Origin of the sequence: Ralstonia sp. NFACC01 (assembly GCF_900115545.1) — a bacterium.
Taxonomy (GTDB): domain Bacteria; phylum Pseudomonadota; class Gammaproteobacteria; order Burkholderiales; family Burkholderiaceae; genus Ralstonia; species Ralstonia mojiangensis.
This window is the reverse complement of record NZ_FOWV01000005.1, coordinates 288,358-399,713: the sequence shown is the minus strand read 5'-3', so window position 1 is coordinate 399,713 and position 111,356 is coordinate 288,358. Positions and strand designations below refer to the sequence as shown.

At 64.0% G+C, this 111,356-nt stretch carries 118 protein-coding genes and 1 pseudogene (2 of these 119 only partly in view); 62 read left to right on the top strand and 57 right to left on the bottom strand.

All coding sequences use genetic code 11. From position 1 onward, the window contains the following. The 3 genes in view from coaBC to dut are tightly spaced (each overlapping or abutting the next) and all read left to right on the top strand, a layout consistent with a single transcriptional unit that may run on beyond the window. On the top strand, positions 1-956 hold the 3' portion of the coding sequence (gene coaBC / locus BM136_RS15410) for a bifunctional phosphopantothenoylcysteine decarboxylase/phosphopantothenate--cysteine ligase CoaBC (protein WP_092972768.1). 250 nt of this gene lie to the left of the window's left edge; the window shows 956 of its 1,206 coding nt (coding positions 251-1,206); its start codon lies off the left edge, out of view; its stop codon occupies positions 954-956. After that, a complete protein-coding gene (locus BM136_RS15405) occupies positions 953-1,999 on the top strand; it encodes an LLM class flavin-dependent oxidoreductase (RefSeq protein ID WP_092972766.1) in 1,047 nt (348 codons plus the stop codon). The genes coaBC and BM136_RS15405 overlap by 4 nt, the downstream gene beginning before the upstream one ends. Continuing rightward, on the top strand, positions 1,996-2,442 hold the full coding sequence (gene dut / locus BM136_RS15400; protein WP_024974963.1) for a dUTP diphosphatase: 447 nt from the start codon (positions 1,996-1,998) through the stop codon (positions 2,440-2,442). The genes BM136_RS15405 and dut overlap by 4 nt, the downstream gene beginning before the upstream one ends. Before the next feature lie 68 nt (positions 2,443-2,510). Here dut and clpA read toward each other — a convergent pair whose 3' ends face one another. Together clpA and clpS are read right to left on the bottom strand one after the other, a co-directional pair. After that, positions 2,511-4,799, bottom strand: a complete 2,289-nt coding sequence (clpA, locus tag BM136_RS15395) for an ATP-dependent Clp protease ATP-binding subunit ClpA (protein ID WP_012762704.1) — start codon at positions 4,797-4,799, stop codon at positions 2,511-2,513. Continuing rightward, entirely contained in the window at positions 4,796-5,122 is a 327-nt protein-coding gene (gene clpS / locus BM136_RS15390) for an ATP-dependent Clp protease adapter ClpS (protein ID WP_011002382.1), read from the bottom strand. Before clpS ends, clpA begins: the two co-directional genes overlap by 4 nt. A gap of 575 nt (positions 5,123-5,697) precedes the next feature. On the opposite strand from clpS, the gene BM136_RS15385 reads away from it, so the two are divergent. The 3 genes from BM136_RS15385 (at position 5,698) to BM136_RS15375 (ending at position 7,247) form a co-directional block, all read left to right on the top strand. Further along, positions 5,698-5,901 (top strand): cold-shock protein, encoded by a 204-nt coding sequence (locus BM136_RS15385; protein WP_004631953.1) that lies wholly within the window; start codon positions 5,698-5,700, stop codon positions 5,899-5,901. Between the two features lie 190 nt (positions 5,902-6,091). Continuing rightward, on the top strand, positions 6,092-6,547 hold the full coding sequence (locus BM136_RS15380) for a YjjA family protein (protein WP_092972764.1): 456 nt from the start codon (positions 6,092-6,094) through the stop codon (positions 6,545-6,547). A gap of 79 nt (positions 6,548-6,626) precedes the next feature. Beyond that, positions 6,627-7,247, top strand: coding sequence for a DUF4126 domain-containing protein (locus BM136_RS15375; protein ID WP_092972762.1), 621 nt, complete (start codon positions 6,627-6,629; stop codon positions 7,245-7,247). Between the two features lie 4 nt (positions 7,248-7,251). Here the strand turns inward: BM136_RS15375 and BM136_RS15370 are convergent, their stop codons facing one another. Genes BM136_RS15370 through cydP form a run of 5 tightly spaced genes read right to left on the bottom strand, consistent with a single transcriptional unit; the run spans position 7,252 to position 10,573 of the window. After that, the gene (locus BM136_RS15370; protein WP_092973016.1) at positions 7,252-7,524 is read right to left on the bottom strand and encodes a cyd operon YbgE family protein; all 273 of its coding nucleotides are present in this window, start codon (positions 7,522-7,524) and stop codon (positions 7,252-7,254) included. An 11-nt stretch (positions 7,525-7,535) separates the two neighbouring features. Next, positions 7,536-7,664: a cytochrome bd-I oxidase subunit CydX gene (gene cydX / locus BM136_RS15365; protein ID WP_092972760.1), complete on the bottom strand. Its 129-nt coding sequence runs from the start codon at positions 7,662-7,664 to the stop codon at positions 7,536-7,538. Positions 7,665-7,687: 23 nt separating this feature from the next. Further along, positions 7,688-8,830 carry a cytochrome d ubiquinol oxidase subunit II gene (cydB, locus tag BM136_RS15360; protein ID WP_092972758.1) on the bottom strand — a complete coding sequence of 381 codons (1,143 nt, stop codon included), beginning with the start codon at positions 8,828-8,830 and terminating at the stop codon, positions 7,688-7,690. A 10-nt stretch (positions 8,831-8,840) separates the two neighbouring features. After that, positions 8,841-10,397 (bottom strand): cytochrome ubiquinol oxidase subunit I, encoded by a 1,557-nt coding sequence (locus BM136_RS15355; RefSeq protein ID WP_092972756.1) that lies wholly within the window; start codon positions 10,395-10,397, stop codon positions 8,841-8,843. Continuing rightward, complete coding sequence (cydP, locus tag BM136_RS15350) at positions 10,394-10,573, bottom strand: cytochrome oxidase putative small subunit CydP (protein ID WP_092972754.1); 180 nt, start codon at positions 10,571-10,573, stop codon at positions 10,394-10,396. The genes BM136_RS15355 and cydP overlap by 4 nt, the downstream gene beginning before the upstream one ends. A gap of 234 nt (positions 10,574-10,807) precedes the next feature. On the opposite strand from cydP, the gene BM136_RS15345 reads away from it, so the two are divergent. Further along, positions 10,808-11,074 (top strand): type II toxin-antitoxin system HicB family antitoxin, encoded by a 267-nt coding sequence (locus BM136_RS15345; RefSeq protein WP_175537143.1) that lies wholly within the window; start codon positions 10,808-10,810, stop codon positions 11,072-11,074. Positions 11,075-11,094: 20 nt separating this feature from the next. On the opposite strand, the gene BM136_RS15340 is transcribed toward BM136_RS15345, so the two are convergent. The 18 genes from BM136_RS15340 to BM136_RS15255 form a co-directional block, all read right to left on the bottom strand. Then, positions 11,095-11,412 carry a hypothetical protein gene (locus BM136_RS15340; protein ID WP_092972749.1) on the bottom strand — a complete coding sequence of 106 codons (318 nt, stop codon included), beginning with the start codon at positions 11,410-11,412 and terminating at the stop codon, positions 11,095-11,097. 360 nt (positions 11,413-11,772) lie between these two features. Further along, entirely contained in the window at positions 11,773-12,258 is a 486-nt protein-coding gene (locus BM136_RS25395; RefSeq protein WP_175537142.1) for a hypothetical protein, read from the bottom strand. A 76-nt stretch (positions 12,259-12,334) separates the two neighbouring features. Further along, the gene (locus BM136_RS15330) at positions 12,335-12,544 is read right to left on the bottom strand and encodes a 2-hydroxymuconate tautomerase (protein WP_302848166.1); all 210 of its coding nucleotides are present in this window, start codon (positions 12,542-12,544) and stop codon (positions 12,335-12,337) included. A 19-nt stretch (positions 12,545-12,563) separates the two neighbouring features. Beyond that, entirely contained in the window at positions 12,564-13,610 is a 1,047-nt protein-coding gene (dmpG, locus tag BM136_RS15325) for a 4-hydroxy-2-oxovalerate aldolase (protein ID WP_092972742.1), read from the bottom strand. A gap of 13 nt (positions 13,611-13,623) precedes the next feature. After that, positions 13,624-14,559, bottom strand: a complete 936-nt coding sequence (locus BM136_RS15320) for an acetaldehyde dehydrogenase (acetylating) (protein WP_092972740.1) — start codon at positions 14,557-14,559, stop codon at positions 13,624-13,626. A gap of 37 nt (positions 14,560-14,596) precedes the next feature. Beyond that, the gene (gene dmpH / locus BM136_RS15315) at positions 14,597-15,388 is read right to left on the bottom strand and encodes a 2-oxo-3-hexenedioate decarboxylase (protein ID WP_092972738.1); all 792 of its coding nucleotides are present in this window, start codon (positions 15,386-15,388) and stop codon (positions 14,597-14,599) included. A 31-nt stretch (positions 15,389-15,419) separates the two neighbouring features. Then, positions 15,420-16,202 carry a 2-oxopent-4-enoate hydratase gene (gene dmpE, locus BM136_RS15310; RefSeq protein WP_045202774.1) on the bottom strand — a complete coding sequence of 261 codons (783 nt, stop codon included), beginning with the start codon at positions 16,200-16,202 and terminating at the stop codon, positions 15,420-15,422. Positions 16,203-16,227: 25 nt separating this feature from the next. Then, entirely contained in the window at positions 16,228-17,079 is an 852-nt protein-coding gene (locus BM136_RS15305) for an alpha/beta fold hydrolase (RefSeq protein WP_092972736.1), read from the bottom strand. Further along, positions 17,076-18,530, bottom strand: a complete 1,455-nt coding sequence (locus BM136_RS15300; RefSeq protein ID WP_092972734.1) for a 2-hydroxymuconic semialdehyde dehydrogenase — start codon at positions 18,528-18,530, stop codon at positions 17,076-17,078. Before BM136_RS15300 ends, BM136_RS15305 begins: the two co-directional genes overlap by 4 nt. A gap of 52 nt (positions 18,531-18,582) precedes the next feature. After that, on the bottom strand, positions 18,583-19,032 hold the full coding sequence (locus BM136_RS15295; protein WP_092972732.1) for a GlcG/HbpS family heme-binding protein: 450 nt from the start codon (positions 19,030-19,032) through the stop codon (positions 18,583-18,585). 58 nt (positions 19,033-19,090) lie between these two features. Beyond that, complete coding sequence (locus tag BM136_RS15290) at positions 19,091-20,035, bottom strand: catechol 2,3-dioxygenase (protein ID WP_092972730.1); 945 nt, start codon at positions 20,033-20,035, stop codon at positions 19,091-19,093. A gap of 23 nt (positions 20,036-20,058) precedes the next feature. Beyond that, positions 20,059-20,424: a 2Fe-2S iron-sulfur cluster-binding protein gene (locus BM136_RS15285; RefSeq protein WP_045202769.1), complete on the bottom strand. Its 366-nt coding sequence runs from the start codon at positions 20,422-20,424 to the stop codon at positions 20,059-20,061. 15 nt (positions 20,425-20,439) lie between these two features. Then, the gene (locus BM136_RS15280) at positions 20,440-21,504 is read right to left on the bottom strand and encodes an NADH:ubiquinone reductase (Na(+)-transporting) subunit F (RefSeq protein ID WP_092972728.1); all 1,065 of its coding nucleotides are present in this window, start codon (positions 21,502-21,504) and stop codon (positions 20,440-20,442) included. A gap of 3 nt (positions 21,505-21,507) precedes the next feature. Continuing rightward, positions 21,508-21,873 carry a phenol hydroxylase subunit P4 gene (locus BM136_RS15275; RefSeq protein WP_092972726.1) on the bottom strand — a complete coding sequence of 122 codons (366 nt, stop codon included), beginning with the start codon at positions 21,871-21,873 and terminating at the stop codon, positions 21,508-21,510. Further along, complete coding sequence (locus BM136_RS15270; RefSeq protein WP_092972724.1) at positions 21,870-23,414, bottom strand: aromatic/alkene/methane monooxygenase hydroxylase/oxygenase subunit alpha; 1,545 nt, start codon at positions 23,412-23,414, stop codon at positions 21,870-21,872. Before BM136_RS15270 ends, BM136_RS15275 begins: the two co-directional genes overlap by 4 nt. Positions 23,415-23,459: 45 nt before the next feature. Then, positions 23,460-23,729, bottom strand: a complete 270-nt coding sequence (locus tag BM136_RS15265; protein WP_012430589.1) for an MmoB/DmpM family protein — start codon at positions 23,727-23,729, stop codon at positions 23,460-23,462. Positions 23,730-23,765: 36 nt separating this feature from the next. Beyond that, the gene (locus BM136_RS15260) at positions 23,766-24,773 is read right to left on the bottom strand and encodes an aromatic/alkene monooxygenase hydroxylase subunit beta (protein ID WP_092972722.1); all 1,008 of its coding nucleotides are present in this window, start codon (positions 24,771-24,773) and stop codon (positions 23,766-23,768) included. Between the two features lie 55 nt (positions 24,774-24,828). Next, entirely contained in the window at positions 24,829-25,038 is a 210-nt protein-coding gene (locus BM136_RS15255; RefSeq protein ID WP_045202764.1) for a phenol hydroxylase subunit, read from the bottom strand. 708 nt (positions 25,039-25,746) lie between these two features. On the opposite strand from BM136_RS15255, the gene BM136_RS15250 reads away from it, so the two are divergent. From BM136_RS15250 to BM136_RS15220, 7 genes are all read left to right on the top strand, one after another. Further along, entirely contained in the window at positions 25,747-27,252 is a 1,506-nt protein-coding gene (locus tag BM136_RS15250) for a ferritin family protein (RefSeq protein ID WP_092972720.1), read from the top strand. Between the two features lie 24 nt (positions 27,253-27,276). Continuing rightward, the gene (locus BM136_RS15245) at positions 27,277-27,537 is read left to right on the top strand and encodes a toluene-4-monooxygenase system B family protein (RefSeq protein WP_045202762.1); all 261 of its coding nucleotides are present in this window, start codon (positions 27,277-27,279) and stop codon (positions 27,535-27,537) included. A 7-nt stretch (positions 27,538-27,544) separates the two neighbouring features. Then, a complete protein-coding gene (locus BM136_RS15240) occupies positions 27,545-27,880 on the top strand; it encodes a monooxygenase system ferredoxin subunit (RefSeq protein ID WP_045202761.1) in 336 nt (111 codons plus the stop codon). A gap of 20 nt (positions 27,881-27,900) precedes the next feature. After that, positions 27,901-28,215 carry an MmoB/DmpM family protein gene (locus BM136_RS15235; RefSeq protein ID WP_045202760.1) on the top strand — a complete coding sequence of 105 codons (315 nt, stop codon included), beginning with the start codon at positions 27,901-27,903 and terminating at the stop codon, positions 28,213-28,215. 12 nt (positions 28,216-28,227) lie between these two features. Continuing rightward, on the top strand, positions 28,228-29,217 hold the full coding sequence (locus BM136_RS15230; RefSeq protein WP_045202759.1) for an aromatic/alkene monooxygenase hydroxylase subunit beta: 990 nt from the start codon (positions 28,228-28,230) through the stop codon (positions 29,215-29,217). A 37-nt stretch (positions 29,218-29,254) separates the two neighbouring features. Next, positions 29,255-30,286: a 2Fe-2S iron-sulfur cluster-binding protein gene (locus BM136_RS15225; RefSeq protein ID WP_092972718.1), complete on the top strand. Its 1,032-nt coding sequence runs from the start codon at positions 29,255-29,257 to the stop codon at positions 30,284-30,286. A 348-nt stretch (positions 30,287-30,634) separates the two neighbouring features. Beyond that, entirely contained in the window at positions 30,635-32,317 is a 1,683-nt protein-coding gene (locus BM136_RS15220; RefSeq protein WP_045202867.1) for a sigma-54-dependent Fis family transcriptional regulator, read from the top strand. Positions 32,318-32,365: 48 nt separating this feature from the next. On the opposite strand, the gene BM136_RS15215 is transcribed toward BM136_RS15220, so the two are convergent. Further along, a complete protein-coding gene (locus BM136_RS15215) occupies positions 32,366-33,742 on the bottom strand; it encodes an OmpP1/FadL family transporter (RefSeq protein ID WP_092972716.1) in 1,377 nt (458 codons plus the stop codon). A gap of 446 nt (positions 33,743-34,188) precedes the next feature. On the opposite strand from BM136_RS15215, the gene BM136_RS15210 reads away from it, so the two are divergent. Both BM136_RS15210 and BM136_RS15205 read left to right on the top strand, forming a co-directional pair. Beyond that, positions 34,189-35,883: a sigma-54-dependent Fis family transcriptional regulator gene (locus tag BM136_RS15210; RefSeq protein ID WP_092972714.1), complete on the top strand. Its 1,695-nt coding sequence runs from the start codon at positions 34,189-34,191 to the stop codon at positions 35,881-35,883. Next, a complete protein-coding gene (locus tag BM136_RS15205; protein WP_092972712.1) occupies positions 35,880-36,629 on the top strand; it encodes a GntR family transcriptional regulator in 750 nt (249 codons plus the stop codon). Before BM136_RS15210 ends, BM136_RS15205 begins: the two co-directional genes overlap by 4 nt. 339 nt (positions 36,630-36,968) lie before the next feature. Here BM136_RS15205 and icd read toward each other — a convergent pair whose 3' ends face one another. Both icd and BM136_RS15195 read right to left on the bottom strand, forming a co-directional pair. Continuing rightward, positions 36,969-38,219, bottom strand: coding sequence for an NADP-dependent isocitrate dehydrogenase (gene icd / locus BM136_RS15200; protein WP_092972710.1), 1,251 nt, complete (start codon positions 38,217-38,219; stop codon positions 36,969-36,971). A gap of 260 nt (positions 38,220-38,479) precedes the next feature. Continuing rightward, entirely contained in the window at positions 38,480-38,962 is a 483-nt protein-coding gene (locus BM136_RS15195; protein WP_254775683.1) for a sorbitol dehydrogenase family protein, read from the bottom strand. A 277-nt stretch (positions 38,963-39,239) separates the two neighbouring features. On the opposite strand from BM136_RS15195, the gene BM136_RS15190 reads away from it, so the two are divergent. From BM136_RS15190 to BM136_RS15170, 5 genes are all read left to right on the top strand, one after another. Further along, a complete protein-coding gene (locus BM136_RS15190) occupies positions 39,240-39,452 on the top strand; it encodes a hypothetical protein (RefSeq protein ID WP_004631913.1) in 213 nt (70 codons plus the stop codon). A gap of 186 nt (positions 39,453-39,638) precedes the next feature. Further along, positions 39,639-41,153, top strand: coding sequence for a metallophosphoesterase (locus BM136_RS15185; protein ID WP_092972708.1), 1,515 nt, complete (start codon positions 39,639-39,641; stop codon positions 41,151-41,153). Further along, positions 41,150-42,481 (top strand): cytochrome-c peroxidase, encoded by a 1,332-nt coding sequence (locus BM136_RS15180; RefSeq protein WP_092972706.1) that lies wholly within the window; start codon positions 41,150-41,152, stop codon positions 42,479-42,481. Before BM136_RS15185 ends, BM136_RS15180 begins: the two co-directional genes overlap by 4 nt. 90 nt (positions 42,482-42,571) lie before the next feature. Beyond that, a complete protein-coding gene (locus BM136_RS15175; RefSeq protein WP_092972704.1) occupies positions 42,572-43,024 on the top strand; it encodes a DUF192 domain-containing protein in 453 nt (150 codons plus the stop codon). 38 nt (positions 43,025-43,062) lie between these two features. Further along, positions 43,063-44,028, top strand: a complete 966-nt coding sequence (locus tag BM136_RS15170; RefSeq protein WP_092972702.1) for an MBL fold metallo-hydrolase — start codon at positions 43,063-43,065, stop codon at positions 44,026-44,028. Here BM136_RS15170 and BM136_RS15165 read toward each other — a convergent pair. The 3 genes from BM136_RS15165 to BM136_RS15155 all read right to left on the bottom strand — a co-directional run bounded on the left by BM136_RS15165 (position 44,025) and on the right by BM136_RS15155 (position 46,466). Next, positions 44,025-44,492: an MliC family protein gene (locus BM136_RS15165; RefSeq protein WP_092972700.1), complete on the bottom strand. Its 468-nt coding sequence runs from the start codon at positions 44,490-44,492 to the stop codon at positions 44,025-44,027. The genes BM136_RS15170 and BM136_RS15165 overlap by 4 nt on opposite strands. A gap of 35 nt (positions 44,493-44,527) precedes the next feature. Next, positions 44,528-45,493 carry a LysR family transcriptional regulator gene (locus BM136_RS15160; protein WP_092972698.1) on the bottom strand — a complete coding sequence of 322 codons (966 nt, stop codon included), beginning with the start codon at positions 45,491-45,493 and terminating at the stop codon, positions 44,528-44,530. A gap of 64 nt (positions 45,494-45,557) precedes the next feature. Then, positions 45,558-46,466, bottom strand: a complete 909-nt coding sequence (locus BM136_RS15155) for a LysR family transcriptional regulator (protein WP_092972696.1) — start codon at positions 46,464-46,466, stop codon at positions 45,558-45,560. Positions 46,467-46,539: 73 nt separating this feature from the next. Here BM136_RS15155 and BM136_RS15150 point away from each other — a divergent pair, with 73 nt between their 5' ends. Continuing rightward, positions 46,540-48,096 (top strand): MFS transporter, encoded by a 1,557-nt coding sequence (locus tag BM136_RS15150; protein ID WP_092973014.1) that lies wholly within the window; start codon positions 46,540-46,542, stop codon positions 48,094-48,096. Between the two features lie 9 nt (positions 48,097-48,105). On the opposite strand, the gene BM136_RS15145 is transcribed toward BM136_RS15150, so the two are convergent. Together BM136_RS15145 and BM136_RS15140 are read right to left on the bottom strand one after the other, a co-directional pair. After that, on the bottom strand, positions 48,106-48,516 hold the full coding sequence (locus BM136_RS15145; protein WP_092972694.1) for a DoxX family protein: 411 nt from the start codon (positions 48,514-48,516) through the stop codon (positions 48,106-48,108). Positions 48,517-48,550: 34 nt separating this feature from the next. Further along, entirely contained in the window at positions 48,551-49,435 is an 885-nt protein-coding gene (locus BM136_RS15140; RefSeq protein ID WP_092972692.1) for a LysR family transcriptional regulator, read from the bottom strand. A 124-nt stretch (positions 49,436-49,559) separates the two neighbouring features. Here BM136_RS15140 and BM136_RS15135 point away from each other — a divergent pair, with 124 nt between their 5' ends. The 4 genes from BM136_RS15135 (at position 49,560) to dapA (ending at position 54,041) form a co-directional block, all read left to right on the top strand. Next, complete coding sequence (locus tag BM136_RS15135) at positions 49,560-51,188, top strand: gamma-glutamyltransferase family protein (RefSeq protein ID WP_092972690.1); 1,629 nt, start codon at positions 49,560-49,562, stop codon at positions 51,186-51,188. A gap of 102 nt (positions 51,189-51,290) precedes the next feature. Next, positions 51,291-52,607 (top strand): MFS transporter, encoded by a 1,317-nt coding sequence (locus BM136_RS15130; RefSeq protein ID WP_092972688.1) that lies wholly within the window; start codon positions 51,291-51,293, stop codon positions 52,605-52,607. 127 nt (positions 52,608-52,734) lie between these two features. Continuing rightward, on the top strand, positions 52,735-53,082 hold the full coding sequence (locus tag BM136_RS15125) for a hypothetical protein (RefSeq protein ID WP_092973012.1): 348 nt from the start codon (positions 52,735-52,737) through the stop codon (positions 53,080-53,082). Positions 53,083-53,090: 8 nt separating this feature from the next. Beyond that, the gene (gene dapA / locus BM136_RS15120; protein ID WP_254775682.1) at positions 53,091-54,041 is read left to right on the top strand and encodes a 4-hydroxy-tetrahydrodipicolinate synthase; all 951 of its coding nucleotides are present in this window, start codon (positions 53,091-53,093) and stop codon (positions 54,039-54,041) included. On the opposite strand, the gene BM136_RS15115 is transcribed toward dapA, so the two are convergent. Continuing rightward, positions 53,990-54,580, bottom strand: a complete 591-nt coding sequence (locus BM136_RS15115; RefSeq protein WP_092972686.1) for a hypothetical protein — start codon at positions 54,578-54,580, stop codon at positions 53,990-53,992. The genes dapA and BM136_RS15115 overlap by 52 nt on opposite strands. Positions 54,581-54,898: 318 nt before the next feature. Between BM136_RS15115 and BM136_RS15110 the strand changes: the two genes are divergently transcribed. Continuing rightward, positions 54,899-55,783, top strand: a complete 885-nt coding sequence (locus BM136_RS15110) for a KPN_02809 family neutral zinc metallopeptidase (protein WP_092972684.1) — start codon at positions 54,899-54,901, stop codon at positions 55,781-55,783. Positions 55,784-55,790: 7 nt separating this feature from the next. Here BM136_RS15110 and BM136_RS15105 read toward each other — a convergent pair whose 3' ends face one another. Further along, the gene (locus tag BM136_RS15105) at positions 55,791-56,537 is read right to left on the bottom strand and encodes an SDR family oxidoreductase (protein ID WP_092972682.1); all 747 of its coding nucleotides are present in this window, start codon (positions 56,535-56,537) and stop codon (positions 55,791-55,793) included. A 138-nt stretch (positions 56,538-56,675) separates the two neighbouring features. On the opposite strand from BM136_RS15105, the gene BM136_RS15100 reads away from it, so the two are divergent. The 4 genes from BM136_RS15100 to BM136_RS15085 all read left to right on the top strand — a co-directional run bounded on the left by BM136_RS15100 (position 56,676) and on the right by BM136_RS15085 (position 61,559). Beyond that, entirely contained in the window at positions 56,676-58,151 is a 1,476-nt protein-coding gene (locus BM136_RS15100; RefSeq protein ID WP_092972680.1) for a DNA-3-methyladenine glycosylase 2 family protein, read from the top strand. Between the two features lie 9 nt (positions 58,152-58,160). After that, entirely contained in the window at positions 58,161-58,709 is a 549-nt protein-coding gene (locus BM136_RS15095) for a methylated-DNA--[protein]-cysteine S-methyltransferase (RefSeq protein ID WP_092972678.1), read from the top strand. Positions 58,710-58,769: 60 nt separating this feature from the next. Then, a complete protein-coding gene (locus BM136_RS15090; RefSeq protein WP_092972676.1) occupies positions 58,770-59,702 on the top strand; it encodes a DMT family transporter in 933 nt (310 codons plus the stop codon). 546 nt (positions 59,703-60,248) lie between these two features. Next, entirely contained in the window at positions 60,249-61,559 is a 1,311-nt protein-coding gene (locus BM136_RS15085) for a HipA N-terminal domain-containing protein (RefSeq protein WP_092972674.1), read from the top strand. Between the two features lie 31 nt (positions 61,560-61,590). Here BM136_RS15085 and BM136_RS15080 read toward each other — a convergent pair whose 3' ends face one another. Continuing rightward, positions 61,591-61,866, bottom strand: a complete 276-nt coding sequence (locus tag BM136_RS15080; protein WP_092972672.1) for a hypothetical protein — start codon at positions 61,864-61,866, stop codon at positions 61,591-61,593. Between the two features lie 224 nt (positions 61,867-62,090). On the opposite strand from BM136_RS15080, the gene BM136_RS15075 reads away from it, so the two are divergent. Then, positions 62,091-63,506: a M20 family metallopeptidase gene (locus BM136_RS15075; protein WP_092972670.1), complete on the top strand. Its 1,416-nt coding sequence runs from the start codon at positions 62,091-62,093 to the stop codon at positions 63,504-63,506. 75 nt (positions 63,507-63,581) lie between these two features. Then, positions 63,582-64,403, top strand: a complete 822-nt coding sequence (locus BM136_RS15070) for a transporter substrate-binding domain-containing protein (protein ID WP_092972668.1) — start codon at positions 63,582-63,584, stop codon at positions 64,401-64,403. 15 nt (positions 64,404-64,418) lie between these two features. Here BM136_RS15070 and tet read toward each other — a convergent pair. Together tet and BM136_RS15060 are read right to left on the bottom strand one after the other, a co-directional pair. Then, a pseudogene (gene tet, locus BM136_RS15065) lies at positions 64,419-65,599 on the bottom strand (Tet(A)/Tet(B)/Tet(C) family tetracycline efflux MFS transporter). Positions 65,600-65,718: 119 nt separating this feature from the next. After that, the gene (locus BM136_RS15060) at positions 65,719-66,525 is read right to left on the bottom strand and encodes a hypothetical protein (RefSeq protein ID WP_092972666.1); all 807 of its coding nucleotides are present in this window, start codon (positions 66,523-66,525) and stop codon (positions 65,719-65,721) included. A 407-nt stretch (positions 66,526-66,932) separates the two neighbouring features. Between BM136_RS15060 and BM136_RS15055 the strand changes: the two genes are divergently transcribed. The 5 genes from BM136_RS15055 (at position 66,933) to BM136_RS15035 (ending at position 71,669) form a co-directional block, all read left to right on the top strand. Further along, complete coding sequence (locus tag BM136_RS15055; RefSeq protein ID WP_092972664.1) at positions 66,933-67,205, top strand: hypothetical protein; 273 nt, start codon at positions 66,933-66,935, stop codon at positions 67,203-67,205. A gap of 274 nt (positions 67,206-67,479) precedes the next feature. After that, entirely contained in the window at positions 67,480-68,688 is a 1,209-nt protein-coding gene (locus BM136_RS15050; RefSeq protein WP_092972662.1) for a cyclic di-GMP phosphodiesterase, read from the top strand. After that, positions 68,670-70,226, top strand: a complete 1,557-nt coding sequence (locus BM136_RS15045) for an ABC transporter permease/substrate-binding protein (RefSeq protein WP_092972660.1) — start codon at positions 68,670-68,672, stop codon at positions 70,224-70,226. Before BM136_RS15050 ends, BM136_RS15045 begins: the two co-directional genes overlap by 19 nt. A gap of 64 nt (positions 70,227-70,290) precedes the next feature. Continuing rightward, positions 70,291-71,058 (top strand): sulfite exporter TauE/SafE family protein, encoded by a 768-nt coding sequence (locus BM136_RS15040; protein WP_092972658.1) that lies wholly within the window; start codon positions 70,291-70,293, stop codon positions 71,056-71,058. Between the two features lie 167 nt (positions 71,059-71,225). Further along, complete coding sequence (locus tag BM136_RS15035; protein ID WP_092972656.1) at positions 71,226-71,669, top strand: hypothetical protein; 444 nt, start codon at positions 71,226-71,228, stop codon at positions 71,667-71,669. A gap of 66 nt (positions 71,670-71,735) precedes the next feature. Here the strand turns inward: BM136_RS15035 and BM136_RS15030 are convergent, their stop codons facing one another. Together BM136_RS15030 and BM136_RS15025 are read right to left on the bottom strand one after the other, a co-directional pair. After that, positions 71,736-73,136 (bottom strand): GntP family permease, encoded by a 1,401-nt coding sequence (locus BM136_RS15030; protein ID WP_092972654.1) that lies wholly within the window; start codon positions 73,134-73,136, stop codon positions 71,736-71,738. A gap of 152 nt (positions 73,137-73,288) precedes the next feature. Next, the gene (locus BM136_RS15025) at positions 73,289-73,648 is read right to left on the bottom strand and encodes a hypothetical protein (protein ID WP_092973010.1); all 360 of its coding nucleotides are present in this window, start codon (positions 73,646-73,648) and stop codon (positions 73,289-73,291) included. A gap of 179 nt (positions 73,649-73,827) precedes the next feature. Here BM136_RS15025 and BM136_RS15020 point away from each other — a divergent pair, with 179 nt between their 5' ends. Next, positions 73,828-75,159, top strand: a complete 1,332-nt coding sequence (locus BM136_RS15020; RefSeq protein WP_092972652.1) for an MFS transporter — start codon at positions 73,828-73,830, stop codon at positions 75,157-75,159. A 50-nt stretch (positions 75,160-75,209) separates the two neighbouring features. On the opposite strand, the gene BM136_RS15015 is transcribed toward BM136_RS15020, so the two are convergent. Beyond that, positions 75,210-75,962, bottom strand: a complete 753-nt coding sequence (locus tag BM136_RS15015) for an oxidoreductase (protein WP_092973008.1) — start codon at positions 75,960-75,962, stop codon at positions 75,210-75,212. Between the two features lie 311 nt (positions 75,963-76,273). Here BM136_RS15015 and BM136_RS15010 point away from each other — a divergent pair, with 311 nt between their 5' ends. Continuing rightward, positions 76,274-76,558 carry an HU family DNA-binding protein gene (locus BM136_RS15010; protein WP_003272088.1) on the top strand — a complete coding sequence of 95 codons (285 nt, stop codon included), beginning with the start codon at positions 76,274-76,276 and terminating at the stop codon, positions 76,556-76,558. Between the two features lie 98 nt (positions 76,559-76,656). On the opposite strand, the gene BM136_RS15005 is transcribed toward BM136_RS15010, so the two are convergent. The 7 genes from BM136_RS15005 to BM136_RS14975 form a co-directional block, all read right to left on the bottom strand. Next, positions 76,657-77,235 carry a HutD/Ves family protein gene (locus BM136_RS15005; protein ID WP_092972650.1) on the bottom strand — a complete coding sequence of 193 codons (579 nt, stop codon included), beginning with the start codon at positions 77,233-77,235 and terminating at the stop codon, positions 76,657-76,659. Beyond that, positions 77,232-78,179, bottom strand: coding sequence for a formimidoylglutamase (gene hutG, locus BM136_RS15000; protein ID WP_092972648.1), 948 nt, complete (start codon positions 78,177-78,179; stop codon positions 77,232-77,234). The genes BM136_RS15005 and hutG overlap by 4 nt, the downstream gene beginning before the upstream one ends. Then, entirely contained in the window at positions 78,176-78,976 is an 801-nt protein-coding gene (locus BM136_RS14995; RefSeq protein ID WP_092972646.1) for an amino acid ABC transporter ATP-binding protein, read from the bottom strand. Before BM136_RS14995 ends, hutG begins: the two co-directional genes overlap by 4 nt. Further along, entirely contained in the window at positions 78,973-79,641 is a 669-nt protein-coding gene (locus BM136_RS14990; RefSeq protein ID WP_012762742.1) for an amino acid ABC transporter permease, read from the bottom strand. Before BM136_RS14990 ends, BM136_RS14995 begins: the two co-directional genes overlap by 4 nt. Positions 79,642-79,659: 18 nt before the next feature. Continuing rightward, a complete protein-coding gene (locus tag BM136_RS14985) occupies positions 79,660-80,424 on the bottom strand; it encodes a glutamine ABC transporter substrate-binding protein (protein WP_092972644.1) in 765 nt (254 codons plus the stop codon). 61 nt (positions 80,425-80,485) lie between these two features. Next, positions 80,486-81,256 carry an IclR family transcriptional regulator gene (locus BM136_RS14980; protein WP_092972642.1) on the bottom strand — a complete coding sequence of 257 codons (771 nt, stop codon included), beginning with the start codon at positions 81,254-81,256 and terminating at the stop codon, positions 80,486-80,488. Between the two features lie 109 nt (positions 81,257-81,365). Next, on the bottom strand, positions 81,366-81,896 hold the full coding sequence (locus tag BM136_RS14975; protein ID WP_092972640.1) for a hypothetical protein: 531 nt from the start codon (positions 81,894-81,896) through the stop codon (positions 81,366-81,368). Positions 81,897-82,148: 252 nt separating this feature from the next. Here BM136_RS14975 and BM136_RS14970 point away from each other — a divergent pair, with 252 nt between their 5' ends. The 3 genes from BM136_RS14970 (at position 82,149) to BM136_RS14960 (ending at position 84,489) form a co-directional block, all read left to right on the top strand. Then, on the top strand, positions 82,149-82,691 hold the full coding sequence (locus BM136_RS14970; protein WP_092972638.1) for an ester cyclase: 543 nt from the start codon (positions 82,149-82,151) through the stop codon (positions 82,689-82,691). Positions 82,692-82,836: 145 nt separating this feature from the next. Then, on the top strand, positions 82,837-83,766 hold the full coding sequence (locus BM136_RS14965; RefSeq protein WP_092972636.1) for a DUF2167 domain-containing protein: 930 nt from the start codon (positions 82,837-82,839) through the stop codon (positions 83,764-83,766). A 3-nt stretch (positions 83,767-83,769) separates the two neighbouring features. Next, positions 83,770-84,489: a site-2 protease family protein gene (locus BM136_RS14960; RefSeq protein ID WP_092972634.1), complete on the top strand. Its 720-nt coding sequence runs from the start codon at positions 83,770-83,772 to the stop codon at positions 84,487-84,489. 52 nt (positions 84,490-84,541) lie between these two features. On the opposite strand, the gene sodB is transcribed toward BM136_RS14960, so the two are convergent. Beyond that, positions 84,542-85,120, bottom strand: coding sequence for a superoxide dismutase [Fe] (gene sodB, locus BM136_RS14955; RefSeq protein ID WP_092972632.1), 579 nt, complete (start codon positions 85,118-85,120; stop codon positions 84,542-84,544). Positions 85,121-85,267: 147 nt separating this feature from the next. Beyond that, complete coding sequence (gene xseA / locus BM136_RS14950) at positions 85,268-86,638, bottom strand: exodeoxyribonuclease VII large subunit (protein ID WP_368073442.1); 1,371 nt, start codon at positions 86,636-86,638, stop codon at positions 85,268-85,270. Positions 86,639-87,752: 1,114 nt separating this feature from the next. Between xseA and BM136_RS14945 the strand changes: the two genes are divergently transcribed. The 7 genes from BM136_RS14945 (at position 87,753) to BM136_RS14915 (ending at position 92,908) form a co-directional block, all read left to right on the top strand. Further along, positions 87,753-88,373 (top strand): MotA/TolQ/ExbB proton channel family protein, encoded by a 621-nt coding sequence (locus BM136_RS14945; RefSeq protein WP_045202714.1) that lies wholly within the window; start codon positions 87,753-87,755, stop codon positions 88,371-88,373. 28 nt (positions 88,374-88,401) lie between these two features. Further along, the gene (locus tag BM136_RS14940; RefSeq protein WP_004631807.1) at positions 88,402-88,830 is read left to right on the top strand and encodes an ExbD/TolR family protein; all 429 of its coding nucleotides are present in this window, start codon (positions 88,402-88,404) and stop codon (positions 88,828-88,830) included. 30 nt (positions 88,831-88,860) lie between these two features. Beyond that, positions 88,861-89,910: a tetraacyldisaccharide 4'-kinase gene (gene lpxK, locus BM136_RS14935; protein WP_092972630.1), complete on the top strand. Its 1,050-nt coding sequence runs from the start codon at positions 88,861-88,863 to the stop codon at positions 89,908-89,910. 68 nt (positions 89,911-89,978) lie between these two features. Next, on the top strand, positions 89,979-90,167 hold the full coding sequence (locus BM136_RS14930) for a Trm112 family protein (protein WP_004631803.1): 189 nt from the start codon (positions 89,979-89,981) through the stop codon (positions 90,165-90,167). A gap of 16 nt (positions 90,168-90,183) precedes the next feature. Further along, positions 90,184-90,990 carry a 3-deoxy-manno-octulosonate cytidylyltransferase gene (gene kdsB, locus BM136_RS14925; protein ID WP_092972628.1) on the top strand — a complete coding sequence of 269 codons (807 nt, stop codon included), beginning with the start codon at positions 90,184-90,186 and terminating at the stop codon, positions 90,988-90,990. Positions 90,991-91,336: 346 nt separating this feature from the next. Continuing rightward, positions 91,337-92,005: an adenylate kinase gene (adk, locus tag BM136_RS14920; protein ID WP_092972626.1), complete on the top strand. Its 669-nt coding sequence runs from the start codon at positions 91,337-91,339 to the stop codon at positions 92,003-92,005. 144 nt (positions 92,006-92,149) lie between these two features. Next, positions 92,150-92,908, top strand: a complete 759-nt coding sequence (locus BM136_RS14915; protein WP_092972624.1) for a 3-hydroxyacyl-CoA dehydrogenase — start codon at positions 92,150-92,152, stop codon at positions 92,906-92,908. A 14-nt stretch (positions 92,909-92,922) separates the two neighbouring features. Here the strand turns inward: BM136_RS14915 and BM136_RS14910 are convergent, their stop codons facing one another. Then, positions 92,923-93,816 carry a LysR family transcriptional regulator gene (locus BM136_RS14910; protein ID WP_004631794.1) on the bottom strand — a complete coding sequence of 298 codons (894 nt, stop codon included), beginning with the start codon at positions 93,814-93,816 and terminating at the stop codon, positions 92,923-92,925. Positions 93,817-93,935: 119 nt separating this feature from the next. On the opposite strand from BM136_RS14910, the gene BM136_RS14905 reads away from it, so the two are divergent. Further along, the gene (locus BM136_RS14905) at positions 93,936-94,967 is read left to right on the top strand and encodes a bile acid:sodium symporter family protein (RefSeq protein ID WP_092972622.1); all 1,032 of its coding nucleotides are present in this window, start codon (positions 93,936-93,938) and stop codon (positions 94,965-94,967) included. On the opposite strand, the gene BM136_RS14900 is transcribed toward BM136_RS14905, so the two are convergent. Genes BM136_RS14900 through tsaE form a run of 3 tightly spaced genes read right to left on the bottom strand, consistent with a single transcriptional unit; the run spans position 94,968 to position 97,612 of the window. Continuing rightward, positions 94,968-95,513, bottom strand: a complete 546-nt coding sequence (locus BM136_RS14900) for a GNAT family N-acetyltransferase (RefSeq protein ID WP_092972620.1) — start codon at positions 95,511-95,513, stop codon at positions 94,968-94,970. It lies immediately after the preceding gene. 3 nt (positions 95,514-95,516) lie between these two features. Further along, positions 95,517-97,040 (bottom strand): N-acetylmuramoyl-L-alanine amidase, encoded by a 1,524-nt coding sequence (locus BM136_RS14895; RefSeq protein WP_092972618.1) that lies wholly within the window; start codon positions 97,038-97,040, stop codon positions 95,517-95,519. Beyond that, a complete protein-coding gene (gene tsaE, locus BM136_RS14890) occupies positions 97,034-97,612 on the bottom strand; it encodes a tRNA (adenosine(37)-N6)-threonylcarbamoyltransferase complex ATPase subunit type 1 TsaE (RefSeq protein WP_092973004.1) in 579 nt (192 codons plus the stop codon). The genes BM136_RS14895 and tsaE overlap by 7 nt, the downstream gene beginning before the upstream one ends. Positions 97,613-97,628: 16 nt before the next feature. Between tsaE and queG the strand changes: the two genes are divergently transcribed. From queG to plsY, 7 genes are all read left to right on the top strand, one after another. Continuing rightward, positions 97,629-98,780 carry a tRNA epoxyqueuosine(34) reductase QueG gene (gene queG / locus BM136_RS14885; protein WP_092972616.1) on the top strand — a complete coding sequence of 384 codons (1,152 nt, stop codon included), beginning with the start codon at positions 97,629-97,631 and terminating at the stop codon, positions 98,778-98,780. A 261-nt stretch (positions 98,781-99,041) separates the two neighbouring features. Further along, the gene (locus tag BM136_RS14880) at positions 99,042-99,692 is read left to right on the top strand and encodes a chalcone isomerase family protein (RefSeq protein WP_092972614.1); all 651 of its coding nucleotides are present in this window, start codon (positions 99,042-99,044) and stop codon (positions 99,690-99,692) included. A gap of 122 nt (positions 99,693-99,814) precedes the next feature. Then, on the top strand, positions 99,815-100,792 hold the full coding sequence (locus tag BM136_RS14875) for a tripartite tricarboxylate transporter substrate binding protein BugE (protein WP_092972612.1): 978 nt from the start codon (positions 99,815-99,817) through the stop codon (positions 100,790-100,792). Between the two features lie 60 nt (positions 100,793-100,852). Next, complete coding sequence (locus BM136_RS14870; protein ID WP_092972610.1) at positions 100,853-101,329, top strand: methylated-DNA--[protein]-cysteine S-methyltransferase; 477 nt, start codon at positions 100,853-100,855, stop codon at positions 101,327-101,329. Then, a complete protein-coding gene (xerD, locus tag BM136_RS14865) occupies positions 101,326-102,261 on the top strand; it encodes a site-specific tyrosine recombinase XerD (protein ID WP_092972608.1) in 936 nt (311 codons plus the stop codon). The genes BM136_RS14870 and xerD overlap by 4 nt, the downstream gene beginning before the upstream one ends. 22 nt (positions 102,262-102,283) lie before the next feature. Beyond that, positions 102,284-102,775: a Cys-tRNA(Pro) deacylase gene (gene ybaK / locus BM136_RS14860; RefSeq protein WP_092972606.1), complete on the top strand. Its 492-nt coding sequence runs from the start codon at positions 102,284-102,286 to the stop codon at positions 102,773-102,775. A 70-nt stretch (positions 102,776-102,845) separates the two neighbouring features. Then, positions 102,846-103,469, top strand: coding sequence for a glycerol-3-phosphate 1-O-acyltransferase PlsY (gene plsY / locus BM136_RS14855; protein ID WP_092972604.1), 624 nt, complete (start codon positions 102,846-102,848; stop codon positions 103,467-103,469). Here the strand turns inward: plsY and BM136_RS14850 are convergent. Beyond that, on the bottom strand, positions 103,466-104,482 hold the full coding sequence (locus tag BM136_RS14850; RefSeq protein WP_092972602.1) for a GlxA family transcriptional regulator: 1,017 nt from the start codon (positions 104,480-104,482) through the stop codon (positions 103,466-103,468). The genes plsY and BM136_RS14850 overlap by 4 nt on opposite strands. 160 nt (positions 104,483-104,642) lie before the next feature. On the opposite strand from BM136_RS14850, the gene BM136_RS14845 reads away from it, so the two are divergent. After that, the gene (locus BM136_RS14845; protein ID WP_092972600.1) at positions 104,643-107,030 is read left to right on the top strand and encodes an acylase; all 2,388 of its coding nucleotides are present in this window, start codon (positions 104,643-104,645) and stop codon (positions 107,028-107,030) included. Positions 107,031-107,096: 66 nt separating this feature from the next. On the opposite strand, the gene BM136_RS14840 is transcribed toward BM136_RS14845, so the two are convergent. Then, on the bottom strand, positions 107,097-107,582 hold the full coding sequence (locus BM136_RS14840; RefSeq protein WP_009241389.1) for a YajQ family cyclic di-GMP-binding protein: 486 nt from the start codon (positions 107,580-107,582) through the stop codon (positions 107,097-107,099). Positions 107,583-107,688: 106 nt separating this feature from the next. Between BM136_RS14840 and murB the strand changes: the two genes are divergently transcribed. From murB to argG, 3 genes are all read left to right on the top strand, one after another. Continuing rightward, entirely contained in the window at positions 107,689-108,717 is a 1,029-nt protein-coding gene (gene murB / locus BM136_RS14835) for a UDP-N-acetylmuramate dehydrogenase (protein ID WP_092972598.1), read from the top strand. A gap of 148 nt (positions 108,718-108,865) precedes the next feature. Further along, the gene (locus tag BM136_RS14830) at positions 108,866-109,183 is read left to right on the top strand and encodes a pyrimidine/purine nucleoside phosphorylase (protein ID WP_092972596.1); all 318 of its coding nucleotides are present in this window, start codon (positions 108,866-108,868) and stop codon (positions 109,181-109,183) included. A gap of 152 nt (positions 109,184-109,335) precedes the next feature. Further along, positions 109,336-110,673 (top strand): argininosuccinate synthase, encoded by a 1,338-nt coding sequence (argG, locus tag BM136_RS14825; RefSeq protein WP_092972594.1) that lies wholly within the window; start codon positions 109,336-109,338, stop codon positions 110,671-110,673. A 77-nt stretch (positions 110,674-110,750) separates the two neighbouring features. On the opposite strand, the gene argF is transcribed toward argG, so the two are convergent. Beyond that, positions 110,751-111,356: the 3' portion of an ornithine carbamoyltransferase gene (gene argF / locus BM136_RS14820; RefSeq protein WP_024974875.1), read on the bottom strand. 321 nt of this gene lie beyond the right edge of the window; the window shows 606 of its 927 coding nt (coding positions 322-927); its start codon lies off the right edge, out of view — the gene reads right to left on this strand; it ends in the stop codon at positions 110,751-110,753.

Genomic DNA, 111,356 nt, shown 5'->3' with positions numbered 1-111,356 from the left:
CCATCGTCATCGCGCCGGCGTCCACCGACTTTCTGGCCAAGCTCGCGCACGGCATGGCCGACGATCTGCTCTCCACGCTGTGCATCGCGCGCGATTGCCCGCTGCTCGTCGCGCCCGCGATGAACCGGCAGATGTGGGCCGCGCCCGCCACCCAACGTAACGCCGCCCAGTTGCGCGCGGATGACGTCACCCTGCTCGGCCCCGATGCCGGCGACCAGGCCTGCGGCGAAGTCGGCGACGGCCGCATGCTAGAGCCCGAAGACATCGTCGAGCAGCTCATCGGCTTCTTCCAGCCCAAGCTGCTGCGCGGTCACCGCGTGCTGCTGACGGCCGGCCCGACCTTCGAGCCGATCGACCCGGTGCGCGGCATCACGAATCTGTCCAGCGGCAAGATGGGTTTTGCGCTGGCGCGGGCCGCATCGCAGGCCGGTGCAGAAGTCACGCTGGTTGCCGGGCCGTGCCATCAGGACACGCCCGCAGGCGTGCTGCGCATCGATGTGCAAACCGCCCAGCAAATGCACGACGCCGTCATGCACGAGCTGGATGCGGCGAAGAACGACATCTTCATTGCCGTGGCCGCTGTGGCCGACTGGCGCGTGGCGCAAGCCGCGGAACAGAAGCTCAAGAAGCAGAACGATTCCGACGTACCGTCACTTACGTTCACACAGAACCCGGACATCCTGGCCGGTGTGGCGCGCAGGGCGAATGCGCCTTTCTGCGTCGGCTTTGCGGCCGAAACCGAACGGTTGGAAGAGTTCGGCGAGGCCAAGCGCAAGAAGAAAGGCATTCCTCTGCTGGTCGGCAATCTTGGGCAGCAGACCTTCGGCCGCGACGACAACGAAGTCGCACTCTTCGATGCAAAGGGCATCACGCGCTTGCCGCGCGCCGACAAGCTGACGCTGGCGCGCCAGATCGTCGCCGCCATCGCCGACCGCGTCCATGGAGCACGGTCATGAGCGCCGCGCCGATCCGTCTATCGGTCCTGGACCAAAGCCCGGTCATCTACGGCCACAGCGCACGCGACGCCATTGCCGCGACGGTCGATCTGGCGCAACTGACGGATTCGCTCGGCTACACGCGCTACTGGTGCGCCGAGCACCACGGCCTGCGCGGCGTGAGCAACCCCGCGCCGGAAGTGATGATTGCCCGCGTGGCGAGCGCCACGAGGCACTTACGCGTGGGCTCTGGCGGCGTGATGCTGCCGTATTACAGCCCGTTCAAGCTGGCCGAGCAGTTCCGCCTGCTGGAAGCACTGTTCCCGAACCGCATCGACCTGGGTGTCGGCCGCGCACCCGGCGGCGACATGCGCACCGCGCAAGCCGTGGCCATGGGCGATTACAACCGCGGCGACATCTTCCCGCAGCAGGTGCAGGAACTGATCTGGCACCTGACAGGCACGCTGCCGCCAGACCACCCCGCAGCCGGCGTTCTACTACAACCCGAGATCGATACCAAGCCCGAGTTGTGGATGCTCGGCTCCAGCGATTTTGGTGGGGCGCTGGCCGCGCGCCTGGGCATCCGTTTCGCGTTCGCGCATTTCATCAACCCGCACGTCGGGCACATCGTCGCCCAGCAGTACCGCACGGATTTCGAGCCCGGCTACGATGCGCGCCCGTATAGCGCCGCCGCCGTCTTCGTGATCGCGGCTGATACCGAGGCGGAAGCGCGCCGCTATGAAGCCGCCATCGACCTGCGCCGCGTGCAGATGGCGCTCGGCGTGAACGGTCCGATCCCGACTGTCGAGCAAGGCGAAGCCCACGTCTACACCGAGCGCGACCAGGCCATCGTCATGCGCGAGCGGCCACGCAGCATCATCGGCACACCGGAATCCGTGGCCGAACAGATGCATGCGCTCAAGGAACGCTTCGTCGCCGATGAACTGATCGTGCTGACCGTCGCACCCAGCTACAAGGCGCGCCTGCGTTCATATGAGCTGCTGGCGGAGGCGTTTGCGCTACCATCTCCGGCTTCTGCAACCTCTTCGGCCTGCCCCGCATGAAACTCGACGTCAAGATCCTCGACGCCCGCCTGCACGAACAGCTCCCGCAGTACGCCACCACCGGCAGCGCCGGGCTGGACCTGCGCGCATGCATCGACGCCCCGCTCACCATTGAGCCCGGCACCACGCATCTGGTCCCGACCGGCATGGCCATCCACCTGGCTGATCCGGGTTATGCCGCGCTGATCCTGCCGCGCTCTGGCATGGGCCACAAGCACGGCATCGTGCTCGGCAACCTGGTCGGCCTGATCGATTCCGACTACCAGGGCCAGCTCATGGTCAGCACGTGGAACCGTGGCAGCACGGCGTTCGTGCTCAATCCGATGGAGCGCCTTGCACAACTCGTGATCGTGCCGGTGGTGCAGGCAGAGCTGAACATCGTCGATGACTTTGCCGAGAGCGAGCGTGGCGCAGGTGGTTTCGGCAGCACCGGGCGCCACTGACAACATCGCCCACACATAAGAAAAAGGCCCGGAGATTCCGGGCCTTTTGTTTGGTGCGACAAACTTCGTCAAGCTTCCGCTTCTTCCTGGGCAGGTGCCGGCGGCGCTTCGTTCTCGGAGAACTCCAGCTTCACCGCATCCGCATCGTCCAGATCCACGACCACCTTTCCGCCGTTCACCAGCTTGCCGAACAGCAGCTCGTCGGCCAGCGCCTTGCGGATCAGGTCTTGAATCAACCGTTGCATCGGGCGTGCACCCATCAGCGGGTCGAAGCCCTTCTTCGCCAGGAAGCGACGCAGCTTCTCGGTAAAGATGGCATCCACCTTCTTCTCGTGCAACTGCTCTTCCAGCTGCATGAGGAACTTGTCGACCACGCGCATGATGATTTCCTCATCGAGCGAGCGGAAGCTGATGGTTGCGTCCAGACGGTTGCGGAACTCCGGCGTGAACATGCGCTTGATGTCGGCCATCTCGTCGCCCTGTTCGCGCGCCGTGGTGAAACCGATCGTTGCCTTGTTCATCGTCTCGGCGCCCGCATTGGTCGTCATGATGATGATCACGTTGCGGAAATCCGCCTTGCGGCCGTTGTTGTCCGTCAGCGCGCCGTGGTCCATCACCTGCAGCAGGATGTTGAAGATGTCCGGGTGGGCCTTCTCGATCTCATCCAGCAGCAGCACGCAATGCGGCTTCTTGGTCACAGCTTCCGTCAGCAGACCGCCCTGATCGAAGCCCACGTAGCCCGGAGGCGCGCCGATCAATCGGCTCACCGCATGGCGCTCCATGTACTCCGACATGTCAAAGCGGATCAGCTCGATGCCCAAGATGAATGCGAGCTGCTTGGCGACTTCGGTCTTGCCCACGCCCGTGGGGCCGCTGAACAGGAACGAGCCAATCGGCTTGTCCGTCTTGCCCAGGCCTGCACGCGACATCTTGATCGCCGAAGCGAGCGCATCAATGGCCGGATCCTGCCCGAACACGACCGACTTCAGGTCGCGCTCCAGCGTCTGCAGCTTGCTGCGATCGTCCTGCGACACGCTTTGCGGCGGGACACGGGCGATACGCGAAACGATGTCTTCGATCTCACCCTTGCCGATCGTCTTCTTCTGCTTCGACTTCGGCAGGATGCGCTGCGCTGCACCGGCTTCGTCGATCACGTCGATCGCCTTGTCCGGCAAATGGCGGTCGGTGATGAAGCGGGCCGACAATTCAGCCGCAGCCGTGAGTGCCGACGACGCGTACTTCACGCCGTGGTGCTCTTCAAAGCGGGACTTCAGGCCGCGCAAAATCTGCACGGTCTGATCAACCGTCGGCTCCACCACGTCGATCTTCTGGAAGCGGCGGGACAGCGCTGCGTCTTTCTCGAAGATGCCGCGATATTCCGTGAACGTCGTCGCACCGATGCATTTGAGTGCGCCCGACGATAGCGCCGGCTTGAGCAGGTTGCTTGCGTCCAGCGTGCCGCCCGAAGCCGCACCAGCGCCGATCAGCGTATGGATCTCGTCGATGAACAGGATCGCGTTCGGATTGTCCTTGAGCGACTTCAGCACTCCCTTCAGGCGTTGCTCAAAGTCGCCGCGGTACTTCGTGCCGGCCAGCAGCGCGCCCATGTCGAGCGAATAGACGACGGACTTCGCGAGGATGTCCGGCACTTCGCCCTTCGTGATGCGCCATGCCAAACCTTCCGCGATGGCCGTCTTGCCGACACCGGCCTCGCCCACCAGCAGCGGGTTGTTCTTGCGGCGGCGGCACAGCACCTGCACCACGCGCTCGACTTCCTGCTCACGGCCGATCAGCGGGTCGATCTTGCCGGCCTTGGCCAGCGCGTTCAGGTTCTGGGTGAACTGCTCCAGCGGGCTTTCCTTCCCGTCGCCGCCTTCGCCTTCGGGGTTGCCTTCGCCCTGCTTGGCGGGCTCAGCCTGGTCCTTGCGGATGCCGTGGCTGATGAAGTTCACGACGTCCAGCCGGGTCACGCCCTGCTGCTGCAGGTAGTACACCGCGTGCGAATCCTTCTCGCCGAAGATGGCGACAAGCACGTTCGCGCCCGTCACTTCCTTCTTGCCGTTGGACGTGGATTGCACGTGCATGATGGCGCGCTGGATCACGCGCTGAAAACCCAGCGTGGGTTGCGTGTCCACCTCGTCCGTGCCGGGCACCACAGGCGTGTTGTCGGCGATGAAGTTCTTCAGATGCGTGCGAAGGTCTTCGATGTTGGCGGCGCAGGCGCGCAGCACCTCCGCGGCCGTCGGATTGTCCAGCAGCGCAAGCAGCAGATGCTCCACCGTAATGAATTCGTGGCGAGCCTGCCGGGCTTCGACAAACGCCATGTGCAGGCTGACTTCCAGTTCTTGCGCGATCATGCTTCCTCCATCACGCACTGCAGCGGATGCCCCGCTTGCCGTGCATGGGTTGACACTAATTCCACTTTCGTCGCGGCGATATCCCGTGTGTAGATACCGCACACGCCCCTACCTTCCCGATGCACAGTCAGCATGATCTGTGTGGCGGTCTCCCGGTCTTTGCTGAAATACTGCTGAAGAATCATCACGACGAATTCCATCGGGGTGTAGTCGTCGTTGAGCAGCAGCACCTTGTACATCGCGGGCGGTTTGAGCGCTTGCTCTTTCCGCTCGAGGACGGTGCCTGCATCGTGTTGTGGAGTGGTCGCTTGCCGGATTGCCATGGTCTTATTCTAACCACTCCTTTCGAGTTCGCAATTTGGGGAAATAACACCGACTTCAAGGTCTACAAACGGTTTGGCCCGTGGAGCGTGCGTCCGTCAGCCCTCGGGCGCGAGGCGTTTTACCGCCCCTGCGTTGGCTGGAACCGGCGCAAGCTCCGCGCCTGAGATGCCAATCGTTTTCCGTACTTGGAGGCGATCGGCTGGATTTCGAGCAAAACCTCTTCAGAAACTGACCGTTTTTCGCCACAAACCCACCCTTTGTGGCCTTGACAGTCTCTTACAATCCTCGAACAATCGAATTCAGCATGTGCGCCCTACTGCCCCGCAAACCGTTGGCAGCGAGCCGCATGAATGGTGAGCCCGGGAGGCCTCACACCAGTCGACAACAGATCGACAACCGCTTCAGGCTGTGGCGTTTGCCACAAGAAGACCGATCGCTTGCGGCGCGGTTCCACCCGCGCCATTCGTCGTGCCGTGCTGGCCGGCGGCCGGGCGATGACTGCGCGGTACCGCTCTGCACTGCCCCGACAGGCATACCTCCCGGCTCGGACTTGTGTTTTAACGGAGGGGTTTTCATGGCACTCGGTACGGTCAAATGGTTTAACGACGCCAAGGGTTTCGGTTTCATCTCGCCTGACGAAGGCGGTGAAGAGCTGTTTGCGCATTTCTCGGCCATCCAAATGGCTGGCTTCAAGACGCTCAAGGAAAATCAGCGCGTCTCGTTTGAAGTGACGCAAGGCCCGAAGGGCAAGCAGGCCACCAACATCCAGGCTGCCTGATAGGCGTTGCGCGGCACCCCGCCGGATGGCGACGGTGTCCAAATGCAAAAAACCCGGCGATATGCCGGGTTTTTTGTTGCCGCGGCGCGAGACAATGCCGGAGATATCTCGCCGCGCGCAACACGTCATTTCAGCGGGTTGTGCGCTACGGCATGGATGATCCCCGTGTCATTTCAAGGAGCCCCCGCCCATGAAACATTCTCTGCCCCGCACCGCCGCCACGGCCACGCTGCTGATTGCCGTGCTATTTCCCGCAGCCGCCCGCGCCCAGCTTGGCGACCTCATCAAGGGGGCCACGCAGGGCAACAGCCAGGGCGCCACAGGCGGCCTTGGCAGCATTGGCAGCCCGGGCGGTGTGCCGTCGCTCGGGTCATTGACGTCGGGGAGCACCGGCAATGTAGCTGGCGTGCTGGAGTTCTGCATGAAGAACAATTACCTGGGCGGCGCGACCGATGCGGCGTCGGTCAAGGACAAGCTGCTCGGCAAGCTGGGCGGTGCGCCGACGTCCAACCCGGGTTACACCGACGGCACAAAAGGCATCCTGACCGGCTCGGATGGCAACTCATTCGACCTGAGCAGCATCAAGTCGCAAATCACCCGGCAGGCGTGCGACAAGATCCTGTCGCAGGGCAAATCCCTGCTTTGAGCCGCGGCGCAGGCAAGCGCGCACTACACTGCAATATCGACTGACCGTTCGCCTGTCTTCCACGCCCCGAGGGAGCCTCATGCTGGAAACCGCCGCGCTGGCCGCCGGGCTGTCTTGGACCAGCGGATTCCGCCTCTATCTGGCCGTATTTGCTGCTGGCGTACTCGGCCGCACGGGTTGGCTGCATTTGCCGCCCGGCCTGCAGATGCTGGAATCGTGGTGGGTGATTGGCCTGGCCGGCGTACTGGCCGTGGCGGAATTTCTCGCCGACAAGATTCCCGGTTTCGATTCCGTTTGGGATGGCATTCAGACCTTCATCCGCGTGCCTGCGGGCGCGATTCTGGCTGCGGCCGCGTTCGGGCAGCTCGATCCGCAATGGATGGTGGCTGCCGGACTGATTGGCGGGACGCTGGCCGGCACGGCACATGCCACCAAGGCCGGTACGCGCGCGCTGATCAACACGTCGCCGGAACCGTTCTCGAACTGGGTGGCGTCGTTCAGTGAAGACGTAGCCGCCAGCGGTGGTTTGCTGATGGCATTTTTCCTGCCAGTTGCGTTCTTGGTGGTCCTGGGGCTGCTGCTGTTGGTATCGGTGTGGTTACTGCCCAAGCTGTGGCGCGGCGTGCGGCGCCTGCGGGATGCGCTGCGCGGGCGATCACCTGAGCCGCCGCCGGCCGGCACCACCCGGCTGCCGCGCTAAGGCGCTATCCAAAGGCGCGCAGCAGCCAGAACAACGTCAGGGCCAGCGCGCACGCCCACCCGGAAAACAGCACGCGCCAGACCTTGTTGCGCGGAACAAACCCCACACCGCGCACCAGCCCCGCGCTCATCGCCCAGAACAGCAGCACGGCAAGACCATGGTCGGCATGCCCGTCGCGATTGGCGAGGATGTACGGATACACCGTGCCCACCGCCATCACGAGCAACCCGGCTGCCAGGCTGGCGGCGTGGATGCGCGGCTTGTCGGTGGTGCTCACGTTGGCTGTGCTCACTCGCGGTCCGAGTTCGGATTGTTCGCGTTGGCGGCGCGGTCGTCGCTCACCTCACCCCACATTGCGTTGAGCACCGCCAGCAGCACAGCAAAGCCGACACCCAGGACCCAACTGAAGTACCACATGGATTTGCTCTCCTGTGCGGCGGTTAGTAAGCCGAGTGCTCGTTGGCGCGGATGTGTTCGACCGTCACCTTGCCGCGCATCACGCGGTAGCACCAGCTTGTGTAGGCGATGACGATGGGCGTGAAGATGATCGCCGCCCAGAACATCAGGCCCAGCGTGAAGTGGCTGGAAACGCTGTCCCACACCGTGAGGCTGGCGCCGGGCATGCTGGACGAAGGCAGCACGAACGGGAACATCGATGCCCCGGCCGTGGTGATGATGCCCGCCAGCCCCAGCGACGACAGCACAAACGCAGTAAGCGTGCGCCCCGCCCGCGACAGCACGACGGCCAGCAGCGGGCCAATCACGCCAATTGCCGGCAACGCCCACAGCAACGGCTGCTTCTGATAGTTGCGCCACCATGCGTCAGCCGTGCGCGCGACGGTCTTGGCCATCGGGTTGGCAAGCCCCGCGGGGTCGATAGCCGACGTGATGACGTAGCCTTCGATGCTGCCGGCGTGCAACCATGCGCCGGCCGCAATAAACGCCACCACCGCGACGATGGCTGCGCCAGTGGCAGCACTGGTGGCGCGTTGTTGGACAACGCCCTCCGTCCGGTGGGCGAGATAGATGCCGCCATGCATGGTGATCATCGCGCTCGACACCACGCCCGTCAGGATGGCAAACGGATTCAGCAGTTGCCAGAACGTGCCGGTGTACGTCACCACCATGAAGTTGTCGAAGTGAAACGGCACGCCCTGCAGCAGGTTGCCGAACGCCACGCCAAAGATGAGCGGCGGCACCGCGCCCCCGATGAAGAGGCCCACGTCCCACACTTTGCGCCACGTGGCGTTATGGATCTTGCTCCGGTAGTCAAACCCGACCGGCCGGAAGAACAACGCCCACAGCACCGCCAGCATCGCCCAGTAGAACCCGCTGAACGCGGTGGCGTATACCAGCGGCCACGCGGCAAAGATGGCGCCACCGCCCGTGATAAACCAGACCTGGTTGCCGTCCCAGTGCGGGCCGATGGTGTTGATCATCACGCGGCGCTCGTCGTCCGTCTTGCCGACAAAGGGCAGCAGCGTGCCGACGCCCATGTCGTGTCCGTCCATGATGGCAAAGCCGATCAGCAACACGCCGATGAGCAGCCACCAGATGACCTTGAGGGTTGGGTAATCGAACATGGCGTTCTCCTCAGGCGTGGGCGGCTTCGAAATCGTAGCGGCCAGTGCCGAGGCTGCCCGGCCCCTGGCGCGCGAACCGGATCATCAGGTACATCTCAACGATCAGCAGCAGCGTGTAGAAACCGATGAAGCCCGCGAGCGACCCATACAGGCTGGCCTCGCTCAACGTCGACACACTCAGATGCGTGGGCAGCACGCCGTAGATGGTCCACGGCTGACGGCCGTACTCCGCCACCACCCAACCCAGCTCGATGGCGATCCATGGCGCGGGCAGCATCCACAGCGCACAGCGCAGCAGCCATGCCGGTGCCTTGCGCTGCGGCCGCAACGTGCTCCAGAACGACAGGCCAAACAGCGCCAGCATCAGGAAGCCCAACCCGACCATCACACGAAAACCCCAGAACATCGGCCAAACGCGCGGCACGGTATCGTCGACGGCCTTGTCGATCATCTCGGGCGTGGCTTGCCGCACGTCGGCCACGTACTTCTTGAGCAGCAGGCCAAAGCCCAAGTCTTGCTGATGGATCTGCAGGGTCTGGAGCGCCGCCGCATCGCCGGGGTGCTGGCGCACCGTTTCCAGCGCGGCCACAGCTTCGATACCGCTCATGATTCGGCCGCGATTTCGCGCCTTGATCTCATGGATTCCCGGAATCTGCTTGGACACCGAGCGCGTGCCGATCAGCCCCATCACCCACGGAATCTCGACCGCCCAGTCGTTCTTCTGCTCGCGCTGGTTGATCGACGCAATCACGTTGAAGCTGGCCGGCGCGGGCTCGGTCTCCCACATGGCCTCGATGGCGGCCATCTTGGTTTGCTGCGCTTCGCCCACGGTGTAGCCGGACTCGTCGCCCAGCACGATCACGGAGCACACGCTGGCCAGCCCGAACGCCGCCGCCACGCGAAAGCTGCGCCGCGCGAATTCCACATCGCGGCCGCGCAGCAAGTACCAGCTCGAAATCGACAGCACGAACATCGCGCCCGTCACGTAACCCGCCGACACGGTATGCACGAACTTGGCCTGCGCGATGGGGTTGAAGACCACGGCCCAGAAGTCGTGCATCTCCATGCGCATGGTCTGCCAGTTGAATTCGGCACCGACCGGGTTCTGCATCCAGCCGTTGGCGATCAGAATCCACAGCGCGGAAAGGTTGGTGCCGATCGCCATCAGCGTCGTCACCAGCAAGTGCTGCGTCTTGGAAAGGCGATCCCACCCGAAGAAGAACAGGCCGATAAAGGTGGATTCCAGAAAAAACGCCATCAGCCCTTCAATGGCCAGCGGCGCACCAAAGACATCGCCCACGTAGTGCGAGTAATACGCCCAGTTGGTGCCGAACTGGAATTCGAGCGTGATGCCCGTCGTCACGCCCAGCGCAAAGTTGATGCCGAACAGCTTGCCCCAGAAGCGCGTCATGTCTTTCCAGATGACCTTGTTGGTCATCACGTAGACGCTTTCCATGATGACCAGCAGCCAGACCATGCCCAGCGTGAGCGGCACGAACAGGAAGTGGTACATCGCCGTGGCCGCAAACTGAAGCCGGGACAGATCGACGAGATGTTCGGAAATCACGGTTGCCCTCCCTGCGCTGCTGACGGTGTCACGATCAGGCGATCAGCGGCCCGCTCGGCATCGACCGGCACCCGGTGATCTCGCACGAATACCCACCACAGCGCGCTCAGCACCACCAGCTTGATGGCGACGACGATGAGCAGATGGCGGACGAGTCGGCGGTCGTTGGGGCTCACGGGCGGACGAGACTTGGCGCGCGTCGGTGCCACTTGCAGGGGGTCCCGGCCAGTGGCACAGAAAGTCACATGTGATCCAGCACAGAAAGTCACATGTGATCCAGTCTAGTCATGGATGGAAGGGGTGACAAACCATTTCTGAGGGGAGTTGTGAGGTATCGGGCGCTTGAGCGGGCCGCCGTCGACGGCGTTTTTCGTGACGTTTTGCCACGGAGGCCGCTAGCCCTCTCGTGCGTGAACACCTCCGGCGCAACGCTGGAAGAACTGAAACGCAACGCGCAGGAAGCCGTCGAGCCGATGCATGAAGACGGCGATCAAGATGTTCGTGCACTCGCCCACGACGTCAATTCGCTATGCAGGATGTTCAGCGAGGACGACAGCGGATGCTGGCTGTTCGTCAACATTGACCTCACCAGGATCGGATCGAAGGCCGTGCGCCTGAACATCAGCCTGCCTGACCGGCTTGTGCTGCAGATCAATGCGGCCGTCAGCGACAGGTGACGTCCACCCGTCGGCAACCTCTAGTGCTGCGGCTTCTTCATGGCCTCGGATTCTCTCGCGGCGTTCAGTTCTTCGCTGGCCTCAATCGGATCCATTGCCTCATCAATCGAGGAGGCCGCGCGTTCTATTTCGCCTCGCTCTTCGGCCAGGAATTCATCCGACTCCTCCAGCTCGCCGGGAGGAGGCTCCAGCATATCGTCCAGCATGGCACCCAACTCGGGCGTGTCCCATGGCTCGCCTCGGTGCATCTTTTGCTTTATGTAATGACGAATCTCAGCATCTTGTTCGGGAGTCAATGGAAGCCCGCGAAAAGTGCTCTTGGGGTCGGTCTCGGGCATGATGTTTCTCCCCTACTGAGTAGATTTTTTAGTGTACGCCGGGCTTTGCGGGAGTGCTCGGCGACGTTGCCGGACCAACAGGAAACCGAGAGACCAGTCATCCAACAGGGCACACCGGGCGGCATTGGCGCCGGTCGTCAGCAAATTCTGATTTATAGTTTCGCCCCTGCTCAGACGAAGCGGCCATCGGTACACTCTGCGCCATCGCTTTCAGTGCCATAGGGAAAGCGATCGAGGTGTGGAAACCTCGTGCGTAACGGGTGAGAACCGAGCATAGGTTCTTGCCCTCGATTGCTATGGCTTGGCTTCGTCTCCCTCCTGGGGCGAGCCAGGCATGAGCGGCTTCGGCCGCGCCGACTGTTACGCATCGGTTTTCCACCTTGCCTGTGCTCGCCCACCCCTCTCCCATGGGTTGGGCGCGGTTCCGTTCATCACATGAAGAGGAATGCCGTGACCCGCTCGATCTCCCAATCCGTCGATTCCCCGGCTGGCAATTCGCTCGCCAAATATCAGAAAGGTGTTGGCGCTGCGCGTGAATTTTTGCGTGCCCTGTCCGCGCGCGCCGCAGCCCCCAAGCATTCCGCAACCAGCACGACGGACTCGCCAGAACACCCCGAGCAACCCCGCTGATTCATGGGCGAGGCCCAGCGCATAGGCCGCGGCGCCCTTGTTGCAGCATCGGCGTTGGGGCTTGTTGGGGCTCGCCCGCCCTTTTTGCGAGTACGAACCGGTCAAGACTGCGAGCATCTGCAGATGGTCGGCTGCGCTTAAAACAAAAAACCCCGGCGAGCCGAAGCTGCCGGGGTTTTTCCACATCCACGGCGGGGTGCCGCGAGCGACATGCATCGATCATTCTCGCTGAATCGCCCGTAAAACTCCGCCCTGCTACGGCTGCCAAATCCGGGGACCCAGGGCAGTTGAGCTACCGCCCCAGATCCTTTGCCGACACGCCCGCAATGCCCCAGTTCTCCTTTGGCACGTCATGGATCCATACCCGGACGTTCTCCTTCGGAGCGCCGGTCGCCTCGACAAGGGCGGTCGTAACCTTGTCGATTACGGCGCGCTTCTGCTCGGTGGTGCGACCTTCGATCATGTAGATCTGTGCAAACGGCATGGCTTTCCTCCTTGGTATTTGCAATGGCCGGCGATAGTCAGGCCGCCTGCGCTGCCAGGATGCCGCGCTGACGAGCCATGGTGAGTGCCGTGTCCTCGATCATGTCTTCCTGACCGCCCACCATGCCGCGCCGGCCCAGTTCGACCAGCAGATCACGCGCCGGTACACCGTATTTCTTTTCTGCACGTTTGGCGAACAGCAGGAAGCTTCCGTACACACCGGCATAGCCGAGCGTGAGCGCATCGCGGTCGATGCGGATGGGGAAATCCATGATGGGCACCACAAGGTCTTCAGCCACGTCCTGAATCTTCCAAACATCCACGCCGGTCTTGATGCCCATGCGGTCGCACACCGCCACCAGCACCTCCATTGGCGTATTGCCTGCACCGGCTCCCAGCCCCGCTGCAGCCGCATCGATGCGCGTAGCACCGCATTCGATCGCGGTAATGGAGTTGGCAATGCCCATGGCCAGGTTGTGGTGGCCATGGAAACCCAGTTCGGTCTCAGGCTCGAGCGCGTCGCGCACGGCAGCAAGGCGCGCCTTCACGTCATCGGGCAGCATGTAGCCGGCTGAGTCGGTGATGTAGATGCAGTTGGCGCCGTAGCTCTCCATCAGCTTGGCTTGCTTGACCAAGCCTTCGGGGCTGTTCATATGCGCCATCATTAGAAAGCCGACGGTGTCCATATCGAGCTTGCGCGCGTAGCTGATGTGCTGCTCCGAGACGTCGGCCTCAGTGCAGTGCGTGGCCACGCGAATCGTATGCACGCCGAGTTCACGCGCCATTTTGAGATGGTCAACCGTGCCAATACCGGGCAGCAGCAGCGCCGACACCTTGGCTTGCTTCATGAGCGGGATGACTGCACCCAGGTACTCCTCGTCGCTGTGCGCGGGAAAGCCGTAGTTGAGCGATGAGCCGCCCAGACCGTCGCCGTGGGTGACTTCAATCAGGGGAACTCCGGCGGCGTCCAGCCCCTGCGCAATGGAGCGCATCTGCTCAAGCGTCATCAGGTGGCGCTTGGGATGCATGCCGTCGCGCAACGTCATGTCGTGAACGGTAATGCTCTTGCCTTGCAGCGTAGTCATGTGAGGCTCCTCGTCAGGCGGTTTCAGCGGCGGGGGCGGCCGAGGTGGCGCGCAGGGTCAGTTCACCCTTGAGGATCTCCTCGGCGAACATCTCGGCAGTGCGCGCGGCAGCGGCGGTCATGATGTCGAGGTTGCCGGCGTACTTGGGCAGGTAATCGCCTAGGCCCTCGACCTCCAGGAACACGCTCACGCGGTTGCCGTCGAACACCGGGCCGTTGACGAGCTTGTAGCCCGGCACGTACTTCTGTACCTCTTTGATCATCGCGTGGATCGACGCGGTGATGGCCGCCTGATCCGGCTCAGTTTCCGTCAGGCAATGCACGGTATCGCGCATGATCAGCGGTGGCTCGGCGGGGTTGATGACGATGATGGCCTTGCCCTTCTTCGCTCCACCCACGCGCTCGACCGCACCGGCCGTGGTGCGCGTGAATTCGTCGATGTTCTTGCGGGTGCCCGGCCCCACCGACCGGCTCGACACCGTAGCAACGATCTCGCCATACGCCACGGGTTGCACGCGGCTGACGGCCGCCACCATCGGGATGGTGGCCTGCCCGCCGCAGGTCACCATGTTGACGTTCATCTCGGCGCGACCGAGGTGCTCTTTCAGGTTAACCGGCGGCACGCAATACGGGCCAATGGCCGCAGGTGTGAGGTCAATCATCAACACGCCCAGCGCATTGAGCTTGCGGGAGTTCTCCGCATGCACATAGGCGCTGGTGGCGTCAAAGGCAATCTGCACGCCGTCGGCCAGCACGTGCGGAAGCAGGCCGTCGACACCGTCTGCCGTGGTCTTGATGCCCATCTCGCGGGCACGCTTGAGCCCGTCGGATTCCGGGTCGATGCCCACCATCCACACAGGTTCCAGCACGGGGCTGCGCTGCAGTTTGGCCAGCAGATCGGTGCCAATGTTGCCGGGGCCGATCAGGGCGCATTTGATCTTTTGAGTCATGGTCGCGGTCTCCAATACGCAATGTTCAACTTGGCATTCAATTCACGAAGCGCATCGACACGTTGCCCAGATCCTGGAAACGCACGCATACGCTGTCGCCTGCTGCCACCGCAATCGCCTCGGTGACGCCGCCGGTCATGATGAAGGTGCCAGCCGGGATCTCCTGGCCTCGTGCGCCGAGGTGGTTGGCCATCATGGCCACGGCGGCCGCCGGGTGGCCAAGCACGGCAGCGCCCGCCGCCATGGCGACAGCGCGGCCATTCTTCTCCAGCACCACGCCCAGGGTGCGCAGGTCCAGCTCCTCCAGACCGCGGGAACGGCCACCGACCACGAAACGCGCGGCCGACGTGTTATCGGCAATCACGCTCTTGAGGTCAAACTTGAAATCGCGGTACCGGCTGTCAATGATCTCGACAGCCGGGATCACGAAGTCGATTGCCGCCAGCACATTGCCGACATGGCAGCCCGGACCACGCAGCGCAGCCTTTGTGACGATGCAGATCTCGGCTTCCACCTTGGGATGGATCAGCTCCGACATGCGAATTTCACTGCCCTCCGCACGGGCCATGTCCTCGCTCACGAAGCCGAAGACCGGCGTTTCAACGCCCATTTGCTTCATCTTCGCGAAGGAGGTCAGCCCCGCCTTCAAGCCGACGATCTTCAGCCCGCGCGCTTCCTTGCGCCGACGGATCTCGTCCTGGATGTCGTAGGCATCGGCCCAGTCTATGTCGGGGTATTCGTCGGTGATCTTGGTGATGTCGCGTACGTGCAACTGCGCGGATTCCACATGCGCAGCCAGCGCTTCAATGGTTTGGCGATTCAGTGCCATGGTGTGTGTCTCCTCGATGCTCGATTGGGTGTCAGATGAAGCGCACCGAGGTGCTACCGAGGCCGCCCACGCTGCAGTGAAGGCTGTCACCCGGCTTGACCGGCACGAGCGGCGATTGCGAACCCGACAAAATCACATCGCCGGCCTTGAGCGCGATGCCAAGCCGCCCCAGCGTATTCGCCAGCCACGCCACGGCGTTCACAGGCGAGCCCTGGACGGAGGCACCGCACGAGGTGCTCACGATCTCGCCGTTCTTCTCCAGCACCATGCCGGCCAGCGCCAGATCAAGATCGCGCGGGCTGCGGCGCGTGCCGCCCAGCGTGAAGACGCCGCACGAGGCGTTGTCGGCCACGGTGTCCTGGATCTTGATCTTCCAGTCACGGATGCGCGAATCGACGATCTCGAAACATGGCATCACGCAGTCGGTCGCGCGCAGCACGTCGGCCGCCGTCACGCCGGGGCCGCAAAGGTCCCGTGAGAGCACGAAGGCCACCTCGGCCTCGGCCTTCGGCGCGATCATCTTGCCGGTGTCGACCGGCTCGCCCTCGTTGAAAACCATGCCCGAGAGCAGATGGCCGAAGTCGGGCTGGTTCACGCCAAGCATGTCCATCACGATCTGGCTGGTCACGCCGATCTTCTTGCCGATCACGGTTTCGCCGGCTTCGATGCGGCGGCTGATCATGCGCAGCTGGATCTGGTAGGCGTCGTCGATGGTGATGCCGGGTTCGCGGTCGGTCAGCGGCTCCACCGGTGTGCGCGAGCGCAGCGATTCGTAGAGCGCATCGCCGTAGTGTTGGATCTTGAGAGCGTCCATGGGAAGGTCTGCGTAAGAGAGTGGTTCAGGTGGCTGCGCCAGCATCGGCTTCGGCCAGGAAGTTGTTCACGAGTTGGGCAAAGCGGGCGCTGTGCTCGATCTGCGTCCAGTGCCCGCAGTGACCGAAGACGTGCAGCTGGCTGTTGGGAATCCAGTCGGCCAGGGTGAGCGAGTTCGATACCGGGATCACCTGATCCTCCCGCCCGTGCAGCACCAGTGTTTCGTGCGGCAGCGCGCGGATGTCGGCTTCGGCGCTCGCCATGGCATCCACCCAGCGCTGCCTGGGCGCCGGGAACATGGCGGCATAGGACTCCTGCACACCCGGCACGATGGTGGCCTCGTAGCGCAGTTGCGCAAGTTCGTCTGTCACACGGCCGCGGTCGTAGGCAAACACGTCGAGCAGACCGCGCATGGCCGCCAGCGATGGTGTGTAGCCCCACACCGCATCGAGCGCCGGCGTGATGGCAAACGGCACACCCACCGCGCCCATCAGCACCAGCCGCCGCACACGCTCGGGCGCCCGGATCGCCAGCGCCAGTGACAATCCGCCGCCAAAGGAATTGCCAACCAGATCGACCTGCGGCAATCCAAGGGCATCCAGCAGGTCGATGGCTTGCTGAACCCAAACGTCCATGTTGTAGACCTGCCCCGCGGGCCGGTCGCTCAGGCCGAAGCCCAGCATGTCGGGCGCAATGACGCGGCGCTGCCGGGCCAGCGCAGGCATGACCGGCCGCCAGTTGACCCATGCGCTCACACCCGGGCCTGACCCGTGTATGAGCAGCACCGGTGCGCCCTGCCCGACATCGTGCACGTAGGTCTGTACGGCACCGGTGCGGACGTAGCGGGCATCCGCGCCTTCAAGGTTGATCGTGCTCATAGCTTCACCATCACGTTGCGCAGCTCGGTATAGAACTCCAGCGAATGCACGCCGCCTTCGCGGCCGATGCCGGATGCCTTGGCGCCGCCGAATGCGGTGCGCAGGTCGCGCAGGAACCAGCTGTTGATCCAGCACAGTCCCACCTCAACGGCGCGCGCCATGCGGTGGGCCGTGCCCAGGTTTTGCGTCCACACCGTGGTGGCCAGGCCGTAGTCCGTGGCGTTCGCAAGCGCGATGGCTTCTTCCTCGGTGTCGAACGGGGCAATGTGGCAGCAGGGACCGAAGATCTCTTCGCGAATCACGCGGGCGCTTTCCGGCAGCCCGGTCCAGATGGTCGGCTGTACCCAATGGCCCTCGGCCAGCGCGGCGGGCATGTCCGGCGCACCGCCTCCGGTGATCACAGTTGCGCCCTCCTCCTGGGCCAGTGCGTAGTAGGACATGACCTTGGCCTTGTGCTCGGCGGAGATCAACGGGCCCAGACCCACCCCCGGCTCACCCGATGGCCCGATCTTCAATGCCTCAGCCTTCTCCTTCAGTGCTTGCACAAACTTGTCGAAGATCGGCCGTTGAACGTAGACGCGCTCGGTGCCCAGGCAGACCTGCCCGCAGTTCTCGAACGCACTGCGCGTGATGCCGGCCACGGCCTTGTCGAAATCGGCATCCGCGAAAACGATGCCCGCGTTCTTGCCGCCCAGTTCGAAGCTCACCGGTCGCACGCCTTTGGCAGCCGCGGTCATGATGGCCTCTCCGGTGCGCGTCTCACCGGTGAAGGTGATGCCGTTGACCCCCGGATGTCGCGTGAGGAACTCTCCGGCAGAGCCCGGCCCGAAGCCGTGCACGACGTTGTAGACGCCCTTGGGGATACCCACGTGCGCCATGACCTCACCCAGCAGCGTGGCCGTGGCTGGCGTCTCTTCCGAGGGCTTGACGATGACGGTGTTGCCGCAAGCCAGCGCGGGCCCCACCTTCCACGTCATCAGTAGCAGCGGCAAGTTCCAAGGGCACACCACAGCCACCACACCCAGCGGCGAACGCAGCGCATAGCTGACGGCAGTACCGCCGTCGGGCGTAGCCATCTCGAAACTCTCGGTCGGCACGTTCTTCACGATGTCGGCAAACACCTTGAAGTTGGCCGCGCCGCGCGGAATGTCGATGTGCGCGGCCAAGCTGCGCGGCTTACCTGTGTCAGCCAGTTCGGCTTCAAGGAAATCGTCAAAACGCCGATTGATCTCGTCTGCCACCGCATGCAGCAACTCGACGCGCTTGACCACGGTCATCCGGCCCCAGTCGCCTTGCAACGCGGCTCGCGCAGCAGCGACGGCGGCATCCACCTCTGCCTGACCAGCCTCGTGAACCAGGCCGATCACGCTGTTATCCACCGGCGCGCGGTTCTCGAACGTCTTGTGGGTGGCGACGAACTCGCCATTGATGAAATTGAGGAATTGCTTCACGGTTGGATTCCCGAAACAGACGATTCTTCTTTTGGTTGAGGAGAGACCTTCTTCACAGGCCGATCGCGCGTAGCCCTGCGCGGGCACACGCTTCGTCCTGCTCCGCCGAGCCGCCAGACACGCCAATGCCACCGATGCGCTGGCCCGCGTTGATGATCGGCAGGCCACCGCCAAACATCACCAGTCGCGGGCGCTCGGCCAGCCCCAGGCGCAGCATTTCATCGCCGGCCAGCAAGTCGCCCCACTGCGCGGTGGGAAAGCCGAAGCTGGCCGCCGTATAAGCCTTGTCGATGGCAATGTCGATCGAGTGCAGAAACGCGCCCGACATGCGCGCAAAAGCCACGAGCGTGCCGCCGCCATCGACCACGGCCACGTTGATGCACAGCCCCTGTGCCTGCGCCGACTCCACCGCCGCCGCAACGGCAGCCTGGGCCGCGGGGAGCGTGATCTGGCTGCGTACCTCGCTGAGGAAGGTGGCGTCGTGTGCAGTACATGTGGACATGGCAAGACGGGACGTGGAAATGGCGGTTCAGGCGGCTCGGCAAACAGGCTCGGACAGATCAGGTGTAGACATCGGTGAACGACGGCACCGCTTCACCCGTGTGGTAGAAGATGCCGGTCCACAGCTTGTCTTCGCTCCACGTGGTGACGGGACGGTCTGGCTGCGCGAGGTAGCCCAGTCCAGCGAACGTCTCGTTGCGGTTGCCGCTGGGGTCGAAGAAGTAAATCGTCTCCCCGCGCGTGATGCCGTGGCGCGTAGGTGCCACGTCGATCTTGGTCTGGTTCTTGGCCATGACGTCTGCAGCCTTGAGCACGTCGTGCCATGAATCCAGGAAGAAGGCGATGTGGTGCAGGCCACTGCGTGGACCACCGACGAACGCGATGTCGTGCGGCGTGGTGCTGCGGGCCAGCCATGCGGCAGCCTGTACGGCGCCGCCCGGGCCGACGACGACCTGCTCCGTCAGGAAGAAGCCCAGCACCTCCTGCATGAACCGCGTGTTTTCGGCAACCGTGTTGATGCCAGCTTCCGGATTCAGCTCGCACATCAGCAGGGCATGATCCAGCCAATGCACGCCAGCGCCCTTGAGGTTGTCCGGCCACGGGTCGGGGTTGAGACTGCCCACCTCGGTGCCGACCACCTCTTTCATCGCATAGAGCCGCATCTCGTGGCCGCTTGGCAGATTGAACTGCAGCATGCGGCCAGTAGCAGGCAGCGTCCCCTCTGGCAGCATCACCGTCTTGAGACCCCACGCTTCAATCTTCCCCTGCAGCTCGTCGAGGTCGGCGTCTTTCTCGACCTTGTAGGCGAGATGGTTCAGGCCTGCCTGGTCCGACGGCGTGAGGATGAGCGAGTATTTGTCCCACTCGTCCCAGCACTTGAAGTAGACGTTGCCGGCGTTGTCCTGCATCGTCACCTTCAGGCCGAGCACGTTTTCGTAGTGCCGAACGGCGGCGGCCATGTCCATCACCTTTAGGCTGGCATGCCCGATTCGTAGAACACCCATGCTTGTCTCCTGGTTGATCAAACTCACTGCGGTTTCTTGTCGGACTGCGCCCCCGCAGATGCGGCGAAGCCTCTCGAAAACGGTTTTTCAAATCTGCCCAGCACAGCCAGCCGGACGGCGGTCAGCGGTGCTTCACGGCAGGCCAGCGTCACGCCCTGCGCTTCTTCGTCTGCGCTGACGTGGGCACGGCTGAGCGGCCCCAGGCGCACGGTGCTGCCTTCAAGCACGCGCACCTTGCACACCCCGCAGCCGCCATTGACACAGCCCACGGGAATGCCCTTGCGCCCGAGGCGCAACATGCCCGTCAGCAAGCTCTCGGTGGTGGCGCATGGGTAGTGCTCCTGGGTCTGTTCCACGCACACGTCCACCTTGGGTCGGGTATCCAGCATTGCGTGGCCCTCCTTTCAAACCCGCTTGAACAGCGGGCTGCGCTGCGCGTTGGCATCGGCTGCGGAGAGGAACTTCTCGGTGTAGATGTCATCCTCGAACAGCCGGCCCTGCATGAGCGCACCGATGGCAGCCTCGACCATCGGCGGCGGCCCGCACAGATACGCCTTGTGCCCTGAGAACTGTCCGTTGAAATGCACCTTGGCAGCGTCGTGGGCAAAGCCGCGCGCACCGTCCCAGGCGCTCCCCTCGGCTTCGTTCGACAGCACCGGCACGTAGTGAAAGTTCGGGTGGCGATTGGCCAGCGCAACAAACTCCTCGTGGCCGTACAGCTCTTCACGACTGCGTTGTCCGTTGACCAGCGTGATGGGCAACGTGCAGCCCTGTTCCAGCAGATCAAGGATCATCGACCGCGGGCTGGACAGACCCGAACCACCTGCGACGAACAGCATCGGCTTGGCCGCTGACTGCCGCACGAAGAACCGGCCGTAAGGACCTGTCACGTGCAGCGTGTCGCCCGCGCCAACTTGCTCGTGCAGCACACCGGTTCCGGCGCCGCCGGGGACGCGGCGCACCTGCAACTCGATCTCGTCCGTGCTTGCCACATTGCTGGGCGAATTGGCGATCGAGAAGGCACGCCGTTGACCGAGCCCTGGAATCTCCACCATCACGTACTGGCCAGCCTGGAAGTCGATCGGCTGATCGAGCTTCAGGCGCAGCCCCTTGATGGTGGGCGTGAGGGCTTCAACGCGCGTGACCGTCGCCACAAAATCCCGCACGGGAATGACACGCGCGTCCGGCTCGTCGTCCACATCGGCTTCGATGCAAACGTCGCTCAGCGCGGTGGCGCAACACGCCAGCGTCTTCCCTTCTTCACGCTCGATGTCCATGAGCGCGAAGGGATTGGCTGGGCCGTGGTCCACCTCGCCGTGCGTGACCTGCACCTTGCACGTACCGCACAGTCCGTGGCCGCACGCATGCGGGATGTACACCCCCGAGCGCAACGCGGCGTCGAGCAGGGTCTGGCCCTCGGCCACGTCCAGCGTGGCGCCAATGGGCTCGATGGTGAGTTGATTACACATGGCTTAACTGCAGGAACCGTTGATGCCGGTGAGGCCCGGCGTACGAAAACGGATCACGTCCTTGTGGCCCAGCCCGTTACCGGCCAACGACTTGGCCGAATCGGGCGTCCAGGGCTGGCCGGACTTGAACCACTGCACAGCGCTCCAGTCGATGCGTTCAAAGTCGGGGTGCTCGGCATACAGCGCGGGCAGCACCTGTGTCACCACCGCGCCGAATGGCATCTCCGCCGGCAGTGGCAGGCAGAACGGTGCGCTGAACATCAGGTGGTCTTCCCACCCGATGTAGAGCAGCGGCGCAGGAAAGTTCTCGCGCACGTCCTTCATCGGAAACTTGTAGGGCGCGGCTTTCGGATTGGTCACGACGCTCATGCTGTTTCTCCCGTCCAGGCGGCGAAGTTCTTCTGGTCTTCCGAGCCTTCGAAGTCGAAGTTGTCACGTCCGATGTTCATCTCGTAGTACTTGAGCACCGCCATCAACGGGTCGAACCCTTCGGCGGTCGGGTCTGTGCCCTCAGGGAAGCAATGACCCTGGTAGACCTGGTGCACAGGCAGCCAGCTCTGCACATACTTCTCGGGTTCGTCGTCGAAGATGTGTTTGCAGTGGTCCGAGCAGAAGTGATACTTGTTGCCGAAGTAGTCGCTCTCGCGATAGGCGATCTTGGTGGCGTCGCCCGGCTCGGTGAAGAACATCGGCACCTGGCAGGTCGTGCACAGCATCGGCAACGTCTTGTTGTAGAAGCGCCGTCCTTCCTCGGCCCGCTCGCGCCAGAATTCAAAGCGCGGGCGATAGAGCTTGTCGAAGGAGTCCGGATACTTCTGCGCGAGCCACTGCATCTCGTCCTCGTTCGGAATCCACGTGTGGAACGGTGCGGCCGCGCCGTAGTTGTAGAACGTGGCCCACGCCTGGTGGCTGATGTGGTCCTTGCCTTCGCACGCGTCCTTCCAGCCCGCCGGCTCGCGAATGCCATAGCGCGCCAGGTCCTTGAAGAGCGCGCCGCCGTTGCCCTCGGCGTACATCTCCCAGGCCTCCTTCCAGCTCATCACGCGCTTGGGCAGCATGTAGTCCTGCATCATCGCGACGATGGTCAGCAGCCGGTAGCCGCGCCAGAACCACTTGTCGATCCAGCGCTGAACGATGGGCACGTTGTCGGGATCCTGCTCCAGCATGAACTTGATGCATTCGATGCCCAGCGTCATGTGCCGCGACTCATCGGACTGCGCAGAGAAGCCGAAGGTGACGGTGCTCATGTCGCCGTTGTGCGCGGCGCCGGACATGAACGGCACGAACAACAGGTTGGTCAGCACGTATTCGAACGAGAAGCTGACCGCCGTCAGGAACTCGAACGGACCGGCCGTGCACGCATCTTCGAAGAACGACTTCGGCACCGACAGGTACCAGACACGGTCGAACCAGTGGTTCGGGCTGTGCATGCCGTTGAAGTATTTGTTGTAGTGCGAGATCGCATGCGTCTCGGTCTGGTAGTGGCGCAGTTCGTCGATGGACTGCATCTGCGCAGCCACGCGCGCACCTTCGCCCGTGAACTGACGGCCCACGTGGGCAAACCCACGGTGCGCGTTGTATTCCAGTGGCGTGACGCCCTGGATGAACAGCTTGAGCGCGTTGACGTAGCGCGCATCGCTGATGCCGAGCTGACCGTTGTTCTGCGCAAAAGCCTCAATCACGGCGTAGAGCTTCTTCTCCTTCTCGCCCTGATACTTCCAGTACGCATCCATGGTCAGGCGGAACGGGTCTTGCCACTTGTCCCAGTCGTGGATCTTGATCCCCTCGTAGGTGTCGTACGGAAAGACCTTGTCCATCGGCTGATAGGTCGTTTCCCAGCCCAGGCCGCGCGTCATGGCGGCGTAGCGCTCTTTCAGGCCAAGCTTCTTCTTGGCAACACGGGTGTCCATAGGGTGTCTCCTCTCGTATGTGTAGGTGTGCGAGGTCTTTCGTGTTCAGTGCTGCCAGCTCAGCGTCAACTGATCGTCGTCTTCGTCGATGTGGCCCGAGAGCGTCACGAGGTTGACGTGCAGTTGCTGAAGGTCGAAGGGCCGGCCGGTCTGCTCTTCGATGGTTTCGCGGCGGATGGTCAGCCGCCCCGGAGCGTCGATCTTGACGAGCCCGGTCGGGTAGGTGACGACGGCTTCCGGGTTGTCGGTGACGATGGCCTCGATGACGGGGCGCGACTCCTCATTGGCCTGGAAGGCAATAAAGACTTGTGACATGGGGTTTCCTCTGCAAGCAATCGGAAGACGTGGCGTTCAGAGCGACAGGCCGGCTTTGGCGGCGCGCGCATCGAGCGCCGCACGCACTTCGCCCAGTGCCGCAGCGCCGTGCTCTCCCAAGGCCATCTCGGCGACGGGCGCGAGCGCGGCCTGGGCGCGGTCGGCCCAGTGTGCGAACCATTCCGAGAGCAATGCGCGATTGCCTGCGGCTTCGGGCTCCACGGCGCTCGCCATGGTCTTGATGACGGCGTCGATCCAGCGCGCGGTTTCGTCATGCCACTCGGGCATGAAGCTCGTCAGGATGGCCACGGCCGTACCGCCTTGCAGAGCGAGGTGGTCATCGACAAAGTGCCCACAGATGAGCGGATACAGCAGCCCGTCCAGTGCAAGGTTCTGGGCCACGAACAGCTCGACCGGGTCCTGCACCACGAAGCTGTCTTCCACGTAGCGGCGCAAGCCTTGCCAACGGGGGTCTTCCAGCCAGGCCCGCTTGCCGGCATCGAGCACGGCAGGCTCGTCCAGTGCCAGGGCCAGACGGGTAATCAGCTGCGCAATCCCGAGATCGTCCATGGCGTGGAACATCGCGGGCGCGGTGAAGGCCGTGCCGTAGCCATACGCGCAGATCGACGCGTTGTTCATGTTGGCGCCCCACGCCACGTGGCGCAGCGGCAGCAGCACCTGCAGCGCGCGGTCGCGCAGCGCATCACCCATCGCAGATGCCAGCCCGCGCGATTCGACAAACTGGAAGTTCGCTTCCACCGCTTCCTGTTGACGCGCGCGGGTCATGGTCCAGGTGGCGTAATAGAACTGGCGCGGATCTTTGAGCGCCTGCCAGTCAGCCAAGTGAATGCGGCTGCGGCTCGGGTCGTACAACTCGTGCGCTGGGTCCCACGTCGGACGGTAGTGAAAGTTCGCCATGGACTGCGCGCCGTAAGTCGCTTCCTGGTAGCGCGTGGCTGCCTTGCCTTCGCCGATGAGGCGGGCAACGTGGGCGAAGGTCTGCCGCAGCGGTGTGATTTCGCGGGCCTGCAAGTCGATGTTCATGCGGGTTGTCTCCTGGGTGTTTTATGGGGTGTGGCGGTGGACGGTCTGCGCCGTCTCAGGAATCCAGCCTCGTCACCTGGTGGCGCTGACAGAACGCGGTGAAGGCCGGCTCGGGCAGCAGCAAGTCGACACTCAGCTCGGGCCAGCCGATGGCGAACTCGAAGCTCACCAGCCCATCGTCGCGTCGCTCAATACGACTCACGTATTTGCGCGTGAGATCGACGATGGGCATCTCGTCGGATGACAGGTTGATTTGCGTGGTCATGGGCATATCCGCTGTTGAGGTCGGGATTGCCACCGACGCTGAGCTGTCGCCGGTGACGGCTCCTCTTTTGCAGAAGCTGTGCCAGCTGGGCGGAGCTTCTTCAAAAATCTCGATATTTCAAGGGAAAACCCCAACAACGAGACAGCCTTTATGCGGTGTCATGCACGCAAAACACGGGGCAATGGCAGCGAATTTCGCTTGATCAGGCAGGCGAATTGATCATTTGATCGAGCCACTCGGGGCGGTTTTCATCAAATCGTCGAGCCCGTCCGTGGCCTTACAGGCTTGGAATAACCGGAAAACAGGCGGACGACACGCTCATTGCGAGCCGCGCGCTCCGACTTCGAGAAAACACTCTGGCGACGGATAGGCGTATATCGGCTGTCCGGGGTGCGCTACGCCGAAGCAGAATCCATATTCTCGAGATTCTTATCAATTGATCAAATCAGACGGCAAGCCAACGGCGACCGAATCTGATCAAAAACTGAAATCGCGATGGGGATGAGCGCTTCTGCACTGCACACAGGCAGCGCACAGGCGTGTCGACGGCGCGCGTCGATACAGGCGTCAGGGACTTTTGCGTTGCACCAACCCACGGCAGGCGCTGCGGTTGGCACCGCCCTTGCAATGGAGGACCGCCCAGCGCAAATGCGACCGCGCTGAGACCACCAAGCAAAAGCACTACAGACCCACCAAGGAGACATCACCATGGCGTTACTGGAACGCGCCGCGTGGTACGACATCGCACGCACGACCAACTGGACCCCGAGCTACGTCACCGAGTCCGAGCTGTTTCCCGACATCATGACCGGCGCGCAGGGCGTACCGATGCAGACATGGGAAACCTACGACGAGCCATACAAGACGTCGTATCCCGAATACGTCCGCATCCAGCGCGAGAAAGATGCCGGTGCGTACTCGGTCAAGGCTGCGCTAGAACGCAGCCGCATGTTCGAAGACGCCGACCCGGGCTGGCTGTCGATTCTGAAGGCGCACTACGGCGCCATTGCGCTCGGCGAATACGCCGCGATGAGCGCGGAGGCACGCATGGCCCGCTTCGGCCGCGCACCGGGCATGCGCAACATGGCCACCTTCGGCATGCTCGACGAGAATCGGCACGGCCAGCTGCAGTTGTATTTCCCGCACGACTATTGCGCCAAGGACCGTCAGTTCGATTGGGCCCATAAGGCTTATCACACCAACGAATGGGGCGCGATCGCGGCACGCAGCACGTTCGATGATCTGTTCATGTCGCGCAGCGCGATCGATATTGCGATCATGCTGACGTTCGCTTTTGAGACGGGCTTTACCAACATGCAGTTCCTCGGCCTCGCCGCCGACGCTGCAGAGGCGGGTGATTTCACCTTCGCCAGCCTCATCTCAAGCATCCAGACCGATGAGTCGCGGCATGCGCAGATCGGTGGTCCGGCACTGCAGATCCTAATCGCGAACGGTCACAAGGAGCAGGCGCAGAAACTCGTCGACATTGCCATTGCGCGCGCCTGGCGGCTGTTCTCGCTGCTCACCGGCACCTCGATGGATTACGCAACGCCGCTGCACCATCGCAAGGAGTCGTTCAAGGAATTCATGACGGAGTGGATCGTCGGGCAGTTTGAACGCACCTTGATCGACCTGGGCCTGGACCTGCCCTGGTACTGGGATCAGATGATCAACGAGTTCGACTACCAGCACCACGCCTACCAGATGGGTATCTGGTTCTGGCGTCCGACGATCTGGTGGAACCCAGCTGCCGGCATGACGCCTGATTGCCGCGACTGGCTCGAAGAAAAATACCCCGGCTGGAACGACACATTCGGCAAAGCCTGGGACGTCATCATCGACAACCTCTTGGCCGGCAAGCCCGAACTGACCGTGCCCGAGACACTGCCGATCGTATGCAACATGAGCCAGCTGCCGATCTGCGCAATTCCGGGCAACGGCTGGAACGTGAAGGACTACCCGCTCGACTACAAGGGCCGCACGTACCACTTCAATTCCGAGATCGACCGCTGGGTCTTCCAGCAAGACCCGCTGCGCTATCGCGACCACCTGACGCTGGTCGACCGATTCCTCGCGGGGCAGATTCAGCCACCCAACCTGATGGGCGCACTTCAGTACATGAACCTGGCGCCTGGCGAGTGCGGAGACGACGCCCATCACTACGCGTGGGTCGAGGCGTATCGCAATCAGCGCTACGAAAAGAAAGCCGCGTGAGGCGGCACGCAAACGGAGGACGACATGGCACTTTTTCCTGTGATTTCGAATTTTCAGTACGACTTCGTGCTGCAGCTCGTCGCGGTGGATACCGAGAACACGATCGACGAGGTGGCCGCAGCAGCGGCACACCACTCGGTGGGGCGCCGCGTGGCACCGCAGCCCGGCAAGATCGTCAGGGTCCGGCGCCAGGGCGGCGAGCAGTTCTATCCGCGCAACGCCAAGCTGGCCGACACCGACATCAAGCCGATGGAAGCGCTCGAATTCATTTTTTGCGATGCATGAGGCCGCGATGAACTTCCAGAAAGTCTGCTCGCTCGACGAGCTTTGGGAAGGCGACATGACCGAGGTCGAAGTCGCCGGCCATGTGATCGTGCTGGTGCGCCCCGAAGGGGGTGAACCGCGCGCGTTCCAGGGAATCTGCCCGCACCAGGACATCCCGCTGGCCGAGGGCAAGTTCGACGGCCGGGTGCTGATGTGCCGCGCACATCAGTGGACCTTCGATGCCAACACCGGCAAAGGCATCAACCCCGGCGGCTGCCGGCTTGCCGAGTACGCCTTGAAAGTCGAAGGCGACGACATCTTCGTCGCTGTCGAGGGCGTTGAGCCTCTCTTCGCCAATTGCTGACATCGCCCAGGAACCCCACCATGAGTATCGCCAACACCGCCGAGGCCTACCGCAACAATCGCGTCGGTCCCGTACTGCGCGCGAGCAGCATCACTGCCGGCGTCATCGAAGCCGCGCAGGAAGACAACCCGGGCAAGAGCATCCGCATCGACGACAAGCTCGCCTATGTGCGCATCGACACCGACGGCGAACTGATCCTGCGCCGCGCCACGCTCGAAGAGGCACTGGGGCGACCGTTCAAGATGTCCGAGCTCGAAGTCAACCTCAGCTCGTTCGCCGGCCGCATCGAAACGACGGATGACTACGTCCGGTTCTACTACGAAAAAACGCTGTAATCGGAGACACACATGACAACGCAAGCTGAAGTCCTCAAGCCGCTCAAGACCTGGAGTCATCTGGCCGCGCGGCGACGCAAGCCCAGTGAGTACGAAATCGTCTCGACCAACCTGCACTACACCACCGACAACCCCGATGCGCCGTTCGAGCTCGACCCGAATTTCGAGATGGCGCAGTGGTTCAAGCGCAACCGCAACGCATCTCCCCTGACCCACCCCGACTGGAACGCGTTCCGCGATCCGGATGAACTGGTCTACCGCACGTACAACATGCTGCAGGACGGGCAGGAGACCTATGTGTTCGGGCTGCTCGACCAGTTTTCCGAGCGCGGGCACGACGCCATGCTCGAACGCACCTGGGCAGGCACGCTGGCTCGCCTGTACACGCCTGCGCGCTACCTGTTCCACACGCTGCAGATGGGCTCGGCCTATCTGACGCAACTGGCGCCTGCCTCGACCATTTCAAACTGCGCGGCTTATCAGACGGCCGATTCGCTGCGTTGGCTGACACACACCGCGTACCGCACCAAGGAGCTGTCTCAGACCTTCAGCGATCTCGGCTTCGGCACCGATGAACGCCGCTACTGGGAGCAGGACCCGGCATGGCAAGGCTGGCGCAAGCTCGTCGAACACGCGCTGGTGGCGTGGGACTGGGCCGAGTGCTTCGTTGCCCTGAGCCTGGTGGTACGGCCGGCGGTGGAGGAAGCCGTATTGCGCAGTCTTGGCGAAGCGGCCCGGCACAACGGCGACACCCTGCTTGGCCTGCTGACCGACGCGCAACTTGCCGATGCGCAACGCCATCGCCGCTGGGCCGGCGCACTTGTACGCATGGCGCTGGAACAGCCCGGAAACCGCGAGGTCATCACCGGCTGGCTCGCCAAATGGGAGCCCCTGGCCGATGAAGCCATCGTGGCCTACTGCGCAGCCCTGCCCGACGCGCCAGCGGCGCAGGCGCGCGCCACCGCTGCGGTGCGCGAGTTCCGGCACAGCATCGGCCTGTGAGACCAAACAGCCCGGGCGACATCATTCCATCCAAACCATGGCCAACGACACATCGGAACTGGCGATGACACACCAGATCACCATCGAAGGCGGCGCCGCTTTTTCCGTCGCTGCAGAAGAAGACACCTTGCTGCGGGGCGCGCTACGCGCCGGCATTGCCCTGCCCCACGAGTGCAGCGTCGGGGGCTGCGGTGCATGCCGCTTTGACCTGCTCTCGGGTCTCGTGGAATCCATCTGGCCGGAAGCACCCGGGCTGTCTGAACGCGACCGCAAGCGCGGCAAACATCTCGCCTGCCAGTCGCGCCTGCTGGGCGATTGCACGATCCGCGTGCGCTGCGACGAAGCATATCGCCCGGTCGTATCACCGGGCCGCTGGCCGGCCGTGCTGCTGGCCCGGCGCGAGCTGACGCCCGACATGAGCGAGTTCACATTTCAGATACAGGCCCCGGCAGCGTTCCGTCCGGGCCAGTACGCGCTGCTGTATCCGCCGCACACGCCGGGTGCGCGCGCCTATTCGATGTCGAACCTCCCCAGTCAGGACGGCATCTGGAAATTCGTGATCCGGCGCGTTCCCGGCGGTGCCGGCAGCAACGCCTTGTTCGATCACGTTGCAATCGGGCAAACCATCACGCTCGATGGCCCCTATGGCCACGCCTACCTGCGTGACGACAACGCACGCGACATTGTGTGCATTGCCGGAGGCTCAGGGCTTGCGCCCATGCTGTCGGTCGCCCGTGGAGCGCTTTCCGAGAACCGCGCGAGACGCGTGCACTTCTTCTACGGCGGGCGCTCACAGCCCGACCTCGGTGCCATGGCGGCACTTGAAGACCTCGTGGCAGACAGCCGCTTCGCACTCTCGGTCGTGCTGTCTGCGCCTGCGCCTGAGCTTGCGTGGCAAGGACCGACCGGCTTCGTACACGCCGAGGTCGAGCGGGTGTTGGCAACACCGCTGGACCATTTCGAGTTCTACTTCGCCGGCCCTCCGCCCATGATCGAAGCCGTGCAGACATTGCTGATGCACTCGCATCACGTGCCGTTCGAACAGATGCACTTCGACCGCTTCGTTTAAGCCAGCAACCCATCAAGAATCGCGAGCCCAGCAACGCGACGAACACAGCACAGCATCGACGATCAATTTCACAGATCGGCCATGTCGCGTACTTTCACCAATCCCCATATCTGGAAGCTGAGGTTAAGCTCATTCGATCGAACCTTGTATGACGTCCGCGGACCGTCCGACGACAGCAGTCAGCCGGTACCGCGTAAGCGCCAGCCGCTCGCCGTCGCGACGGCAATCCATCTGGCCGCGATCGAGGAGACCATGGCAAAACGGCATCCGCGACAATCCAAATCCGACGCAACGGCACCGGCGCGACCCGATCGCGACCCAAAACACCCGGGGGCCACCGAGATCCGCGTGCCGGCCATCCACGACCTCGCCAAACGCTTGCGCTTCGCTCCGCAGCAGGGCCGGATCTGGTTGGACGACCAACGCATGATGCTCATGCACATCAGCTCGCTCGGCGCGCTGAGGCAAGAGCTCATCGAAAGCCTGGGCAAGGAAACGGCGCGCGGGCTGATCACCCGCATCGGCTATCAGGCCGGTACGCACGATGCCGCCATGGCGCGCAAGGTTCGCGCAGGCTTCAACAGCTACGACGACTTCCTGGCAGGCCCGCAACTGGTCTCGCTGGAAGGCATGGTGCACTGCGAGCCGGTCGCACTCGATATCGATGTACAGCGTGGCCACTATTTCGGCGACTTCTACCTGATCGACAGCTCCGAGGCCGAGGCCCACGTCGCCAGCTACGGCATCGGCAACGAACCGGTGTGCTGGATGTTGATCGGCTATGCGTGCGGATACACCAGCGCTTTCATGGGCCGCCCCATCCTCTGGCGCGAGATCGAGTGTCGCGGCATGGGGCATGCGAAGTGCCGCGTGGTTGGCAAACCCGTTGAAGAGTGGGAAGACGCCGAAGACGACCTGCGTTTCCTGCAGATCGGCGATTTCGTCAAATGGGCACCCCAACACGAGGCGCCATTGCCCGCCACAAGCCGCATCGCAGCGCGTTTGGCCGCCGCACCGGCAAACAGCTTCGGCGTGGTTGGAATCTCTGCCGGTTTCAACACCGTCTGCCATATGGTGAACAAGGTGGCCCCCACCGAAGCCACCGTGCTGTTCCTGGGCGAAAGCGGTGTCGGCAAGGAAGTCTTCGCCAACAATCTGCATCGTCTGAGCAAACGCGCCGACGGGCCATTCGTCGCCGTCAACTGTGCGTCGATCCCCGAACATCTGATGGAATCGGAATTGTTTGGCGTGGAGCGTGGCGGATTCACGGGCGCGACCACATCACGGCCCGGGCGCTTTGAACGCGCCGACGGCGGGACGCTCTTCCTCGATGAAATCGGCACGCTCAGCCTGACAGCACAAGGCAAACTGTTGCGCGCGCTGCAGCAGGGGGAAATCGAGCGCGTGGGCGATACGCGCACACGCAAGGTCAACGTACGGGTGATTGCCGCAACGAACGTGAACCTGCGCGAAGCCGCCAAGGCGGGCCAGTTTCGCGAAGACCTGTTCTTTCGGCTGAACGTTTTCCCGATCCAGGTGCCGCCACTGCGCGAACGGCGGGACGACATCCCGCTGATGATGAACTGGTTCCTCCAGCGCTTGGCCAAGAAGCACGACAAACAGATCACCGGCTTTCGCGAACGTGCCGTCGATGCGCTGTTCGCCTACGACTGGCCCGGCAATGTCCGCGAGCTGGAGAACATGATCGAACGCGCCGTGATCCTGGCCGAAGATGGCGGGTCACTGGACTTGTGCCATCTTTTCACCAGCGGAGAGGAGATCGACACCGCCTCGTTCATCCTCAAACGCAGTGGCAACATCGGGCAGAGCAGCGAGACGGCTGAAGACGTCGCGCCGTCCAGCACAGCCATTCCCCGGCCAGGCCTGGAGGAAACCGAGGTGGCGATGTTGCGCGCCGCCGTGGTCGAGGCCAACGGCAACCTGTCGCGCGCGGCACGGGTGCTCGGCATCAGTCGCCCGACGCTGGCTTACCGGCTTCGCAAGTATCACATTCCGGTCGACGGAAGCTGATCCGTGCAAGCCTGGGCGACAAGGTTTCGTCGCCCAGGCACGTGCGCCCTAGAAGCGCTTCTGATACGCAATCACGGCGTTGACTTGCGAGTGCGTCACGCTGATCGGCACAGCCGTATTGGGCTGGCTCGAATTGGCCAGCGTCTTGCGCAGCGCTACCGACAGCGCAAAGTCGATCACATCGTTCTTGCCGATTGCATAGGAAACGCCGCCGGTCAGGCTCGTCGTAGGCGTGGCGGGCACCACGGCCAAAAGCATGTTGCCCGGAATGGCCTCCTGCGCGTAATGGAACCCGCCACGGAACGTCCACTTTGCGTTGTAACGGTACTCGGCGCCGATCCCGAACACGCTGATATCGCGGTAGTTCTGCGGCAGCGACAGATCCAGATTGGCACCCGTGCCCGACTGCACGAACCCGACGTTCATGTCCTTCATCACGCTTGACCAGAACACACGCTGGTAGTCCGCTGACACCAGCAGTTGCTCGTTGAACCGATGACTGATGCCTACGGTCAGTTGCGCGGGCATCTGGAAGTTTCGAACCGTCACGTCACCCCTGAGCGGAATGTTGCCTGCGACCGAACTGACGGCGGCAAGCGTTGCTTGGCCCGTGAGGTCGCCAACATGTGTCTTCGCGTTATACGCGGCACCGATGCGGGTATCCGGCGTGACCTGATAGGTCAGACCCAGCCGCCCGCCGATGCCCCAGGCCTGAGCGCCGCCCCCGACCGGTGCATTGCGTGCGAAGTTGATGTAGCCGCCGGAAAGCCCTGGCACGCCCATCAAGGTGGGAACAAGCGTGCCCGAGACGCGCCCCTGGCCGGCCAGCGTGCCGATCTGGGAGACATCCAACAGTGTCCCGAGATTCAGCGACGTCCAGACCGCATCCAGCGATGCGCCCACGGTCAGCTTGTCGGTGACTTGGTATGCCGCCGAAAACGGCACACGCAACACCAGCAGCCGAGAGAACTGGTCCAGCCCGGTGTCCACACCGTTGGAGGTGCGCGAAAGGAAGCTGCTGCCACCGTATTGCGTCCCGAGGCCACCCTCCGCGAAAATGCCCGCCCCAAACGCGTACCTGCCCTGCCGATAAACGAACGCGGTCTGCGGCGCAAAATACGGGCCGTTGTTATTGCCGTGGTTGCCCGAACTCGCTGTCTCGCCGGTTGCGGTATTCGTGGCCTTGATGTCGGTCGACACGACATCGAGCCCCAGGCTGAAATGGCGGCCCTCGCCCATCAGGCTAAGCGTCGCGGGATTTTCCATCATGGCGGCGGCCCCGATATCGAAGGCCGCGCCCGTTCCGCCCATTGCGCGCGAGATCGGACCAAAACCCTCCAGATTGAACACGTCTGTCGCCCTGGCGTGGGTCCCACAGACCGCAACACAGATGGCCGTGGCCGCGCGAACGTAGTTGCCTTTCACGGGTGTCTCCTTGTCTATTGATTGATGCGAGATAACAAGACGGCGGCACTGCCCGATCGCGACGAACATGCGCCGCGGACACACCGCCGGAATCGCGACCGGCAAAGCGCTGCTGCGCGGTCGCGGGAGTCGGTTTGCAGAAGGCATGCCAGTTGCGACCGCCTCGCCAAATAATCTCGATATTTCAAGGGAAAACCATGACGTTTCGGCTCGATTTCCCGCGCGTGTTCCGGGCCCCAAGTAGGGTCGCCTGCTCCCGACACGGAGACCTCCTTCTCCTTTTTGACGATTTGGTGGGATTGGTCAGCATCGGCACTTGATCAATTGATCAAAGCCCTCGCTCCTGCCGGAAACCCCGCTGTTTCCGGTGCTTGCTGTCTTCCTGCTTATCCAGGAGAATATCGAGATTCCGGCCAATTCCGCCCTCACCCAGGAGGCCGCGCGCTGTGCAAGCCAAGTTCAATTACCCCTCAGACGCCGACCTGCGGCGCCTGCTGCATTTCGAACCCGAGAGCGGCACCATCTGGCTGGGCGAGCGGCGCATGCTGTTGCTGCACACCGCCGCGCTGAGCGGTTTGCGGCAAGACCTGATCAATTCGGTAGGGCCAGTTCATGCGCGCCGCCTGTTGACCCGCATGGGGTATGCCTCCGGGCGTCGCGATGCCGAATTTGCTCGCAAGACGCGTGGAGCGCTGTCACTCGATGCCGCCTTCATGGTCGGCCCGCAGTTGCACATGCTCGAAGGGGCGGTGCGTGTCACACCAGTCCAGCTCGACTTCGACCCCGCGAGCGGGCGGTTCTTTGGCGAGTTCCGCTGGGACAATTCCTGGGAAGCGCACGCCCACCGTCAAGCCTACGGCGTGGTGGACGAACCGGCTTGCTGGATCCAACTCGGCTATGCCAGCGGCTACACCAGTGCGTTCATGGGCCGTCTTATCCTCTTCAAGGAAAGCACCTGTGCCGCATGTGGCGCCGATCACTGTGAGATCGTGGGCAAACCGATTGATGAATGGCCCGACGGGGATGAGCAGCGCCAGTACTTTGAAGACGAGTCATTGCTCGACACGATTGCGGCGCTTAGCGAACAAGTGCAAGCCCTCAAAACCACGATCGAGTCGACACGTGAGCCGCTCGTGGCAGCGGGCATGCTGGTAGGCCGCTCGCCCGCGTTCCAGCGCGCCCACGAACTGCTGAACCGTGCAGCTGCCACCCACGTGACGGTGCTGCTCACAGGCGAGACAGGCGTGGGCAAGGAGCGTTTTGCGCGGGCTCTTCACGAAGGCTCGTCCCGAGCAACGGGCCCCTTCGTCGCCGTCAATTGCGCCGCCCTGCCGGCCGATCTGATCGAAGCCGAGCTGTTTGGCGTCGAGCGCGGCGCCTATACCGGCGCCCACGCGGCGCGCACCGGCCGCTTCGAACGGGCGGATGGCGGCACGTTGTTCCTGGACGAAGTGGGCGACTTACCGCTGCCCGCCCAAGCCAAGCTCCTTCGCGTTCTGCAAGAGGGCGAAATCGAGCGACTTGGCGCCGAAAGCACACGCAAGGTGAACGTGCGTCTCGTGGCAGCCACCAACGTCGATCTTGAAGCCGCGGTAGCTCAGGGGCGCTTTCGTCGCGATCTGCTGTATCGACTGAACGTCTATCCGATCTGTATCCCGCCGCTGCGCGAACGCATGACTGATATCGAGCCGCTGGCCAATCACCTGTTGGCCCGTTTCACAGCCTTGCACCAGAAGCGCCTCGCTGGTTTTGGGGAACGCGCGATGCAAGCGCTCATGCATCACGACTGGCCCGGCAACGTCCGAGAGCTGGAGAACCTCGTGGAGCGCGGCGTCATCCTCGCACCACAGGGTGAAAGCATCGAGATTGAACACCTTTTTCCCAACCAGCCTTCAGGCATGCAATCGCAGCTGAGCCCCCAAGGTCGCCTGGCACCCGTGCGGCTCGAAAGCGAACAGACCCTGTGCGCGCGCATTCTGGACAGCGGCCTGAGTCTCGAAGCATTGGAAACGCAACTGCTTGACCTTGCAGTCGAGCGTGCCAAGGGCAATCTTTCCGGCGCCGCACGCCAGTTGGGCCTCACCCGCCCCCAATTGGCCTATCGCCTCAAGCGGCATCTAGACAGAGGTAGCGAAGAATGAAACGCGCCATACAAGCCGGCGTGTCTGGCGCACAAGCGGCCAGCACAACCACGGTTGCGCATACAGAACCCGAAGTGCCCCGTACCCTATGCGAGCGCGCTTACCTCGATCTGCGGCAAGACATCATTCAAGGCCGTCTCGCTCCGGGCGAGCGCCTGCGCGTTGAACATCTCAAGGATCGATATAACGTGGGGGCCGGTACGCTGCGCGAAGCACTGGCGCTCCTCGTCTCGGACGCGCTCGTCACGGTGGAGGGCCAGCGCGGCTATCGCGTGACGGGAATTTCGTTGGCCGACCTGCAGGACCTCACCGACACGCGAGTGATGCTGGAGACGGAAGCTGTGCGCTTGTCCATCCGTCACGGCGATGCGCAATGGGAAGCACACCTGCGCGCCACCTTTGACGCCCTGAGCGACGCGGAATCGCTGGGTCCATCGGCCAATCCCGAACACTGGGAACGTGCCAACCGGCAGTTTCATGAAGCACTCATCGCTGCGCACCGTTCACCGTGGAGCAAGTACCTGCTGGACCTGCTCTACCGCCATGGCGAACGTTATCGGCGCGTGGCCATTCGGCGGAGCACCGTGCAACCCAGCAGCCGCAACGTGCATGAGGAACATACGGCCATATTCGAAGCGGCCATGGCACGGCAGGAAGCCCGTGCGGCATTGGCGGTTGAAGTGCACATCCGACTTACATACGAGTTACTGGCAAAGCTCGGACTGGAGACGGGGACGAGTGAATAGAGGTAGCAAACGGTGGATGTGATGGCGTGGCGGGCGATTTGCACCAGGTGAATTTTGGCCAGGACATCATTTCTGCCAACGCTCACAGTCCCATGCCGCCAGGGCCTTTTCGCGTACATACAGGACGCTGCAAGTTGCAGGCCGCGCGGCCGGAGTGCCGGATTCTCGCTCGGAGGTGAGATTAAGGAGGGTTTTTCAAGATCCTCCTTACCGCTCTGAATGGTCCCCACCAAGTGACGCTTGCCATGATGCCGCCTGGTACGACCTGAAAAGAAAAAACCCCGGAGATCGTTGATCTACCGGGGTTTCTGGTTCGCCGTGAAATCAGGCGAAACGATCTTACATATTGTCGATCATCACTTGACCGAAGCCCGAGCACGACACTTGGGTCGCGCCTTCCAGCAGACGGGCGAAGTCATACGTGACCTTCTTCGACAGGATCGACTTCTCGATCGACGAGATGATCAGGTCAGCGGCTTCCGTCCAGCCCATGTGACGCAGCATCATTTCGGCCGACAGGATTTCCGAACCCGGATTCACGTAGTCCTTGCCTGCGTACTTCGGAGCCGTGCCGTGGGTGGCTTCGAACATCGCCACCGAATCCGACAGGTTGGCACCCGGGGCGATACCGATACCGCCGACTTGTGCAGCCAGGGCGTCGGAGATGTAGTCGCCGTTCAGGTTCAGCGTTGCCACCACCGAGTACTCGGCCGGACGCAGCAGGATCTGCTGCAGGAAGGCGTCGGCAATTGCGTCCTTGACGACGATTTCCTTGCCCGTCTTCGGGTTCTTGAACTTGCACCACGGGCCGCCGTCGATCAGCTCGGCGCCGAATTCCTTCTGTGCCAGCGCGTAGGCCCAGTCACGGAAACCACCTTCCGTGAACTTCATGATGTTGCCCTTGTGCACGATCGTGACCGACGGCTTGTCGTTGTCGATCGCGTACTGGATGGCCTTGCGCACCAGGCGCTCCGTGCCTTCGCGCGAGACCGGCTTGACGCCGATACCGGAGGTTTCCGGGAAGCGGATCTTCTTGACGCCGAACTCGTCCTGCAGAATCTTGATCAGCTTCTTGGCCTTGTCGCTCTGGGCTTCGAATTCGATACCGGCGTAGATGTCTTCCGAGTTCTCGCGGAAGATGACCATGTCGGTCTTCTCCGGCTCTTTGACCGGCGAGGGCACGCCCTTGAAGTAGCGCACCGGGCGCAGGCAGACGTACAGGTCCAGCTCTTGGCGCAGCGCCACGTTCAGCGAACGGATGCCGCCGCCCACCGGCGTCGTCAGCGGGCCCTTGATCGACACCACGTAGTCCTTCAGGACTTGCAGGGTTTCTTCCGGCAGCCATACGTCCGGGCCGTACACCTTGGTCGACTTCTCGCCGGCGTAGATTTCCATCCACGAAATCTTGCGCTCGCCCTTGTAAGCCTTCTCAACCGCTGCGTCCACCACCTTGATCATCACCGGGGTGATGTCGAAGCCGGTGCCGTCACCTTCGATGTAAGGAATGATCGGGTTGTTCGGAACGTTCAGGGAGAAGTCTTGATTGACAGTGATCTTCTCGCCGGCCGGGACCTTGATGTGTTGATACATGGACGACTCCAGTGCAGACCGCAGGTAGCGGGTGGACGGTGGGGGTTGACAGCACAGCGTGCCGCTCACGGGTTGGCCGGCGTGGCGCGCTGCAATGAACTGGCGATTCTAACGGCCTACGATGACGCGCTCACGATGCACCGCACAAAATCTCGCATCTGGCGCAAGCCGCAACTCTTATATAAGACACAAGAGTGAATTCCACATTATGCCGGAAAATTTCACCATCCGCCATACTTCCAGCCCCTGAGCGGGCGCCGTCAACGGCCCGTCCGGTCGGTACCGGAAGCGCACGCCATCAAGGCGCGAACATCGACCGAGGCGGCTTCCGCATCCCGCCGGGCGCCCCAGGCATCCACCAGCCGGACCAACGCGGCACGCAGATCGCGCGCGTTGTCAGCCTCAAGCAAGCGGACCAAGCCGGCAGCATCCACGCCCGGATGCCTGCGCACCAACCACGCAAGCGTCTGGATGTGCTCGATAAAGCGATCGTCAGTCCGGTGCAGATGGCTGAAACAGGACAGCCCAGTGTGGCGATCCAGCGGCGCGCCGGAAATCGTCTGTGACACGAGCATGAAATCGTCGAGGGCGGAAGCGCCGTGCGAAGGCGGCCACAAACCGGGGACGGCGCCCAGCACAATCAACGCGCCGCAACCCAGGGCGAAATCGCGGCGCCGGAAACGGGCCGGCAGAACCGGGGCGGCGGGCTTGGTGGGGCGGGAAGATGACGGCGGGAGAGACACGGCAAGCCTTGAGCAAAATCGGCTCGCATTCTGGAGGTGCAAGCGCCGCCATCCAATCAGACCGCTCCGAAACGCAGGCGCCCAAGCCGGGTGGCGGGCATCTTTCTTGCGCAGCGCAACATGCGCCACATCGCCGATCAGGAAGTAAGGATTCTTCTGTCTGCCCCCACAAAAAATTCAGTGCAACGTGTCAACGCGCCTGTAACGGCCTGCGTTATTGCAGATGACTCATTTAGCGGGTCGTTGGTTAACTCACTGATCTATAAAAGGATTCACCATGAAGAAGCTGATCGCTGCCCTGATCGCCGGCCTGTTCGCCACCGGTGTGTTCGCTCAAGCCTCCGCTCCGGCTGCTGACGCAGCTGCTGCTCCGGCTGCTGCCGAAAAGGCTGCTCCGAAGGCCAAGAAGGCCAAGAAGCACCACCACAAGAAGGCTGCCAAGAAGGCTGCTGACGCTTCGGCTCCGGCTGCTGACGCCGCCAAGCAATAAGCTTGTGTTTCTGCCGGGCCCATGCGGCTCGGCCGATACAGAAAAAGCAGGTGCTTATGCATCTGCTTTTTTTTCGCCCTCGCCTGCCGAACGGAAATCCCAGGCACGCATGCAGGGCTGTCAAAATAGCGCCATCAAGCTTGAGTACCTTGCCCGTTCCTCACAACAAGAAACAGGGATGGCGCAATGGAATTCCGATCGATGTTCGCTCCGGTGCGACGAAAACGCACCGTGTTCACGATGCTCTCTCTTGCCGCGCTGGCCGCTGCGGCCGTGATTGCCGGCTGCGGTGGCTCGTCGTCCGATTCAACGCCGGTGTCGACGGCCACGCCGTCGGACGCAGCCACGGCTGACGCCAACATCCAGGCCGCGTGGGTAGAGATCGGCGATAGCAACCAGGCTGTCGTGCGCGCTGTCACGAGCTACACGAACAGCGCCTCGCCCGTCGACAGCTCGGTCTGCCCGCTGCTGACGGTGGACGGCACCTCCACGCGCATGACGCTGCGTGTGGCCGCCGGCACCCCCGCACAGCGCACCACGGCCAGCGCCGCCAGCGATTCGAAAGCCTCGTCCTTCCCTGTAAACGCCTGCGAGGCCACCGTGGCATCCACGGCCAAGGCCGCGTCGATCGGCGCGCGCGTGCTGCCCCTGCCGAAGGCGAACCCGCAGCGCGTGGTGATCCTGGCAGACACCGGCTGCCGCATGAAGAAATCGAGCAACACGTTCCAGTCGTGTAACGACTCGCTGTCGTGGCCGTTTGCCAGCGCTGCTGCCACGGCCGCCAAGATGAATCCCGACCTCGTCCTGCACGTGGGCGATTACCACTACCGCGAAAATGCCTGCCCGCCCGACGTGGCCGGCTGCCAGGGCAGCCCGTGGGGCTACGGCTGGGATACGTGGCAGGCTGACCTCTTCCAGCCCGCCGCCCCGCTGATGGCCGCGGCCCCGTGGGTGCTGGTGCGCGGCAACCACGAGGAATGCGCGCGCGCCGGCCAGGGCTGGTACCGCTTCCTGGATCCCCGCCCATACTCGGCCGACCGCTCGTGCGACAACCCGGCCAACGACACGGCAGCCAACGCTTCAGACCCGTACGCCGTCGCGCTCGGCAGCGATACGCAGGTCATCGTGTTCGATTCGGCCAAGGCGGGCACGACGGCCTTGGCGACGACCGACCCGTGGTTCCAGACGTACCAGAAGCAGTTCAGCACGGTTGGCACGCTGGCCGCCAAGCCGGGCGTGATGTCGATCTTCACCAATCACCATCCGATCCTGGGTTTCGTGCCCATCGCAGGCAGCACGCCGCTGGGCGGCAATGCCGCGCTGCTGTCGGTCATGAACAGCCTGAACGCCACGGCGTATTACCCGCCGGGCGTGCAAGTCGCGCTGCACGGCCACGTGCATGACTTCCAGGCCATCAACTTCACGAGCAACCACCCTGCGACCATCGTTGCAGGCAACGCGGGCGATTCGCTCGACGTGGCCCTGCCCGATCCGTTCCCTGCGATCAGCCCGGCTTCGGGTGTGACGGTTGGCAGCATCTCGCACAACAACTCGTTCGGCTTCATGGTGATGGACCGCCAGCCAGCGCCCGCCAAGGGCTGGTTGTTCAAGGCCTACACCGTGGCCGGCAAGCTGCTGACGACGTGCACGCAGAACGGCACGAGCCTGGTGTGTGACAAGACCGGCTTCGTCGCACCTTGAAGCGCCTGAGCATTGCGCTGTGGGTCGCCGCTGCGCTCATCCCGGGCGTGGCGGCGGCCGAATCGATCGGCATGACGCCCAGGCTGGACGCCGTGCCGCCGCCTGCCGAGTCGACCGCGTTCAAGCCGGACCCGAACCTTGTCGCGCTCGGCAAGCGGGTGTTTTTCGACCCGCGCCTGTCGGAGCCGCAAGGAACGTCGTGCGCGGCGTGCCATGACCCGGGTCGCGCCTTCGCGCCAACGCTGAAGGGCGAGGCACTGCGCATCGGTGTGCCGGCGGGCAGCCGCCCCGGGCATGTGGCGGCACGCAACGCGCCGTCGCTGCTGTATCTGCGCTACATCCCGCATCGCTATTTCTTCCAGGACGACGACGCGAGCTTCCCGTCGCCGTTTGGCGGCTTCTTTGCCGATGGCCGTGCCGACTCCATCCCCGAGCAGATCCGCGGCCCGCTGTTCAATCCCGACGAGATGGGCAACCGTTCCGCGCGCGACCTGCAGCGCAAGGTGGCCGGCACGGACCTTGGCCTGGCGTTGACGAAACAGTTCGGCGCCAATGCGGTGCGTGAACCCGAACGCCTCGTCGCCGCGTTGGGCAAGGCGCTGGAGGCGTATTTCCAGAGCGACGAATTGGCGCCGTTCACCTCGCGCTTCGATGATTTCCTGCGCAAGCGCACGCCGCTTTCCGTCGCCGAGATGCGCGGCCTCGCCCTGTTCCGCAATCCGGACAAAGGCAACTGCGCGTCGTGTCATCTGATGGTGGAATCGTCATCGCGTCCGGAGCGCTCGCTCTTTACGGATTTCGGCTACGACGCGATCGCCGTGCCGCGCAATCCGCTGCTGCCCGCCAACAAGGACCTGCGCCACTTTGACGTGGGGCTGTGCAAGACCGCCCATAAGCTCAAGTGGCCGGAGCCCGATCAGTGGTGCGGCTACTTCCGCACGGCCGGCCTGCGGAATGTGGCGGTGCGCCAGACGTTCATGCACAACGGCGTGTTCCGTACGCTACGCGACACGGTGGCGTTTTATGCCACGCGCTCGACCGACCCCGCGCAGTGGTATCCCGGCGGCAAGCGTTTCAACGATGTGCCCGCCAGATACCAGGGCAACATCAACGTGAATGCCGTGCCGATGAACCGCCGCCCCGGCACCACGCCTGCGCTGACAGAAGACGAGATCGACGACATCGTTGCCTTCCTGCGTACGCTCACCGATGCGCGTTATGAGGCGCTGATGCCCGATCCGGCGGCGGACAAGGCGCGCTCCGCGCATGCGCCCAAGGCGGCCGCGCAGACGATCGCTGTTGACCGGCAAGCTTCCAATACGCGGTAACAACTTCGTCGCACGGCCAGCGGCTGTCTGATTGACGGCGGCTGGCCGAGTGCCGATCATGGAGCGTTTCATTTTCGACCCGTTCGCGCCATGACTACCCTATCCCGCCTCTTTGCTGCTCTGTCGCTGGCCGTCGCCGCCACCGGGGCGCTCGCCCAGACTCCCACCGCCCCCAATGCCGGCCTGCCCGTGGCCGACCTGACCATCGGCATGTACAAGGTCAAAGCCGAAGTGGCGGCCACCCCGCAAACGCGCGAAACCGGCCTGATGTTCCGCAAGACCATGCCCGATACCGCGGGCATGCTCTTCGTGTTTGATGAATCCGCCGGCCACTGCTTCTGGATGAAGAACACCGATCTGCCGCTGTCCATCGCTTTCATCACCGACGACGGCACCATCTCCGACATTGCCGAGATGAAGCCGCAGACCGAAGACAACCACTGCCCCACCAAGGCCGGCAGCTACGCGCTGGAAATGAACAAAGGCTGGTTTGCACGCAAGGGCGTCAAGCCTGGCATGAAGGTGGGTGGGCTGCCGCGCTGAAGCCCACGCATATTCAATAACAGAGAGGAGACCGCCGCATGCATGCTTTCGACAACAACCGTCGCCGCTGGATGCAGCAGGCCGGCGCGCTGGCCGTGGGTGCGGGCGCGGCGTCGGCAGGTCTGCCGCTTGGCGCCTTGGCCGCCGATGCACCCAAGAAGGGAACGCGGTTGATCCTGCTGGGCACGGCGGGCGGACCGACGCCCAAGAAGAATCGCTCGGCGCCGGCGCAGGTAATCGTCATCAACGGCGTGTCGTACGTGGTCGATTGCGGCAACGGTGTCGCACGCCAATACGTGACGGCGGGCCTCAAGCTCAAGGACATCCGCCACGTCTTCATCACGCATCAGCACTCCGATCACAACGCCGATTACGGCACGCTGATGCTGCTCGCCTGGGCCACCGACCTGACCGGCCCCGTCGACGCCTGGGGCCCGCCCCCGCTGGCCGCGATGACCACCAAGTTCCTTGAGCTGTACGACTACGACATCCGCACCCGCATTGCCGATGAGGGCCGCCCGCCGCTTGCGCCGATGCTGCATCCGCACGAGCTGACCGAAGGCGGGCTGGTCATGCGGGACGCCAACGTGAAGGTGACGAGCGCGCTGGTCAAGCATCCGCCGGTGTCGCCGGCATTTGCGTTTCGCTTCGATTCGGCAGACCGCTCCATCGTCATCTCCGGCGATACGGCGCCGAGTGAGAACCTCGTGCGGCTCGCTTACGGCGCCGATGTGCTCGTCCATGAGGTGATGCACCTGCCGTCGCTCGACAAGCTGTTGTCCACCGAGCCCAATGCAAAGACGCTGCGCGAGCATTTGCTGGCGAGCCACACCTCCACCGAGGAAGTCGGCCGCATTGCCACCGAGGCCAAGGTGAAGACGCTGGTGCTGTCGCACTTCGTACCCGGCGGCTATCCGTTCCTCGAAGATTCAGTCTGGCTGGATGCCGTTCGCCCGCACTTCAAGGGCGAGATCATCGTCGGGCACGATCTGCAGGAAATTTAAGGACGGCCGCTGGTTGCTTCGCTGCAATCGCGGTAGAGCTGATTGCGGCTGCCGGGCAGGGTCTCGTCGGCGAGGAAGCCGGTGGGGCCCTTCGTCCACCACACATACTGGCCCGACGCGTAGCGCGCACCGGAAGCGGCCATCACGTTGGCAAACACGAGCGTCTTGCCGTTCAGTGTCATGGCGGCCAGCGGCGTATCGCCCACCGTCATGTATTTCACGAGGAGCGTCTTGCCGCCTTCGCACGTGTAGCGCACGTCGTGCGGGTCCTTGATCGGCAATGCGGAATACGCACGCGCCTGATCGATCGCCTTGTTGAGCCCCGCCTTGGCAAAGTCGAGCGCGGTATTCAGATCGTCGGACGACATGCCCGGCACCGGCGACTGCTGCGCGGTGGCAATACCGCTAAATACGCCAGCGCCCAGCGCCAGCCCAAACATCACTGCGGTTGCAAAACGACGCATGGATCCGTCTCCTGGGAATGGTCGGCGCAAGCCGGTTAGTCTGCTGCGTCGCTGTCAGGTTCTGTGGGCTTGAGCACAAATGCGGTCGGCTCGACACGTTGGGGCAGCTCATCGGACAGCGCACGCGCGGCCTCGGCAAAGCACTGCACAAGACTATCTGCCAGCGATGACGGCGCGTGATGCTCGGCACGCATGGCGCGCACGTCAAACGTCTGCGCCGGCTCCAGCGCGAACAGCGCGATGCGCTCCATGCTGCCGGTGGCGGCTGTGAACTGATCGAGCATCGTCACGCCGAGCGACTCCTCCACCAGCGAACGCGCCAACGAATACGTCTGCACTTCCAGCGTCGACTGCGGCGCCAGACCGCCACGTGCCAGCGTCTGCCCGACCAGCGAGCCCAGCGATATCTGGTCTTCCAATCCGATGAAAGGCTTCTCGGCAACGAGCTTGTGCAGCGCGCGGCCATCCGTCTTGCCGCCGACCCAGGCGCGCGGTGTGGCCAGCAGGATGCGGCCCTGCGCGACCGGCGTGGTGCTGATGGCCGGATGCACAGGCGGCGCAAAGGCAAAGCCGACGTCAATGTCCTGCGAGAGCAAACCCTGGACAATTTCAGCCGTGTGATGCGTGAACACGCGCACCAGCGTATCGGGATGCCGCTGCGAGAAACGCCGCACGGCAGGCGCCAGGATGCTGGGCGCGAGGCTGGGCGTCGCGGCCACACGCAAGCGCCCCGCCCCCTTGTGGCGCAAATTGGCCGACACGCGCCGCACGCGCTCGACCTCCTGATACAGCCGCTCGACTTCGCTGAACAGTTCGAACGCCTCGGCGGTGGGCTGTAGGCGCCCCTTGGTGCGGTCAAACAGGCGAAAGCCGAGTTGCAGCTCGGTGTGCTGAAGCACGCGCGTTACCACGGGTTGCGACACGTTCAGCATGCGCGCGGCCTCGCTGACGGTCCCGACCAGCATCACGGCGCGGAAGACTTCAATCTGGCGCAGACGCATGGCCGCCGGTCCTCACAATCCGAATAGGGAAGCGCCGATTGTGACATCCAGCGCTGGTCTTCGGCTAGGCGGGCGCGGGTGTGGCGGAAACGCCCTCCGCTTCCAGCGCATCCAGAAACACGCGCACCTTGCGCGGCACCAGCTTACGGGCGGGCATCAGCGCGTAGACGCGCAGCGCGGTCAGCTCGAAATCCGGCAGCACGCGCACGAGCCGCCCGGCCGCGACTTCCGTATCGCCCACGGAGCGGGCCATGCGCGCCACGCCCAGGCCACGCACGGCGGCGCGGGCGCGCATTTCGGCATTCAAGGTCTGCAGGCGCGGCTGGATCGGGACTTCGATGGGCTCGACCGCGGGCTGGCCGACGGGGCGGAAAGCCCAGCTCGCGTCGTCGGGGCCGGACAGGCACGGCCAGCCGGCAAGGTCAGCGGGCGTCTTGAGCGGCGGGCGTTCCGCCAGCAAGGCCGGCGACGCATACAAACCGCGCGGGATCAGCACCACGCGACGCGCCACGAGCGACGAATCCGGCAGCATCTGGTCGACCATCACAAAGACGATGTCGTAGCCGCTGGCCAGCAGGTCAGGCTGCTCCCACGAGATGTGCACCTGGATTTGCAGATGCGGATACTTCTCAAGCGTGCGGCACACGGGTTCAGTCAGGTGCTGCGCACCGACTTCGTACGGCGCGGCGATGCGCAGCGTGCCGGCCACGGTTTCGCTGGCTGCGGTGGTGTCGGCGTGCACTTCGCGCAGGCGTTCGAACAACGGCGCGATGTCGTCGTAGAAGTGCGAGCCCGCTTCGGTCAGCCGCAACTGGCGCGTGGTGCGCGTCATGAGCCGCACGCCCAGCCCGGCCTCCAGCCGTGATACGGCGGCGCTGGCGGTCGATTTGGGGATGCCCAGCGCCTCGGCGGCGGCGGTGAAGCTGCCGGCCTCCACCACGCGGCAGAAGGTTTCCCAGTCGTTCCACTCCATTGTTCGCATGGCTGGACAGTGTTCCTAGAGTTGGCCGTTTATCCGGCTGGCGGGCAAGTTTATGCTCGGGCACATGTCGCTGCAAATCCTCAAACCCGCGTCGCTGCGGGCGTTTCCCCACTTTTCTTCGGCGCGCGTCCACGCATTTGGACTGGCGTTGGGCCTCTCCACAGGCCTCGATTTTGTCTCTTCGCAGATGTTCGCCGTGGCGGGCCAGCACATCCAGGGCGGTGTGCACGCGAGCCCCGAGGCGTATCTGTACGCCGTCACAGCGTATGCCGTGGCGGCCGTGGTCGCCAACCTCGCCATCGGCCGCATTGCCGCGCACGTGGGTTATCGGATGTATTCGCTGGTGGGCATCGTGCTGTTCGCCATCGGCTGCGTGGTGTGCACCCAATCCAACAACATCGGCGAACTGGTCATCGGTCGGACCATCCAGGGCCTGGGCGCGGGCGGCTTGTTTTCGGCATCGCGCATTCTGGTGCAGCTCACGACCGAACCCGATGAGCGCATTCCTCCAATGCTGATGTTCAGCGTCGGCCTGTTCGGGCTGACCACGATTGCGCCGTGGATCTGCGCCGAGGTGCTGGAGTACAGCGAATGGCGCGTGATCTTCTGGATCGAACTGGCGCTGGCCGGCGTCGCATGGATGGCGATGTTCCTCCTCCCGCCCGAACACCATCAGCCTCGCACACGCGCTGCACGCCGCCCCGATGAAGCGCCGCCCCAAGAAAGCCAGTGGGATTGGGTTGGCGTAGGTGCCATGGCCATCGGCGCGCTGTCGTTCCTTATGGGTCTGTCTGAACTGCGCTACAGCCGGCTGACGGCCTCGCCTTTGATTCCGCTGTTGTTGCTGGGCGGTGCGGCTTCGCTGCTGCTGGCCATCCACCGCCTGCGCACGCACCCGGATCCGTGGCTCGATCTCTCACGCCTGAACGGCCGCCGCTACCTGTGGGGCATCGGTTTCTACGGCATCTATTACTTGATGAGCGGGTACTGGTCGTACCTGTTTCCGGCGGTGTCGCAAGGCGGCCTGGGCTTTACGTTCCGCACGACCACGCTCTTTTTGATGATCAGCGGGGCAGTGTCGACGGTGGTGGCCGTGGTCATGACGGTCTGGTTGCCGTTCTTCTTCCGCAAGCGCCGTTTCATTGCCATTGGCTTTGCGGTGTACGCCGCAGCAGCGCTGCTGCTGGCGACAAGCCTGATGCCGGGTGCGCCGGACTATGCGTTCTTCCCCGTGTCGGTCCTGGAAGGCATCACGCCCGGCGCGGTGATGATCCAGGTCGCGATGATGACCTACCTCGATCTCGACCGCGAAGACTTCGCGCACGGCTATCAGATGAAGAACATCGCGCGCCAGTTTGCGACCGCGGTGGGCACCGGGCTGGCGGCTGTGTCACTGCAGACGCAGCAGGCGGAATCGCGCTCGCTGATCGTGGCGCACGTCACGCGCTTCACGGCAGACCTGCAGGCCGCCAACCCGCTGACGCCCGAGCGCCTGGCTAGCTTGTCCGCCGAGATTGATCGACAAGCCACGCTGCTGGCCGGTACGCAGCTCTTCAGCTGGTTTGCGGTGGCGTGCGGCGTGTTTGCCGTGCTGGTGTTGGTACAGCGGTCGTTGCGCTAAGCGCGCGCATCACGACTTCTGCACCGCGTATCTCCCCGGCCCTGTCGCGGCCAGCAGGAACAGACCGCCCATGATGCTCAGGTTCTTGAAGAACTGGATCTTGTTGGCGGCTTCCATGGCGCCTTGCATATCCCAGTAGGAATGGGCGATGAACGACGTGCCGAGCACGAATAGCGCCATCAGAAGGGCCAGCGGCCGCGTCCACAGGCCAATGAGCAAGGCGATGCCCACGCCAAACTCCATGACGACGGCAACCGCAGCAGCGACCATCGGCATGGGCGCTCCGGTGCTGGCCATGTAGCCGACCGTGCCTTGGAAGCCTGTCAGCTTGCCCCATCCGGACATCACGAACAGCACCATCATCAGGATGCGGGCGAGCAGGATCAATTCGTCGCGCCAGCGTTGAATGAATGCGTCCATCGCGGCCTCCCCAGCCAGCCTTGGTGCATCCAGTCTAGGCGCTGGAATTGCCAAGTGTGGTTTCGAGCGCATCGAGTACCGCCTGAATCACACCGTGCCGCACATGCTCTTTTCGCTCGATCATGCCGACGGCGCGCACGGGCGTCTGAGGCGGCATGGGCAGGACGCGTAGAGCCGGATCGCTCTCCCAGCTCGCCCGGCGCAGGCGCGGCACTAGCGTCACCCCCACCTGCTGGCGCACCAGCTCGACAATCGCCTCGATTGAATTGACTTCGATGAATTCGTTGACCGCCATGTGCGTCTTGCGCAGGGCACGGTCGATCAGCGCGCCGGTGCGCACCGCGCGGTCGAAGCGTAAAAACGGATGGGTGCGCAGAACTTCCTCGGCGCGACCCCGTGTATGGCGGCCCGCTACCACCACCAGGGGCTCGGTATAGAGCGGGTGCCAGGCAAGGTTTGCAGGCAGGCGTTCCAGGTGTTCGACCACCAGCGCACCATCCAGCTCGCCGGCTTCCACCTGCTCTGCCAGTTCACCCGATTTGCCAGTGATGAGCCTGACGTCCAGCCCCTTGTGCACCTGCTTGAGGCCCGCCACCGCATGTGCCAGCGACCCCATCACCGAGACCACCGCGCCAATCGCCACGGCGCCGGACAACTCCGTCTGCGGTTCGTCGCCGATGCGCATGGCGTCGTACAGCGCCAGGAGGTGCTCGGCTTGCGGCAGCAGCGCGCGACCATGCGCGTTGAGGGTGACAGTGCGCCCCGACCGGTCAAACAGGTCACGGCGCAGTTCGGTTTCCAGCGCACGCATCTGCAGGCTCACCGCGGCCTGCGTCAGCGCAACGCGCTCGGCGGCGGCGGCAAACGAGCCATGGCGTGCCACGGCAACAAAAGTGCGGAGGAAGCGGACGGTACTCACGGCAGGGTGCGTCGTATTCTCAAGTTTTTCTTAAGCAGCATCGAATGAATTTTAACTTTATTAAATTCGGCGCACCGCAAATAATCATTCGTCAAACATTCCCGCTTATTCGCGCTTAAGCCCCATGTCCCACCGCTTCGATTGGCAAAACCCGTATCCCACCGTCCGCATTCCGCTGTTTGCGCGCAACGTTGTCTCCACGTCTCACCCGCTGGCCGCGCAAGCCGGACTGCGCATGCTGCTCGCGGGCGGCAGCGCCGTGGATGCGGCCATCGCGGCGGCGGCCATGCTGACCGTGGTCGAGCCTGTCTCGTGCGGTCTCGGCAGCGATGCATTCGCCATCTTGTGGGACGGCGAGGCGCTGCACGGCCTGAACGCCTCCGGCACCGCGCCGCAGGCCTGGAACCTCGACTACTTCCGCAACAAGTACGGCGAAGACGCCAACGGCAACCCCAAGCGCCCCATGCGCGGCTGGGACGCGGTGACCGTGCCCGGCGCCATCTCCGCCTGGGCTGCACTGCACGAACGCTTCGGCAAGCTGCCATTTGCCGATGTGCTGGAACCCGCCGCCGAGATTGCCGAGCGCGGCAACACCATCGCGCCCATCGTTGCGCACAAGTGGGCAGCGGCCATTCCCGAGCTGCATAACCAGCCCGGCTACGCGCAGGCCTTCATGCCGCACGGCCGCGCGCCGGAAGTGGGCGAAAAGTTCAAATTGCCCGACGCAGCCGCCACGCTGCGGCGCCTTGGCCAGACCAACGGCCGCGATTTCTACGAAGGTGCACTCGCCGAGCGCATTGCCGCGTACTCGCGCGAATGCGGCGGCGGCATGACCGCACAAGACCTGCGCGACTATCGCCCCGAATGGGTCAAGCCGATCACCAAGCGCTACCGCGGCTACGACCTGCACGAGATTCCGCCGAATGGCCAGGGCATCGCCGCGCTCATCGCGCTGGGCATTCTCGACCGCTTCGACCTCGGCGCCCTGCCCGTCGACTCGGCGGATTCGCAGCATCTGCAGATTGAAGCGATGAAGCTGGCGTTTGCCGATCTGTACAAATACGTGGCCGACCCGCGCTCGATGGAAGTCACGCCCGAACAGATGCTCGACGACGCGTACCTCGATGCACGCGCCAAGCTCATCGATATGGGCCGCGCGCAGATGCCGACCTTCGGCATGCCGCGCGCCGGCGGCACGGTATACCTGACGGCCGCGGACGAGAACGGCATGATGGTCTCGTTCATCCAGTCCAACTACATGGGCTTCGGTTCGGGCGTGGTGGTGCCTGGCACCGGCATCAGCCTGCAGAACCGTGGCTTCGGATTCTCGATGGATGCGCGCTCGGCCAACGTGGTGGAAGGCGGCAAGCGGCCGTTCCACACGATCATCCCCGCGTTCCTGACCAAGGATGGCCAGCCGCAAATGAGCTTTGGCGTGATGGGCGGCGACATGCAGCCGCAAGGCCACCTGCAGACGCTCGTGCGCATGCTCGATTACAAGCAGCAGCCGCAGGCCGCGTGCGACGCGCCGCGCTGGAAGGTCAACCGCGATTTCACGCTCGACGTGGAAGGCACGATGAACGCCAAGACCGTCGCCGCGCTGGAAGCACGCGGGCACAAGCTCGAATCGGTGGCCGATCCGTACATGGATTTCGGCTCCGGCCAGTTCATCTGGCGCCTGTCGGACGACGCCGATCACGGCTATGTGGCCGCCAGCGACAGCCGCCGCGACGGCCACGCGGTGGGCTTCTAAAAAAAGGCCGCCGCACCAGCGCGCTGACCCGTCGGACCGGGCGGGCAACGCGCTGCAGTTCCCATAAAAACGATCCCGGCCGGCACCAAAGGAACCCTCATCATGACCGCCCCCTCCGCGGCAGGCACTGCTGCGCCCGCTCGGCCCGCAACAACGAGTGCAGCACATGCACGCCGCATCGTCATTTCGTCGTCGATCGGCAATGCGTTGGAGTGGTACGACTTTCTCGTTTACGGCTTCTTCGCATCGATTATCGGCAAGCTGTTCTTTCCGGCCGATGACGAATGGGTCTCGCTGCTGTTTGCGGTGGGCAGCTTTGGCGTGTCGTTCATCACGCGGCCTGTGGGCGCGATCGTGCTGGGTATGTATGCCGACAGGAAGGGGCGCAAGGCGGCACTCACGCTGTCGATCCTGCTGATGATTGTCGGCACGTTGGTGATTGCCGTGATGCCGAGCTACCAGCAGATCGGCATCGTGGCGCCCATCACCATCCTGCTTGCACGCCTGGTGCAGGGCTTTGCGGTGGGTGGAGAATTCGGCAGCGCCACGGCCTTCATGGTGGAGCACAGCACGCGCGGGCGCGGGTACTACGCAAGCTGGCAATTCGCCAGCCAGGGCATTGCCACCATTCTTGCGGCGGGGCTGGGGGCGCTGCTCACGGCATCGCTCTCGCCGGCCGATCTGGAAGGCTGGGGCTGGCGGCTGCCGTTCATCTTCGGCCTGCTGGTCGGCCCGGTGGGTTTCTACATCCGCCGCCATCTGGACGAGACGCCCGAGTTCGTTGCGGAGCAGAAGAAGACGACGGTCGACCCGCAAGCTTCCTTCAAAGCGCAGTGGATCAACTTGCTGCTTGCGGTGGGCGTGGTGGCGCAATCGACTGTGTCGGTGTATGTGCTGCAGCTCTACATGCCCACGTACGCCGTCAAGCAGTTGCATTTGCCGGCGGCGCAGTCGTTCGCGGTGGTCGTGCTCAACGGCGGGCTGCAGTTTTTGCTCTCGCCTGTGATGGGTGCGCTGTCGGATCGCATTGGCCGCATCCGTATCATGCTCACCACATCGGTGCTGATGATCCTGCTGATCTATCCGATGTTTGCGCTGTTGCGCACGTATCCGACCATCGGCGCGCTGCTTGCGCTGCAAGCCGTGTCGGGCATCTTCAAGGCCGCGTATTCAGGCCCAATGCCGGCGCTGATGTCGGAGATCTTTCCCACGCGCGTGCGCTCGACTGGCCTGTCGCTCGGCTACAGCCTGGGCGTCACGCTGTTCGGTGGGTTCGCGCCGTTTATCGTCACGTGGCTGATCCACACCACGGGCGATACGCTGGCGCCGAGCTACTACGTGCTGACCGCGGCTGCGGTAAGCGGCATCTCGCTGACGGTCATCGCGCTGCGTCGTCGCAAGGCAGTGCGCGCTGCCTGAGCATTTACGCTTTCTTTACGCAGCGTCACGCCCCTTTTTCACGCTTTTTACGAGCGAATCGATACGGTGTCGTCATGTTCAACGACATGGCGACGCGGGCCGTCGCCAACTCATCATGGCGCGATCGATGCTCCTGTCTTCGCTGGTTCCGCAATTGCTGCCGCCTTCGCCGGCGACCGTGCCCCGCGCGGTAGCGCTGCCGGCACGCCAATATGTGTGCCTGCGCGTGACGGTGCCCGGCGATGCACCGGATGCAATTCGCCGGCAGTTGCATGCGCTGCTCGGCAACACGCTCGGGCTGTACATCGTCCGGCATGACGCTCGCCGCAAGGCAATCACCGTTGATTTGGAACTGGCTCATGCAGATGTGGAAGCGGTAATTGGCGCGCTGCTGCGTGGCCTGCCCTGTGCCACGCTGGGCCGCATCACGCCGCTGTGCATGTCGCGCGGGCGCGCGATCGCGTCGCTGCACTGAGGCGCGCCATGTTCTCGGGAATCTGGATTCCGCTGGTCACACCGTTTCACCGCGATCGCGTCGACACCGCCGCACTGCGTCGATTGGTGCGCCATTACCAAAGCACCGGTGTGTCGGGTTTCGTCGCACTCGGCACGACGGGCGAAGCCGCGCTGCTCTCGCAAATCGAGCGCTATACCGTGCTGGAAGCCATCGCCGACGCTTGCGACGATCGCACGCCCTTTCTGATAGGCGTGGGCGCGGCCGATACGCGCGAAGTCTGCGCGCAAATCCGACACTACGAGCGTTGGAACAGCGCGGGCTACCTGGTGCCACCGCCTTACTACGTCTGCCCGTCACAGGCGGGATTGCGCTGGCATTACGCACAAGTCGCCGCCAGCACGACCCGCCCGGTCGTGCTCTACAACGTACCCAAGCGCACGGGCGTCTCGATCGCGCCGCAGACCACGCTGGTGCTGGCCGAGCAAGCCAACATCGTCGCCATCAAAGAATGTGTGGCCGAGCATTTCGGCGCGTTGCAAGGCGGGCCGCTGGATGTGTTGAGCGGAGATGACGGCGCGCTGCTCGATTGCCTGGCGCATGGCGGCACGGGCGGCATCCTGGCCGGTGCGCATGTGCGGCCTGAGCTATTCGTGGCACTCGTGGCGCACCACCGCGCGGGTCGCATCGACGAGGCCCGGCACTTGGCCAATGCACTGGCACCGCTGGCTGCGCTGCTGTTTGCGGAGCCAAACCCGGCGCCGGTCAAGGCACTGTTGTCGGCGCAGGGAAGCATTGGCGCAGATACGCGCGCGCCGATTCTGCCGGTATCGGAATCGCTGCACCGCCGCCTCGTGGCAGCGATGCACGCGTTGGAAAACGTCGACGCGGATTGCGCGCTGCGACTGGTCTACAGAGCGACGGCCGATCAGGCGCCCTTGTACCAGGCCGCATTGAACGGCGCGCCGTGGCGCGTGTAACGGGTGCCGCGATGATGACGGCGCACGTTGGCAGGTGCCGGCGCGTCGTTGTCTTCCAGGGCCTCGCGTTCGGCCACCGTGCGGGCGCGCGGCTGCTGCACTTGCGAATACACACGTTGTTCCATCCGATCACGCGCTGCCGCAACGCGGTCGGGTGATGCGGGTTGCGTGGCAGCTTCCGCGGGCGCAGGCGCCACTGCCGACGCCGGCGTGGCTGCGTTGGCAGGCCCGGCAGCCATGGCAACGCTCATCGCATCACCGGCCTGGGCGGCCGTCGGCGTGTGCCCGGCAAGGCTCTTCACCCAGGGCGCGTGGTACATCCCAACGTAGATGGCCCCCGTCACGGCAATCAACGCGGCTGCAACACTGCTGAATGCACCGCCGACTACGGCCCCCGACACGCGCTCCCACCAGGGCTTGCGCTCTGCGTCGGCCTGTTCCACATCCGACACCTCGGTCGGATCAACATGGGTGGCAGCCAGATGCGACGACTCTGCGGCGTTTGGTGGTTGAGCAGTGATTGAAGCAGGCAAGCGCATGGTAAGAACTCGAAATAATGGATCGGCAGCGTCATCTGCTACCGAACGTTATTCGGGAACCGCCGCATGTCATCTGTGTGACAGCCGGACGGAGGATGAGCAGCCTTGGTTAGCAAGTTTCCTGCCGGGCTTTGTGCGATGCCGCAAAACGCCGCCAGCCCTTGCCGTTGCTCGCACCAGCCCTGCGTACAGACGATTCGGCAGCGCGGCGGCATGCCCGTACGTACGCACAGCAGGTAGACTTTGCAAAGTTTACCGGGTGTGACGCCCGGAATGACCCTGCCCTACTAGCCTCACAGGCCTCTCAAGGAGAACATCGTGCGTTGGGATGACATGCGCGAAAGCAATAACGTCGAGGATGAGCGCGCCTCCTCTGGCGGCGGCTTCGGCGGCGGCGGCATGCGGCTGGGCATCGGCGGCATCGCAATCGTCGCCGTCGTGGGCTTGCTGATGGGCAAGAACCCGCTGGAAATCCTCAGCATGGTGATGCAGGTATCGCAGAACGCGCCGACGCAATCCGCGCAGCACAGTCCTGCCCGACCCACCGGCGAGACCGACAACGACCGCAGCAAGCAATTGGTTTCGCACGTGCTGGGCGACACCGAAGACACCTGGACGCAACTGTTCAAGCAAGCCGGCCGCGCGTATCAGCCGCCCAAGCTGGTGCTGTTCCGCCAGGGCATCCGCTCAGGCTGCGGCGACGCCACTTCGGCAGTTGGCCCGTTCTATTGCCCGGCCGACACCAAGGTCTACCTTGACCTCGGCTTCTTCGATGAACTGCGCCGCAAGTTTGGCGCCCCGGGCGACTTTGCCGCCGCGTACGTCGTCGCGCACGAGGTCGGCCATCACGTGCAGAACCTGCTGGGCGTGTCGGAGAAGGTCAACCGCGCGCAAGCCGGTAAATCACCGGCTGCAGCCAATGCGCTCTCGGTCAAGCTGGAGCTGCAGGCCGATTGCCTGGCCGGCGTGTGGGGCCACTTTGCACAGCAGCGCGGCCTGCTGGAGCGCGGCGACCTGGAGCAGGCGCTGACCGCCGCGCACGCCATCGGCGACGACACGCTGCAGCGCAACGCCGGCCGCAGCGTCACGCCCGACGCCTTCACGCACGGCACGTCTGAGCAGCGCATGCACTGGTTCCGCCAGGGCTTCGATGGCGGCGACCTTCGCCAGTGCGATACCTTCCGCTCCGGAGCGAATGCCTGATTGCCGATCAGCGCCCACCCGAACAATCCAGCAGCGCGCCCGTCACGTAAGACGCCGCATCGGAGAGCAGCCAGACGATGGTCTCGGCCACTTCCTGCGGCGTGCCGGGCCGGCCGATCGGCGTGGCGCCGCCCAGGCGCTGCGCCCGATCGGGCTGGCCGCCTGAGGCGTGAATATCGGTCTCGATCAAACCGGGGCGCACGGCATTGACGCGCACGCCATCGCGCCCGAGTTCACGCGCCAACCCCAGCGTCATGGCGTCGACAGCACCCTTTGATGCGGCGTAGTCGACATACTCGTGCGGCGACCCCAGCCGCGATGCCGCCGACGACACATTCACCACCGAACCGCCCACGCCACCGCGCGACGTCGACAGCCGCCGCGCTGCCTCGCGCGCTACCAGAAAGGCGCCCAGCACATTCGTCTCGAACATCGTGCGCAGCCGGTGCGTGGTCATGTCGGCCACGTCCTGAGCCTCCGCCACGATGCCGGCGTTGTTGACCACGCCATGCAGCGCGCCAAAGCGCCCCGTCGCGGCCTCGAATAGCGCGATCACATCTTCATCGCTCGACACATCGCCCTGCACCGCCAGCGCGTGGCCGCCCGCCTGTTCGATCAGCCCCACCGTCTCTTCCGCCGCCTGCCGGTTGCCGCGATATTGCAGCGCGACAGACCAGCCGCGTTGGCCACACAGTACCGCCGTGGCGCGGCCGATACCCCGGCTCCCGCCGGTAATGACGATGGTCTTGGACATGCCGATCTCCCGATGTGTTGTTGTGTCCGCAATTGTGCCGAGATGCCGCGTTTTTGACATCGAGGGATGTGTCCGAATCCGGCGAACCCATGCGACTCGACAGGGCTAGACTAGCTGCCAAGTCACCCGATCACTACCATGCATCTCGACCACAACGCCTGCTACCACGCCGTGCAATCGCGCGATCGTCGCTTTGACGGCTGGTTCTTTGTCGGTGTGACATCCACCGGCGTATATTGCCGCCCCGTGTGCGCGGTTCGCACGCCGCTGGAAAAGAACTGCCGCTTCTTCACCACGGCAGCCGCTGCGGAGCGCGCGGGCTTTCGGCCGTGCCTGCGCTGCCGGCCAGAACTGGCACCGGGGCACAGCTTGGCCGAGATGTCGTCGAGCCTCGCGCGGGCCGCCGCCCGCATGATCGACGAAGGCTTTCTGCAAGAGCACGACCTTGCCGCGCTTGCCGCAGCCGTGGGCGTGACCGACCGCCACTTGCGCCGCATCTTCCGCGCCGAGTTCGATGTCTCGCCGATCGAGTACGCGCAAACGCAGCGCCTGCTGCTCGCCAAGCAACTGCTGACCGATACCGCCATGGCCGTCGGCGATGTCGCCTTTGCGGCCGGGTTCGGGAGCGTGCGCAGGCTGAACAGCGGTTTTATCGAGCACTACGGCTTTGCGCCCACGCGCCTGCGCTCGCGCACGACGGCACCGCGCGCCGAGGACGGCCCCACGCTCATGCTGGGCTATCGCCCACCGTTTGCGTGGCAGGCATTGCTCGAATTCTTGCGCGCCCGTGCGATCGATGGCGTCGAAGTGGTCGACGCCGACAGTTACGCACGCACGATCACCGTCGACTACGCCGGAGCGCGGCACATCGGCTGGCTTCACGCGCGCAATGTGCCGCAACGCCATGCGGTGGCGCTCACGCTGTCGCCCAGCCTGCTGCACGTCATGCCGCCCGTCCTGGCCCGCGCGCGACGGCTGTTCGACCTCGATTGCCGGCCCGATCTGGTGGACGCGCACCTCGGCACGCTGGCTGCCGAAACGCCAGGCCTGCGGGTGCCGGGCGCCGTGGACGGCTTTGAGATTGCCGTACGTGCCATCGCCGGGCAGGTCATTTCGCTGGTGCAGGCGCGGCGCATTCTCGGGCGCATGACTGCCGTGTATGGCGTGCCGTTGCCGCAATTGCGCGAAGGGCTGTCGATGGCGTTTCCGAGCGCTGCCGCATTGGCAAAAATTGATGCGCAAGCGCTGTCGGCGCAGACCGGTCTGCAAGCCAGCCGCGCCGCCGCCGTCGTCGAGCTGGCCCGCGCCATCGACGGCGGGAGCCTGCGGCTCGAACCCCTGGTGCCGCTCGCGCCCACGCTGGCTGCCTTGCAAGCGCTGCCTGGTGTCGGCGAATGGACAGCGCAATACATCGCCATGCGCGCGCTGGGCTGGCCGAACGCATTTCCCCTGGGCGATTACGTCCTGCGCAAGCGCCTCGCCAACGAAGACGGCGCGCTTCCTACGCGCCGTGCCATGGTCGAGCGCGCAGAACCGTGGGCGCCGTGGCGCGCGTATGCCGCCATGCATCTCTGGCACCGCGAGGATGCGCTCACCCAACCCGCTTCGCATTGACCGACCGCCATGTACCGCCACACCTTTGCCTGCCCGCTCGGCGATCTGCTGTTGACCGCGACCGACACCCACCTGACCGGCGCGTTCTTTCCCGGCCAGAAGACGATTCCCGTGCAGGCCGCGCGCATGTCGCCAGGCGCGGAGGTGCCAGTCATCCGCGAGGCACAGGCGCAGTTCACCGCGTACTTTGACGGCAAGCTGCATGACTTCGATCTGCCGATGGCTCCCCAGGGCACGCCGTTTCAGCAAGACGTCTGGCGCCTGCTGTGCGACATCGCATTCGGCAGTCGCACCACGTACGGGCAGATCACCGCGCGCCTGGGGCTCACACGCGAACATGCGCGCGCGGTGGGCACGGCCGTGGGCCGCAACCCGATCTCGATCGCCATCCCGTGCCACCGTGTGGTCGGCGCGGATGGCGCGCTCACGGGCTATGCCGGCGGCTTGCCGCGCAAGGCCGCGCTGCTGCGGCTCGAAGGACATCCCGCGCAGGTTGGCGAACGTCTGCCCATGGCCGACGACGACCGCCAAGGCACGCTGGCACTGCTACCTGCATAAAACTCAAATCACGCGGACAATGCGCGCACAGCACCCCAACAACGATAACGAGACCCCTTCATGCGCCGCTCCGACGTGCTCGAACTCCTCACCCTGGCAGCCCTATGGGGCGGCTCCTTCCTGTTCATGCGTGTGGCAGCGCCGCCTTTCGGGCCGGTTGCGCTCATTGCGCTGCGCGTGGCGATTGCTTCGTGCTTTCTCGTCCCAATGCTCACCTTGCGCGGCGGCATGGGCGCGCTGCGCACGCACTGGCCGCATCTGCTGGCCGTGGGCGTGCTGAATTCGGCCATCCCGTTCTGCCTGTTCGCCTATGCCGAACTCACGCTCACGGCGGGCTTCACCTCGGTGCTCAATGCGGCGGCCCCCTTGTTTGCGGCCATCGTCGCTTTCACCTGGCTGGGCGAGCGGATGTCGTCGCTGCGCGTGCTTGGATTGGCGATCGGCTTTATCGGCGTCATCGTGTTGGTGGGCGGATCGTCTGTCATCGACGCAAAACAAGGCGGCGTGGCGGTAGCCGCAGCGCTGTCGGCCACCGTGCTGTACGGCGTGGCCAGCAGCTACACCAAGCGCTTCCTGACCGGCGTGCCGCCGCTGGCCGTGGCGACCGGCAGCCAATTGGCCGCCACCATCGTGCTTGCACCGCTGGCCTACTGGTTGTGGCCCGCGCAGACGCCCACCGGCGGCGTGTGGTTGCACGTCATCGCCTTGGGCATCGCATGCACGGGCGTCGCCTATATCCTCTTCTTCCGCCTTGTCGCGCACGTGGGGCCGACGCGCGCAGTGTCGGTCACCTTCCTGATCCCGGTGTTCGGCGTGCTGTGGGGCATCCTGTTCCTGGGCGAGCAGTTGACGCTCAACATGGTGATCGGCTGCGCGGTCATCCTGCTCGGCACGTCGCTGTCGACCGGTGTGTTCGCACCCGGGAAAAAAGCCCATGCAAATGCGGCGACCGTGGCAAAGGATAAGGATCCGCTTCTGCGTTCCGGTCGTTGAGTAGCCGCGTTGATCGTGCCCCGGTGGTCGGGGCACTGCCCGGATCGATCAACACCCATTGAAGCCGGCGCTTAAATCCGTGGCTGATTTCATAAGCATGCGGTTATGCCTTCTGCGCCCTCACATTGCGAAGGAATTTCCCGCCGATTCCTGCCGCGCGACAAAGCGTTGGCACCGCTGCGATAAATCGTCGATTTGTAATGAATACCCTGTCGTGCTGGCCCCTGTGAAATTTATTCAATGGCGTCAGCATTGACTCTCCAGCTCGATTTAAAAAATCTGCAAAACTGAAGTAGACAGCTGAAACATCGACCAGCGCGCACTCGATCTTAACGATCCGATAATCCGATTTGAGAAACTTGCATCATCGAAATCGGATTTCCGTGCGCGTTGCGCAGATTTTCTTTGTTATGCTCGCCATCGGTCGATGAGGGGCGTGCAAGGGAATGGCATATTTGCTGCAAAGCAGCCAAATTCCCAATTGCCGGCGGGTTCTCCGCTGCACAGCCGACTAAGCACGCTCCATCAAATACGTTGGATACGCGCATGCTGGACGTCTACCTGAATAAGCATCTGATCGGTCAGCTATCGTGCGGCCGCAGCGGTTGGGCGTTCGAATACGATTCTCGCTGGCAGGCTTCGTCGCAGGGCTTTGATCTGAGCCCGCACCTGCCACGCACCGCCGGCAATATCGCCGACACGGCAAAAGCCCAGCCGGTACGCTACTTTTTCGAGTACCTGCTGCCTGAACCGGCACGCAACACGCCCAAGGCCGCCGCCGCCGCGCTGGAGCATCTCGCGCAAGCGGCGCCGCATCTGGATGGCCCGCTGGCCCTGGTGCCCGCCGGCCTCAAACCATGCAGCGGCCGCGCAGACGGGCTGTCCGAGCGCGATCTCGTGCTGCAGTTCCAGCAAACCGTCGGGCGGCCACCCCGCAGCACGCCGCTGCATGTGGCCGAACCTCGCGCGCGCTACGGCACCGACGCTGCCGCGACGTCCGAAGAAATCAGCCTGCCCTTTCTGTCCTCAAACGGCCTGCCGGTATCGATGTGGCTCGGCCGGTTTTCCGCACCGGCCAATGCCGCTCAATCGAGCCACTTCGTGCGGCTGGATCTGGGCGAAGGCGCGCACCTGCCGTACGCCACCATCAACCACTGCTGGGCGACGCTATTGGGCCGCAGCATCGGGCTGGACACGCCGTTCATCGGGCTGCGCCAGTTTCCCGAAACAGCCGCCGTGGTGCAGCGCCTTGATCGCACCCTGCGCTGCAAGAGCGACGATACGGCGCTGGTGCAGGCGCGCTATGTCGTCTCGGCAGTGCAGCTGCTGGGGCTCTCACCCAAACACCGCTTCCTTCCGATTACCGTCGAGCAGGTCGCGCAATGCGCGGGCCTGTGCGCAGACCCGGCTTCCGCTACGGCCGCGCTGTTCCGCTGGATGGTGTTCTGCCTGCTGATCGGCGGGCGCAATGCATCGGCCGGCACACTGCATTTCCACATCGGTGCGGACGGCGTCCGTCTTGCGGCGCACGACCACCTCTTCTGCGCGGCGGTTTACGCCAACGAATGGAATGCCGATGAACTGGCGCCGGACGCACAAGCGCGCTATGAGTCCATCGACCAGGACGCCCTGCTCGCCCTGGCCGATCACCTCGGCTACGACGCCAGCCAGGCGCGCCGCGAGTTGCTGCGACTGATCAGCATGCTGGCGCCGCAGTCTTCATTCGTGGCGACGCATCTGTCACAGGCACTTGGGCATTCGCCGACACGCGCCGCCGAGATCGATTTCCTCGCGCGCATCCACCGCCATGTGTCCGAAACGGCACGGCGGCTGGGCGGCAAGACTGCCGAGGTCTGAGCTGAAGCGCGAGGCTGGCGCCCCAACAAACTTAGAGCGCGGCCAGGCTGACCGTGCCATAGCGGGCGTAGCCGTGCGCGGCCAGCGTATCCATGGCCTCAGCCTCGGCGCGGGCAAATGTCAGCGCGAGCGTATCGGGGCTTCCTGCCCCGCTGGCGAAGGCCTGGTAGGCCGCGAACGCCTCGCGCGGCGACACACCACTGCGTTCAAGCACGCGCTGCGCGGCCTCGAGCGCCGCACGAATCGCCGTCTCCCCGGGCGGGGCATCGCGAAACGCTAGCTGTAGACAAAACGTCGTCGGATTCATCCGCGTTTCGATGTTCGATTCACTGGAACAGCACACCTGACCCAGTCTAGGAAAGCGCCTACCGAGTGCCAAGCGTGGCGCTCGCCCCTGAGCGTGTTCCACCCAACGCGAATGATCGACCTCGGGATGCCCCCGGGTGCACATGCCGTAAATCGCGTTGCATAATCGAATCGATTGACGAAGCAACGACTTTGTTGGCGCCGCCACTACGACAGGAGACATCGATGATCACGCCCCCCATCCGGTTGAAACGCACCGCAGTTGCTTGGCTGCTGGCCAGTGCAGCCTTGCCGACGTTCGCGCAGATTCCGTTCAGCCCTGGCGGCACGTCATCCACGCCTGCACAGGCTGCGGGCGCCACGGCCGGCGGGATCGACGTGGCGCAGATCAAACCGGCGGTGGATGCCGCGGTCAATGCCGAATACGGTCAGCTCGACCTGCTCTACAAAGACATCCACGCGCATCCGGAACTGGCGTTCCAGGAAACGCGCACTGCGGCCACGCTCGCAGCGCAGATGCGCAAGATCGGCTTCGACGTGACGGAGCACGTGGGCAAGACCGGCGTGGTCGCGGTCTATCGCAATGGGGCGGGCCCGACGATCCTGGTGCGTACTGAACTCGACGCACTGCCGATGGAGGAGAAAACCGGTCTGCCCTACGCAAGCCATGTCCATACGAAATGGCGCGGCGAAGACGTGGGCGTGGCGCATAGCTGCGGGCACGACGTACACATGGCGTCGTGGGTCGGCACGGCCAAGACGTTGGTCTCGCTCAAGGACCGCTGGCACGGCACGCTGGTGTTCGTCGCGCAACCTGCCGAGGAAACCGTGACGGGCGCGCAGAGCATGATCGACGACGGCTTCTTCAAGCGCTTTCCCAAGCCTGACTATGCGTTTGCGCTGCACACGGGCCCGGGGCCCTACGGTTCGATCGTCTTCAACAGCGGTCCGATCACGTCCAACTCCGACGGGCTGGAGATTACGTTCAAAGGCCGCGGCGGCCATGGCTCTGCACCCGACAAGACTATCGATCCGGTGATGATGGCGGCGCGCTTCGTGGTCGATCTGCAAAGCGTAATCAGCCGAGAGAAAGATCCGCAGGAATTTGGCGTGGTGAGCATCGGGGCCATCCAGGGCGGCAGCGCCGAGAACATCATCCCCGACAGCGTTCTGCTGCGCGGCACGATTCGCTCATACAAGCCCGCGGTGCGTCAGAAGATGCTCGACGGCATCCGCCGCACGGCCAAGGCCGTCACGGAGATGTCGGGTGCGCCGGACGCCGAGATCAAGATCACCGAGGGCGGCAAGGCGGTCAACAACGACCCGACCGTGGTTGCGCGCACCGAGGCGATGTTCAAGACCGCCTTTGGCAACGACCGCGTGCTGCGCGTGCCGCCCATCACGGCTAGCGAAGATTTCTCGGCGTTTGTTGACGCGGGCATCCCGTCAATGTTCTTCTTCATCGGCGTGAATGATCCGCAGACGTTCTTTGCCTCGCTCAAGCCGGGCGCCAAGCCGCTGCCGACCAATCATTCGCCACTGTTCGCGCCCGTGCCGGAGCCGTCCATCAAGACGGGGGTGACGGCGATGTCGCTGGCGGTACTCAATGCGCTGCAATGGAACAAGGCGTCGGGCCAGTAAGCCGGCGTTGATATGGGCGCGGCCCGTCTTGGCTGCCGAAGCGGCCGCGCTTTTGATTTTTCCGGAGGGGATTCCATGTTGAACCGTTTCATCCGCACGAGCGCCCTGCTGCTGTGCGCCTGCGCCGCGGCACCCGCCCTGGCGCAAACCACGCCCGCCACCCCGGCCACCAACCGTCTCGACGAAATCGTCGCGCGTGGGACGCTGCGCGTCGGCACCACTGGCGACTACAAGCCGTTTACTTACAAGAACCCCGCCGATGGCCGCTTTATCGGCCTGGACGTCGAAATGGGCGAGCGCCTGGCCAAAGCACTCGGCGTGAAGCTGGAAATCGTGCCGACCACGTGGTCGACGCTGATGCAGGACTTTGCGGCCGACCGCTACGACATCGCCATGAGCGGGGTGTCGGTCACGCTGGAACGACAAAAGAAGGCGTTCTATTCGATCCCGTATCAGCGCGACGGCAAGACGCCAATCACGCGCTGCGAGAACCAATCGAAATACCAGACGCTGGCGCAGATCGACCAGCCCAATGTGCGCGCGGTGGTCAACCCGGGCGGCACCAACGAGAAATTCGCGCGCGAGCATCTGAAGCAGGCGCAGATTCGCGTGTATCCGGACAACGTGACGATCTTCAACGAGATCGTCGCTGGCCGCGCAGACCTGATGATGACCGACGCGGTGGAAACCAAGCTGCAGCAGAAGCTGCACCCGGAGCTGTGCGCCGTGCACCCCGAAGCGCCGTTCGATTTTTCTGAGAAGGCTTACCTGCTGCCGCGCGACGTGGTGTTCAAGAATTTCGTCGACCAGTGGCTGCGGCAGACCGCCGAGAGCGGTGAATTCGCCAAGCGCTTTGATGCGTGGCTGGCGTATCCGTGGAATACACCGGCCAAGTAAGCGGCGTGAGCCGTGCTATGCCCGTGCGGCGCGCCTGGCAGCGCCGCCCATCAGCAGCACGAGGCACACGCCGTTAAGCAGCGCGCCGAGCAGCCAGACCGTGCCGGGCCACACCGGCGCGGTCATCGCATACACCGCTGTGGCCGCCAGCGGGCCGATCATGGCGGCCACACTGGCGAGGCTGGCCAGCGCGCCCTGCAACTCGCCCTGCTCATGGTCACCGACCTGGCGCGAGAGCATGGCCTGCAGCGCCGGCATGCCAATCTCGGCCATGCACAGCACCACCATGGTCGGGTAGACCATCCAGCCGGCGCTGATCCAGGCCATGGCCGCAAAGCCGGCCACATCCATCATCACACTCAGCACCACGGCGCGGCGCTCGCCAAGCGCACGTGAAATCGGCCCGGTCATGAAGGCCTGCGCCAGCGCATGCATCAGCCCATAAGCCGCCAATGACAAACCTGCGGCGCGCGTGGCCCAACCGAAATGCGCCTCGCCGTGAATGACCCACAGCGTTTGCGGAATCTGCCCGACGATTTCGATGATCGCCAGCACAGCCAGCAACGGCAACAGCGTCGGCACACGTGCGACGCGGCGTAGCGACTGCACCGGCAGCAGCGCGCGCCACGCAAATGGCGCACGGTCGGCGCGGCGCGACTCCGGCAATGCGAAGCAGGCAACCAGGAAATTGACGCCATTGAGCGCCGCCGCCAGCAGGAACGGCGCGCGCAGCCACCAGTCGCCCAGCAGCCCGCCCAACGCCGGCCCAGCGATGAACCCCAGGCCGAAGCACGCGTTCATCAGCCCGTAACGGCGCGCGCGATCGGCCGGCGCTGTGATGTCGGCGACGTACGCTGTCGCCACCGCATAGTTGGCCCCGGTAATGCCCGCCACCACGCGGCCGACGTACAGCACCCACGCGTGCGGCGACAGTGCCATGACGAGGTAATCGACCGCAGCCCCGCCAACGACAGCAGCAGCACCGGCCGGCGCCCGAAACGGTCGGCCAGCGCGCCCAGAATCGGCGCAAACACAAATTGCATCGCCGCATACGCCGCAATGAGCAGGCCGAATTCGAATGCAATATCGCCCGTATGGTCCAGCTCGCGCAGCAGGCTCGGCAGGATGGGCAGAATCAGCCCGACGCCCATGGCATCGAGCGTCAGCGTGAAGAGGATGACGGCAAAGGCAGGCATGCGAATGCGCCGCGAGCCAGTCGGGCGGCGGCGCTTCGAAAACAGGAAGCCGAGATGATGCCGTGGAAGTGCGCGCCTTGCAGCGTCGCGCAGCGCTCAGGCGAAAGCCGCTGGCAAGCTCAGTGGAGGTTGGCCGGATCGCCGTGTTGCAAGGCCAGCGCGTCGCGCAGCAGCGCGTCGGTCATGTCGCGGCCCAGGAGCGCCGGGTTGAAGCGCGCCGAGAAACGCGTCGAGCAGGATTCCACTTGCAGCACCACCTGGCCCGGCGGCAGCAGTTCGATGTCGACGTGGATGACCTCGTCATCTTCGGTAAAGGAATGCAGCAGCGTGAGTGCGCGATAGCCGTCGGCGCGTTCCACAGCGGATTCCGTCCAGGACGGCGCCAGCAGCGCGCAATTGACCAGCGTTTCAGGCTCGTCAGGGCGATACAGATGCAGGCCCATCATGGTCGAGGCGGCATCGGCCACGCTGGACCATTCAGCCGCCGGAATCAGGTCGCCCAGCAGGCGGATGTCGTCGACCGAGGCATCGGTCTTCACAAAAGCAGCGCCCAGGAAAAACGCGGTCTCGTCGCGGAAACCACCCGCCACGGTATTGCGCCACAGGCGGTGGCTGCTCTTGCTGCCGAGCGCCACTTGCGACAGCACCTTGGCCGCACGCGCGCCGTCGGCGCCCGACCACTGCTCCACCGCGCCGTGCGAGAACAGGCGATCGGCCATCACCAAACCCACGCCTTCGGGCAGCACGCGCTCTTTCAGCCAGTTGGCCAGGACGTGCACACCGCTGAACGGCATGTCCGGACGCCCGATCGCATGTGCGCGCACGCGGCCGTTTTCCGGCACATGGAACGGCATGGCAAACAGCCTCGCCTGATAAGCGACGCCGTCGATCTCAAAACGGGCGATGGAAGCGGTGGTGATGGACATGATGGCCTTCCTGCTGCAAGGGGCGGAAAACGCCGCCCGTACCTGCATCAACGACCATCCACGCCGAATGTTTAGCCGCCACATTGGGGGGTCGAGGGGAGGGGAATCCCCATGTCTGTAATGCGACGCAACAATCAGGAACTTCAGCGCAGGAATTTTTTCCCGCGCCAGCCGTCACACCTTCGCATTAAGGGTTATCCCGCATCTCACATTTTCATTGCAATTCAATGACTTATGTGCAGATTGCGGTGCTTGAAGGGTCACAATTGTTCTCATTTTTTGAACAAAGAGTTTAATAGAACTGCTTTTTTACCCTCCGAGCAACGACTAAGCTTATGCCATCGCGTTGCCGCACCGCAGCGAAACTGCCTTGCGGCAATGCTCACCCCCCTGTTGTGGAGTCCATCATGAAGACCAAGAACCTGATTCTCGCCTCGCTGATCGCTGTTGCCGCTATTCCCGCTTTCGCTGCCGGCGTGCAAAGCAAAGACCCGTACACCAACGGCCAAGCCGTGACCAAGGCTGATCCGTATACCGACGGCGCCCGCAAGGCTGACGTCTACACCGACGGCGCTGTGCGCAAGGCTGACCCGTACACCGATGGCGCGCTGCGCAAGGCCGATCCGTACACCGACGGCGCCCTGGTCGGCAAGGCTGACCCGTTCAGCGACGGTCAATAAGTCGTCCATCCGCTGTCCGCATCACCCGTATCACTCTCCCTCCCCGATGCCGGGTGCCCCAGTGGGCACCGGCGCCGGATTACCGAGGCGGCCGTTTGGCCGCTTTTTTTTTGCCTACACCGGCAGAGTTCACATTGCGAGCCCGGACTTTTCCTCCCTCAAGGCTCCGGACGCCCGTCCGATAAAAGAGAACGCATCCATTGGCGGGCAGCCTTTCCTTGAACCCGTTGCGCAAAAAACGTGCTTCGCCACGGACTGATCTCTGAACATCAACATGCGCAAGCGCATCGCCATCGAACACCTGCGGGTGGGCATGTACCTCGACGAATTTGTCGGCTCGTGGCTGGACCACCCGTTCTGGCGGGCCCGTTTTCGCGTGGAAGACGCCACCCAATTGCAGCGCCTGCGTGCCAGCGGCGTGCGCGAGGTGTGGATCGACACCACGCGCGGCACCGACGTGGCCGCCGCCAATGCAGCGCCTGCTGCGCCTGAAGTTCCGGCACCGCCTTCCTGCTCGGCTGACGCCAATATCGCGCCCCGCCCGATCACGTATGCGGAAGAAATGCGCCACGCCGCTCGCCTCATCTGCAAAGCCGAGGTGGCCGTGCAGGCCATGTTTGCCGACGCGCGCATGGGCCGCACGATCGAAGCGCGCGACGCACTGCCGTTGGTGGAAGCCATTTCGGGCTCCGTCGACCGCCACCCGAGCGCGCTGACAAGCCTGGTGCGCCTGAAAGCGAAAGACCGCTACACGTTCCTGCATTCCGTAGCGGTATGCGCGCTGATGGTGTCGCTGGGCCGCCAGCTGGGGCTGTCCGATGACGAAGTCCGCGATGCGGGCCTGGCCGGCCTGCTGCATGACATCGGCAAGATCGCGATTCCGCCCGAGGTGTTGAACAAGCCCGGCGCGCTGACCGATGCCGAATTCCGCCACGTGATCGTCCACCCGCAGGCAGGACACGACATCCTGGCCGGCGACAGCAGCATGCGCGACATCGCGCTCGACGTTTGCCTGCACCATCACGAGCGCATGGACGGCACCGGTTATCCGCACAAGCTCGCGGGCGAGGGCATCTCGCTGTTTGCGCGCATGGGCGCCATCTGCGATGTATACGACGCGGTCACGTCCGACCGCCCGTACAAGAAAGCGTGGGAAGCCGCCTACGCTGTGCAGCGCATGGTCGAATGGCGCGGCAACCATTTCGACCCGATGGTGTTCAACGCCTTTGTCAAAAGCGTAGGCATCTATCCGGTGGGCTCGCTGGTCCGGCTGCGTTCGGGCCGGCTGGCAGTGGTCGTGCAGCATGCGCCGGGAGCGCTGCTCACGCCCACGGTCAAGGTATTCTTCTCAATATCGTCGGGCACGCGGATTGCGCCCGAACTCATCGATCTGGCGCAGACTGGCGACCAGATCGTCTCACGAGAAGAACCCCGCGACTGGGGCCTGACCGACCTCAACGAACTTTGGATACACGGCGACTGATCCGTAGTTCCCTCCTGTGGCGCTTGCTGGCATGGCTTGCGCTGGGCTGGCTGACGTGCAGCGCCTCGGCCTTCGCTGAACCATCACTGCGGATCGGCTCCAAACGCTTCACCGAGTCGTACGTGCTGGGCGAGATCCTCACGCAGACCGCAAACCCACGCGGCCCTGCCGAGCACGTCCCGGGCCTGGGCAACACCGCCATCGTCTTCGCCGCGCTCAGGAACGGCAGCATCGACGTCTATCCGGATTACCTCGGCACCATCGCCGCCGAAATCCTCCACTTACCCGCAGACCAAGCTGCCAACCCCGATCAGGCCGCGCTGCTGGCCGACGTGAACCGTGGCCTGGCGCCGATGGGCCTGGCGGCCGGCGTGCCTCTCGGCTTTGAAGACACCTACGCGCTTGCCATGCGCGACGCCGATGCCGAACGCGAGCACATCCGCACGCTGGCCGATCTGGCGACGCACCCAGCGCTACGGCTTGGCCTATCGCACGAATTTCTCGGCCGCGCCGACGGCTGGCCGGCCATTGCTCAGCACTACAAGCTGCCGCAACACCCGACGGGCCTCGACCACGGCGTCGCCTACGACGCGCTGCGCGCCAGGCAGGTCGACGTGATCGACATCTACTCCACCGACGCGAAGATCCGGCGCGAACATCTGCGTGTGCTCGACGACCCTGCGCACGTCTTCCCGCGCTACGACGCCGTGCTGCTGTACCGCGCCGACGTTGCGCATCGACACCCGGCCCAATGGCAGGCCATCAGCGCCCTCGCTGGGCGCATCCAGCGCGACGACATGGTGGCGATGAACGCGGCGGTTGAACTCGAAGGCCAGTCGTTCTCGGAAGCCGCGCGGCAGTTTCTCGCTGGGCATGGCAGTACGCCGGCCGCAACGCCGGCTCATGCATTCCTCACCCGGCTGACGGACGGCCTCGGACGGCTCACGCAACGACATCTGATGCTGGTGGGTATTTCGACGGGCGTTGCCGTGCTGCTGGGCGTGCCGCTGGGCCTCATGGCCGCGCGTCGCCGGATCAAGCAGCCGATCCTTGCCGTCGTGGGCGTGCTGCAGACGATTCCGTCGTTGGCCTTGCTCGCGATGCTCATCCCGATCGTCGGGTCGATTGGCGTGGTGCCGGCGCTGATTGCGCTGGCGGTCTATGCGCTGCTGCCCATCGTGCGCAACACCATCGTCGGGCTGGAGCAGGTGCCCGATGGCCTGCGCGATGCGGCCTTGGCGCTGGGGTTCACACCGTCGCAACGCACGCGCGTGGTGGATCTGCCGCTGGCGCTGCCGGTCATCCTGGCCGGCGTCAAAACCGCCGCGGTCATCAGCGTCGGCACGGCGACCATCGCCGCGTTCATCGGCGCCGGCGGCTATGGCGAGCGCATCGCCACCGGGCTCGCACTCAACGACAGTGCAACGCTGCTCGCGGGCGCCATCCCCGCCGCGGTGCTGGCGCTGCTCGTGCAGGGCGCGTTTGAGGTGGCCGAATGGTGGCTGCGCCGACACGGCAGCGACGCCCCGCTCCGCTGACGAGCGTACACATGGGCGTTCCATTACCATCGCGGTCATTCCAGTCGCCTTGCATGCCCCACTTATGACCACGCTTCCGTTTTCCACTGCCCTGCTCGTCGCTGCGGCCGGCGTTTATGCCGGCGCCCAAAATGCCCTGGCGGGCGGCGGGTCGTTCATCACGTTTCCGGCCTTGCTGCTGGCGGGGCTCAACCCGCTGGGCGCCAACATGACATCGACGATCGCGCTGTTCCCCAGTCAGATCACCTCGTCGATTGCGGGGCGCAAACTGGCTGGCGGCGTCGATGCTGGCGAACATCACCTCTCGCTCAAGCAGCTCATTGTCATCAGTCTGGTGGGCGGCGTGCTCGGCGCGCTGTTGCTGCTGGCGACACCGCCATCGTTCTTTGCCAGGCTGGTGCCGTATCTCGTGCTGTTTGCGACGAGCGTGTTTGCGTGGGGCAGTTTTCGCCGCAAACCGCTGCACGCGGCATCCGGTATGTCGACCACCGCGCTGGCGACCGCACAGTTTGCAATTGCCATTTACGGCGGCTACTTCGGCGGCGGAATCGGCTTCCTGATGCTCGCGGCGCTGACTGTGGCCGGCCAGCAGGTGCGCATGGCGGGCGCGACCAAGAACGTGCTCGCCATGACGATGAATGCATCCGCCGTGGCAGTGTTTGCGTTCTCGCCGCAGGTCAACTGGGCGGCCGTGGTGGCGCTGGGCATTGGCGGCATCGCGGGCGGATTTGCCGGCGCGTGGCTGCTGCACCGGCTGCCGGAAAAAGTGCTGCGCGGCTTCGTCGTCATCGTCGGGATCATCCTGACGGTTTGGCTGTTCATGCGCGCCTGAGTGCAGCATCTGAGGTTGGCTTGACAGCGTTTGTCCGACAGACGGTTCAGTGAATGTCTACTGTCTGCCGGGTTGCCGCTTTCCTATTGTGACGTTCGGGACGCGCAAGATGGCACGCCGAATGCGTGTCGTGGAGTTCGCCCCGTTTCACAACAAGGAGAACGAGCATGCAAGCACGCAAGATGTCGAGTCTGGCTGCGGCGATCGCCGTGGCCGCCTGCGCGTGGATCGGCGCGGCGCCCGCGCAGGCCCAGCAAAAGGATCACAGCGCAGTGACGGGCGTCGACAGCCAAATGGAAGGACCGCGCACCCAGGTTCAGCGCAACGCCGATGCCGCTGCCAACCCCGGCTATCACAACAATGCCACTGGCGCGCAACCCGAAGCCACGCCTGGCACGCTCAAGCAGAAAGTCCATCGTGCGCATGTGAAGACCGACAAGTGGGTCGACAAGCACGTCACGCACCGCCATGGCAAGGGCAAGACGACCGCCGAATCGTCCTCAGACCGCGCATTCTGGTCACATCGCGCCAACCAGTGCGATTCGCTGGTGGGTGAAGCCCAGCGCGTTTGTCGAGAACGCCGGTCTGAAGCTGCCGGCAGCATGCAATAACGCTATCTGCCCATGAAAAAAGCCGACGGTTATGCGTCGGCTTTTTTCATTGCGACGATAACTGCGTCAGACGATGCCGGTGGCGTAGAACACGGCAATCACGAAGAACACGGCCAGCGTCTTGATGATCGTCACGCAGAACACATCGCGATACGCCTCGCGGTGCGTGAGGCCCGTCACGGCGAGCAGCGTGATGACGGCGCCATTGTGCGGCAGCGTGTCCATACCGCCCGACGCCATCGCTGCCACGCGGTGCAGAACTTCCATCGGAATGCCCGTCGCCTGCGCGGCCTGCACGAACTGATCGGCCATTGCCGCCAGCGCAATGCTCATGCCGCCCGATGCGGAGCCCGTGATGCCCGCAAGCGTGCTCACCGTCACGGCTTCATTGACCAGCGGATTCGGAATCGCGCGCAGGCCATCGGCCAGCACCAGGAAGCCCGGCAGCGCAGCAATCACGCCACCGAAACCGTATTCCGAAGCGGTGTTCATCGCGGCCAGCAGCGCGCCCGACACCGCCGCCTTGCTGCCTTCGGCAAAGCGGCCCTTCACGGCGCGGAAGCCAAACACAAGCACCACGATGATGCCGATCAACAGCGCCGCTTCCACGGCCCAGATCGCGGTCAGCTTGTCGGCTTCAACCGTCAGCGGCTTGGGCAAGCCGGGCAACGCAACGGTGACGATCTTGCCGTACCACGTCGGGATCCAGCGCGTGAACAGCAGGTTCATCACGCCCACCAGCACCAGCGGCGACAGCGCGACGAGCGGATGCGCCAGCTTGCCGGTCTCGGCCGTTTCAGGTTCGTTCACCAGCTTGGTGAGCCCGTGGTCGTAGCCGTGGCCATTGCGCAGGGCTGCGCGGCGGCGCCATTCCAGATACGACATGCCGACCACGATGATGAACAGCGCGCCGATGGTACCCAGCCACGGCGCAGCCCACGACGTGGTGTGGAAGAACGTGGTCGGGATGATGTTCTGGATCTGCGGCGTGCCCGGCAATGAATCCATCGTGAACGAAAAAGCGCCCAGCGCGATCGTGCCCGGGATCAGGCGCTTGGGGATATTGCCCTGGCGGAACATCTCCGCCGCAAACGGATACACCGCAAACACCACCACGAACAGCGACACGCCGCCGTACGTCAGCAGCGCACACACCAGCACGATGGAAAGCATCGCCCGCTTGGCTCCCACCACGCGAATGACCGACGCGACGATCGAGCGCGAAAAACCCGACAGCTCGATCACCTTGCCGAACACGGCGCCCAGCAGGAACACCGGGAAATACAGTTTGACGAAGCCGACCATCTTCTCCATGAAGATGCCGGAGAACACCGGCGCCACAGCCGATGGGTCAGTCAGAAGCACCGCGCCCAGGGCAGCCAGCGGTGCAAACAGGATGACGCTGTAGCCGCGATACGCGGCGAACATCAGAAATGCCAGCGCAGCCAGCACGATGATGACGGACATCGACAATCTCCTCGCATGCTTTTCTTTTAAGAGCGATGGATTGTATGTCGCGATGCAACAGATTCCGTTACGCAATCACGCGTATTGAACTGACGGCGGAACTGGCGTTCAGCCGCACCGGATGTGCGTCTTCGTCACGTCAAGATGACGATTCAGTGACGATGCCCCCAGCCTCCTCCATGGCCCCAGCCGCGTCCGCCCCATCCCCCACCACCCCAGCCGCGATGGCAGCCCCAGCAGCCACCCCCCCCAATCCACACACTGCCGAAGACCGGCGCCGGGTAAACCGGCGCAGGATAATAAGCCGGCCCGTAGTAGTAATAGGGATCGTAGGGATACGACGGATAGGCTGCCACCGGCGCAGGCGCCACGGCTGCAGGCGCGATTGGGTTGCCATAAGCGTCGTAATACGGTGCGACCACGCAGCCGCCCAGCAAGATGGCTGCGCACGCGGCCACCGCGCCCGGCAGGATGGCGGCAAAACGATGGCCCGGTTGCGGCGTGCGGTTCATGATGTGCTCCGTTGGATGCATGTGCATATGCGTTCGACAGTGTTTGGCCGCCTCAATTCCACAGTCTTCCTATAGCGCTGCAGCGAATCGCTGCCGGATCACTTACCATGACCGCTTCGCCGCCCGCACTGGGGAGAGATCGAGCAGGCGATGCCCATAAAACACTGGAGGACACATCCATGCAAGCCACGGCAGCGCCCACTCAGGGCGATCGGGCACCAGCACCGGCCATCTCTGCGGCCACCCGACGCAAGGCCATCATCGCCGCCACCATCGGCAACGGCCTCGAATGGTTCGACTTTACGGTCTACAGCTTCTTCGCGGTCATCATCGCCAAGCTGTTCTTTCCCACCGGCAACGACTTCACCTCGTTCATGCTGACGGTCGCCACGTTCGGCGTGGGGTTCTTCATGCGCCCGGTCGGCGCCGTGGTGCTCGGCATCTACGCCGACCGCGTGGGTCGCAAAGCTGCACTGACGCTCACCATCATGATGATGGCAATCGGCACCGCCATCATCGGCCTCGCGCCGACGTACGCGCAAATCGGCATCGGCGCACCCATCCTTATCGTGATTGCGCGGCTCATCCAGGGCTTCTCGGCCGGCGGTGAAGTCGGTGGCGCCACGGCGTTCCTGATCGAGTATGCGCCGGACGAAAGGCGCGGCTACTTCGCGAGCTGGCAGCAAGCGAGCCAGGGCATCTCGTTCATCCTGGGTGCCGCCATGGGCGCGATCGTCACGAATGGCCTGTCGCCGGAGCAGATCGATGCGTGGGGCTGGCGCATTCCGTTCCTGTTCGGCTTGCTGATCGGGCCGGTCGGCATGTACATCCGCTCGCACCTGCACGAGCCGCCCGCGTTCGAAGCGCAGAAGGCAAAGGCCGCGAAAGAGTCGCGTCTGGCACCGCTGTCGCAAGTGCTGCGCGATCACCCGCGCGAAGTGCTCGGCGGCCTGGGCGTGACGATTCTCTGGACCGTCTGCACCTACACGCTGGTGTTCTACATGCCGACGTACGCGAAGCAACAGCTTGGTCTGCCGCTGGGCGCGACCTTCCAGTCGACGGCGCTTTGCGGCGCGATCATCTTCGTGCTGTGCCCGCTGATGGGCACGCTGTCCGACCGCATCGGGCGCAAGCGCATGCTGGGCACGGTGGCACTCGTCATTGCAGCTGCGGCGTATCCGCTCTTCCACTGGCTCAACGTCAACCCGACGGTGCAGACGCTGCTGCAGGTGCAGGTGATCCTGGGTGTGTTGCTGGCGGCGTTCACGGGCCCGGCACCGGCCGTGCTGGCTGAGCAGTTTCCGACGGCGGTGCGCTCTACCGGCCTGTCGATTTCATACAACCTGGCGGTCACGATCTTCGGTGGTTTTGCTCCGCTGATCGTGACGTGGTTGATTGCCAGTTCCGGGAGCAAGCTGGCACCGTCGTACTACGTGATGGTCGCAGCGATCATCAGCGTGTTTGCGCTGTCACTGATGCACGACCGCACGGGCAAGCCGATCGAAAAGTAATCGCTTGAAATAGCTCCCACGCGAAGCACGAGCGAAAAACGGCCGGTGGATCACCCCACCGGCCGTTCGTCTTTTGCGGCCAGCAAGGCTGCGTTCTCCAACACACGCACACCCGGCGCATCCACGCGCGCCGCCATGACCAGCGCTGCCGCCACCGATTCCGCCGAGACCGGTCGCCATGTCTTCGGAATCGTCCATCCGATTGCGCGCGACAAGCCTTGCGCAATGCGTTCACCAAGTCGAAATTCTGTGCGCGTGCCGAGCAGCAGCGAAGGCCGAACCACCGTCACGGACGGAAAGCCGATCGACAGGATTTCCGCCTCCACCTCGCCCTTGCAGCGGTTGTAAAAAACACGGGAGCGCGCATCGGCGCCCAACGCGCTCACCAGCAGAAAATGATGCGCGCCAGCGGCAAACGCGCGCCGCGCCAGTTCAACCGGATACTCGACATCAACGCGACGGAATGCCGCCTGCGAGCCGGCCTGCCGGATCGTCGTGCCAAGCGCGCAGATGACGATATCGGCGGCAAACGCAGACTGCGTTTCGGGCGCATCCAGATGCTCGAAATCGACCACGCATTCGCGCAATCGACCGGGCGTCGCCTGCCCTGCTGTCAAGGCCCCACGCCGCCGTACAAGCGCGGTCACGCTGCCCGCCCAGGGCTGCGCGACGAGACGGCGCACCACCGCGTGTCCCACCAGCCCGTTGGCGCCGGCCACCAGAACGGCCGGTCCGCGCGGTTGCTCCGGCGCTTCGCCGCCGGCCGCGAAGCCTTGTCCGACAGGCATTTGCGCACTCGACATGATGTTCTCCATGAAGTTGGCACAGGCGCCAGAAGACAGTGTACGGCGTCTGGCGAACCGGTTCGCTGCCGCGCCGACTGCGCGCTTTCGGTGCGTTCCTGGCCTGAAGAGCGCTGGCGGAAATGCAAACAAACCGTGTCGATATCAGGTGTTTCCCGGATGCCCGCCCGCAAACCCATACGGGGCAAGTGTCGGCTGCAAGCAACGGCCCGCAAACCCTTGCAGTTAGGGGATGTGCAACCCTTCGCAACGGTGATATAAAACGGGTCGCAGTACAACGCTGTCCAACAAACCTGAAGTGGGGAACTGACATGACGACCAAATCCGAACTCGTAGCCGCCATTGCGAAAGACGCTGAACTGAGCAACGCCGCCGCCGAGCGCGCGCTGAACTCCGCGCTGGAAAACATCAAGAAGACCGTCGCCAAGGGCGGCACCATCACGCTGGTTGGCTTCGGTTCGTTCTCGTCGGGCAAGCGTGCAGCACGCACGGGCCGCAACCCGCGCACCGGCGAAGCCATCAAGATCCCGGCAACCAAGACCGTGAAGTTCACGGCTGGCAAGGGCTTCAAGGACGCCGTGAACAAGAAGAAGTAATAGTCTTCTGCCGAGCCCGGCATGCATGCCGGGCCGGGAGACTTGCAAGGGACCCTACGGGGTCCCTTTTCTTTTGGTGCGTTTGATCTGGCGCAACGTCAGCCAACCGGCCACAAGGCCACCAGATAACCGACCGAACCGACACGCGCGACAACCGTGTCTGGATCGCCCTCTGCATCGAGCCATGCAGCGGCGCCCCGCGGTACATCGTCGGCGCCAATCGACAACAGGCCGTGCACGCAATACACCAGCCATTGCATCCCCCGATGCAAGCGCGGCAGCGAGCGACGCTCGCCGGCTGCCAGGGCAATCGCTTCGGCGTGATGTGCCCAGGCGTCGCGCCGCGTCATCACGTTGAAATCCGACAGCGGCGCGTCGAGCGTGGCATGCACATTCGCTTCGCCGGGAAAGCGCGCGGGCGCTTCGCCGGGCGCAAGCATCACGGCTTCGGCGTCAGCGCGATGCATCGTCAGCCGGCCGCCCGCAATCACGGCCAGCGATCGGTCAACGCCGACAAAGCGCGAGAACGGCCCGGCCGCATCCACCTGCGCGGTGCTCACGCGCCAGTCGAAATTGTCGAGCGTGGCGCCAGCTGGCGCGATGGCGATTTCGGTCGTGACACCACCACCGTTCTTCCACGGCATGCGGCGCATTTCATCTGCAGGAATCAGTTTCATGAACGGCGCAACAAGTGATACGCCAGACGCGCCGCCACACGCACGGTGCGGCGATCCTGGTCGTATTCGGGGTTGGTCTCGGCGATGTCCGCCACGCGCACCTTGCCGGTGGCGCAGACATGCTGCACGAGGGCTTCGAGCACAGGCAGCGTGATGCCGTATGCCGCAGGCGCGGACACGCCAGGCGCAATGGCGGCGGCCAGCACATCCATGTCGATGGTCAGGTAGACATGATCGGCATCTGCCAGCCATGCATCGAGATCGGCCATGCGCGCATCTAGGTGGCGCTCCTGCACGTCGGTGTCTTCCACGTAGTGCGCGTGCAGCGCATCGGCGCGATCAAACAGCGCGGGCGTGTTCGACAGGCGGCTCACACCCAGGCAGCAATACGTCAGGTCGATGCCGTGTGCGGCGCAGTCTTCGGCGATCTGGTCGAACGGCGTGCCGGAGTTGCCGGGGCGGCTCGTGCGCAGGTCGAAATGCGCATCGAAGTTGACGATGGCCAGACGCCCCTGCCAGCCTTGTTTCTGCCAATGCCGACGCAGGCCTTGATAGGTGCCGAAGGCAACCTCGTGGCCACCACCAAGCACGACCGGTCGCGCGCCGGCTTCGAGTAGTTCGCACACGGTTTCGCCGAGTTCGGCTTGCGCGCCTTCCAGATCCCCGTCGTCACACGTGACATCGCCCGCATCCGCAAGCACCGACTGGCCATGCGCGGGCACGTTGGCCAACGCACGTCGGATTTCGCGCGGGCCCTGTGCAGCACCGGCGCGGCCGTGGTTGCGCACGACGCCCGCATCGCACGCAAACCCTACCAGCGCAGGCACGCCAGACAACGTCATCGCATAGGCGGACTGCACGACCTGGAACAGGCGCGTCACGTCACCGCGTTCGCCTGTGTCGTCACGCCCCTGCCAGATGGAAGCATCGAACGTCGTCGTCATGCGCGTGTCAGCACCGCCTGCAGGAACGAACGCGTTCGCGCTTCCTTGGGCTCACCAAAGATGACCGACGGCGGCCCGGCTTCGACGATGCCGCCGCCGTCCATCACCACCACCACGTCGGCCACTTCGCGTGCGAAACCCATCTCGTGCGTGACGACCAGCATCGTCATGCCCTCCTTGGCGAGCACCTTCATTACCTGCAGCACTTCACCAACGAGTTCCGGGTCAAGCGCAGACGTCGGCTCGTCAAACAGCATCACCTTGGGCCGCATCGCCAGAGCGCGGGCAATGGCCACGCGCTGCTTCTGTCCACCCGAAAGGCTGGCAGGCATCGCGTCGGCCTTGTGTGCCAGGCCCACTTTCTGCAGCAGTTCGCGCGCTTCGGCTTCCGCTTCGTGCTTCGACTTGCCGCTCAGCATGCGCGGGCCAACCGTGACGTTGTGCAGCACCGAAAGATGCGGGAACAGATTGAACGACTGGAACACCATGCCGACCTGCTGCCGCAATTGATTCAACTCGCCATCGGGCAGCAACTTGCCGTTGTCGATCAGCCGCTTGCCGCAGATGTCGATGGTGCCGCCTTCGGCTGTCTCCAACCCGTTACAGCAGCGCAGGAACGTGCTCTTCCCCGAGCCGCTGGGGCCGATAACGACCACCACCTGCGAGGCGTCGACATCAAAGTCGATGCCCTTGAGCACGGTGTGATCGCCATACGATTTGGTGAGCCCGCGGATCTGGATCATGGGCACATCCAGCGCGGATTTGAGCGTTTGCAGGTTCGCATTCGTCATGTTCATTGCACCATGCCTCCCGCACGGATGTTGCGTTCAAGCCGATGCAGCAGATAGCTCGCGGCGCTGGTCAGTACCAGATACACCAGCGCAATGGCCAGGTACACCTCCAGCGAGCGATACGACACGCTGATGATCTTCTGCCCTTCGTGCATCAGGTCGTGGATCGTGAGCAGCGAGACCAGCGCCGAGTTCTTGATCAGGGCGATGAACTCGTTGCCCAGCGGCGGGATCATCCGCACCACGGCCTGCGGCAGGATGATTGCGCGCATCGACTGCGCCGACGACATGCCGATCGAGCGTGCCGCCTCCATCTGCCCGCGATCCACCGACTGGATCGCACCGCGCACGATTTCCGACACGTAGGCGCCCGAATACACGCCCAGCCCCAGCACGCCGCACACAAACGCCGGCAGCAGAATGTCGAACTGCGGCAGCCCGAAGAACAGCAGGAAGAGCTGCACCAGCAGCGGCGTGCCGCGGATGAACGTCACGTACACCGTGCAGATGCCGTAGATGAATCGGCGGCGCGGGTTCAACCGCCCGATGCCGATCAGGAGGCCCAGCACGCAGCCGAGCACCAGCGCCGCGGCCGTCACCTCAACGGTGACGAGCGCACCGCGCAGGATGTCGTGCCAGCCGGCCCAGACGGGGGAAAAATCCAGTTCCATCAGCGTGTCCGTCTGTCGTTACTTGGCAGCGGAGCCAAACCACTTCTTGACGATCTGGTCGTACGTGCCGTCGGCCTTGATCTTCTCCAGCGCGGCGTTCAGCGCCTTGGTCAGTTCGGGCTGATCGCGGCGCACGGCGATGCCGTATTCCTCGGTAGTCAGCGCGGGCTCAACCAGGCGCAGGCCCGGACGCGCCTTCACGTAGTACGCGGCAGCGGGGCGACCCGTGACGGCGGCATCGGCGCGGCCGATTTCGACGAGGTTGAACATCTGCTCGTTCTTTTCGACTTCCACGCGCTCGACCTTCGGATAGTTTTCCTTCAGGTAGTTGACCGACTTGGTACCCACCTGCACGCTCACCTTCTTACCATTCAGGTCGGCCGGCGTCTTGATGGCCGTGTTGCCTTGCTTGACCAGCGCGACCAGGCCGCCGTGGTAGTACGGCACCGTGAAATCCACGACCTTCTTGCGCTCTTCCGTGATGTAGATGCCCGAGATGGCCACGTCGAAGCGGCGCGAGATCAGACCCGGCACGAGTCCCTTGAAGTCGATGTCGGTCCACTCGACCGGACGGCCCATGGTGCGGGCCAGCGCGTCGATCAGGTCCACATCAAAGCCGGTGCGCTTGCCGTTTTCGACAAACTCCATCGGCGCGAACGTCGCGTCGGTGGCGACGCGCAGCGGCTCCCCAGCAGCGTGCGCAGCGGTTGCGAAAGACGCCGCAGCGGACAACGCCACGGCACAAGCCAGCATCGAATGCATGAAGTGACGACGATTCCCCATGAGTGGTCTCCTTGTGTGATGCATGTGGGGTGAGAAAAAAAGAACCGGAAAAATCGAAAATTCAAAGGTCCTGCAACCGTGCGGAAATGGACGCCGCCGCCGCAACGGTCATGTCGATCAGGCGCTGCTCCTTGCCGCGCACGCGCGTTGCCGGCGCCATCAACGTTATGGAGCCGAGCGCGTGGCCGGGCAGCCGGAACACCGGCACGCTCACGCCCCAGACGCCGGGGTCGACCTCGCCTTCGGACAGCGCGTAGCCCGCGGCGCGAATGTCGGAGAGTTCAGCTTGCAGTTGCGCCTGGGTGTCGGCATCGATAGCCAGCAGATCGGCGAGGATGGCGCGCGCCGCTGCGGGCGGCATGAAGGCGAGCAACGACTTGGCAGAGGCGCCGGCCAGCAGCGGCACGCCACGCCCTTTTTCGAACGAGCAGCGCAGCGACTGCTGGCTCTCGACCATTTCCAGGCAGACGGCCTGATCCTTGACGGCCACGACCAATCCCACGGATTCGCCCGACTCGGCCACCAGCTTGGCCATGCCGATGCGCGCTTCCTGCACGAGATGCGAGGCGTGGTCGAAACCGAGCGCGAGTTGCAGGCTGATCGGGCCCGGAGCATAGGTGCCGGCCGATTCCAGCACGAAGCCCCAGCGCTTGAGCATCGCCACCTGGCGGTACAGCGTGCTCTGCGGCAGGCCGGTCAGTTCGACCAGCTCGCGCGCGGCAACCGGGCGGCCGTGGCGCGCGATGGTGGCGAGCACCATCAGCACGCGGTCCGAGCCGCTCGTGGCGGCAGCGGGTTGTGCTGGCGAAGCGGCCAAGCCGGGCTCGGTCATCGCGAAACTCCGTCGAGTGATGTTGCGACGGAGAATGCGACGATTTTCTCAATTCATCAATTCAACATTCCCATTCGACGGGAATACATTGCGAATTCGGTATTTACACCTAGGACGCATCGGTCACATTTCCGGCGCCTTCGTCCAATCGCGCTTCGAGAAACGCGACGACGGCGTGGGCGGATGCCTTGCTGCGGCATGTCGTCAGCGCGGCGTAAAGCGGTGCGGCCAGGCCGTTGAGAAAGTCGATGGGCGCTTCCGGACCTTCGGCGAGATAGCGCTGCAAAGCCGAGAAGGCGCCGGCCTGGCTCAGGCGCCAGTCGGCAATCGAGGCCTGCCGTACGTGGCGTGGCGCGAATGGCGTGGCAGGCGCAGGCTGGAGCGGCGGCTTGGGCCTGGACACCGTCGTGATTGGCGCGCGGCTTGCGACATAACCCTCGACGATCAGACGCGCGAGGTCCTGGGCGCGGTCGTCAATGTCGGGGCCGGCGCTGCTCAACTGCGCCAGGATGTCCGCCGCGCAACGCTCGCCATTGACCAGCAGCAGGATCGCCCGCTGCCGATGCGTGACGTGCCCGCTGCGCGTTTGCAGCTCCTGCGTGCCGCGCTCCGTGCGCGACAGGATATGGCTCAGATCCACCGTCCCCTCCCTTGTTTTTTATGTGTCTGTTCGATGAGAGGCCAGTCTAGAAAAACCTGGCGCGACGCGGACCATTTGAACGCAGCTCGGCGCGCGATACCGACTATCACGTGCGCTGGATTGCGTTCGCGCGGACGACCGACATGGCGATCGATCATCAAATCTGGATTGAAACCAGATCGACTCACAAGCCCTTTATCGTCTGCGATTGGAAATCTACAGTGCAGCGCTTCACCACCAACGGAGTCCACCATGCTTATCCGCCCCGCCCTGCTCGCCGCCGCCGTGCTGACGCTGTCCGCCCTCGCAATGGCACCGGCAGCCATTGCGTCAACGTCCGATGCTGATCTCATTCGCGCGGACCACGTCGCCGCGCCCGACACGCCGCAGGCTGCAGCCGCCGTGCTGGCCGCACGTCGCTACGCCACCTTCTGGCATACCGGCGATGCGCGCTATGCCACGCAGGCCCTGTCGCCCGCGTTTGTCGACCGCACATTGCCCGCCGGACGCGTGCAGGGCACGCAAGGCCCGCTCGATGCATCCAAGGCGTTCCGCACAGCGGTGCCCGACATGCGCGTGGAGATTGAAGACATGGTCGTTGCCGGCGACCGCGTTTCGGTTCACCTGCGCTTTCGCGGACACTTCACCGGAGAGTTCGGCCGCACGCACGGGCAGAACCAGCCGATCGACTTCCAGGCCTTCGACCTGTACCGGATTGCCGACGGCAAGATCGCCGAAAACTGGCATCTGGAAGACAACCAGACGCTGCTGCGGCAGATGGGCCTTCAACCGTAATCCACACGGCTTCATTAACGCCCATTAACAGCTCAACTCCCTGCTCCCGCTATGCTTCGGCCCAGCTTGCAGACCGCCTGGCGGCTGCCAAAGCGTCAGAAGAATCGAGCCAATCAACACACAAGAAAATCTTCGGGAGAAGCACATGGGAAAGGGGTTTCAAGGCGCGCTGCGCGCCTGGGCGGGCGCGCTCGCCTGCGCGGCGGTGCTGGGTGCGATGGGAGCGATGGGTGCTACGGCAGCCCACGCGCAACAGGCCAGCGATCCGCAACAGGAAATGAAGCAGGCCTGGGCCGCCGCCAAGGCCGCTGCGAAGGTCGGCCCCACTTCGATCGAACTGCGTGACCAAGCCACGCTCAAGATCGGCAAGGACGAGGTGTTCATCCCGCAGCCGGCTGCCGGGCAGCTCATGCACGCCATGGGCAACAGCAACAACCCCGACATGCTCGGCCTGATCATGCCCACCAGCGACGATGACGAATGGATGGTCGTCGCCAAGTACGAAGCCTCGGGCTACATCAAGGATGACGACGCCCGCGACTGGAACGTCGACGATCTGTACAAATCGCTCAAGGAAGGCACCGCCGCCGCCAACGAAGAGCGTGAGAAGCGCGGCATCCCCGCACTGGAAATCCAGGGCTGGGTCGAGCGTCCGCACTATGACGCCGCCACGCACCGTCTCATCTGGTCGATGGCTGCGCGCTCCAAAGGCCAGCCGGCCGACGATCCGGGTGCGGTCAACTACAACACCTACGCACTGGGCCGCGACGGCTACATCAGCCTGAACCTGATCACCGGCCGCAACCACGTCGACGCCGACAAGCCCGCCGTGCAAAAGCTGCTCGCCGATCTCGATTTCAAAGACGGCAAGCGCTACACCGATTTCAACGCGAAGACCGACAAGGTGGCCGAGTACGGCCTGGCCGCGCTGGTCGGTGGCATCGCCGCCAAGAAGCTGGGCCTGTTCGCGGTGATCGCCGCGTTCCTGGCGAAGTTCGCCAAGGTGGCGATCCTGGCGGTGGCAGGCTTTGGCGCCGCCATCGCCAAGTTCTTCAAGCGCAAGCCGAGCGCATAAGCCGTGGCCAAGCTGCTGATTCTGCTGTTTTCCGGGCTGAAGTTCGGCAAGCTGCTGACCACCGGCGGCACGATGCTGCTGTCGGTGGCCGCCTATGCCTTCGTGTTCGGCTGGCGCTATGCGGTGGGCTTCGTGGTGCTGCTGTTCATCCACGAGATGGGCCACTTCATGGCGGCACGCCAACGCGGGCTGGCGGTGGGGGCGCCCACCTTCATCCCGTTCGTGGGCGCATGGATCGACCTGAAAGAGCAGCCGATGGATGTGGAAACCGAGGCCCATATCGGCTTGGCCGGGCCCGTCGCCGGCACGGTGGGCGCGATGCTCTGCTACGGGCTCGCACGCTACACCGAAAGCCAGTTGCTGCTTGCGCTGGCCTACGCCGGCTGCTTCCTCAACCTGTTCAACCTGATCCCGCTCTCACCGTTTGACGGTGGACGGATTACGGCGGTGCTGTCGCCGCGCATCTGGTTTCTGGGCGTGCCGGTGCTGGTGGCGCTGTTCGTCTGGCGGCCGAGTCCGATCCTGATCCTGATCGCTGTGCTGGCCGTGCCGCAGTTGATGAAGGCGTGGCGCTACGACCCGCATGCGCCGGAAAACCGCGCGTATTACAGCATCTCGAACGAATCTCGCCTGACCTACACGGTGTATTACATCGGCCTGGTCGTCTTTCTGGCGATGATGAGCCACGAATTGCACGACATGCTCGGCAGCGTGCGCGCATAAAAAAACCTCCGCTTGTGCGGAGGTTCTTTCTGGATCGCCGGAGCGATTCGTCTTAGGCGAAGTTCTTGGCAACGAAGTCCCAGTTGACCAGGTTCCAGAACGCCTCGACGTACTTCGGACGGGCGTTGCGGTAGTCGATGTAGTAGGCGTGTTCCCACACGTCGCAGGTCAGCAGCGGCTTCGCGTCGGTCGTCAGCGGCGTGGCGGCGTTCGAGGTCGACACCAGATCCAGCGAGCCGTCGGCCTTCTTCACCAGCCAGGCCCAGCCCGAACCGAACGTGCCGATGGCCGTCTTGGTGAACTCTTCCTTGAACTTGTCGAAGCCGCCCCACTTGGCGTTGATGGCGTCAGCCAGCGCGCCGGTCGGTGCGCCACCGCCTTGCGGCTTCAGGCCGTTCCAGTAGAACGTGTGGTTCCAGACCTGTGCGGCGTTGTTGAACACGCCACCCGAGGACTTCTTGACGATGTCTTCGAGGCTCAGGTTCTCGAACTCGGTGCCCTTGATCAGGTTGTTCAGGTTCGTGACGTAGGTCTGGTGGTGCTTGCCGTAGTGGAACTCCAGCGTTTCCTTGGAGATGTGCGGCGCCAGAGCGTCTTGGGCGTACGGCAACGGGGGGAGCGTGTGTTCCATTGTTCTTGCCTTCTGTGGGTTGTACAGGTTGGGAGCGACGATTGTAGGAGACTTGCAAAACCGGCGCAAACCGCATGCCAAATAGTCGGAATACCCGCTAAACGCGTGCGGAATCGCGATCGTTGCCGCTATCAGGTCATGCGCCGGTCACAGTTCGAGCTTCGGTTGCACCCGGGCGATTTCGATATCGGCCGTGCCTAACGCCAGCCGGGCCTCGATGCGCGCCCGGGCATGCAGTGCGTTCGGATCGCGAATGGCGTGGCCCTTGGCATCGAGCAGCACCGCATAACCACGCTCCAGCGTGCGCTGCGGCGCCAGCAGTTCCAGCCCGCTGTGCTGACGGGCCAGACGCTCCTGCGCGCGGGCCAGCCTGTCTCGCATGACGCGTGCCAGCGTCGCTTCGGCTTGCTGCAGGCGCGTGCGCTCTCGCGTGGCGTCGGGGCGGGCTGCGGCCAGGCGCATCGTCAGCAGACGTCGGAGATGTTCCGCGCGCTGCACGCGGCCGGTGAGGGCAAAACGCAGACGGCCCTCCAGATGGGCGAGTTGCGTGCGGCGTTCGCGCATCTGCGCCTGCGGGCTGCGCAGGCGGCGCGCGAGCCAATCGACGGTCTGCGCGCGGCGATCGAGCTGGCGGCGGAACTGTGCGGAGAGCGCATCCCAGTCGCGCCCCACATCGCGCAGCATGCGGGCACGGTCGGGGCTGACGAGTTCGGCGCCCGCGGTGGGCGTGGGTGCCCGCACGTCGGCCACAAAGTCGACGATGGTCACATCTGTTTCATGCCCGACGCCCGCCACGATGGGAATGTCCGATGCGGCCACCGCGCGCGCCACCGGCTCTTCGTTGAAGGCCCATAGGTCTTCAATGCTGCCGCCGCCCCGACACAGGATGACCACGTCGACCTCTGCCCTGGCATTGACCCGCTCCAGCATGGCAGCGATGCGCTCTGACGCACCGGCGCCCTGCACCGGCACGGGATAGACCACCACCGGCACATGCGGAGCGCGCCGGCGCAGCGTGGTCAGCACGTCGCGCAAGGCCGCCGCCTGCAGCGACGTCACCACGCCAATCGCACGCGGATGCCGCGGCAAGGGGCGTTTGCGGTCGGCTTCGAACAAGCCTTGCGCCTCCAGCGCGGCCTTCAGCCGCAGGAAAGCCTCGTACAGATTGCCCAGGCCAGCCCGGCGGATGGCTTCAACGCTCAATTGCAATTCGCCGCGCGCTTCGTACAGCGTGACCAGCGCGCGCACTTCGACGGCCTCGCCTTCGCAGGGGGTGAAATCGGCGTACTGGTTGCGACCCTTGAACATCACGCAGCGGATCTGCGCGCCCGCATCCTTGAGTGAGAAATACCAATGTCCGCTAGCCGCGCGCGTGAAGTTGGAAATCTCGCCCCGCACCCAACCCAGCGGAAAGTTGCGTTCAAGCAGCCCCGCAATGCGGCGGTTGACGTCGCTGACGGTGAGCACGTCCTGCGAGCCCCGACCCGGTACAGACGCAGCGGCTGGTGTGGCCGACATCTCAGGGGGGGATGCGGGCGTGGGTGCGGTGGCATCTATCCAAAATGGGCGGCGGGAGGACGGCGGCGGGGTCATAAGTGGTGCGAGGAGCGCAAAACAATGAGGCTTTGGGGCGACTTCTACCTTGAATAGGGGAGGCAATAGACGCTGAGCGGGCTACCTGTCCACAGCATAACGTGGTTGTCAAGCTTGACAGAGGCCGGGTGACTCGCTCTCTGCATTTTGACGCAACCCCTTGATTTTTATGAAAAATCCATTCATGTCAAAATTTCAGCAGCGCAAGTAATTTCGTTCTGCGTCAAGCATTTAGCGCAGGCGCCCCAAGGATGTTCACAAAGTTATCCACAGCGGCGCTGGAAAACCGTGGTGTGACGCCTGGGCAGTGGATAAATCGGCCGTCGATTCTCACACGTTCGGGCCGCGCATCCCAATTTTTTCGGGTGAAACCCCGCTGCACAATTTTTAAGCGACGCCTCGAACACCCTTTTGAATCAGTCACTTAAGGTGCTTGTCCGGGCAATGTCCACAGCCCGTCCACAAGACTGTCCCGTGTGGGTGTGGATTTCCTCGCGCTTTTTCGAGGCGCCTCCTCGTTTTTCTCCGGATCCACGCAAAAAACCCTGGTTGCTTCATTTTTGAGCACATCATTGGACTTCCTTTTGGATCAAGCACTTAACGTACTTGTTGGGGCAATGTCCACAACCCATCCACACAACTGTCCCGCAGGCGTGGGGATTACGCGCCGTTTTACCGGATCAGAAAGCGCTTGTTCACGGATTGCCCCCCAAAATGCCGTTTGCATATTTTTTAAGCACGGCCCCGAACTCCCTTTCGCATCAAGCACTTAGTTTGCTTGTTCGGGCAATGTCCACAACCCGTCCACAAGACTGTCCCGCGCGGCTGTGGATTGTGCGGCCAGCATCTTTCGTGACAACGCGTTGACCATTGTCTGCGCATGTCGCGATGCCACGCCATCGTGTTGCCGTGGCAGGTCCGACGCGCTAGAGTGCTGCCTGTTTTTGCCGCAACGGACAGCGTTCGGGGACGCGGACGGCACAAGCAGCAAACCAGAACAGAATCACACTCCTTCCACAACGACAAAACGGGTTGTCCAGTGTTTTCCATCATTCAAGCCGCCGGCTGGCCGATCTGGCCGCTATTGATCGCCTCGGTGCTCGCACTCGCGCTCATCATCGAACGCTTCGTCGCCTTGCAACGCAAGAAGATCATTCCGCCCAAGGTGTATGACGAGGCGCTGGCCGTCGCGCATCAGCGCCGCGCCACCCCAGAAGTGGTGAACACGCTGGAACAGGGCTCGCCGCTGGGCCGGCTGCTGGCCGCTGCGCTGCGCCATGTGGTGCTGCATCCGAACACCACTCGCGATGCCGCCAAGGAAGTGGTGGAGGAAGCCGGCCAGAACGTGGCGCACCGCCTGGAGCGCTATCTGAACGCGCTCGGCACGATTGCCTCGGTGGCGCCGCTGATGGGCCTGTTCGGCACGGTGGTCGGCATGATCGAGATCTTCGGCAGCCAGACCGCCGCGGGCACAAACCCGCAGGCGCTGGCGCACGGTATCTCGGTCGCGCTGTACAACACGGCGCTGGGCCTGGTGGTGGCCATCCCCACACTGATCTTCTGGCGCTACTTCCGTGGCGTGGTCGATAACTACGTGGTCGAGCTGGAGCATCTCTCCACCACGTACCTCGACGCGATCCTGCCGCCGCGGCGCGGCTGATCCGGGCAACGCCCTACTGGAAACAGCCATGCGCTTCCGCCCGCGCCGTGCCCGCGAAGAGCCGGAGATCAACCTGATCCCGCTGATCGACGTGCTGCTCGTGATTCTCATCTTCCTGATGATCACGACCACGTATTCCCGTTACACCGAACTGAAGGTCAACCTACCCACCGCCGAGGCCGAAAAGGCCACCGAGCGCCCAGGTCAGATCGTCGTGTCCGTCACTGCCAACGGCGTCTACTCTGTCGACAAGCAAGTGCTCGACACGCGCGATGTCACCAGCCTGGCCGACGCCCTGCGCAATGCCGCAGGCAAGGCCGGCGGCCCTGAGCCCATCGTCATCGTCAACGCCGATGCGCAGGCCGCGCACCAGGCGGTGGTGAATGTCATGGAAGCCGCACGTGTGGCCGGTCTCTCGCACCTGACCTTCGCCACGCAAACCGGCAACGCCCGCTAAGAGACTGCCTCTAAATCACAATCACGCCGAATGCCCGTCGCCCAGCACCGTTTCGCCAGCTTCGTCACCCGCCAATGGCAGCAACGTGGCTGGTTTGCGTGGGTGATGTGGCCGCTGTCGTGGCTGTTTGGTGGGGTGAGCGCCCTGCGCCGGCTGCTGTTCCGCACGGGCGTGCTGCGCTCGGTGCAACTGCCGATGCCGGTGGTGGTGATCGGCAACGTGACGGTGGGCGGAGCCGGCAAGACGCCCGCCGTGATTGCGCTGGCGTCGGCGCTGGCTGAAGCCGGCCTGCGGCCGGGCATCGTCTCGCGCGGCTACGGTGCGCAACTGAAGCATCCGCGCCCTGTGCGCGAACACTCCCGCGCAGAAGACGTCGGCGATGAACCACTGCTCGTCGCCCGCGCCACCGACCTGCCGGTGTGGGTCTTCCCCGACCGCGTGCTGTGCGCGCAGACGCTGCTGGCCTCGCACCCGGGCTGCAACGTGATCGTCTGCGACGACGGCCTCCAGCACTATCGCCTGCGCCGCGATATCGAAATCATCGTGTTCGACACGCGCATGGGCGGCAACGGCTTCCTGCTGCCCGCCGGCCCGTTGCGCGAGCCGATGACGCGCCGCCGTGACGCCACGCTCATCAACGACCCGAACTACCGCGCCACGCCCGACCGCCCGGACGTCTTCGGCATGCACCTCGAGCTGCAGGACACCTACAACCTGGCCGACCCGGCGCTGCGTCGCCCGCTCGCCCAGTTCGCACGCATCGAAGGCGGGCAATTGCTGGCCGCGGCCGGCATCGGCAACCCCGAGCGATTCTTCGCATCGCTGCGCGCCGCCGGCCTCAAGCCGAGCACGCTGCCGTTGCCCGATCACTACGATTTCGCCAACAGCCCCTTCACCGACAGCCACGCCGAGGTCATCCTGATCACCGAAAAGGATGCCGTAAAATGCGGCCATCTCGACGACCCGCGCATCTGGGTGGTGCCGACCACACCGGTGGTCGACGCGGCGCTGGTCGAACAGGTCTGCCAGCGCGTGCGCGCCCTGGCCGATCGCGCAACGCTCAAGGCAAGCGCACAATAACGCCACCCTTCCGCTGTACCGGCGCGCCGCCCTACCTTTTGAGCGGCCGCCACGGAGCCTCTACCGCCATGGACAATCGCCTGCTGGAAATCCTCGTCTGCCCGTTGTGCAAGGGCACGCTGCAACACGACCGCGCCAACAATGAACTGATCTGCCACGTCGACAAGCTGGCCTACCCGATCCGCGACGGCATCCCGGTCATGCTGGCTGACGAAGCGCGCCAGACCGTGGAAGGCACGCCGGTCGACCCGGCCTGATACGAAGGTCGCCGCCATGTCGCACGCGCCGTTCATCGCTGTCATTCCCGCGCGGCTGGCGTCCACGCGGCTGCCCAACAAACCGCTGGCCGATATCGACGGCAAGCCGATGGTGGTGCGCGTGGCTGAACGCGCGCATCAGTCATCCGCCGCACGCGTGGTGGTCGCCACCGATGCCGCGTCGGTCGCCGACGCCTGCATGCAGCATCACGTGGAAGCCGTGCTCACGCGCGCCGACCACGCCTCCGGCACCGACCGCCTCGCCGAAGTGGCCACCGTGCTGGGCCTGCCCGACGACGCCATCGTCGTCAACGTGCAAGGCGACGAACCGCTGATCGCACCGACGCTGATCGACAACGTGGCCGCGCACCTGCGCGATCACCCCGACTGCGCCATCGCCACCGCTGCCCACCCCATCCACGACCCGGCCGACATCTTCAACCCGAACGTCGTCAAAGTCGTGCTGGACGCTGCCGAGCGCGCACTGCTGTTCTCGCGCGCGCCGCTGCCCTGGGCGCGCGACACGTGGACGCCCGCCGTCATGGCGCGGTCCGTTGCGGAGCGCCCGCTGCCGTCCATGCCCGTGCTGCGCCATATCGGCATCTATGCGTACCGCGCCGGATTCCTGCGCCGCTTCCCGCAATTGGCCGCCGCCCCCATCGAACAGACGGAGCAGTTGGAGCAGCTGCGCGCCATGTGGCACGGCGAACGCATTGCCGTGCTGACCACCGATGACGCTCCCGCCGCCGGTGTCGACACCCCCGAAGACCTCGCCCGGGTTCGTGCTGCCTGGGGCGAACTCCTGGCCCAGGACGGCCCCTGAAGCCGCGATTTCTCTGAACTTTGCGCGCGGGGCTGCCAAAACCCCGGCCCCGCCATGGCATAATCGCGAGGACGACAAGCCGCATGACGGCGCCCACGCAGGCGCCACAGCGGCGACAGGGAGACAAATCGAGCCATGGGTGCCGCCGTCCGGCGGACGCCTGATTCCCCAGAGTCCGGTAAGGCTGGCGTCAACTTCGCCCGCTAGGCTGCCTGTTTGCGTCGATTGCGTCGCCATGGCTTGATCATCAGGCGTATTGGGAATCCGCCCTCTCGGACCGATTCCCAACGCGCTTTATACGGCCTGACAGCGCGACAGGATTCGAAAACTTGAGGAACTCGTCACCATGCGGTTGATTCTGTTGGGCGCGCCCGGCGCCGGCAAAGGTACGCAAGCCAAATTCATCTGCGAAAAGTTCGGCATTCCGCAGATCTCCACCGGCGACATGCTGCGCGCGGCTGTCAAGGCAGGTACCCCGCTGGGTATTGAAGCGAAGAAGGTAATGGATGCCGGCGGCCTGGTGTCGGACGACATCATCATCGGCCTCGTAAAGGACCGCCTGCAACAGCCTGACTGCAAGAACGGCTACCTGTTCGACGGCTTCCCGCGCACCATTCCGCAAGCGGAAGCCATGAAAGATGCCGCCGTGGCAATCGACTACGTGCTGGAAATCGACGTGCCGTTCGACGCCATCATTGAGCGCATGAGCGGCCGCCGCGTGCACGTGGCATCCGGCCGCACGTACCACGTCAAGTACAACCCGCCCAAGACCGAAGGCGTGGACGACGAAACCGGCGAACCGCTCATCCAGCGCGACGACGACAAGGAAGAGACCGTGCGCAAGCGCCTGGACGTGTATGAAAACCAGACGCGTCCGCTGGTGGATTACTACTCGCAGTGGGCCGCCAACGGCAATGGTGCCGCCAAGATTGCGCCGCCGAAGTACCGCAAGATCAGCGGCATGGGCAACGTGGACGAAATCACGGCCCGCGTATTCGGTGCCCTGCAGGACTAAGCGCACCTCACAAATACCCGCCAGGAAAAAGGCGCCTCGATCATGAGGCGCTTTTTTTTGGACGATCGCTGGCCGCTTCGCGCTACCATATGACGTTGACGTAAACGTCAAGTAACTCGCAATCCACAAACGAGGAGACACGGCATGGAGATTCGCGATCAGGTATTCATCGTTACCGGCGGCGCGTCGGGACTGGGCGCAGGTACGGCACGGATGCTGGCCGAAGCCGGCGGCAAGGTGGTGATTGCCGACCTGAACGAGGCCGCCGGCACCGCGCTGGCGCAGGAACTGCGCGGCCGCTTCGTGCGCTGCGATGTCACGTCTGAAACGGATGGCCAAGCGGTGGTGGACGCCGCCACGTCGCTGGGCACGTTGCGCGGGCTGGTGAACTGCGCGGGTATCGCTACGGCGTCGCGCACGGTGGGCAAGACGGGGCCGCACCCGCTGGACCAATTTGCACGCGTGATCAACATCAACCTGATCGGCACGTTCAACATGATCCGCCTGGCCGCGACGGCCATGGCCGGCAACACACCCAATGCCGGCGGCGAGCGCGGCGTGATCATCAACACGGCATCGGTGGCGGCATTTGACGGGCAGATTGGTCAGGCGGCCTACGCGGCGTCAAAGGGCGGCGTGGTGGCGATGACGCTGGCGATTGCACGTGACCTGTCGCGCGACGGCATCCGCGTGATGACCATTGCACCGGGCATTTTCGAGACACCGATGCTGCTCGGCATGCCGGCGGAAGTGCAGGACGCGCTGGGCAAGATGGTGCCGTTTCCGCCGCGCCTCGGTAAGCCGGCAGAGTATGCGCAACTCGCGCGCGCGATCGTCGAGAACCCGATGCTCAATGGCGAAACCATCCGCCTGGATGGCGCCATCCGCATGCAGCCGAAATAAGCGCGGTCAGGTGGTTAGGCGGCTGGCAGCGCCATCCGGCGGATCATCTGCCACGCTGCCTCGGCCGCCGGCGAGAGCGACCTGTCATGCCGCCGCGCCAGCACAATGGCGCGCGTCTCCTTGGGCGACAGCGGCACCGCCACCAATGGCGACGACGACGGTAGCGGCAACGACAGCGACGGCACGACGCCCGCGCCGATGCCCGCTTCCACCATGCCAAACACGGCGCTGCTGTGACCCATCTCCTGCGCAACGTCAGGGTGAACGCCGTGGCGCAGGAAGATGCGGTCGATAAGCGGGCGACTGCCCGAGGCGTGATCGAGCAGGACGACCGCTGTGCGATGCAGATCTTTCCACCGCACGCTGCTGCGCTGCGCGAACGGGTGATCCTTGCGGCAGACGAGGCAAAACGGATCGATCAGCAGCGGCTCGGTCCACAGGCCTTCGGTATCGAGCGGCTCCACCACCACACCGAAATCTGCTCCGCCCGTGCGGATCAATTGCAGCGTATCGACCTGCACGGAGTCACGCACGATCATGCGGATATCCGGATAGCGCACCGCGCACTCCGCCACGTACACCGGCATCAGACGTGTCGACACGGTCGGGCTGGATGCCACCACCACCCGCCCGCGCCGCTGCTCGCTCACCTGGCGCGCCTGCTGCAACGTGTCGTCGAGGTCGGCCACGAGGCGGTCGAGCGCCGTCGCCAGCGAGCGCCCCACTTCCGTCAGCACGACTTCGCGGGTGGTGCGGTCGAGCAACTTCAAGCCCAGTTCGCCTTCCAGTTCGGAAATCGAGCGGCTCACCGCCGGCTGTGTCAGGCCGATGGTGTCGCCGGCGCGACTGAAGCTGTGCGCACGTGCCACCGCAAGAAAGACGCGCAACTGGCGCAGGGTCACATTCATGCTAACGACGTATGAATTGATTCGATCAATGCATTTGTATTCTAGATAGGGATGTTGTGCAATAGCGTCTATCCCGCCATCCAACCCGCGCCGTCACGTAACGGTGACTGCGCACGCACATGAAGATTCCGCTTCTGTCTCCGTTGTTGTCCCATATCGACGGGTTCATTCGCGCCATGCTGGTGATGGTCGCGCTGGCCCTGTTCTTCCCCGCGCTTGGCGCGAGCGAAGGTCCGCTGCGGCTGGACATCGTCACCATCGTCGGCGTGTCGCTGGTGTTCTTCCTGCACGGCGCGGCGCTCTCGCGCGAGAAAATCGTCGAAGGCGCGCGCAACTGGCGCCTGCATTTGTTCGTGCAGAGCTGCACCTTCATCCTGTTTCCGCTGATTGGCGCGGTCATCCTGTTTGTGTGCAAGCCGTTCATTCCGGCTGAGCTGCTGTTGGGCGTGTTCTATCTGTGCGCGCTGCCGTCCACGGTGTCGTCGTCGGTGGCGATGACGGCCATGGCCAAGGGCAACGTGCCGGCCGCCATCTTCAACGCGACCATCTCAGGGCTGATCGGCATGATCGCCACGCCGCTGCTGATGAGCTTCGTGATCAAGGCGTCGGGCGCGGACCTGTCGGTCGGCAAGGCGCTGCTGGGCGTGGCCGAGCAACTGCTGCTGCCCTTCGTGCTGGGCCAGTTGCTGCGCCCGGTCATCGGCGGGTTCATCAACAAGCACAAGGCGATCATCAACAAAGTCGACCGCGCGGTGATCCTGCTGATCGTGTTCAACTCGTTTGCCGATTCGACGCATGCGGGTGTGTGGTCGAAGTATCCGTGGGAGACCATCGTGGCGGTGGCCATCATGAGCGGTGCACTGCTGTTCGTCGTGCTGGGTGCGACGACATGGCTGTCACGGCGCGCAGGCTTCAATCTGGCCGACGAGATCACCGCCGTGTTCTGCGGCTCGAAGAAGAGCCTGGCGAACGGCGTGCCGATGGCGAAGATCCTGTTTGCCGGCAACCCCGCGCTCGGCCTCATCGTGCTGCCGCTGATGATCTATCACCAGTTGCAGTTGATCGTATGCTCGACGCTGGCGCGCAGGTATGCGGATCGCGTTGCCCACGCGGAGGCTGGCGCTGGCGCCCCGGCCAGCCGCCTGGCTTGATCAGCGCAAGCCCATCAGACCCGCAAGTTCCGCTTCCGGCCAGTGGTAGGTGCGCACCCAGGCGTACCCGCCATCGGCCGTCTCCAGCCAATCCCGGCTGACCGGCACACCGCCCAGGGCTTCGTAGAAGCCGACCGCGGCGGTGTTCGCCTCGTACACCAGCAGATGCAACTGTGTGATGCCCTGGGCCGCGGTCCAGCGCGCCGCTTCGCCCATCAGGCGCTTGCCGACGCCATGGCCGCGTGACGCCGGCAGCAGATGCAGGTTGTCGACGAGCGCACCCCAAGGCGTGCCGTCTTCACGCAGGGTGCAGAGAAAACCAATGGTTTCGCCGTCCAGATCGGCACACCACACGCATTGCCCAGCCACGGGTGCAGTCATGCGTTCATGCCACTTGGCCTGCATCTCTACGTTGGCCATGTCGTCGAGATACGCATCGGACAGGATACCGAGCCCGCGATATGCGCTCTGCCAGCTCCGCGTGTGGATGTCAGCGATGGTGCTGGCGTCAGACGCACCGCCTTCGCGCAGTACGAGCGTCGTCATGCATCAGACGCCCGGGTTGCGCGACAACGGCGGGTTCTTGGCAAAGTAGGCCCGAATGCCGCGCAAGATGGCGTCGGCAAGCTGGTTCTGGTGGCCCAGATCGTTGAGCTTGGCTTCTTCTTCCGGGTTGGAGATGAACGCCGTCTCGACCAGGATGGACGGAATATCCGGCGCCTTGAGCACCGCAAAGCCCGCCTGCTCGACCTGCCCCTTGTGCAGCCGGTTGATGCCACCAATCTGGTCCAGCACCGCCCTGCCGACCTTCATGCTGTCGGTAATCTGCGCGGTGGTCGACAAGTCCAGCAGCACGCGCGTGACCTGCGCGTCTTTCGAGCCGAGATTCGCCCCGCCGATCATGTCCGCAGCGTTTTCCTTGTTGGCGAGCCACTTGGCCTGCGCGCTCGAGGCACCTCGATCGGACAGCACAAACACCGATGCCCCGCGCGCCTCCGGCGAAAGAAACGCATCGGCATGGATGGAGACGAACAGATCCGCCTGCACGCGGCGTGCCTTCTGCACACGCACGCCCAGCGGGACGAAGTAGTCGGAATCGCGCGTCATCATGGCGCGCATGTTGGGCTGGGCGTCGATCTTGGCCTTGAGCATGCGGGCGATCGACAGCACCACGTCTTTCTCGTGCGTGCCGGCACCGCCCGTGGCGCCCGGGTCTTCGCCGCCATGACCCGGGTCGATGGCGACCGTGAGCAGGCGACGCATGCGCGGGCCGTTCGACAGCGCGCGCGGCACCGGTTGCTCGGGAACGATCTCCAGCGGCGGCGTGTTGGGCGCGTTGGCAAGCGTCGACGGAGGGTGCGCAGAGGTCGCCGGCGGTGTCCTGCGCGGCGGCGTGCGGTTGGCAAGCGCCGGGGGCTGCGGCTCTTCGATCGGCGTCTTGATCGGGCTGCCGCCGCTGTTGCGGCGTGCCAGCGCGGCGATTGGATCGTCGTCATCCGACGGTTCTGGCATCGGCGTGCCACCTGACGCGGCAAAGCGCTCCTGCTTGCCCTCGGTGGCCTGCACGAGCTGCATCAGCGGGTCGGGCGGGTTGGTCGGGTACAGGTCGAACACAAGCCGGTTGCGATAGCCGGCAATCGGCAGCAACGTGAACACCTGCGGGTTGACGCTTTCCTTCAGGTCGAACACCAGGCGCACGACGCTCGGCCGGTTCTGGCCCACGCGCACCTGTCGGATGTACGGATCGTTCGGCGCAATCTTGGCCACCAACTCGCGCAACGTCGGGTTCAGGTCGAGCCCGTCGATGTCGACCATCAGGCGATCCGGATCCTTGATGAGCTGATGCGTGGCCTTGAGCGCGACGTCTGATTCGATGGTCACGCGCGTGTAGTCCTCGGCGGGCCACACGCGCACGGCGACGATATTGGCGCCGCGTGCGATCTGCGGGCCCACCAGGCTCAGGATCACCGTGCCTGCGCCGGCCTTCGCCATGCGCGTGAGCCATTGGCGGCGTGCCTGGCTTGGCAGGCTAGGATCATCCGGTTGGTCGGTCGGCAGATGCTTGATCAGCATGGGAACAGGTGTTGCAACGACTGTAGAAGTTGAAGGCCGGTCTGCGTGCGAGCGCTCAGGCGTGCTGCGCGCGGTGCATGCTCAACGCCGTCATCGTAGGTTTCGTGCACAACGTCGACCGATAAAGCGATGTGCAGATCGGGCGTGCCGAGCAGCGCCTGCGCTTTCTCTGGCCATTCGACCAGGCACAGCGCAGGTTCGGCAAAGCAATCGCGGAACCCTGCGTCAGTCCATTCTTCGGGATCGGCAAAGCGGTACAGGTCGAAGTGATAGACCTTTTGCGTGCCCGTAGTTCCGGCAACGTCGTACGGCTCGACCAGCGTATAGGTGGGACTGCGCACGCGCCCGGTATGTCCGAGGCCGCGCAGGATGGTGCGCGAGAGCGTCGTCTTGCCCGCGCCCAGATCACCCGAGAGTTGCACCTGCACAGGTCGCGGGCCCAGCGCCAGCACCGCCTGCGCGAGCGCCGCGCCAAACGCCGACGTGGCCGCTTCATCGACGAGCGAAAGCGTGCGCTCGGCGAGCGGAGAGGTCAGACCAGAAGGCGCTTCAGCAGAGAGCACGGTGGGCATTGCGTACAATTTGGGCATGTCCGCCACCCCCACGTCATCACCAGAAACGAACCTGGATGCACGCTTGCCAGCCGATGCGGCCGGCATGCACGCGCTTGTGGCGCAGATTCGCTCCTGGGGCGCCGAACTCGGTTTCGATGCGGTCCGCATCGCCGATGTCGACCTGTCGCATGCTGAAGAAGGGCTTCAGACATGGCTTGCGCAGGGGTTTCACGGTGACATGGATTATATGGCGAACCATGGCATGCTCCGCGCCCGCCCGGCCGAACTTGTTGCCGGAACGGTACGCGCCATCGTCGCGCGGATGCCGTATCTGCCACATCTGGATAATCCGCGAATGGCCGGCAGCGACTGGCGTGCCGTCGAGTGGGACCGCCTGCGCCGCCCCGAAGACGCCACCGTCTCGCTCTATGCACGCGGCCGCGACTATCACAAGGTGCTGCGCCAGCGCCTGCAAAAGCTGGCAGAGAAGATTGCCGGTGCCGTGGGGCCGTACGGCTTTCGGGTGTTCACCGATTCAGCACCGGTGCTGGAAGTGGCACTGGCTACCAACGGCGGCTTGGGCTGGCGCGGCAAACACACGCTGCTGCTGGACCGCGATGCGGGCTCGATGTTCTTCCTCGGTGAAATCCTCGTCGATCTGCCGTTTCCCGTTGATCCGCCCGTGGAGCCACACTGCGGCAACTGCACACGCTGCATCGACGTCTGCCCCACGCGGGCCATCGTCGCGCCATACACGGTCGACGCACGCCGTTGCATCTCGTACCTGACCATCGAGCACAAGGGCAGCATTCCGGTTGAGCTGCGCGCGGCGATGGGCAACCGCGTCTACGGCTGCGACGACTGCCAGCTCATCTGTCCGTGGAATAAGTTTGCAGTGCCGGCCAACCTGCCCGACTTTGACGTGCGCAACGGGTTGGATGCGGCCACGTTAGCTGAGCTGTTCAACTGGACCGACGCCGAATTCAACCAGCGGTTGGAAGGCAGTCCGATCCGTCGCATCGGCCACGAGCGCTGGCTGCGCAACATTGCCGTGGCGATTGGTAACGCGCTGCGCGGCCCGCTCTCGGATGCCACTCGCACGCAACTGACAGCCGCCCTCCATGCACGCGCAGATGACACCTCGGCGCTCGTCCGCGAACACGTCGCATGGGCGCTCGCCCAATGACGTGAGCACTTCCTGCGGTTGATCACACCCGCGTATGAACATTGTGACGCGCTCTTAATCTAGTTTTTCACGTGGCCTACCGATTGTTTTAAAAACAAAACAACGCGCGTCTAACACAAGCTTGTGAATACCGCTTAAGACTGACGTCGGCAGGGCCTTATACCACCTCGTACGCAAACGCTTGCGCATCAGGGCAGACACTGATTGTTTGCAAATAAAATATCGGGAAAATGGCGGCTTAATCTCAAACCGCTCACTTCGATGTTTTCCGCTCTTGTTCATCTCCGTCGCGCCTTGCAAGTTGCTGTCTGTGCCCGCTCATTCTGGATGGCACGTGCGTGGCGTGGCGGCGTCATGGGCGCGATGCTCTGCGCTGCGTGCGCAAGCCCGGCATGGGCAACGGTGAACGTCGAGGGCGTGCCATTCGATGACGCCGCACGCGTGGCCGGCCACGAACTGCTACTCAACGGCACGGGCCTGCGTTCAGTATTTGTCATCAAGGGCTATGTCGCCGGCTTGTACCTGCCCGAGCGTGCGAAGAACGCGGCGGTCATCCTCGGTATGAAGGGGCCGAAGCGGCTGCAGATCCACCCGCTGCGCGATGTGGGCGCCGATACGTTCATCCACGCGCTGAACGACGGCATCCACCGAAACCAGACGGAAATTCAGTTGCAGAGGCTGGCCAACCGTCTGACGCAGTTGGAAGACGCGATGCGCCAGATTGGCTCCACCAAGCGCGGCGACACCATCAACTTCGACTACGCGCCCGATGCCGGCACCACCATCAGCATCAATGGCGTGGCGCGCACCAAGGCCATCCCCGGCGAAGATTTCTACCAGGCTGTGCTCAGCATCTTCATCGGCAACAGCCCGGTCGACCGCGATCTGAAAAGCGGGTTGCTCGGAACCTGACAATCTGACGATTGGCTTTTCAGGGTTTCCCCGGTTGCCGTGTGGCTGGCGTTTGCCGTTGTGCTATTCAGCAGTTTCCCCACAAGAACGCAGAACGCACACCAAGCTACAAGGAAGAGACGATGACCAAGGGACGACTGATCGCCAGCCTGATCGCCACCGCTGGAACGCTGTTGTGCGGGCCGGCGCTGGCCGACAACTACCCCGCCAAGCCGCTCAAGCTGATCATTCCGTTTCCGCCGGGCGGCACGACGGACATCGTGGGCCGCGGCGTGGCCGACCAGCTTTCCAAGGTGCTGGGCCAGGCCGTGGTGGTGGAAAACAAGGGCGGCGGCGGCGGTTCGATCGGCGCAGATGCCATCGCCAAGGCTGCGCCGGACGGCTACACGATCGGCATCGCCACCGTCTCCACGCATGCCGTCAACCCGGCGTGCAACCCGAAGCTTTCGTACGACCCGCTCAAGGATTTCAAGCCGATCACCAACCTGGCCACCGTGGCCAACGTGATTGCGGTCAACCCAACCTTTCCGGCCAAGAACTACAAGGAGTTTGTCGCGGCGCTGACGGCCAACCCCGGCAAATATTCATTCGCGACATCGGGCACCTGCGGCATCGGCCACATGCTGGGCGAAGAGTTCAAGGTGCTGACCAAAACGCAGATGGTCCATGTGCCATACCGCGGCGCTGGGCCTGCGCTGAACGACGTGCTCGCCAACCAGGTGCCGATCATGGTCGACAACCTGCCCTCGTCCATGCAGTTCATCAAGAGCGGCAAGCTGCGGCCCATTGTGGTGGCGTGGAACAAGCGCATCGATAGCCTGCCCGACGTGCCCACCTTTGCCGAAGTCGGCCTGAAGGACGCAAATGACCCGGCCTGGTACGGACTTGTCGCGCCAGCCGGCACGCCGGACGACATCATCCGCAAGCTCAACGAAGCTTCGGTCAAGGCGCTGAAAGATCCGGGCCTGGTCGATCGATTCCGCGGTGCCGGTGCCGAGCCCGTCGGCAATACGCCGCAGCAATACACGGCCGAGATCAAGCGTGAATTCGACAAGATGCGCACGCTGGTCAAGCAGCAGAACATCAAGCTGGATCAGTAACGCTACCCGCCGGGGGCCTGTGCTAGATTCGCAGGATTGTTTTTAGCGCCGGCCCCTGTCATGCCCCCCCCTTTCGACGCCGTTCTGGAAGCGCCCTTCGGCAAGCTGGGCGTGCGCGTGGCCGACGGCGCCCTGCGTGAACTCGTTTACCTGCCCGATAGCACGCCCATCGTCGATTCATCAGACGCGTTGATCGCCAAGCTGGCCCGCCAGCTCGACGCGTACTACGACAATCCCCGCGCGACCTTCGATATCCCGCTCGCGCCCGCCGGCACGGACTTCCAGCACCGCGTGTGGCAGGTCATCAGCGCCATCCCGTGCGGCAGCGTCATCACCTACGGCACCATCGCGCAACAGATCGGCAGCGTGCCGCGCGCGGTCGGGCAGGCGTGCGGCGACAACTGGTTCCCGATCCTCATCCCTTGCCACCGCGTGGTGAGCGCGTCCGGCATCGGCGGGTTTTCGCACCACACAGATGGCTACCTGCTGAACATCAAGCACTGGCTGCTGCGCCACGAAGGCGTGATGCTGATATGAGAAAGGCTGCACAGAAAGACCCCGAATCCTCGGCCCTGCCGCCACAAAGCGCAGATGCCATCCAACGCTTTTGCGACGCACTGTGGCTGGAGGACGGCCTCGCCCGCAATACGCTCGATGCGTACCGGCGCGACCTGACGCTTTATGCGCATTGGCTGGCCGAGCGCAGCAAGTCCATCACCGAAACCGAAGACGGCGACCTGGCCGATTACTTTGCCGCACGCCACGCCGAGAGCCGGGCATCGTCTGCCAACCGGCGCCGCACCGTGTTCAAGCGCTTCTTCCAGTGGGCGCTGCGCGAGCACGTTGTGAGCACCGATCCGTCGCGACTGCTGCCGACGGCCAAGCAGCCGCCGCGCTTTCCGAAGACGCTGTCTGAAACGCAAGTCGAGGCGCTCATCAACGCGCCCGATGTCGACACGCCGCTCGGCCTGCGCGACCGCGCGATGATCGAACTGATGTATGCGAGCGGGCTGCGCGTGTCGGAAATCGTCGCGCTGAAAACGGTGGAAGTCGGCCTGAATGAAGGCGTGGTGCGCGTGGTCGGCGGCAAGGGCGGCAAGGATCGTCTGGTGCCGTTTGGCGCCGAAGCGGGCGACTGGCTGCGGCGTTATTTACGCGATGGCCGCACGGCGCTGCTCGGCGAGCGCACGGCGGATGCGCTGTTCGTCACCGCGCGCGGAGAAGGCATGACGCGCCAGGCGTTCTGGTATCTCATCAAGCGCTATGCGCTGCTCGCCGATATCCACGCGCCGTTGTCTCCGCATACGCTGCGGCACGCGTTTGCCACGCACCTGCTCAACCACGGCGCAGACTTGCGCGTGGTGCAGATGCTGCTCGGCCACGCGGATATTTCCACCACGCAGATCTACACCCACGTCGCGCGCGAGCGGCTGCGCACGCTGCACGCGCAGCACCATCCGCGCGGATAGTGATCGTTCTTCCCTGCCCCGTATGAGCAAGTCCAAGCACGTTTCCGAGACGCCCGCCACGCAGTACCTCAAGGCGCATGGCGTGGCCTTTACCGAACACACCTACGACTACGTCGACAAGGGTGGCACGACCGAGTCATCCCGCCAACTTGGCGTGGACGAGCACGCCGTCGTCAAGACGCTTGTCATGGAAGACGAGCACGCCAAGCCGCTGATCGTGCTGATGCACGGCGATTGCTCGGTCTCGACCAAGAACCTCGCGCGGCAGACCGGCCGGAAGACCGTGCACCCGTGCAAGCCCGAGGTAGCGCAGCGGCATAGCGGTTACCTCGTCGGCGGCACATCGCCGTTTGGCGTGCGTAAGGCGATGCCGGTGTACGTGGAGGCGAGCGTGCTGGAGCTGGAGCGCATCTACATCAACGGCGGGCGGCGCGGCTTTCTGGTGAGCCTGGCGCCCAGCGTGCTGACGTCGGTGCTGAACGCGCAGCCCGTCAATTGTGCAAACCCCGATTGAAACGAACGCCGCCGCTGGGGCACGCTTGCGGCCACGCTACAATCCCGCAGCCTGATTTCTCACATTCCATATGTCACCAGTCGTCGCAACCGTCATTTTTGCCGTGGCCGCCTACCTGATCGGCTCGATTTCGTTTGCCGTGGTGGTGAGCCGCGCCATGGGTCTGGCAGACCCACGCACCTACGGCTCGGGCAACCCCGGCGCCACTAACGTGCTGCGTTCGGGCAACAAGAAGGCAGCCATCATCACGCTGCTCGGTGATGCGGCCAAGGGCTGGCTGGCGGTGTGGCTGGCGCTATTCCTGGCGCCACGCTTTGGCGTAGATGAGACCGGCATCGCGCTCGTGGTGATCGCCGTGTTCCTGGGCCACTTGTTTCCCGTCTTCCACCGCTTTGCAGGCGGCAAGGGCGTGGCCACGGCGGCGGGCATTCTGCTGGCGCTGAACGTGTGGCTCGGGCTGGCCACGCTGGCTACGTGGCTCATCATCGCCGTGTTCTTCCGCTACTCGTCGCTGGCGGCGCTGGTGTCGGCGGTGTTCGCGCCGTTCTTCTACGTGCTGATGAACGGCTTCGACTGGATTGCCGGGGCGGTTGCGCTGATGGCGGTGCTGCTCATCGCGCGCCACCGTGCCAATATCGCCAAGCTGCTGGCCGGCAAGGAAAGCCGCATCGGCGAGAAGAAAAAGGCCGCTTAATTTCGCAGCTCGGCGCGCACCGAATGCGCGCGCCGATGCTCCCCCGGCGGCCGGCCCGTGTGCCGCCGGATCAACCGCCGGAAGGCGGACATGTCTTGATAGCCGCACTGCTCGGCAATCGTCGTCAGGCTCAGCGTGCTGACTTCCAACAGGTGGCACGCGCGTTCCACGCGCAGCCGGTGCAGCAATTGCAGCGGCGACATCCCCACCGTTTTCGTGAAATGCCGCAACAACGTCCGCTCGCTGGTCGAGGCGACGGCGGCGAGTTTCCCCAGATCAAACGGTTCGTGCAGATGCTGCTGCAGGTAACGCCGGGCGCGCAGCACAACGCTGTCGCGGATGGCCGGTTTGCTGCGCAGCCAGATGCCGATCGCCTCGCCGCGTGAGGGGTGATCGAGCACCGTATTGCCCAGCGTGCGCGCGAGCCGCGCATCAGCCAGCCGTGCAACCACGCGGTGCATGAGCGCCACGCCATGCTCCATGGCCCGCGCCGTGATGACGTTGCCGCTGCTGATGATGGCCTGCGCCGGCACCACCTTCAGACTGGGGAAATTGCCCTGCACCCATCCGGCAATCAGCCACGTGACGGTGAGGCGCTGGCCGGGCGGCAGCACGTCGGCCAGCATCGCCACGCCTGTGAAGGATGACGCTACCAACCGTCCTGCATCCAGATAACGGCGGACCGTGGCGCGTTCCACTTCCAGCAAGGCCAGACGCTGCTCCAGCGTGCCGATGTGGTCGAAATGCAGCGGGGGGACGATCAACGCATCACCAAGCTGCGTGTCCTCTTCCGGTAGTGCGTCACAAGAGCACGCGAGCGTTTCTGCCGCAGCCTGCCAACGCGACGGGTCTCGCGCAATGAGTCGCCAACCGAACACCGGCGTCTTGGCAGCATCGGTCCGCTTGCCCGCCTGCATGGAGGCCAGCGCATTGGCCACGCCAAGCGTGTCGGCAGCGGTCGCCAACGTAGAAAAGGCGACGTCGGGATAGGTCAGCAGGTCGATTCTGGGCATGCACGAGTATAGGCGCGGGCCACAATCCGCGTGGCGATATCGACCCCAATTTTGGCGGGAATACCTCTTTCGAATAGGACCAGCCCGATTGACGATGCGGCGACGGCTGCGCGCAGACGCAACCGCCCATAACAACACCGACCTCAGGAGACAACGCACGATGCAGCGATTCATGCAGGGTTTCGCACCGCGCGCCACGCTTGCCATGGCCGCGCTTGCGGCACTGGCCGGCTGCGCCAGCACAGACAGCGGCTGGGCCACGCCTTCGGACACCGGCCTTTCGGCCGAAATCAGCCGCACCCGCTTCGGCATTCCGCACATCCGGGCCAACGACTACGCCAGCCTCGGCTTCGGGATGGCCTATGCCTATGCGCAGGACAACGTGTGCCTGCTCGCCGACCAGGTCGTCACTGTCCACGGCGAGCGCTCGAAGACATTCGGGCCAGACGGCACCGTCGTGGTGTCGTTCAAACCGGTGCCCAACGCGCAAGCCGACGCCTTCTTCAAGAGTGCGTTTGATGAAGCTGGCCTGCGCGCTGGCTATGCGCAAATGTCGCCTGAAGCGCGCGAGCTGCTGCGCGGCTACATCGCGGGCTACAACCGCTATCTGAAAGACACGCCGGCCGCGAACCGCCCCGCAGCCTGCCGCAATGCGGAATGGGTCCGCCCCCTCACGGTGGCCGACATGATGCTAATGGGCGAAGAGAAGGCCATCCAGGCCAGCGCGGGCGCCATACTGGCGAGCATCGTCGCCGCGCAGCCGCCGGGCGGCGCGCCTGCCTCGGCGGTCATTCCACCGCATGCCGTCGACACCGCTGCACTCGACCGCGACCTTCAACTGCGCGACATGCCGATCGGCTCCAACGGATGGGCCTTCGGCAAGGCCGCCACGGACAACGGTCGCGGTGTGCTGCTCGGCAACCCGCACTTCCCGTGGACGACCACCAACCGCTTCTACCAGGTCCACTTGACCGTGCCCGGCAAGCTGGACGTGATGGGTGCGTCGATTGCCGCGTTCCCCGTCGTCAGCATCGGCTTCAACACAGACGTGGCATGGACGCACACCGTTTCCACCGGCCGCCGCTTCACGCTGTTCGAATTGAAACTGGCCGAGGGCGATCCGACCACCTACCTGATCGACGGCAAGCCGCACAAAATGACGACGCGCACCGTCGCGTTTGACGTGAAGTTGCCAGACGGCCGCACCGAGCGGCGCACGCACACCTTCTACAACACGGTGTACGGGCCGGTGCTGTCGATGCCCGCCGGTGGCATGCCATGGACCTCGCAAAAGGCCTACACGCTGCGCGACGTCAATCGCAACAACACGCGCTCCATCGATACGTGGCTGCATATCGCGCAGGCCAAGGACGTGGCGGGCATCCGGCAGGCCATCAGCAACCTCGGCATCCCCTGGGTGAACACGATTGCCACCGACCGCAACGGCCGTGCGCTGTTTGCCGACGTGTCGACCACGCCGGATGTGTCGGCTGAAGCGCTCAAGCGTTGCGCGCCGTCTCCGCTGGCCGACAAGCTGTTCAAGGGCGTGGGATTGGTGCTGCTCGACGGCTCACGCAGTGCGTGCAATTGGCAGGTCGATCCGGCATCGCCCGTGCCGGGCTTGGTGGCGCCCGCACGCATGCCGGTGTTGGAGCGCGATGACTACGTCGCCAACAGCAACGACAGCTCGTGGTTGAGCAATCCGGCGCATAAGATGACCGGGTTCTCACCGGTGATGGGCTCGACCGACGTACCGCAACGCCTGCGCACCCGCATCGGCCTGATCGAGATCGAGCGCCGCCTCGCCGGCACCGACGGGCTGCCCGGCAACAAGGTCAACCTGCCGAACCTGCAGGCGATGATCTTCCGTGACGCCAACCTCGCCGGCCACCTCGTGCGCGATGATCTGCTCGCCGCCTGCAAAGCCACGGACAACCTCGATGCCGATGTGCGCGATGGCTGCGCTGCCCTTGCGCAATGGAACCTCACGGACAACGTCGACGCTCGCGCTGCGCACCTGTTCCGCGAGTTCTGGATGCACGCCAAGGACATCCCGCATGTCTACGCGGTCGACTTCAACCCGGCGGATCCGATCCACACGCCGCGCAACCTGCGCATGAGCGATGCAACAGTGCGCACGGCCGTGTTCAAAGCCCTGAAGGAGGCCGTGGGTGCCGTCCGTACCGCCGGCTTTGCGCTGGACGCGCCGCTGGGCACTGTCCAAGCGGCCCATGCGCCGGGCGGCGACATCGCCCTGCACGGCGGCGAGGAGTACGAAGGCGTGCTGAACAAGCTGCAAAGTACGCCGATCGGGCCGAAGGGCTTGCAGGTGTATTTCGGCACGAGCTACATCCAGACCGTCACGTTCGACGATCAGGGCCCCGTGGCCGATGCGCTTCTGACCTACGGTGAATCGACCGATCCGGACTCGCCGCATGCGTTCGACCAGATGCGCGAGTTCTCTGCCAAGCGCTGGAACCGGCTGCCGTTCTCGGAAGCCGCCATCGCCGCCGATCCGGCACTGAAGGTGACCAAGCTGTCGCAGTGAGGTTTTGCCGCTGCAAATGCAAACGCCCCGCTCGTGCGGGGCGTTTTGCCTGGAAGCGCGACGGGCTCAGTCGCGGAAGTTATTGAAATCCAGCGGCGTGTCGCTCACGTCCTTGCGCAGCATGGCAATCACGCTTTGCAGGTCATCCCGCTTGGCGCCGGTCACACGCACAGCATCACCCTGGATGCTTGCCTGCACCTTGATCTTGCTGTCCTTGATGGTCTTGACGATCTTCTTGGCCAGATCACCCGAGACGCCTTTTTTGATCTTGACGACCTGCTTCATCTTGTCGCCGCCGATTTTCTGCTTGTCCTGGTAGTCAAGGAAGCGCACGTCGACGTTGCGCTTGGCGAGCTTGTTCATCAGCACATCGTTCACCTGGCCGATCTTGAAATCGTCATCGGCAAACAGCGTGAGTTCCTGCTCCTTATGCTCGACGCGGGAGTCGGAGCCCTTGAAGTCGAATCGCGTCGAAATCTCTTTGTTGGCCTGTTCCACGGCGTTCTTCACTTCCACCATGTTGGCTTCGCATACCACGTCAAACGACGGCATCGTGTTCTCCTTGCAGACTTGAATTCGGGTTGCGGCGGCGCCTCGCTACGGGTGCCGCGTGCGCCATGGCTTCTATAATCTCGGCTTTCCCAGCAGATTTGGCGCCATGGCGTTGCTCGACACGCATTATCCCCTAGGCCAGCACAACACGTTCCGTTTTGAGGCCACCGCTCGCTACGCCGCCCACGTGCGCACGCCGGAAGACATTCCCGCCGCGCTGGCCGACCCGCGCGTGCAGGGCCTGCCTGTTCTGGTGCTGGGTGGTGGCAGCAACGTCGTGCTCACGCGCGATTTCGAAGGCCTAGTGCTGCTGATGGAGATTCCGGGCATCGCCGCCGGCCAAAGCACGGTCGACGGCCGCGAAGTCCACACCGTGACCGCAGGCGGCGGCGAATCGTGGCACGGCCTAGTGGCCCACACCGTCTCGCATGGCTTGCCTGGGCTGGAAAACCTCGCACTGATTCCCGGCACGGTGGGCGCGGCCCCCATCCAGAACATCGGCGCATACGGCGTCGAGATCAAGGACCGCTTCCACTCCCTGCGCGCCTACGACCGCCACGCCGGCGAGTTCGTCACCCTTACCGCCGCCGATTGCGCCTTTGGCTACCGCGACAGCGTCTTCAAACGCGCCGGCGCCGATCGCTACGTCATCACCGAGGTGACGTTCGCCCTGCCGGTCGACTGGCAGTCCGACACGCACTACGCCGAACTCGCACGCGAGCTGGCCGCGCAACATATCGCCAGCCCGACGGCCCAGGACATCTTCGATGCGGTGGTCACCATCCGCCGCCGCAAGCTGCCCGACCCGGCCGAGATTGGCAACGCCGGCAGCTTCTTCAAGAACCCCATCGTCGATGCCGCTACGCGCGATGCGCTGGTCGCGCGCTTCCCGAATCTGGTCGGGTATGCGCAGCCCGACGGCACCTACAAGCTTGCCGCCGGCTGGTTGATCGACCAATGCGGCTTCAAGGGTCGGCAGAGCGGCGCTGTGGGCGTGTATGAGAAGCAGGCGCTGGTGCTGGTGCACCGTGGCGGCGGCAGCGCGGTCCAGTTGATGACGCTGGCGCGCGAGATTCAGGACGCGGTTCATGCGCGCTTTGGCGTGCGCATCGAACCCGAACCCGTGGTGGTGTAAATAGCCCGGCGGACGGGCTTCTTGAGCACCTTGCGCCACATCCCGTCCGTCTAGACCCTGGCAGCCCTCGCCTGACGTACCCGCGGTCGACCCAATAGCCTAAAATGGCTGGTTTGTCCCTACGACTTCCCTTTTCGCGCTCCATTTCATGACCACCGAAACCTTTGACGGCGTCCGCCTGACCACCAAGGCCAATGTGTACTTTGACGGAAAGTGCGTCAGCCACAGCTTTATCCTGCCTGACGGCACCAAGAAGTCCGTAGGCGTGGTGCTGCCGGCCACGCTGACTTTCGGCACGGCCGCCGCCGAGATCATGGAATGCGTGGGCGGTTCGTGCGAATACAAGCTCGACGGCAGCGATGAATGGAAGACGTCCGGCGCAGGCGAAAGCTTCCAGGTTCCGGCCAACTCGAAGTTCGACATTCGGGTGACCGAGGCCTACCACTACATCTGCCACTACGCCTGAAACCGGCTCACGATCCTACTGCGCATTCCGATCTTGGCCCTGCGATGCTCGCCGTACCCATGTACGGCTGCGCTTCTCGAACCAACCTCGGAGCGCTCGCTACGGATCGTGAGCCGGTTTGAATCCTGAACGGCTATTTGAAGAGAAAGATTATGGAAACCATCCTGCAACACGTTCCCGTCGGCCAGAAGGTCGGCATTGCCTTCTCCGGCGGTCTCGACACCAGCGCTGCGCTGCGCTGGATGAAGAACAAGGGCGCGCTGCCCTATGCCTACACCGCCAATCTCGGCCAGCCCGACGAGGAAGACTACGATGCCATCCCGCGCAAGGCCATGGAGTACGGCGCAGAGAAGGCCCGCCTGATCGACTGCCGCCCACAACTTGCCAATGAAGGCATTGCCGCCATCCAGGCCGGCGCCTTCCACATCAGCACCGGCGGCATCACGTACTTCAACACCACGCCGCTGGGCCGCGCCGTAACCGGCACCATGCTGGTCGCCGCCATGAAGGAAGACGACGTCAACATCTGGGGCGACGGCTCGACCTTCAAGGGCAACGACATCGAGCGCTTCTACCGCTACGGCCTGCTGACCAACCCGGCGCTGAAGATCTATAAGCCTTGGCTGGACCAGGCCTTCATCGACGAGCTGGGCGGCCGCGCTGAAATGTCGGCCTTCATGACCAAGGAAGGTTTCGGCTACAAGATGAGCGCCGAGAAGGCGTACTCGACGGACAGCAACATGCTGGGCGCCACGCACGAGGCCAAGGATCTGGAGCATCTGAACAGCGGCATCCGCATCGTCAACCCGATCATGGGCGTGGCGTTCTGGAAGCCGGAAGTCGAGGTCAAGGCGGAAGAAGTCTCGATCACCTTCGACGAAGGCCGTCCGGTCGCCGTCAATGGCCGCGAAATCGCCGACCCGGTGGAGATGTTCCTGGAGCTGAACCGCATCGGCGGCCGTCACGGCCTGGGCATGAGCGATCAGATCGAGAACCGCATCATCGAAGCCAAGAGCCGCGGCATCTACGAAGCCCCCGGCATGGCGCTGCTGCACATCGCCTACGAACGCCTGGTGACCGGCATCCACAACGAAGACACCATCGAGCAGTACCGCATCAACGGCCTGCGCCTGGGTCGTCTGCTGTACCAGGGGCGCTGGTTCGACCCGCAAGCGATCATGCTGCGCGAAACTGCCCAGCGCTGGGTCGCTCGCGCCGTGACCGGCACCGTCACGCTGGAACTGCGTCGCGGCAACGACTACTCGATCCTGAACACAGAATCGCCGAACCTGACCTACGCACCTGAGCGTCTGTCGATGGAGAAGGTCGAAGACGCACCGTTCAGCCCCGCCGACCGCATCGGCCAACTGACTATGCGCAACCTCGACCTGATGGACACGCGCGACAAGCTGGCCATCTACTCGAAGGCGGGCCTGCTGTCGCTCGGCACCGCCAACGCGCTGCCCCAACTCGACGGCGGCAAGAAGTAACTGCCTGCCGCTTCAAGGCAAAAAGGCCGCTCCGACGTCAATCGGAGCGGCCTTTTTCTATGGCGTCAGGCTCGAGTTTAGTAACGACCGCAGAGCAAGTATTCCATCAGCGCCTTCTGCACGTGCAGGCGGTTTTCCGCCTCATCCCACACGACGCTTTGCTTGCCGTCGATGACGGCCGCCTCGACTTCCTCGCCGCGGTGTGCGGGCAGGCAGTGCATGAACAGCGCATCGGGTTGCGCGCGCTGCATCATCGCCTCGGTGACCATCCAGTCGCCGAAGGCTTTCTTGCGCGCTTCGTTCTCCGCCTCATAGCCCATGCTGGTCCACACGTCGGTGGTCACCAGATGCGCGCCGTCGCACGCTTCGAGCGGGCTTTCGAACACATGCACAAACGGCAAAGCGGAATCGGCCACCATGGCCGGATCCAGCTGATAGCCCTTCGGTGCAGAAAAATGGAAGCGGAAGCCGAGAATCTCAGCCGCCTGGATCCACGTGTAGGCCATGTTGTTGGCATCGCCCACCCACGTGACGGTCTTGCCCTTGATGGGGCCGCGCTGCTCGATGAAGGTGAAGATGTCGGCCAGCACCTGGCACGGGTGGTATTCGTTGGTCAGCCCGTTGATGACCGGGACGCGCGAATGCGCGGCAAAACGCTCGATGATCTCCTGCCCGAACGTGCG

Excerpts from the sequence above, each read along its gene's own strand:
- BM136_RS15010 (WP_003272088.1), top strand. The coding sequence starts at position 76,274 with ATGACGACCAAATCCGAACTCGTAGCCGCCATTGCGAAAGACGCTGAA.
- BM136_RS14980 (WP_092972642.1), bottom strand. The coding sequence starts at position 81,256 with ATGACCGAGCCCGGCTTGGCCGCTTCGCCAGCACAACCCGCTGCCGCC.
- BM136_RS15290 (WP_092972730.1), bottom strand. The coding sequence starts at position 20,035 with ATGGGTGTTCTACGAATCGGGCATGCCAGCCTAAAGGTGATGGACATG.
- BM136_RS14840 (WP_009241389.1), bottom strand. The coding sequence starts at position 107,582 with ATGCCGTCGTTTGACGTGGTATGCGAAGCCAACATGGTGGAAGTGAAG.
- BM136_RS15025 (WP_092973010.1), bottom strand. The coding sequence starts at position 73,648 with ATGAACCGCACGCCGCAACCGGGCCATCGTTTTGCCGCCATCCTGCCG.
- BM136_RS14995 (WP_092972646.1), bottom strand. The coding sequence starts at position 78,976 with ATGAACATGACGAATGCGAACCTGCAAACGCTCAAATCCGCGCTGGAT.
- BM136_RS14965 (WP_092972636.1), top strand. The coding sequence starts at position 82,837 with ATGGGAAAGGGGTTTCAAGGCGCGCTGCGCGCCTGGGCGGGCGCGCTC.
- dmpH (WP_092972738.1), bottom strand. The coding sequence starts at position 15,388 with ATGGCACTGAATCGCCAAACCATTGAAGCGCTGGCTGCGCATGTGGAA.
- BM136_RS15050 (WP_092972662.1), top strand. The coding sequence starts at position 67,480 with ATGCGCAAGCGCATCGCCATCGAACACCTGCGGGTGGGCATGTACCTC.
- BM136_RS14880 (WP_092972614.1), top strand. The coding sequence starts at position 99,042 with ATGTTTTCCGCTCTTGTTCATCTCCGTCGCGCCTTGCAAGTTGCTGTC.
- BM136_RS15380 (WP_092972764.1), top strand. The coding sequence starts at position 6,092 with ATGAAACATTCTCTGCCCCGCACCGCCGCCACGGCCACGCTGCTGATT.
- BM136_RS14930 (WP_004631803.1), top strand. The coding sequence starts at position 89,979 with ATGGACAATCGCCTGCTGGAAATCCTCGTCTGCCCGTTGTGCAAGGGC.
- BM136_RS15270 (WP_092972724.1), bottom strand. The coding sequence starts at position 23,414 with ATGGACACCCGTGTTGCCAAGAAGAAGCTTGGCCTGAAAGAGCGCTAC.
- BM136_RS14985 (WP_092972644.1), bottom strand. The coding sequence starts at position 80,424 with ATGGGGAATCGTCGTCACTTCATGCATTCGATGCTGGCTTGTGCCGTG.
- BM136_RS15165 (WP_092972700.1), bottom strand. The coding sequence starts at position 44,492 with ATGCGTCGTTTTGCAACCGCAGTGATGTTTGGGCTGGCGCTGGGCGCT.
- BM136_RS15125 (WP_092973012.1), top strand. The coding sequence starts at position 52,735 with ATGCTCCTGTCTTCGCTGGTTCCGCAATTGCTGCCGCCTTCGCCGGCG.
- tsaE (WP_092973004.1), bottom strand. The coding sequence starts at position 97,612 with ATGCCCACCGTGCTCTCTGCTGAAGCGCCTTCTGGTCTGACCTCTCCG.
- BM136_RS15160 (WP_092972698.1), bottom strand. The coding sequence starts at position 45,493 with ATGCGTCTGCGCCAGATTGAAGTCTTCCGCGCCGTGATGCTGGTCGGG.
- BM136_RS15020 (WP_092972652.1), top strand. The coding sequence starts at position 73,828 with ATGCAAGCCACGGCAGCGCCCACTCAGGGCGATCGGGCACCAGCACCG.
- BM136_RS15205 (WP_092972712.1), top strand. The coding sequence starts at position 35,880 with ATGAAACGCGCCATACAAGCCGGCGTGTCTGGCGCACAAGCGGCCAGC.
- BM136_RS25395 (WP_175537142.1), bottom strand. The coding sequence starts at position 12,258 with ATGCATGTCGCTCGCGGCACCCCGCCGTGGATGTGGAAAAACCCCGGC.
- BM136_RS14910 (WP_004631794.1), bottom strand. The coding sequence starts at position 93,816 with ATGAATGTGACCCTGCGCCAGTTGCGCGTCTTTCTTGCGGTGGCACGT.
- queG (WP_092972616.1), top strand. The coding sequence starts at position 97,629 with ATGTCCGCCACCCCCACGTCATCACCAGAAACGAACCTGGATGCACGC.
- BM136_RS15105 (WP_092972682.1), bottom strand. The coding sequence starts at position 56,537 with ATGTCCAAGACCATCGTCATTACCGGCGGGAGCCGGGGTATCGGCCGC.
- BM136_RS15375 (WP_092972762.1), top strand. The coding sequence starts at position 6,627 with ATGCTGGAAACCGCCGCGCTGGCCGCCGGGCTGTCTTGGACCAGCGGA.
- BM136_RS15275 (WP_092972726.1), bottom strand. The coding sequence starts at position 21,873 with ATGAGCGTCGTGACCAATCCGAAAGCCGCGCCCTACAAGTTTCCGATG.
- BM136_RS15130 (WP_092972688.1), top strand. The coding sequence starts at position 51,291 with ATGACCGCCCCCTCCGCGGCAGGCACTGCTGCGCCCGCTCGGCCCGCA.
- BM136_RS14940 (WP_004631807.1), top strand. The coding sequence starts at position 88,402 with ATGCGCTTCCGCCCGCGCCGTGCCCGCGAAGAGCCGGAGATCAACCTG.
- sodB (WP_092972632.1), bottom strand. The coding sequence starts at position 85,120 with ATGGAACACACGCTCCCCCCGTTGCCGTACGCCCAAGACGCTCTGGCG.
- clpS (WP_011002382.1), bottom strand. The coding sequence starts at position 5,122 with ATGGCAATCCGGCAAGCGACCACTCCACAACACGATGCAGGCACCGTC.
- BM136_RS15175 (WP_092972704.1), top strand. The coding sequence starts at position 42,572 with ATGACTACCCTATCCCGCCTCTTTGCTGCTCTGTCGCTGGCCGTCGCC.
- cydX (WP_092972760.1), bottom strand. The coding sequence starts at position 7,664 with ATGTGGTACTTCAGTTGGGTCCTGGGTGTCGGCTTTGCTGTGCTGCTG.
- hutG (WP_092972648.1), bottom strand. The coding sequence starts at position 78,179 with ATGACGACGACGTTCGATGCTTCCATCTGGCAGGGGCGTGACGACACA.
- BM136_RS15145 (WP_092972694.1), bottom strand. The coding sequence starts at position 48,516 with ATGGACGCATTCATTCAACGCTGGCGCGACGAATTGATCCTGCTCGCC.
- plsY (WP_092972604.1), top strand. The coding sequence starts at position 102,846 with ATGTCACCAGTCGTCGCAACCGTCATTTTTGCCGTGGCCGCCTACCTG.
- BM136_RS15230 (WP_045202759.1), top strand. The coding sequence starts at position 28,228 with ATGACAACGCAAGCTGAAGTCCTCAAGCCGCTCAAGACCTGGAGTCAT.
- argG (WP_092972594.1), top strand. The coding sequence starts at position 109,336 with ATGGAAACCATCCTGCAACACGTTCCCGTCGGCCAGAAGGTCGGCATT.
- BM136_RS15285 (WP_045202769.1), bottom strand. The coding sequence starts at position 20,424 with ATGCTGGATACCCGACCCAAGGTGGACGTGTGCGTGGAACAGACCCAG.
- BM136_RS15070 (WP_092972668.1), top strand. The coding sequence starts at position 63,582 with ATGTTGAACCGTTTCATCCGCACGAGCGCCCTGCTGCTGTGCGCCTGC.
- BM136_RS15100 (WP_092972680.1), top strand. The coding sequence starts at position 56,676 with ATGCATCTCGACCACAACGCCTGCTACCACGCCGTGCAATCGCGCGAT.
- BM136_RS15085 (WP_092972674.1), top strand. The coding sequence starts at position 60,249 with ATGCTGGACGTCTACCTGAATAAGCATCTGATCGGTCAGCTATCGTGC.
- BM136_RS15240 (WP_045202761.1), top strand. The coding sequence starts at position 27,545 with ATGAACTTCCAGAAAGTCTGCTCGCTCGACGAGCTTTGGGAAGGCGAC.
- BM136_RS14875 (WP_092972612.1), top strand. The coding sequence starts at position 99,815 with ATGACCAAGGGACGACTGATCGCCAGCCTGATCGCCACCGCTGGAACG.
- murB (WP_092972598.1), top strand. The coding sequence starts at position 107,689 with ATGGCGTTGCTCGACACGCATTATCCCCTAGGCCAGCACAACACGTTC.
- icd (WP_092972710.1), bottom strand. The coding sequence starts at position 38,219 with ATGTATCAACACATCAAGGTCCCGGCCGGCGAGAAGATCACTGTCAAT.
- BM136_RS15055 (WP_092972664.1), top strand. The coding sequence starts at position 66,933 with ATGAAGACCAAGAACCTGATTCTCGCCTCGCTGATCGCTGTTGCCGCT.
- BM136_RS15260 (WP_092972722.1), bottom strand. The coding sequence starts at position 24,773 with ATGAACATCGACTTGCAGGCCCGCGAAATCACACCGCTGCGGCAGACC.
- BM136_RS15185 (WP_092972708.1), top strand. The coding sequence starts at position 39,639 with ATGGAATTCCGATCGATGTTCGCTCCGGTGCGACGAAAACGCACCGTG.
- BM136_RS15030 (WP_092972654.1), bottom strand. The coding sequence starts at position 73,136 with ATGTCCGTCATCATCGTGCTGGCTGCGCTGGCATTTCTGATGTTCGCC.
- xerD (WP_092972608.1), top strand. The coding sequence starts at position 101,326 with ATGAGAAAGGCTGCACAGAAAGACCCCGAATCCTCGGCCCTGCCGCCA.
- BM136_RS14830 (WP_092972596.1), top strand. The coding sequence starts at position 108,866 with ATGACCACCGAAACCTTTGACGGCGTCCGCCTGACCACCAAGGCCAAT.
- ybaK (WP_092972606.1), top strand. The coding sequence starts at position 102,284 with ATGAGCAAGTCCAAGCACGTTTCCGAGACGCCCGCCACGCAGTACCTC.
- BM136_RS15405 (WP_092972766.1), top strand. The coding sequence starts at position 953 with ATGAGCGCCGCGCCGATCCGTCTATCGGTCCTGGACCAAAGCCCGGTC.
- lpxK (WP_092972630.1), top strand. The coding sequence starts at position 88,861 with ATGCCCGTCGCCCAGCACCGTTTCGCCAGCTTCGTCACCCGCCAATGG.
- BM136_RS14850 (WP_092972602.1), bottom strand. The coding sequence starts at position 104,482 with ATGCCCAGAATCGACCTGCTGACCTATCCCGACGTCGCCTTTTCTACG.
- BM136_RS15005 (WP_092972650.1), bottom strand. The coding sequence starts at position 77,235 with ATGAAACTGATTCCTGCAGATGAAATGCGCCGCATGCCGTGGAAGAAC.
- dut (WP_024974963.1), top strand. The coding sequence starts at position 1,996 with ATGAAACTCGACGTCAAGATCCTCGACGCCCGCCTGCACGAACAGCTC.
- BM136_RS15190 (WP_004631913.1), top strand. The coding sequence starts at position 39,240 with ATGAAGAAGCTGATCGCTGCCCTGATCGCCGGCCTGTTCGCCACCGGT.
- BM136_RS14870 (WP_092972610.1), top strand. The coding sequence starts at position 100,853 with ATGCCCCCCCCTTTCGACGCCGTTCTGGAAGCGCCCTTCGGCAAGCTG.
- BM136_RS15255 (WP_045202764.1), bottom strand. The coding sequence starts at position 25,038 with ATGACCACGCAAATCAACCTGTCATCCGACGAGATGCCCATCGTCGAT.
- clpA (WP_012762704.1), bottom strand. The coding sequence starts at position 4,799 with ATGATCGCGCAAGAACTGGAAGTCAGCCTGCACATGGCGTTTGTCGAA.
- BM136_RS15295 (WP_092972732.1), bottom strand. The coding sequence starts at position 19,032 with ATGTCCACATGTACTGCACACGACGCCACCTTCCTCAGCGAGGTACGC.
- BM136_RS15250 (WP_092972720.1), top strand. The coding sequence starts at position 25,747 with ATGGCGTTACTGGAACGCGCCGCGTGGTACGACATCGCACGCACGACC.
- kdsB (WP_092972628.1), top strand. The coding sequence starts at position 90,184 with ATGTCGCACGCGCCGTTCATCGCTGTCATTCCCGCGCGGCTGGCGTCC.
- BM136_RS15135 (WP_092972690.1), top strand. The coding sequence starts at position 49,560 with ATGTCCCACCGCTTCGATTGGCAAAACCCGTATCCCACCGTCCGCATT.
- BM136_RS15385 (WP_004631953.1), top strand. The coding sequence starts at position 5,698 with ATGGCACTCGGTACGGTCAAATGGTTTAACGACGCCAAGGGTTTCGGT.
- BM136_RS15170 (WP_092972702.1), top strand. The coding sequence starts at position 43,063 with ATGCATGCTTTCGACAACAACCGTCGCCGCTGGATGCAGCAGGCCGGC.
- xseA (WP_368073442.1), bottom strand. The coding sequence starts at position 86,638 with ATGTCGGCCACACCAGCCGCTGCGTCTGTACCGGGTCGGGGCTCGCAG.
- BM136_RS15340 (WP_092972749.1), bottom strand. The coding sequence starts at position 11,412 with ATGCCCGAGACCGACCCCAAGAGCACTTTTCGCGGGCTTCCATTGACT.
- BM136_RS15040 (WP_092972658.1), top strand. The coding sequence starts at position 70,291 with ATGACCACGCTTCCGTTTTCCACTGCCCTGCTCGTCGCTGCGGCCGGC.
- BM136_RS15015 (WP_092973008.1), bottom strand. The coding sequence starts at position 75,962 with ATGTCGAGTGCGCAAATGCCTGTCGGACAAGGCTTCGCGGCCGGCGGC.
- BM136_RS15150 (WP_092973014.1), top strand. The coding sequence starts at position 46,540 with ATGTCGCTGCAAATCCTCAAACCCGCGTCGCTGCGGGCGTTTCCCCAC.
- BM136_RS15080 (WP_092972672.1), bottom strand. The coding sequence starts at position 61,866 with ATGAATCCGACGACGTTTTGTCTACAGCTAGCGTTTCGCGATGCCCCG.
- BM136_RS15280 (WP_092972728.1), bottom strand. The coding sequence starts at position 21,504 with ATGTGTAATCAACTCACCATCGAGCCCATTGGCGCCACGCTGGACGTG.
- dmpE (WP_045202774.1), bottom strand. The coding sequence starts at position 16,202 with ATGGACGCTCTCAAGATCCAACACTACGGCGATGCGCTCTACGAATCG.
- BM136_RS15035 (WP_092972656.1), top strand. The coding sequence starts at position 71,226 with ATGCAAGCACGCAAGATGTCGAGTCTGGCTGCGGCGATCGCCGTGGCC.
- BM136_RS14895 (WP_092972618.1), bottom strand. The coding sequence starts at position 97,040 with ATGCTGATCAAGCATCTGCCGACCGACCAACCGGATGATCCTAGCCTG.
- BM136_RS15235 (WP_045202760.1), top strand. The coding sequence starts at position 27,901 with ATGAGTATCGCCAACACCGCCGAGGCCTACCGCAACAATCGCGTCGGT.
- BM136_RS14905 (WP_092972622.1), top strand. The coding sequence starts at position 93,936 with ATGAAGATTCCGCTTCTGTCTCCGTTGTTGTCCCATATCGACGGGTTC.
- BM136_RS14845 (WP_092972600.1), top strand. The coding sequence starts at position 104,643 with ATGCAGCGATTCATGCAGGGTTTCGCACCGCGCGCCACGCTTGCCATG.
- BM136_RS15090 (WP_092972676.1), top strand. The coding sequence starts at position 58,770 with ATGCGCCGCTCCGACGTGCTCGAACTCCTCACCCTGGCAGCCCTATGG.
- BM136_RS14900 (WP_092972620.1), bottom strand. The coding sequence starts at position 95,513 with ATGACGACGCTCGTACTGCGCGAAGGCGGTGCGTCTGACGCCAGCACC.
- BM136_RS15075 (WP_092972670.1), top strand. The coding sequence starts at position 62,091 with ATGATCACGCCCCCCATCCGGTTGAAACGCACCGCAGTTGCTTGGCTG.
- cydB (WP_092972758.1), bottom strand. The coding sequence starts at position 8,830 with ATGTTCGATTACCCAACCCTCAAGGTCATCTGGTGGCTGCTCATCGGC.
- BM136_RS15225 (WP_092972718.1), top strand. The coding sequence starts at position 29,255 with ATGGCCAACGACACATCGGAACTGGCGATGACACACCAGATCACCATC.
- BM136_RS15320 (WP_092972740.1), bottom strand. The coding sequence starts at position 14,559 with ATGACTCAAAAGATCAAATGCGCCCTGATCGGCCCCGGCAACATTGGC.
- dapA (WP_254775682.1), top strand. The coding sequence starts at position 53,091 with ATGTTCTCGGGAATCTGGATTCCGCTGGTCACACCGTTTCACCGCGAT.
- dmpG (WP_092972742.1), bottom strand. The coding sequence starts at position 13,610 with ATGACTACGCTGCAAGGCAAGAGCATTACCGTTCACGACATGACGTTG.
- BM136_RS15155 (WP_092972696.1), bottom strand. The coding sequence starts at position 46,466 with ATGGAGTGGAACGACTGGGAAACCTTCTGCCGCGTGGTGGAGGCCGGC.
- BM136_RS14915 (WP_092972624.1), top strand. The coding sequence starts at position 92,150 with ATGGAGATTCGCGATCAGGTATTCATCGTTACCGGCGGCGCGTCGGGA.
- BM136_RS15305 (WP_092972736.1), bottom strand. The coding sequence starts at position 17,079 with ATGAGCACGATCAACCTTGAAGGCGCGGATGCCCGCTACGTCCGCACC.
- BM136_RS15115 (WP_092972686.1), bottom strand. The coding sequence starts at position 54,580 with ATGCGCTTGCCTGCTTCAATCACTGCTCAACCACCAAACGCCGCAGAG.
- BM136_RS15095 (WP_092972678.1), top strand. The coding sequence starts at position 58,161 with ATGTACCGCCACACCTTTGCCTGCCCGCTCGGCGATCTGCTGTTGACC.
- BM136_RS15060 (WP_092972666.1), bottom strand. The coding sequence starts at position 66,525 with ATGTCCATCACCACCGCTTCCATCGCCCGTTTTGAGATCGACGGCGTC.
- adk (WP_092972626.1), top strand. The coding sequence starts at position 91,337 with ATGCGGTTGATTCTGTTGGGCGCGCCCGGCGCCGGCAAAGGTACGCAA.
- BM136_RS14970 (WP_092972638.1), top strand. The coding sequence starts at position 82,149 with ATGCTTATCCGCCCCGCCCTGCTCGCCGCCGCCGTGCTGACGCTGTCC.
- BM136_RS15245 (WP_045202762.1), top strand. The coding sequence starts at position 27,277 with ATGGCACTTTTTCCTGTGATTTCGAATTTTCAGTACGACTTCGTGCTG.
- BM136_RS15265 (WP_012430589.1), bottom strand. The coding sequence starts at position 23,729 with ATGTCACAAGTCTTTATTGCCTTCCAGGCCAATGAGGAGTCGCGCCCC.
- BM136_RS14990 (WP_012762742.1), bottom strand. The coding sequence starts at position 79,641 with ATGGAACTGGATTTTTCCCCCGTCTGGGCCGGCTGGCACGACATCCTG.